This is a genomic window from Pseudomonas sp. JV449 (assembly GCF_032424295.1).
Classification (GTDB): domain Bacteria; phylum Pseudomonadota; class Gammaproteobacteria; order Pseudomonadales; family Pseudomonadaceae; genus Aquipseudomonas; species Aquipseudomonas marginalis.
The window spans coordinates 57,672-173,014 of record NZ_VYKD01000015.1 but is presented as its reverse complement, the minus strand read 5'-3'; the positions used below and the strand labels follow the sequence as shown (position 1 = coordinate 173,014).

At 60.6% G+C, this 115,343-nt stretch carries 88 protein-coding genes and 2 pseudogenes (2 of these 90 cut by a window edge); 51 read left to right on the top strand and 39 right to left on the bottom strand.

All coding sequences use genetic code 11. The annotated features are described in order from the left end of the window. Nucleotides 1-252, bottom strand: partial view of an alpha-1,4-glucan--maltose-1-phosphate maltosyltransferase gene (locus F6S08_RS14650; RefSeq protein ID WP_315871794.1) — the start only. Its footprint begins 1,737 nt before the window's first position; only the first 252 of its 1,989 coding nucleotides appear in the window; it begins with the start codon at nucleotides 250-252; the stop codon falls past the left edge of the window. Between the two features lie 204 nt (nucleotides 253-456). Here F6S08_RS14650 and F6S08_RS14645 point away from each other — a divergent pair, with 204 nt between their 5' ends. Beyond that, a complete protein-coding gene (locus tag F6S08_RS14645; protein ID WP_162844262.1) occupies nucleotides 457-624 on the top strand; it encodes a hypothetical protein in 168 nt (55 codons plus the stop codon). Nucleotides 625-806: 182 nt separating this feature from the next. Beyond that, nucleotides 807-1,415: a hypothetical protein gene (locus F6S08_RS14640; protein ID WP_065927840.1), complete on the top strand. Its 609-nt coding sequence runs from the start codon at nucleotides 807-809 to the stop codon at nucleotides 1,413-1,415. A gap of 1 nt (nucleotide 1,416) precedes the next feature. Here the strand turns inward: F6S08_RS14640 and F6S08_RS14635 are convergent, their stop codons facing one another. After that, complete coding sequence (locus tag F6S08_RS14635) at nucleotides 1,417-1,914, bottom strand: MgtC/SapB family protein (RefSeq protein ID WP_065927841.1); 498 nt, start codon at nucleotides 1,912-1,914, stop codon at nucleotides 1,417-1,419. A 118-nt stretch (nucleotides 1,915-2,032) separates the two neighbouring features. On the opposite strand from F6S08_RS14635, the gene F6S08_RS14630 reads away from it, so the two are divergent. The 3 genes from F6S08_RS14630 (at nucleotide 2,033) to mapR (ending at nucleotide 5,353) form a co-directional block, all read left to right on the top strand. Then, nucleotides 2,033-2,272: a DUF3203 family protein gene (locus F6S08_RS14630; protein ID WP_027606388.1), complete on the top strand. Its 240-nt coding sequence runs from the start codon at nucleotides 2,033-2,035 to the stop codon at nucleotides 2,270-2,272. A 184-nt stretch (nucleotides 2,273-2,456) separates the two neighbouring features. Beyond that, on the top strand, nucleotides 2,457-3,866 hold the full coding sequence (gene ccoG, locus F6S08_RS14625) for a cytochrome c oxidase accessory protein CcoG (RefSeq protein ID WP_315871793.1): 1,410 nt from the start codon (nucleotides 2,457-2,459) through the stop codon (nucleotides 3,864-3,866). A gap of 77 nt (nucleotides 3,867-3,943) precedes the next feature. Next, complete coding sequence (gene mapR / locus F6S08_RS14620) at nucleotides 3,944-5,353, top strand: GntR family transcriptional regulator MpaR (RefSeq protein WP_315871792.1); 1,410 nt, start codon at nucleotides 3,944-3,946, stop codon at nucleotides 5,351-5,353. Nucleotides 5,354-5,574: 221 nt separating this feature from the next. Here mapR and F6S08_RS14615 read toward each other — a convergent pair whose 3' ends face one another. The 7 genes and pseudogenes from F6S08_RS14615 to tpx form a co-directional block, all read right to left on the bottom strand. Continuing rightward, nucleotides 5,575-6,321, bottom strand: a complete 747-nt coding sequence (locus tag F6S08_RS14615) for an SDR family oxidoreductase (protein WP_065927843.1) — start codon at nucleotides 6,319-6,321, stop codon at nucleotides 5,575-5,577. A 54-nt stretch (nucleotides 6,322-6,375) separates the two neighbouring features. Beyond that, a pseudogene (locus tag F6S08_RS14610) lies at nucleotides 6,376-8,473 on the bottom strand (putative bifunctional diguanylate cyclase/phosphodiesterase). Nucleotides 8,474-8,654: 181 nt separating this feature from the next. Beyond that, a complete protein-coding gene (locus F6S08_RS14605; RefSeq protein WP_083244951.1) occupies nucleotides 8,655-10,220 on the bottom strand; it encodes an efflux transporter outer membrane subunit in 1,566 nt (521 codons plus the stop codon). After that, the gene (locus F6S08_RS14600) at nucleotides 10,217-13,324 is read right to left on the bottom strand and encodes an efflux RND transporter permease subunit (RefSeq protein ID WP_065927845.1); all 3,108 of its coding nucleotides are present in this window, start codon (nucleotides 13,322-13,324) and stop codon (nucleotides 10,217-10,219) included. Before F6S08_RS14600 ends, F6S08_RS14605 begins: the two co-directional genes overlap by 4 nt. Next, nucleotides 13,321-16,422 (bottom strand): MdtB/MuxB family multidrug efflux RND transporter permease subunit, encoded by a 3,102-nt coding sequence (locus F6S08_RS14595; protein WP_065927846.1) that lies wholly within the window; start codon nucleotides 16,420-16,422, stop codon nucleotides 13,321-13,323. The genes F6S08_RS14600 and F6S08_RS14595 overlap by 4 nt, the downstream gene beginning before the upstream one ends. Then, on the bottom strand, nucleotides 16,419-17,717 hold the full coding sequence (locus F6S08_RS14590) for an MdtA/MuxA family multidrug efflux RND transporter periplasmic adaptor subunit (protein ID WP_065927847.1): 1,299 nt from the start codon (nucleotides 17,715-17,717) through the stop codon (nucleotides 16,419-16,421). Before F6S08_RS14590 ends, F6S08_RS14595 begins: the two co-directional genes overlap by 4 nt. A 232-nt stretch (nucleotides 17,718-17,949) precedes the next feature. Further along, a complete protein-coding gene (gene tpx, locus F6S08_RS14585) occupies nucleotides 17,950-18,450 on the bottom strand; it encodes a thiol peroxidase (protein WP_065927848.1) in 501 nt (166 codons plus the stop codon). Between the two features lie 159 nt (nucleotides 18,451-18,609). Here tpx and F6S08_RS14580 point away from each other — a divergent pair, with 159 nt between their 5' ends. From F6S08_RS14580 to F6S08_RS14525, 12 genes are all read left to right on the top strand, one after another. Continuing rightward, nucleotides 18,610-19,899, top strand: coding sequence for a glycosyltransferase (locus F6S08_RS14580; RefSeq protein ID WP_315871791.1), 1,290 nt, complete (start codon nucleotides 18,610-18,612; stop codon nucleotides 19,897-19,899). A 72-nt stretch (nucleotides 19,900-19,971) separates the two neighbouring features. Next, nucleotides 19,972-20,877: an AraC family transcriptional regulator gene (locus F6S08_RS14575; protein WP_027606399.1), complete on the top strand. Its 906-nt coding sequence runs from the start codon at nucleotides 19,972-19,974 to the stop codon at nucleotides 20,875-20,877. Between the two features lie 149 nt (nucleotides 20,878-21,026). Then, nucleotides 21,027-27,584: a hypothetical protein gene (locus tag F6S08_RS14570; RefSeq protein WP_315871790.1), complete on the top strand. Its 6,558-nt coding sequence runs from the start codon at nucleotides 21,027-21,029 to the stop codon at nucleotides 27,582-27,584. Between the two features lie 207 nt (nucleotides 27,585-27,791). Next, entirely contained in the window at nucleotides 27,792-34,184 is a 6,393-nt protein-coding gene (locus F6S08_RS14565) for a hypothetical protein (RefSeq protein WP_315871789.1), read from the top strand. Between the two features lie 274 nt (nucleotides 34,185-34,458). Beyond that, the gene (locus tag F6S08_RS14560) at nucleotides 34,459-35,769 is read left to right on the top strand and encodes an ABC transporter substrate-binding protein (RefSeq protein ID WP_027606401.1); all 1,311 of its coding nucleotides are present in this window, start codon (nucleotides 34,459-34,461) and stop codon (nucleotides 35,767-35,769) included. Nucleotides 35,770-35,903: 134 nt separating this feature from the next. Next, a complete protein-coding gene (locus F6S08_RS14555) occupies nucleotides 35,904-36,794 on the top strand; it encodes a carbohydrate ABC transporter permease (RefSeq protein ID WP_051429369.1) in 891 nt (296 codons plus the stop codon). A gap of 10 nt (nucleotides 36,795-36,804) precedes the next feature. Continuing rightward, nucleotides 36,805-37,635: a carbohydrate ABC transporter permease gene (locus tag F6S08_RS14550; protein ID WP_027606403.1), complete on the top strand. Its 831-nt coding sequence runs from the start codon at nucleotides 36,805-36,807 to the stop codon at nucleotides 37,633-37,635. Between the two features lie 37 nt (nucleotides 37,636-37,672). Beyond that, nucleotides 37,673-38,776, top strand: a complete 1,104-nt coding sequence (locus F6S08_RS14545) for an ABC transporter ATP-binding protein (RefSeq protein ID WP_065948641.1) — start codon at nucleotides 37,673-37,675, stop codon at nucleotides 38,774-38,776. 15 nt (nucleotides 38,777-38,791) lie between these two features. Beyond that, nucleotides 38,792-40,273, top strand: coding sequence for a mannitol dehydrogenase family protein (locus tag F6S08_RS14540; protein ID WP_315871788.1), 1,482 nt, complete (start codon nucleotides 38,792-38,794; stop codon nucleotides 40,271-40,273). Nucleotides 40,274-40,446: 173 nt separating this feature from the next. After that, entirely contained in the window at nucleotides 40,447-41,928 is a 1,482-nt protein-coding gene (gene xylB / locus F6S08_RS14535; RefSeq protein ID WP_065927854.1) for a xylulokinase, read from the top strand. A 12-nt stretch (nucleotides 41,929-41,940) separates the two neighbouring features. Then, a complete protein-coding gene (locus tag F6S08_RS14530) occupies nucleotides 41,941-42,879 on the top strand; it encodes a carbohydrate kinase (RefSeq protein WP_315871787.1) in 939 nt (312 codons plus the stop codon). Nucleotides 42,880-42,963: 84 nt separating this feature from the next. Then, on the top strand, nucleotides 42,964-43,233 hold the full coding sequence (locus F6S08_RS14525; protein ID WP_315871786.1) for a DUF2790 domain-containing protein: 270 nt from the start codon (nucleotides 42,964-42,966) through the stop codon (nucleotides 43,231-43,233). Between the two features lie 61 nt (nucleotides 43,234-43,294). Here F6S08_RS14525 and F6S08_RS14520 read toward each other — a convergent pair whose 3' ends face one another. Then, nucleotides 43,295-43,564 carry a DUF1652 domain-containing protein gene (locus F6S08_RS14520; RefSeq protein ID WP_027606409.1) on the bottom strand — a complete coding sequence of 90 codons (270 nt, stop codon included), beginning with the start codon at nucleotides 43,562-43,564 and terminating at the stop codon, nucleotides 43,295-43,297. 232 nt (nucleotides 43,565-43,796) lie between these two features. After that, nucleotides 43,797-44,819 carry a threonine ammonia-lyase, biosynthetic gene (gene ilvA / locus F6S08_RS14515; RefSeq protein WP_083244953.1) on the bottom strand — a complete coding sequence of 341 codons (1,023 nt, stop codon included), beginning with the start codon at nucleotides 44,817-44,819 and terminating at the stop codon, nucleotides 43,797-43,799. 249 nt (nucleotides 44,820-45,068) lie between these two features. Here ilvA and F6S08_RS14510 point away from each other — a divergent pair, with 249 nt between their 5' ends. Then, a complete protein-coding gene (locus tag F6S08_RS14510) occupies nucleotides 45,069-45,269 on the top strand; it encodes a ParD-like family protein (protein WP_027606410.1) in 201 nt (66 codons plus the stop codon). Further along, nucleotides 45,269-46,024 carry a type I methionyl aminopeptidase gene (gene map / locus F6S08_RS14505; RefSeq protein ID WP_315871785.1) on the top strand — a complete coding sequence of 252 codons (756 nt, stop codon included), beginning with the start codon at nucleotides 45,269-45,271 and terminating at the stop codon, nucleotides 46,022-46,024. The genes F6S08_RS14510 and map overlap by 1 nt, the downstream gene beginning before the upstream one ends. A gap of 337 nt (nucleotides 46,025-46,361) precedes the next feature. Here map and F6S08_RS14500 read toward each other — a convergent pair whose 3' ends face one another. Next, complete coding sequence (locus tag F6S08_RS14500) at nucleotides 46,362-47,948, bottom strand: RimK family protein (RefSeq protein WP_315871784.1); 1,587 nt, start codon at nucleotides 47,946-47,948, stop codon at nucleotides 46,362-46,364. A gap of 94 nt (nucleotides 47,949-48,042) precedes the next feature. Here F6S08_RS14500 and F6S08_RS14495 point away from each other — a divergent pair. Continuing rightward, nucleotides 48,043-48,492, top strand: a pseudogene (locus F6S08_RS14495) (GNAT family N-acetyltransferase); the annotation flags it as partial. On the opposite strand, the gene sfnG reads toward F6S08_RS14495, so the two are convergent. Next, nucleotides 48,488-49,573: a dimethylsulfone monooxygenase SfnG gene (sfnG, locus tag F6S08_RS14490; RefSeq protein WP_065927859.1), complete on the bottom strand. Its 1,086-nt coding sequence runs from the start codon at nucleotides 49,571-49,573 to the stop codon at nucleotides 48,488-48,490. The pseudogene F6S08_RS14495 and the gene sfnG overlap by 5 nt on opposite strands. A gap of 267 nt (nucleotides 49,574-49,840) precedes the next feature. Here sfnG and F6S08_RS14485 point away from each other — a divergent pair, with 267 nt between their 5' ends. After that, nucleotides 49,841-51,079 carry an acyl-CoA dehydrogenase family protein gene (locus tag F6S08_RS14485; protein WP_074846456.1) on the top strand — a complete coding sequence of 413 codons (1,239 nt, stop codon included), beginning with the start codon at nucleotides 49,841-49,843 and terminating at the stop codon, nucleotides 51,077-51,079. A 151-nt stretch (nucleotides 51,080-51,230) separates the two neighbouring features. Here F6S08_RS14485 and F6S08_RS14480 read toward each other — a convergent pair whose 3' ends face one another. The 4 genes from F6S08_RS14480 to F6S08_RS14465 form a co-directional block, all read right to left on the bottom strand. After that, entirely contained in the window at nucleotides 51,231-52,016 is a 786-nt protein-coding gene (locus F6S08_RS14480) for a sulfite exporter TauE/SafE family protein (protein WP_027606416.1), read from the bottom strand. A 91-nt stretch (nucleotides 52,017-52,107) separates the two neighbouring features. Then, nucleotides 52,108-52,878: a class I SAM-dependent methyltransferase gene (locus tag F6S08_RS14475; protein WP_065927861.1), complete on the bottom strand. Its 771-nt coding sequence runs from the start codon at nucleotides 52,876-52,878 to the stop codon at nucleotides 52,108-52,110. 58 nt (nucleotides 52,879-52,936) lie between these two features. Continuing rightward, nucleotides 52,937-54,241, bottom strand: a complete 1,305-nt coding sequence (locus F6S08_RS14470; RefSeq protein WP_315871783.1) for an ATP-binding protein — start codon at nucleotides 54,239-54,241, stop codon at nucleotides 52,937-52,939. Nucleotides 54,242-54,244: 3 nt separating this feature from the next. Beyond that, on the bottom strand, nucleotides 54,245-54,946 hold the full coding sequence (locus F6S08_RS14465) for a response regulator transcription factor (protein ID WP_027606419.1): 702 nt from the start codon (nucleotides 54,944-54,946) through the stop codon (nucleotides 54,245-54,247). 171 nt (nucleotides 54,947-55,117) lie between these two features. On the opposite strand from F6S08_RS14465, the gene F6S08_RS14460 reads away from it, so the two are divergent. The 7 genes from F6S08_RS14460 to F6S08_RS14430 all read left to right on the top strand — a co-directional run bounded on the left by F6S08_RS14460 (nucleotide 55,118) and on the right by F6S08_RS14430 (nucleotide 63,120). Next, nucleotides 55,118-56,275 carry an efflux RND transporter periplasmic adaptor subunit gene (locus tag F6S08_RS14460; RefSeq protein ID WP_065927863.1) on the top strand — a complete coding sequence of 386 codons (1,158 nt, stop codon included), beginning with the start codon at nucleotides 55,118-55,120 and terminating at the stop codon, nucleotides 56,273-56,275. 12 nt (nucleotides 56,276-56,287) lie between these two features. Continuing rightward, complete coding sequence (locus F6S08_RS14455; RefSeq protein ID WP_315871782.1) at nucleotides 56,288-59,377, top strand: efflux RND transporter permease subunit; 3,090 nt, start codon at nucleotides 56,288-56,290, stop codon at nucleotides 59,375-59,377. A 91-nt stretch (nucleotides 59,378-59,468) separates the two neighbouring features. Next, the gene (locus F6S08_RS14450) at nucleotides 59,469-60,110 is read left to right on the top strand and encodes a DUF1345 domain-containing protein (protein ID WP_315871781.1); all 642 of its coding nucleotides are present in this window, start codon (nucleotides 59,469-59,471) and stop codon (nucleotides 60,108-60,110) included. Nucleotides 60,111-60,182: 72 nt separating this feature from the next. Further along, nucleotides 60,183-61,022 carry an AraC family transcriptional regulator gene (locus F6S08_RS14445; protein WP_065927865.1) on the top strand — a complete coding sequence of 280 codons (840 nt, stop codon included), beginning with the start codon at nucleotides 60,183-60,185 and terminating at the stop codon, nucleotides 61,020-61,022. A 54-nt stretch (nucleotides 61,023-61,076) separates the two neighbouring features. Then, nucleotides 61,077-61,682 carry a LysE family translocator gene (locus tag F6S08_RS14440; RefSeq protein ID WP_065948649.1) on the top strand — a complete coding sequence of 202 codons (606 nt, stop codon included), beginning with the start codon at nucleotides 61,077-61,079 and terminating at the stop codon, nucleotides 61,680-61,682. 118 nt (nucleotides 61,683-61,800) lie between these two features. Continuing rightward, a complete protein-coding gene (locus tag F6S08_RS14435; protein ID WP_315871780.1) occupies nucleotides 61,801-62,622 on the top strand; it encodes a hypothetical protein in 822 nt (273 codons plus the stop codon). A 48-nt stretch (nucleotides 62,623-62,670) separates the two neighbouring features. Continuing rightward, nucleotides 62,671-63,120, top strand: a complete 450-nt coding sequence (locus tag F6S08_RS14430; protein ID WP_315871779.1) for a hypothetical protein — start codon at nucleotides 62,671-62,673, stop codon at nucleotides 63,118-63,120. A gap of 62 nt (nucleotides 63,121-63,182) precedes the next feature. On the opposite strand, the gene F6S08_RS14425 is transcribed toward F6S08_RS14430, so the two are convergent. From F6S08_RS14425 to F6S08_RS14415, 3 genes are all read right to left on the bottom strand, one after another. Next, the gene (locus F6S08_RS14425) at nucleotides 63,183-65,393 is read right to left on the bottom strand and encodes an autotransporter outer membrane beta-barrel domain-containing protein (RefSeq protein ID WP_315871778.1); all 2,211 of its coding nucleotides are present in this window, start codon (nucleotides 65,391-65,393) and stop codon (nucleotides 63,183-63,185) included. 263 nt (nucleotides 65,394-65,656) lie between these two features. Beyond that, nucleotides 65,657-67,642 carry a hypothetical protein gene (locus tag F6S08_RS14420; RefSeq protein ID WP_315871777.1) on the bottom strand — a complete coding sequence of 662 codons (1,986 nt, stop codon included), beginning with the start codon at nucleotides 67,640-67,642 and terminating at the stop codon, nucleotides 65,657-65,659. Between the two features lie 144 nt (nucleotides 67,643-67,786). Continuing rightward, nucleotides 67,787-69,739: a hypothetical protein gene (locus F6S08_RS14415; protein ID WP_315871776.1), complete on the bottom strand. Its 1,953-nt coding sequence runs from the start codon at nucleotides 69,737-69,739 to the stop codon at nucleotides 67,787-67,789. A 244-nt stretch (nucleotides 69,740-69,983) separates the two neighbouring features. Here F6S08_RS14415 and F6S08_RS14410 point away from each other — a divergent pair, with 244 nt between their 5' ends. The 5 genes from F6S08_RS14410 to F6S08_RS14390 all read left to right on the top strand — a co-directional run bounded on the left by F6S08_RS14410 (nucleotide 69,984) and on the right by F6S08_RS14390 (nucleotide 75,182). Then, nucleotides 69,984-71,003, top strand: a complete 1,020-nt coding sequence (locus F6S08_RS14410) for a LacI family DNA-binding transcriptional regulator (RefSeq protein ID WP_065927871.1) — start codon at nucleotides 69,984-69,986, stop codon at nucleotides 71,001-71,003. 144 nt (nucleotides 71,004-71,147) lie between these two features. Further along, on the top strand, nucleotides 71,148-71,930 hold the full coding sequence (locus tag F6S08_RS14405; protein WP_027606430.1) for a sugar phosphate isomerase/epimerase family protein: 783 nt from the start codon (nucleotides 71,148-71,150) through the stop codon (nucleotides 71,928-71,930). Next, a complete protein-coding gene (locus F6S08_RS14400) occupies nucleotides 71,923-72,864 on the top strand; it encodes a sugar kinase (RefSeq protein ID WP_065927873.1) in 942 nt (313 codons plus the stop codon). Before F6S08_RS14405 ends, F6S08_RS14400 begins: the two co-directional genes overlap by 8 nt. 45 nt (nucleotides 72,865-72,909) lie before the next feature. After that, the gene (locus F6S08_RS14395) at nucleotides 72,910-74,208 is read left to right on the top strand and encodes an MFS transporter (protein WP_065927874.1); all 1,299 of its coding nucleotides are present in this window, start codon (nucleotides 72,910-72,912) and stop codon (nucleotides 74,206-74,208) included. After that, entirely contained in the window at nucleotides 74,205-75,182 is a 978-nt protein-coding gene (locus tag F6S08_RS14390; RefSeq protein ID WP_315871775.1) for an NAD(P)-dependent oxidoreductase, read from the top strand. Before F6S08_RS14395 ends, F6S08_RS14390 begins: the two co-directional genes overlap by 4 nt. 69 nt (nucleotides 75,183-75,251) lie before the next feature. On the opposite strand, the gene F6S08_RS14385 is transcribed toward F6S08_RS14390, so the two are convergent. Further along, the gene (locus tag F6S08_RS14385) at nucleotides 75,252-76,877 is read right to left on the bottom strand and encodes a methyl-accepting chemotaxis protein (protein ID WP_027606434.1); all 1,626 of its coding nucleotides are present in this window, start codon (nucleotides 76,875-76,877) and stop codon (nucleotides 75,252-75,254) included. A 235-nt stretch (nucleotides 76,878-77,112) separates the two neighbouring features. Between F6S08_RS14385 and F6S08_RS14380 the strand changes: the two genes are divergently transcribed. Then, nucleotides 77,113-78,540 carry a nucleobase:cation symporter-2 family protein gene (locus F6S08_RS14380; RefSeq protein ID WP_065927876.1) on the top strand — a complete coding sequence of 476 codons (1,428 nt, stop codon included), beginning with the start codon at nucleotides 77,113-77,115 and terminating at the stop codon, nucleotides 78,538-78,540. Nucleotides 78,541-78,553: 13 nt separating this feature from the next. Next, nucleotides 78,554-79,015: an LEA type 2 family protein gene (locus F6S08_RS14375; protein ID WP_065927877.1), complete on the top strand. Its 462-nt coding sequence runs from the start codon at nucleotides 78,554-78,556 to the stop codon at nucleotides 79,013-79,015. 296 nt (nucleotides 79,016-79,311) lie between these two features. Here F6S08_RS14375 and F6S08_RS14370 read toward each other — a convergent pair whose 3' ends face one another. Then, on the bottom strand, nucleotides 79,312-80,238 hold the full coding sequence (locus F6S08_RS14370; RefSeq protein ID WP_065927878.1) for a carbon-nitrogen hydrolase family protein: 927 nt from the start codon (nucleotides 80,236-80,238) through the stop codon (nucleotides 79,312-79,314). Nucleotides 80,239-80,328: 90 nt separating this feature from the next. On the opposite strand from F6S08_RS14370, the gene F6S08_RS14365 reads away from it, so the two are divergent. Next, the gene (locus tag F6S08_RS14365) at nucleotides 80,329-81,249 is read left to right on the top strand and encodes a LysR family transcriptional regulator (protein WP_065948656.1); all 921 of its coding nucleotides are present in this window, start codon (nucleotides 80,329-80,331) and stop codon (nucleotides 81,247-81,249) included. On the opposite strand, the gene F6S08_RS14360 is transcribed toward F6S08_RS14365, so the two are convergent. Beyond that, entirely contained in the window at nucleotides 81,221-81,475 is a 255-nt protein-coding gene (locus F6S08_RS14360; RefSeq protein ID WP_065927880.1) for a hypothetical protein, read from the bottom strand. The two genes, F6S08_RS14365 and F6S08_RS14360, sit on opposite strands and share 29 nt — an antisense overlap. Nucleotides 81,476-81,640: 165 nt before the next feature. On the opposite strand from F6S08_RS14360, the gene F6S08_RS14355 reads away from it, so the two are divergent. Beyond that, nucleotides 81,641-81,961: a YqjD family protein gene (locus F6S08_RS14355; protein ID WP_032887039.1), complete on the top strand. Its 321-nt coding sequence runs from the start codon at nucleotides 81,641-81,643 to the stop codon at nucleotides 81,959-81,961. A gap of 155 nt (nucleotides 81,962-82,116) precedes the next feature. Here F6S08_RS14355 and F6S08_RS14350 read toward each other — a convergent pair whose 3' ends face one another. Further along, nucleotides 82,117-83,151, bottom strand: a complete 1,035-nt coding sequence (locus F6S08_RS14350) for an Ldh family oxidoreductase (RefSeq protein WP_315871774.1) — start codon at nucleotides 83,149-83,151, stop codon at nucleotides 82,117-82,119. 191 nt (nucleotides 83,152-83,342) lie between these two features. Between F6S08_RS14350 and F6S08_RS14345 the strand changes: the two genes are divergently transcribed. Beyond that, nucleotides 83,343-88,505 (top strand): dermonecrotic toxin domain-containing protein, encoded by a 5,163-nt coding sequence (locus tag F6S08_RS14345; protein WP_315871773.1) that lies wholly within the window; start codon nucleotides 83,343-83,345, stop codon nucleotides 88,503-88,505. A gap of 20 nt (nucleotides 88,506-88,525) precedes the next feature. Here F6S08_RS14345 and F6S08_RS14340 read toward each other — a convergent pair whose 3' ends face one another. Beyond that, a complete protein-coding gene (locus F6S08_RS14340) occupies nucleotides 88,526-88,795 on the bottom strand; it encodes a PepSY domain-containing protein (RefSeq protein ID WP_065927883.1) in 270 nt (89 codons plus the stop codon). A 140-nt stretch (nucleotides 88,796-88,935) separates the two neighbouring features. Here F6S08_RS14340 and F6S08_RS14335 point away from each other — a divergent pair, with 140 nt between their 5' ends. The 7 genes from F6S08_RS14335 to F6S08_RS14305 all read left to right on the top strand — a co-directional run bounded on the left by F6S08_RS14335 (nucleotide 88,936) and on the right by F6S08_RS14305 (nucleotide 94,953). Then, entirely contained in the window at nucleotides 88,936-89,931 is a 996-nt protein-coding gene (locus F6S08_RS14335; protein WP_137212428.1) for a FecR family protein, read from the top strand. Between the two features lie 326 nt (nucleotides 89,932-90,257). After that, entirely contained in the window at nucleotides 90,258-90,707 is a 450-nt protein-coding gene (locus F6S08_RS14330; protein ID WP_065927885.1) for a hypothetical protein, read from the top strand. Then, entirely contained in the window at nucleotides 90,707-91,258 is a 552-nt protein-coding gene (locus tag F6S08_RS14325) for a hypothetical protein (RefSeq protein WP_027606446.1), read from the top strand. The genes F6S08_RS14330 and F6S08_RS14325 overlap by 1 nt, the downstream gene beginning before the upstream one ends. Before the next feature lie 67 nt (nucleotides 91,259-91,325). Next, on the top strand, nucleotides 91,326-92,072 hold the full coding sequence (locus F6S08_RS14320) for a hypothetical protein (protein WP_027606447.1): 747 nt from the start codon (nucleotides 91,326-91,328) through the stop codon (nucleotides 92,070-92,072). Nucleotides 92,073-92,133: 61 nt separating this feature from the next. After that, a complete protein-coding gene (locus tag F6S08_RS14315; protein WP_315871772.1) occupies nucleotides 92,134-92,814 on the top strand; it encodes a C39 family peptidase in 681 nt (226 codons plus the stop codon). Between the two features lie 38 nt (nucleotides 92,815-92,852). Continuing rightward, entirely contained in the window at nucleotides 92,853-93,596 is a 744-nt protein-coding gene (locus F6S08_RS14310) for a hypothetical protein (RefSeq protein WP_315871771.1), read from the top strand. A 49-nt stretch (nucleotides 93,597-93,645) separates the two neighbouring features. Continuing rightward, nucleotides 93,646-94,953, top strand: a complete 1,308-nt coding sequence (locus F6S08_RS14305; protein WP_065927886.1) for a hypothetical protein — start codon at nucleotides 93,646-93,648, stop codon at nucleotides 94,951-94,953. A gap of 81 nt (nucleotides 94,954-95,034) precedes the next feature. Here the strand turns inward: F6S08_RS14305 and F6S08_RS14300 are convergent, their stop codons facing one another. Then, the gene (locus F6S08_RS14300) at nucleotides 95,035-96,357 is read right to left on the bottom strand and encodes a sigma-54 dependent transcriptional regulator (protein ID WP_027606451.1); all 1,323 of its coding nucleotides are present in this window, start codon (nucleotides 96,355-96,357) and stop codon (nucleotides 95,035-95,037) included. Between the two features lie 344 nt (nucleotides 96,358-96,701). Between F6S08_RS14300 and F6S08_RS14295 the strand changes: the two genes are divergently transcribed. Further along, the gene (locus F6S08_RS14295) at nucleotides 96,702-96,962 is read left to right on the top strand and encodes a hypothetical protein (RefSeq protein WP_065927887.1); all 261 of its coding nucleotides are present in this window, start codon (nucleotides 96,702-96,704) and stop codon (nucleotides 96,960-96,962) included. Nucleotides 96,963-97,027: 65 nt separating this feature from the next. Here the strand turns inward: F6S08_RS14295 and F6S08_RS14290 are convergent, their stop codons facing one another. From F6S08_RS14290 to gnd, 3 genes are read right to left on the bottom strand one after another with little or no spacing between them, the layout of a single operon-like run. Further along, complete coding sequence (locus F6S08_RS14290) at nucleotides 97,028-97,852, bottom strand: Cof-type HAD-IIB family hydrolase (RefSeq protein WP_065927888.1); 825 nt, start codon at nucleotides 97,850-97,852, stop codon at nucleotides 97,028-97,030. Continuing rightward, entirely contained in the window at nucleotides 97,849-99,372 is a 1,524-nt protein-coding gene (gene zwf / locus F6S08_RS14285; RefSeq protein WP_065948661.1) for a glucose-6-phosphate dehydrogenase, read from the bottom strand. The genes F6S08_RS14290 and zwf overlap by 4 nt, the downstream gene beginning before the upstream one ends. After that, nucleotides 99,369-100,397, bottom strand: a complete 1,029-nt coding sequence (gene gnd / locus F6S08_RS14280) for a phosphogluconate dehydrogenase (NAD(+)-dependent, decarboxylating) (RefSeq protein WP_223841635.1) — start codon at nucleotides 100,395-100,397, stop codon at nucleotides 99,369-99,371. Before gnd ends, zwf begins: the two co-directional genes overlap by 4 nt. Before the next feature lie 226 nt (nucleotides 100,398-100,623). On the opposite strand from gnd, the gene F6S08_RS14275 reads away from it, so the two are divergent. The 4 genes from F6S08_RS14275 (at nucleotide 100,624) to F6S08_RS14260 (ending at nucleotide 105,415) form a co-directional block, all read left to right on the top strand. After that, nucleotides 100,624-100,803 carry a DUF6026 family protein gene (locus F6S08_RS14275; RefSeq protein ID WP_256097793.1) on the top strand — a complete coding sequence of 60 codons (180 nt, stop codon included), beginning with the start codon at nucleotides 100,624-100,626 and terminating at the stop codon, nucleotides 100,801-100,803. 160 nt (nucleotides 100,804-100,963) lie between these two features. After that, nucleotides 100,964-102,721, top strand: coding sequence for a phosphoethanolamine transferase CptA (locus tag F6S08_RS14270; protein ID WP_315871770.1), 1,758 nt, complete (start codon nucleotides 100,964-100,966; stop codon nucleotides 102,719-102,721). 114 nt (nucleotides 102,722-102,835) lie between these two features. Further along, complete coding sequence (locus F6S08_RS14265) at nucleotides 102,836-105,061, top strand: TonB-dependent siderophore receptor (protein WP_065927891.1); 2,226 nt, start codon at nucleotides 102,836-102,838, stop codon at nucleotides 105,059-105,061. Between the two features lie 144 nt (nucleotides 105,062-105,205). Next, on the top strand, nucleotides 105,206-105,415 hold the full coding sequence (locus F6S08_RS14260; protein ID WP_065927892.1) for a hypothetical protein: 210 nt from the start codon (nucleotides 105,206-105,208) through the stop codon (nucleotides 105,413-105,415). A gap of 102 nt (nucleotides 105,416-105,517) precedes the next feature. Here F6S08_RS14260 and F6S08_RS14255 read toward each other — a convergent pair whose 3' ends face one another. The 10 genes from F6S08_RS14255 to F6S08_RS14210 form a co-directional block, all read right to left on the bottom strand. Next, nucleotides 105,518-106,009 (bottom strand): GNAT family N-acetyltransferase, encoded by a 492-nt coding sequence (locus F6S08_RS14255; protein WP_027606459.1) that lies wholly within the window; start codon nucleotides 106,007-106,009, stop codon nucleotides 105,518-105,520. 173 nt (nucleotides 106,010-106,182) lie between these two features. Then, nucleotides 106,183-107,286, bottom strand: a complete 1,104-nt coding sequence (zapE, locus tag F6S08_RS14250) for a cell division protein ZapE (protein ID WP_315871769.1) — start codon at nucleotides 107,284-107,286, stop codon at nucleotides 106,183-106,185. A 15-nt stretch (nucleotides 107,287-107,301) separates the two neighbouring features. Further along, entirely contained in the window at nucleotides 107,302-107,637 is a 336-nt protein-coding gene (locus F6S08_RS14245; protein ID WP_315871768.1) for a nuclear transport factor 2 family protein, read from the bottom strand. Between the two features lie 51 nt (nucleotides 107,638-107,688). Further along, entirely contained in the window at nucleotides 107,689-108,405 is a 717-nt protein-coding gene (locus F6S08_RS14240; RefSeq protein WP_065927895.1) for a helix-turn-helix transcriptional regulator, read from the bottom strand. Nucleotides 108,406-108,551: 146 nt separating this feature from the next. Beyond that, a complete protein-coding gene (gene pepN / locus F6S08_RS14235) occupies nucleotides 108,552-111,209 on the bottom strand; it encodes an aminopeptidase N (protein WP_137212422.1) in 2,658 nt (885 codons plus the stop codon). A gap of 13 nt (nucleotides 111,210-111,222) precedes the next feature. After that, complete coding sequence (locus tag F6S08_RS14230; RefSeq protein ID WP_315871767.1) at nucleotides 111,223-112,053, bottom strand: DUF2797 domain-containing protein; 831 nt, start codon at nucleotides 112,051-112,053, stop codon at nucleotides 111,223-111,225. Further along, nucleotides 112,050-112,310, bottom strand: coding sequence for a YeaC family protein (locus F6S08_RS14225; RefSeq protein WP_065927897.1), 261 nt, complete (start codon nucleotides 112,308-112,310; stop codon nucleotides 112,050-112,052). The genes F6S08_RS14230 and F6S08_RS14225 overlap by 4 nt, the downstream gene beginning before the upstream one ends. A 14-nt stretch (nucleotides 112,311-112,324) precedes the next feature. Further along, nucleotides 112,325-113,194, bottom strand: coding sequence for a rhomboid family intramembrane serine protease (locus F6S08_RS14220; protein ID WP_065927898.1), 870 nt, complete (start codon nucleotides 113,192-113,194; stop codon nucleotides 112,325-112,327). Then, nucleotides 113,191-114,165 (bottom strand): metallophosphoesterase, encoded by a 975-nt coding sequence (locus F6S08_RS14215; protein ID WP_161985732.1) that lies wholly within the window; start codon nucleotides 114,163-114,165, stop codon nucleotides 113,191-113,193. The genes F6S08_RS14220 and F6S08_RS14215 overlap by 4 nt, the downstream gene beginning before the upstream one ends. Next, entirely contained in the window at nucleotides 114,162-115,052 is an 891-nt protein-coding gene (locus F6S08_RS14210; RefSeq protein ID WP_003190745.1) for an NAD(+) kinase, read from the bottom strand. Before F6S08_RS14210 ends, F6S08_RS14215 begins: the two co-directional genes overlap by 4 nt. A gap of 146 nt (nucleotides 115,053-115,198) precedes the next feature. On the opposite strand from F6S08_RS14210, the gene F6S08_RS14205 reads away from it, so the two are divergent. Next, nucleotides 115,199-115,343, top strand: partial view of a DUF1853 family protein gene (locus tag F6S08_RS14205; RefSeq protein ID WP_074846412.1) — the start only. The gene runs 803 nt beyond the window's last position; 145 of the gene's 948 nt are visible here — the first part of the coding sequence; its start codon is at nucleotides 115,199-115,201; its stop codon lies off the right edge, out of view.

Below are 115,343 nucleotides of genomic sequence, written 5' to 3'. Positions count from 1 at the left end.
CACGTCGTTCATGACCACGCTGTGCCAGCTTTCGTCATGCAGCGGGCGCCAACGGATCAATACGGCCAGCTTGTCGTGGCCATCGGCGAATACCTTGCTGGTGACGTTGACCCGCTGGCCCACCACGGCCTTGACGGCAAATTCGCCGCCGTCGATCACGGGTGAAGTGCTTTCGATCGCGATCCTGGGCAGCAACAGCGCCTGGGACAGCGGCAATATGGAGTCTTCTGGAGCCAGTGTTTCAGCAGTCATCGAGCATCTTCCCCTTACGCCCTGTGGACGCTCTTTGCTTGATCCGAATTCCGATACGGCAGCGCTCTCCCTGAGCAGGGCCGCTATAGGTCCGAGCCTGGGCCAAGGTTAAAAGTTCAGCTGGATGTTCCGCCATTGGGCGGGGAATCAATTGGCCCCGGTGGATGTCCACCACTGGAGCAAAGCACAAAGGAGGCCACACCGATGAATATCCCTATCCCGGCTGAAACCCCGGACCCGAATATCGACAACCCGACCTTGCCCCCCACGGAGCCGGAGCCGATTCCCGAGAAGGAACCGCCGGAAACCCAACCGCCAGCGGTGGAAGAACCACCAACGACAATGCCACCGGTGATTGTAAGAACCAGCTGACGGCGACGGGAGGCTCGCTCGAAAACAAGATATCGCCCTTCGAGCGGACCTCATGAAAAACCGAAATTTCCTTCGCTATTAAGAAAATATTGCTTAAGCCCAGCTTTATATACTGACCTCGCGAAATGCTCCCCCCACCCTTTGGGATAAGGCGTTTCAGTCCATTCTTCGTGAGGTTATATATGTCGACCATCCCTCCTCAGCTGACCCCGAACTACGTACCGTCCACCCCCGTCACTCCGGCGCACACCGATGCAACGCCTCTGGCTGAGCTGAACTCGCTGTTATCCCAGCACAACATCCACTGCATTCTGCACGCCCCGAACTCCTTTCATTCCCGCACACAGCTTGACAAAGTCCGCAGACTGTTAACTGAAGACAACATCCGGTTGATGTTGCACGGTGAGAATGCTGAAGCGAACGCCAAAACCCTCGAAGCGCTCGGTAAACAGTTAAATCCGGACATGATCAGCACCAACCTGGAATCCGCCAGGCGTGATGCGGAAGAAACCCTGATCAAGGAGCTCAGGTTGAAAGGGCTTGAAAACTTGATGAAAGCATATTCTGGCAGTGACACCGCAGATCTGCTGAACGCTTATCATAAGTCGAAAGACGATGTGGAGACCCTTGGCAAGAACCATTCAGCAATGGGACGTATGGCTGGGTTCTTGACTGGGTTTGGTAGTCTGTTGAACATGCACAGGCTCGACTCTTTACGCACAGAACGAGTGCCCGCCGAACGCCAACACGGTCCTGAAACCTACAGCGTCAACATGAAGGTCCCTTATTAAGTCAGGTCTCCTTGTCCAACAGCTTGACGATCCTTGGCATCACGCTGAACACCGCCAGGGCCAGCAAGGTACTCAACACCGCCGTCGACTCGCGGCCCATTCCCGCCGCCACCCCAATGGCGGCGGTCATCCATAACCCGGCAGCGGTGGTCAGGCCTTTGACGTGCTGGCCCTCTTCATCTTCCTTGCCCTTGAGGATCGTCCCTGCGCCGAGGAAACCAATCCCCGCGATCACCCCCTGGACCACACGACTCATGGCATCCGCCTGGTTGCCAGACATCTGCGGTACCAGCACAAACAATGCGGCGCCCATTGCCACCAGCATATGGGTGCGCACACCGGCAGCCTTGCCCTTGTGCTCGCGCTCAAACCCGAGGATGCCGCCCAACAGCGCTGCGATCAGCAGGCGAACAGTGATTTGAGTGAGCTGTTTCGCGTCGCCAAGGTCGGCGAATTCGGCCTGCAGGGTTTGCCACACTTCGTGCCACCAGGCGTCCATGGATGCTGTCCTTTATTTATGGATAAAGGATGGACAGCGGCGACCGCCAGTCAGTTGCCTTGAACCCACACACCTTGCTGCCCCCTAACCTTCATACCCCATGAAAAAGGAGACCGGCATGCCCCTGCGTATCGAAAACCAACTGTGCTACTTCATGCTCGATGACAATGGCCAGGAACAGAGCGTGCCGGCGACCCGCGTCCATATCGTTACCGACACCGACAAATCCATGTCGTACGTGGAACTGGCCGCCGAGCGGATCTATATCACCGAAGCCGAGGCCGACGCCCTGACGGTGGCAGGTGCCCATGATGGGCGCCAACATGTAAAGGCTGAAGAACCTGGTTCGCTGATTTAATTGATCTGTATCAGCACGCGCCAGATCTAGCTGCACCTCCAGCGCCATGGGGTGCAGCACATTGACGCAGGCCCATGGCCAAAGCCCATCTGATCCGCTTTTTATCGCCATACCTGAGCCTGTTATGCAAACAGACCGGCGCGCATAGTTCATCGGCCTGATGGAGGCTGATGAGCGAACGACCATGAGCGAACGAATCCCAACCGTGGAAACCTTTGAGCCGATCCACCCAAAGAAGGTGAAGGCCAAATCCAGCGACAACCTGATCCATACCCGCAGTTTCACCGGCCTGTTCCGCACCTTGCGCGTGGCTGGCGCGGGCTTTCTGTTCCTGGCGTTCTTCGGCACGGTGTGGCTGAACTGGGGTGGGCGGCAAGCCGTGCTGTGGGATTTGGCCGAGAGTAAATTCCATATTTTCGGCGCCACCTTCTGGCCCCAGGACTTCATCCTGTTATCGGCTTTGCTGATCATCTGTGCCTTCGGCCTGTTTGCGATTACGGTGTTCGCCGGCCGCGTGTGGTGTGGCTACACCTGCCCGCAAAGCTCGTTTACCTGGCTGTTCATGTGGTGCGAAAAGCTCACCGAGGGCGAGCGCAACCAGCGTATCAAGCTGCAAGCGGCGCCCTGGAGCCTGAACAAACTCGCGCGACGCTCGGCCAAACACACGTTGTGGCTGGGCATCAGCGTGCTCACCGGGCTGACCTTTGTCGGCTACTTCACGCCGATCCGCCCCCTGGCCGCCGAACTGCTGACCTGGCAAATGGGGGGCGTGAGTCTCTTCTGGGTGCTGTTTTTTACCGCCGCCACCTACATCAACGCCGGCTGGCTGCGTGAAGCGGTGTGCATGCATATGTGTCCGTATGCGCGGTTCCAGAGCGTGATGTTCGATAAAGACACCCTGACCATTTCCTACGATAGCGCCCGTGGCGAGCATCGCGGCCCGCGTAAACGCGAGGTCACGCCGGCCGCTGTCGGCCTGGGTGACTGTATTGACTGCCAGCTGTGCGTGCAGGTCTGCCCCACCGGCATCGACATCCGCGACGGCCTGCAAATGGAGTGCATCGGCTGCGCGGCGTGCATCGACGCCTGCGATTCGATCATGGACAAGATGGGCTATGCGCGGGGCTTGGTGAGCTACACCTCCGAGCATCAACTCCAAGGCGGCAAGACCCACCTGCTCAGGCCGCGCCTGATCGGCTACAGTGCGGTGCTGCTGGTGATGATTGCGGCGTTGGTGGTGGCATTGGTGGAGCGGCCAATGGTGTCGCTGGACGTGACCAAGGACCGTGGCATGTTCCGCGAGAACGCCCAGGGCCAGATCGAAAACATCTACAGCCTCAAGGTCATCAACAAGACACAGCAGCGCCAGGAATACCGGGTGGAGCTGCTGGATGCAGAGGGTTTCCAACTGCAAGGCAAGACCGAGATCAGCCTGGCACCGGGGGAAATCGTCGATGTGCCGGTTTCGGTGGCATTGCTGGCCGACAAGCCGGCGAGCAGTTCGCAGACAGTGCGCTTCAAGGTTTCGGATGTGGACGAGCCGTGGATCTACAGCGCCGCCGACAGTCGCTTTGTGGCACCGCTCAACCGCTGAGACCTCGCTATCGAAAATGATGCAGATCAAATGTGGGAGGGGGCTGGACTCATATTACCTATTTGTTTAAGGCCAACATGAAACGCTACGAAAAATTCGCCGATGACATCGCAGAACTGATCCGCTCCGGCGTGCTCGGCCCCGGCCAGCGTGTGCCGTCGGTACGCTATGCCAGCCAGACCTATGGCGTCAGCCCGTCCACGGTGTTCCAGGCCTACTACCTGTTGGAGCGTCGCGGGCTGATCCGGGCACGGCCGCGCTCCGGCTATTTCGTCAACACCCATGCACCCAGCCCGTTCTCCGAACCGGTGGTGAGCGAGCAGGTGCATGAGTCCACCGAAGTCGATGTCAGCGAACTGGTGTTCTCGGTACTCGATTCGATCAAAGACCCCAACACCGTGCCCTTCGGCTCGGCCTTCCCCAGCCCCATGCTGTTCCCGCTGCCGCGCCTGGCTCGCTCCCTGGCCAGCGCCAGCCGCGAGATGGACCCGCGTCTGGTGGTCACCGACATGTCGCCGGGCAACCCGCAACTGCGTCGGCAGATTGCCCTGCGCTATATGGTCGGCGGCCTGATGCTGCCCATGGAGGAGCTGCTGATCACCAACGGCGCCCTGGAAGCGTTGAACCTGTGCCTGCAAGCGGTCACCGAACCGGGCGACCTGGTGGCCATCGAGGCCCCGGCGTTCTACGCCTGCCTGCAAGTGCTGGAACGCCTGAAGCTCAAGGCGGTGGAAATCCCCGTGCACCCGCGCGACGGCATCGACCTCAACGCCCTGGCGCAAACCCTGGAGCGCTACCCGATCAAGGCCTGCTGGACCATGACCAGTTTCCAGAATCCCATGGGCGCCACATTGCCGGAAGCAAAGAAGCAGGCGCTGGTGGAACTGCTGCGTAGCCACCAAGTGCCGTTGATCGAGGACGACGTGTACGCCGAGCTGTACTACGGGCAGCAGGCACCCAAGCCGGCCAAGGCCTTCGACAACGAAGGCCTGGTGATGCACTGCGGCTCCTTCGCCAAGAGTCTGGCGCCGGGCTATCGCGTCGGCTGGGTGGCGGCCGGGCGCTATGCGCAGAAGGTCGAGCGCTTGAAGCTGATGACCTCGCTGTGCCCTTCGATGCCGGCGCAAGCGGCGATTGCCGACTACCTGCAACACGGCGGCTATGACCGCCACTTACGTAAACTGCGCTATGCCCTGGAAGAACAGCAAAGCGCCATGCTGGCGGCTATCGCCCGCTACTTCCCGGCGCAGACACGGGTGAGCCAGCCGGCCGGCGGGTATTTCCTGTGGCTGGAATTGCCGGAGCAGACCGATTCGTTGAAGTTGTTCCAGATGGCGCTGGCGCAAGGCATCAGCATTGCGCCGGGGCCGATCTTTTCTGCGACCCAGCGCTTTCGCAACTGTATTCGCCTGAACTACGGCAGCCCGTGGACCGAGGTCTCGGAGAAGGCGATGGATACGTTGGGGCGGATTGTGCGGTCGTTTTGAGGGATGGCGTTGCGCTTTCTGACGCCATCGGGGGCAAGCCCCCGATGGCCATGGGTATCTACACAACTTCCAGTGAATACGGAATCTATGGCAATTAGGCTTCTGTGGTGAGCGGGCTTGTCGAATCGTCGCACCGCCCGCTCACCACAGAGTTATGTGTCAGCCTTTAAGAGTTGTGTAGATACCTATGCCCCGATGGCGCCGGTACAGGCACTGCATCACTAGCGACCGCCACCCAAATCCAGAAAAGTCCCCGTGGCATACGAAGCCTTGTCCGACAGCAGCCAGATAATCGCTTCCGCCACTTCATCCGGCCGCCCGCCACGGGCCATGGGAATACCGGACTCGAGCTTGCTGACCCGGTCCGGGTCGCCGCTCAGGGCGTGGAAGTCGGTGAAGATGTAGCCGGGGCGCACCGCGTTGACGCGGATACCCTCGCCCGCCACTTCTTTCGACAGGCCGAGGGTGAAGGTGTCGAGTGCGCCCTTGGATGCGGCGTAGTCGACGTACTCACCCGGCGAACCCAGGCGTGCAGCCACCGACGACACATTGACGATACTGCCGCCCTGCCCGCCATGCTTGGGCGACATCCGCAGCACCGCGTGCTTGGCACACAGGATCGGACCGAGCACATTGGTCTTGAGAATGTTCAGGATGCGGAACTCGGACATCTCATCCACCCGCGACTTGTGCCCCACGGTGCCGGCATTGTTCACCAGCGCGGTGACCCGGCCCAGTTCGGCGTCCACGCGATGGAACAGCGCAATCACTTCATCTTCGATACTGACATCCGCGCGCACCGCAATCGCCTGGGCACCGAGGCCGCGAACCTGCTCGAGCACGCTGTGGGCGGCTTTTTCATCGGAGTGATAGTTGATGCAGATGCGATAGCCCTCGCGGGCAGCCAGCAATGCCGTCTCGGCGCCGATACCACGGCTCCCCCCGGTGATGATGAGGACTTTGTCCATGCGTGCGGTCTCCTGATCCAACCTGGTGTTTAGGGTTGGATCCGATACTAACCGTCACGCACGGCTTTTGTCAGGCGCCGCTGCATCTTCGCCGCGCTGGATATGGGCCATGAAACCGTCCGCCGGCAACGGGTGGCCGAGCAGGTAGCCTTGCAGGGAGTTACACCCCAACCGCGTGAGAAAACTCTGCTGCACATCGGTTTCCACGCCTTCGGCGACGATTCGCAGCCCCAGCGCCTGGCCCAAGGCAACAATGGCAGACACGATGGCGGCGTCGTCGCTGTCATGCTCCAGGTCACGCACAAAACCACGGTCGATCTTCAACTCGTTGGCCGGCAGGCGCTTGAGGTACATCAGGCTGGAGTAGCCCGTGCCGAAATCGTCGATGGACAGGTCCACGCCCATGTCCGACAGCTGCTGCAACACCGTCATGCTCGCATCGGCGTCGCTCATCGCGGTGGTCTCGGTGATTTCCAGGGTCAGGCTGTTGGCCGGCAACCGGTGCCGGGCGAGTGCGCCGGCCACGCTGTTGACCAGCCCGGCGTGGCAAAACTGCAACGCCGACAAGTTCACCGCGATGCGCCAGTGCTCATAACCCTGGGCGTACCACAGGCTCATTTGGCGACAGGCTTCATTGAGCACCCATTCGCCGATGGGGATGATCAGGCCGGTTTTTTCCGCCAGTTCGATAAAAGTCGCCGGCAACAACAAGCCTTGTTGCGGATGCTCCCAGCGCACCAGCGCTTCGGCGCCCACCGGGATCCCACTGATCGCATCAAACTTGGGCTGGTAATACAGCCGGAACTGCTCGTGCTCAAGAGCATTGCGCAGGTCTTGCAGCAGCTGCAATTGCTTGCGCGCATTGGTGTTCATCGACACATCAAAGAAGCTGTAGCCGTTCTTGCCCATGCCCTTGGCATGGTACATGGCGGCGTCGGCGTTCATCAGCAGTTCCTGGGGGGTGTTGCCATTGCCCGGGAACATGGCGATGCCGACGCTGGCGGAAATCTTCAGCTCATGCTCGGCCACCTGGAACGCGCGGTTGATCAGCACCACCTGGCGTTCGGCAAGGCCGAGGGCATCGTCGGGCTGGGTCAACTGCACCAGCAATACAAACTCATCGCCGCCGATGCGCGCCAGGGTGTCGTGACTGCGCAGGTCTTCGCGCAGGCGCAGGCCGACTTCGCGCAACAACTGGTCGCCCATGTGATGGCCAAAAGCATCGTTGACCGGCTTGAAGCCATCCAGGTCGATGAACATCAGGGCAAAGCAACCGCCCTGCTCCTTTACCGCCTCGATGGTCTGTTGAATACAGATCGGCCAGCAAGGTGCGATTGGGCAGGCCGGTGAGCATATCGTGCAGGGCCAGGTGGGTCAGTTCCTGGTTGGCTTGGGTCAACGAGTCGGCGAGCACCGCAGTACGGGCTTCCAGGCGCGCGTCGAGCAACGACGTCAGCAACGCGATGGCCAGTACCGCCAGGGTCGTCACCAACACCAGGTTATCCAGGCCCTTGCCGCTCAAGCCATCCAGCACGGCGGCGCAGTAACTTTCATCGGCAAAGCCTGCGGCCGCCATGCCGGTGTAATGCATGCCGACGATTGCAAAGCCCATCACCACCGCCGCACCACCACGGGCCAGGCGTACATAAGGCGTGTTGCGGCGCAGGTTGAACGCAATCAACAGTGCGGCTCCGGACGCCCCCACCGCGATCAGCAACGACAGGCCAAATAGCGTGGGGTCATAGTCGATGCCCGGCGTCATGCGCATCGCGGCCATGCCGGTGTAGTGCATGCTGGCAATACCGCTGCCCATGACCAGCGCGCCAAACGCCAGTTGCCAGGCAGGCAAACGCGCTTGGCTGACCAGCCATAATGCAAAGCCGCAGGACAATACCGCGATCAACAACGACAGCGCGGTGATACCGATGTCGAAGCCCAAGGCAAACGGCAGGCGCAACGCCAGCATGCCGATAAAGTGCATGGACCAGACGCCTACCCCCATCGCCATGGCCCCGCCGGCTATCCATAAATACACAGCGCGCCCCTTGGCGGTCGCGATGCGGCCGGTGAGGTCCAGGGCGGTGTAGGAAGCGAGGATCGCGACAAACAGCGAGATCGCGACCAGCGAGGGGGAATAGCTACCGATAAGCATGGGACTTCTCGTGGGCAACGGACCCGAAACGCCCGTACCAAGTGGCAAAGCGGGCGATTGTAGCGAGAATAATTCTTGAACAGTTGATTAATTATCAGAGGGCCATTAGTGGCAGTTTGACGCCAATCTACTGATTGAAATTACCCACACACTGCGTTCCCACACACGTGAGAACGATCAATCAATCCTTCTCGGCAATCGGCGTCTGCCCATCCCAACCACCGCCCAGCGCGGCGATCAGTTGCACGCTGGCCACCAGGCGGCTCTGCAACAGGGTCAACACGGTGCGCTCGTTACTCAGCGCCGTGGCCTGGACCGTCACCACATCCAGATAGGCAATCAGCCCGGCCTTGTACTGGTTCTGGGTCAAGCGCAGCGATTCTCGGGCGGCCTCGAGGGCTTCGTTGCTGACCACCGCCTCGTCTTCCAGCACCTTAAGCTGGACCATGTAGTTTTCCACTTCACGGAAGCCGTCGAGCACGGTCTGGCGGTACTTGGCCACGGTTTCGTCGTAGGACGCCACGGTGCGGTCGACTTCCGCCGAGCGTTGGCCGCCGTCGAACAGGGTCATGGCCAGTTTCGGCCCTACCGACCAGAAGCGGTTCGGCAGGCTGATCCAGTCGGCATAGGTGCTGCTGGAATAGCCGCCGGCCAGGCTCAGCGTCAGGTCCGGGTAATAGGCGGCCTTGGCCACGCCAATATTGGCGTTGGCGGCGATCACCGAGCGTTCGGCCGAGGCGATGTCCGGGCGCCGTTCAAGCAATTGCGACGGCAGGCTGACCGGAATCTGCGGCAGGGCCGGGATGTCCTTGCTCACCGCCAGGCTGAAGTTGGCCGGTGCCTCGCCGATCAACACGGCGATGGCGTTTTCCAGTTGGGCACGTTGCCAGATCAGGTCGATCAGGCTGGCCTGGGTGGTCTTGAGCTGGGTTTGCGCCTGGGCCACCGCGTCCTTGCCGGAAACCCCGGCGCGGTATTGGTTTTCGGTCATTTGCAGGGAGCGCTGGTAGGTGTCCAGCGTGGCTTGCAGCAGGCGGGTCTGCTCGTCCATGACCCGCAGTTGCAGGTAGCTTTGCACCAGTTCCGACTGTTGGCTCAGGCGCATCGCGGCCAGATCCGCCGAGCTGGCTTCGGCACTGGCCTCGTTGGCCTCCAGGCCACGGCGCAACTTGCCCCAGATATCGGCTTCCCAGCTCACGCCGAGCTGCGCGTTGAGGGTGTCACGGATCCCGCTGCTGGAACTGCTGAGGCTGGCGCTGCTGCTGCCGGTGCCCTGGCTGGCGCGGGTTTTGCCCGCGCTCAGGTCGACGCTGGGGTAAAACGCCCCGCGTGAACTGCGCACCAGGGCCTGGGCCTGGCGAAAACGCGCTTCGGCCTGGGCCACGGTCTGGTTGGAATTATTCAGGCGCAGCACCAGGTCGTTGAGTTGGCGGTCGCCATACAGCTCCCACCAGGCGCCACGGGCCAGGGAATCACTCGGCGCGGCCTGGCGCCAGCCCTGGGCTTCCTTGAACTGCGCGGGTTCAGTGACTTCCGGGCGTTTGTAATCCGGGCCGACGGCACAGGCGCTGAGCAACAACGCCAACCCTACTGTAGGAGCGAGCTTGCTCGCGAAGGTCGTTAACGATAACGCGCCGAGCCTGAATGAACGCGGTGCCTGCCGTTTTTTCGCGAGCAAGCTCGCTCCTACAGGGATGAGTGCCGTGTCGGAAGCCCGCAGTGCATTGGCGTTGGTTGAATCGGTCATAGCGCAGTGTCCAGGGCAGCATCGGTACGCACGCCGCGCCAGGCATTGAAACGGTGGCGCGCGCGGTCGAGATAGAGGTAAACCACCGGGGTGGTGTAGAGGGTCAGGACCTGGCTGAAAATCAGGCCGCCAATGATGGTCAGGCCCAGGGGATGGCGCATTTCCGCGCCATCGCCGGTGCCCAGCAGCAATGGCAAGGCGCCGAGGATGGCCGCCAGGGTGGTCATCAGGATCGGCCGCAGACGCAACAGGCAGGCGCTGCGAATCGATTCCAGCGGGCCTAGCCCATCGTTGCGTTCCAGCTGCAACGCCAGGTCGATCATCAGGATCGCGTTCTTCTTCACCACCCCGATCAACAGGAACAGGCCGAGCAGGGAAATCAGGCTGAACTCCCCTCCCGTCAGGTAGATGGCAAGCATCGCGCCGACGCCGGCCGACGGCAGGGTCGAGAGGATCGTCAGCGGATGAATGTAGCTCTCATACAGAATGCCAAGCACCAGGTACACCGCCACCAGCGCGCCGAGGATCATGAACGGCTGGCCCTTCTGCGTGGCCGCAAAGGCATCGGCAGTGCCGGCCATCTTGGCGATCACATCTTCCGGCAGGCCGACCTTGGCAATCGCCCGCTCGATGGCCGCCGTGCCCTGCTCTACCGTGACCCCGGGGGCCATGTCGAAGGCGATGTTTTCCGAGGCGAACTGGCCTTCGTGGCTGACGCGGTCGTCCGCCAGGCTGTTCTCGTAATGGGCAATGGTCGACAACGGCACCCGCGCGCCGCTGGAGGTGATCACCTGCATCTGGTTGAGGGTGATCGGGTCCTGGGCGTATTTGGGGTTGACCTCCATCACCACCTGGTACTGGTTGAGGCTGTCGTAGATGGTGGAAATCTGCCGCTGGCTGTAGGCGTTGTTGAGCACCGCGGTGACCATGTCCATGTCGATGCCCAGGCGCTTGGCCTGGTCACGGTCGACAATCAGCGTGACCTGGGCCGCGCCGCGTCCTTCACGGGCGTCAATGGCGGTCAGTTCCGGCAGCTCACGCAGCGCCGCAACCACTTTCGGGTACCACAGGCGCAGCGCGGCCAGGTCGCCGCTTTGCAGGATGTAGGAATACTGCGCGCTGGTCTGGTCACGGCTGCCGCCGAATTGCAGGTCCTGGTCGGCCATCAGGAACAGGCGCCCGCCCGGCACCAGCGGTACATCCTTGCGCAGGCGCTCGATCACCGCCTGGGCGGACACCTTGCGTTCGCTGATGGGCTTGAGGCGGACCAGCATCACCGCGTTGTTGGTACCGTTGTTGCCGCCGATAAAGCCGGCCACGCTGAGCACCGCTGGGTCGTTGAGCACCGCCTTGCGGAAGATTTCCATCTTCGGCTGCATGACGCTGAACGACAGGCCGTCGTCCCCGCGCACAAAGCCGATCAATTGGCCGGTGTCCTGTTGCGGCATAAAGGTCTTCGGGACCACCACGTACAGCGCCACGTTCACGCCAATGGTCAGCAGCAGGCTGAGCAAGGTCAGGCGGCGATGGCGCAGCACCCAGTCCAGGCTGGTGGCGTAGCCGGCCACCATGCGGTCGTTGATCTTCTGGCTCCAGCGCTGCAGGCCGGTCATCTGCCCTTTCACGTGGGGCTTGAGCCAACGGGCGCAGAGCATCGGCGTCAACGTCAGCGACACGATCAGCGAAACGATGATCGCCGCCGACAAGGTGATGGAAAACTCGCGGAACAAGTTGGTGACGATCCCGCCCATGAACAGGATCGAGAGGAACACCGCCACCAGCGATACGTTCATCGACAGCAAGGTAAACCCGACTTCCTCGGCACCCAGGTAGGCGGCCTTCATCGGTGGCACGCCCGCGTCGATATGCCGGGAAATGTTCTCCAGCACCACAATGGCATCGTCCACCACCAGGCCGGTGGCCAGGATCAGCGCCATCAGCGAGAAGTTGTTCAGTGAGAACCCGTACAGGTACATGATCGCGAACGTGCCCACCAGCGACACCGGCACCGCCAGGGTTGGAATCAGCGAGGCGCGGAAGTTGCCGAGGAACAGGTACACCACCAGGATCACCAGCCCCACCGCAATCAGCAGGGTCATCTCGGCTTCATGCAGGGTCGCGGTGATCACCGGCGAGCGGTCCATGGCAAGGCTGAGCTTGACGCTGGACGGCAGCACCGCCTGCAACGCCGGCAGTTGCGCCTTGATCTGCCTGACGGTCTCGATGATGTTGGCGCCGGACTGGCGGTTGATCACCAGCAGCACCGCCGAATCATTGTTGAAGAAGCCACTGTTGTAGCGGTCCTCCACGCCGTCGCTGATCTTCGCCACATCCTTGAGGCGCAGGGCGGCGCCGTCCTGGTAGCGAATCAGCAGCGGCTCGTAATCCTTGGCCTTTTCCAGCTGGTCGTTGGCCTGGATCTGCCAGTTGCGCTCGCCGTCTTCCAGGGAGCCCTTGGGCCGACGCTGGTTGGCATTGGCGATGGTGTTGCGCACGTCGTCCAGGGCCACGCCGTACTGGTCGAGGGCCTTGGGTTCCAGCTCGATACGCACCGCCGGCAGGGAGCTGCCGCCGATCTGCACTTCGCCCACCCCCGGCACCTGGGACAGGCTTTGGGAGAGGATGGTCGAGGCCAGGTCGTACAGCTGGCCCTTCTGCAACACGTCCGAGGTCAGCGACAGCACCATGATCGGCGCCTGGGACGGGTTGATCTTCTTGTAGGTGGGCATGCTGCGCATGCCGCTGGGCAGCAGGTTGCGCGAAGCGTTGATCGCCGCCTGCACTTCCCGCGCGGCGCCGTTGATATCACGGTCGGAGTCGAACGCCAGGATCACCCGGGTGGAGCCCTGGCTCGACGAACTGCTCATGGTGGTGATGCCGGCAATCGCGCCGAAGGAACGCTCCAGCGGCGTGGCCACCGTGGAGGCCATCACCTCGGGGCTGGCGCCGGGCAGGCTGGCCGAGACCACGATCACCGGGAAATCGATCTGTGGCAGCGGCGACACCGGCAGCAGGTTGAAGCTGACCCCGCCCAGCAACATGATCGCCAGGCTCAGCAGCAGGGTCGCTACCGGCCGGCGAATGAAAGGTCCGGACAGGTTCATGACTCAACCGGCTCCAGGCTTTGCGGCTCTTTGCGCCAGCGGCGGCCGAGGCGATCGAAATACAGGTAGATCACCGGCGTGGTGAACAGCGTCAACACCTGGCTCACCAGCAGGCCGCCGACCATCACCAGGCCCAGGGGCTGGCGCAGTTCGGCACCGGAGCCGGTAGCGAGCATCAACGGCACTGCACCGAACAGGGCGGCCAGGGTAGTCATCAGGATCGGCCGGAAGCGCAGCAGCGCCGCCTGGTAGATCGCGGTCTGCGGGTCCAGGCCCTGGTTGCGTTCGGCGTCGAGGGCGAAGTCGATCATCATGATCGCGTTCTTCTTGACGATACCGATCAGCAAAATGATGCCGATGATCGCGATCATGCCCAGGTCATTGCCGCTGAGCAGCAAGGCCAGCAAGGCCCCCACTGCCGCCGACGGCAAGGTCGAGAGAATGGTGATCGGGTGGATATAGCTCTCGTAGAGCACGCCCAGCACGATGTACATGGTGACCACCGCTGCCAGGATCAGCAGCAAGGTGCTCGACAGCGACGCTTCGAATGCCTGGGCAGCGCCCTGGAACTGGGTCTGCACGCCCACCGGCATGCCGATGTCCTTCTGCGCCTGGTTGATCAGCTCCACGCCTTTGCCCAGGGCAACGCCGGGGGCCAGGTTGAACGACATCATCACCGCCGGGAACTGGCCGATATGCGCAATCGCCAACTGCGCCTGGCGCTGTTCCACATGGGCGAGGCTGGACAGGCGCACCTGGCCGCCGTCGGTGGTCTTCACATGGATCTGGTTCAGCGCCGCCGGGCCCAGGGTTTCCCCCGACTGGGCCTGCAAGACCACGCGGTACTGGCTGGCCTGGGTGTAGATGGTGGAAATCTGCCGCTGGCCGAACGCGTCATACAGAGCATCGGTGATGGTCGACACACTGACGCCCAGGCGCGAGGCCGCATCGCGGTCGATCACCAGGTACACCTGCAGCCCCTTGTCCTGCAGGTCGCTGGCGACGTCTGTGAGCTCCGGCATCTGGCTCAGTGCGTGCACCAGCTTGCCGCTCCACAGGGCCAGCAGGTCGGCGTCCGGCGAGGACATGCTGAACTGGTACTGGGTGCGGCTGACACGGTCTTCGATGGTCAGGTCCTGCACCGGCTGCATGAACAGGCGGATTCCCACCAGCTTGTCGATTTGCGGTTGCAGGCGCGTGATCACCTGGGCCGCGCTCAAGTCGCGCTGGCCGTGGGGCTTGAGGTTGATCAGCAAGCGGCCGCTGTTGAGGGTGGCGTTATCGCCATCCACGCCGATATAGGACGACAGGCTTTCCACCGCCGGGTCGGTGAGAATGATCTGCGCCAGTTCCTGCTGGCGCTGGCTCATGGCGGCGAATGAAATCGACTGCGGCGCTTCGGAAATACCCTGGATCACCCCGGTGTCCTGCACCGGGAAAAAGCCCTTGGGCACCACCAGGTACAGCACCACGGTCAGGCCCAGGGTCGCAATGGCCACCAGCAGGGTCAGCGGCTGGTGCCTGAGCACCCATTGCAACTTGCGCCCGTAGGCTTCGATCAGCCAGTCGATCCAGGCGCCGCTGGCCTTGTAGAAACGGCTCTGCTCTTCTTCCTTGGGCTCGCGCTTGAGCAAACGCGCGCACATCATCGGCGTGAGCGTGAGGGACACCACCAGGGAAATAAGGATCGCCACCGCCAGGGTGATGGCAAATTCGCGGAACAGCCGTCCCACCACATCAGCCATGAACAGCAGCGGGATCAATACGGCGATCAGTGACAGGGTCAGGGAGATCAGGGTGAAGCCGATCTGCCTGGCGCCCTTGAGCGCGGCGGCCAGCGGCGTCTCGCCTTCCTCGATATAGCGGGAAATGTTCTCCAGCATCACGATGGCATCGTCCACCACGAAACCGGTGGCAATGGTCAGGGCCATCAGCGTCAGGTTATTGATGGAGAACCCGGCCAGGTACATCACCCCGAAGGTGCCCACCAGCGACAGCGGCACGGCAATCGACGGGATGATCGTGGCGCTGACCCGCCGCAGGAACAGGAACGTCACCATCACCACCAGGGCAATGGCGATCAGCAATTCGTGCTGCACATCGGTGACCGAGGCGCGGATGGTCTGGGTGCGATCGGTCAGCACCGTCACGTCGAGGCCGGCCGGCAGGTTGTCGGTGATGCTCGGCAGCAGCGCCTTGATGCGGTCGACCACCTCGATCACGTTGGCGCCCGGTTGGCGCTGGATATTGAGGAGTACGGCCTGGTTTTCATTGGCCCAGGCGGCAAGGCGTTCGTTTTCGGCGCCGTCGACGATCTGCGCCACATCCTTGAGGCGCAGAGGCGCGCCATTGTTGTAGGCCAGGATCAGCTCGGCGTATTGCTGGGGCGACACCAACTGGTCGTTGGCATCGAGCATCGACACCCGCGTGGGGCCGTCGAAGTTGCCTTTGGGCTGGTTGACGTTGGACGCGGCGATCAGGGTGCGCACATCGGAGAGGTTCAAGCCGTTGGCCGCCAAGGCTTCGGGGTTGACCTTGATGCGCACGGCCTGGCGCTGGCCACCGGCGATGCTGACCATGCCGACGCCGCTGATCTGCGCGATCTTCTGCGCCATGCGTGTGTCGACCAGGTCATTGAGCTTGGGCAGCAGCATGGTCTTGGAGGTAATGGCCAGGGTCAGCACCGGGGTATCCGCCGGGTTGACCTTGTTGTACACCGGCGGTGCCGGCAAATCCTTGGGCAGCAGGTTGGTGGCGGCGTTGATCGCAGCCTGCACCTGTTGCTCGGCGACATCCATATTGATGTCGAGGTTGAAACGCAGGGTCAGCACCGAGGCGCCGCCGGAACTGGTGGACGCCATCTGGGTCAGGCCGGGCATCTGCCCGAACTGGCGCTCAAGGGGCGCGGTGACCGCGCTGGTCATCACATCGGGGCTGGCACCGGGGTACAGGGTCATCACCCGGATGGTCGGGTAATCCACCTGAGGCAGCGCCGAGACCGGCAACAAGCGGTAGGAAATAATGCCGGCCAAAACAATCGCCAGCATGCTCAGCGTGGTGGCGACCGGACGAAGGATAAACAGCCGCGACAGGTTCATGAACCGACCTTTTGCGCCTTGCCGGCGGTGGTGCCGGTCTCCCCTTTAGCCGCCGGCTTGCCTTGCAGGTGTTCGGTGGGCGTCGTCGGCACTTCGCTGCTGTCGTTGACCACTTCGATCTCGCTGCCGTCCTTGAGGCGGTCGGTGCCTTCCAGCACCACACGGTCGCCGGCGACCAGGCCTTCCTTGATCACAGTGTTGTCGCCATCGGTGTCACCCACCACCAGCGGCTGGACCTTGACCTTCTTGTCGCCATCGAGCTTGTAGACAAAGGTGCCGGTGTTGCCGAACTGAATCGCGGCGGACGGCGCCAGCACCACGTTGTGCAAGGTATCGGCGAGCAAATGCACGTTGACGAACTGGTTGGGGAACAGCGCCTGGTCCTTGTTATCGAAACGCGCCTTGAATTTCAGGGTGCCGGTGGTGACGTCGATCTGGTTGTCCAGGCTTTGCAGCACACCAGTGGCCTGCCGCTTGACGTCGCCACGGTCCCAGGCTTCCACGGGCAGCTTGTTGCCGGCGTGATAACGGGCGAGCACGGTTTCCAGGGTGTTTTCCGGCAGGGTGAAGGCCACGCTGATCGGTTGGGTCTGGGTGATCACCGCGAGGAAGGTGGTGTCGTTGGCCGCCACCAGGTTGCCCACATCGACCTGGCGCAAGCCGACGCGACCACTGATAGGCGCGCGGATCTTGGTGAACTCGAGGTTGAGCTTGGCGTCGTCCACCGCGCCCTGGTTGGTCTTGACCGTGCCCTGGTATTGCAGGACCAGCGCTTCGGCGGTGTCCAGGGTCTGCTTGGCGATACTGTCCTGGGTGTACAGGTCGCGATAACGCTGCACGTCGACCTGGGCGTTTTTCAACTGGGCCTGGTTCTGCATCAGCGTGCCCTGGGCCTGGAGCAAGGCATTCTGGTAGCTGCGCGGGTCGATCTCGGCCAGCAGGTCGCCGGCCTTGACCATCTGCCCTTCTTCAAAGGCGATCTTGACCAGCTCGCCACCCACCCTGCTGCGCACATTGATGGTATTGAGCGCGGTGACCGTGCCCAAGGCCTTGTAGTACACCGGGAACTCCCCCAGCACCGCTGGCGCTACACGCACCGGCACCGGGCCGGTGGACCCGCCGAACCCCGGGCGCGCCATGCCGGTTTTACCGGTATGCCCGGCCGGTGCGTCTTTGTGGGCGGCGCCGCCTGGCCAGAATTTCCAGCACAGGCCGGCGATAACCAGCAGCACGAGCAGGCCGAACAGCCAGCGGCGGGAGTTGCGGGGGGAGGATTGCATGGAGTGATCAACCATTGGGCGCGAGAGCTTCTTCTTCGGGAGGCTGAAAGATAAGCACTGGAGCGCGTTAAGAAAAGCGCCTTTACCGGCTATTTACCTTGGGCTTACAACTTTTAACTTCTGCGGCTTAGTCTGCGGGCTATTTCGCTAAACGTCTGAGCCACAAATAAAAACGGCCTGGACTAGGCCAGGCCGCAATCATGTCTTACGGGTGTTACTGCAAAACGACAGTAACGCGCCGCAACAGTTACTTCAAAACAGCCAGGGCCGCTTCGTAGTTCGGCTCCTGGCCGATTTCCGAAACCAGTTCGCTGTGCAGCACGGTGTTATTTTCGTCCAGCACCACGACCGCACGGGCGGTCAGGCCCTTGAGCGGGCCATCGGTAATCGCTACGCCGTAATCGACGGCAAAACCAGGGTCACGGAAGTCCGACAGGTTCTTCACGTTTTCCAGGCCTTCGGCGCCGCAGAAACGCGCCTGGGCGAATGGCAGGTCGGTGGAGATGCACAGTACGACGGCGTTGTTCAGCTCGTTGGCCTGGGCGTTGAACTTGCGTACCGACGTGGCGCAGGTCGGGGTGTCGACGCTTGGGAAGATATTCAGCACTTTGCGCTTGCCGGCAAAGGTAGCCAGGGTTGCATCCGACAGATCGCCGGCGGTCAGGGTGAAGTCTGCTGCTTCAGAGCCGACTTTCGGCAATTCGCCTTCAACCTGGACAGGGTTACCGCGAAGAGTGACTTGAGCCATGAACAGAATCCTTATGCTGGGTTTTGGTTAAACGAATTCGAGAGGCGGAAGTTAACCACAAAGTACCGTGGCTACCTACCGCCAGACACAAATTGTCATGCCACGCGGTTGTGGTTTAATTGCGCGCTTTGCGCCTGCCCTCCAAGGAAACCGTTTCTAATGAATCAGCCCGCCACCAAAGTCCTGGTCATTGGTTATGTCTGGCCGGAGCCCCGTTCCTCGGCCGCGGGCGGGCATATGATGCAGATCCTTGAAACTTTTCTTACACAAGGTTGGGATATTACCTTCAGCAGCCCGGCAGCACTGGGCGAGCACAAGGCCGACCTGCTGGCGCTGGGCATCGCCGAATGCGCGATCGAGCTCAATAGCAGCAGCTTTGACGACTTTGTCCGCGAGTTGGCTCCGGATATCGTGCTGTTCGACCGGTTCATGATGGAAGAACAGTTTGGCTGGCGCGTGGAGAAGTGTTGCCCCGACGCCCTGCGCGTGCTGGAAACCTCCGACCTGCAAAGCCTGCGCGACGCCCGTCAGCAGCGCCTCAAGGCGCACCTCAAGGCCCACCCGGGCAGCGACGACTTCAGCGCGCTGTTCGCCCCGGCCCTGGAGCAGGCGTTCCAACTGATGGCCGACACCGACCTGGCCAAGCGCGAAATCGCCGCGATTTATCGCTGCGACATCAGCCTGATGATCTCCGACGTGGAAATCCGCCTGCTCACCGAACAATTCAAGCTACCCGCCGCCCTGCTCCACTGGTGCCCGCTGATGATGACGCCGCCAACCGAGGCCTTCGTACCGTTCGAAGAGCGTGCGCACTTCCTCAGCATCGGTAACTTCCGCCATGCGCCGAACTGGGACGCCGTACTGTGGATGAAGAACAGCGTCTGGCCAATAATTCGCCAGCAATTGCCGGGCGCCCAGCTGCATATCTACGGCGCCTACACCCCGCCCAAGGCCACCGCCCTGCACAACCCGGCGCAGGGCTTTCATGTGATGAACTGGGCCGAAGATGCCCTGCAAGTGATGAGCGCCGCGCGCATCTGCCTCGCGCCCCTGCGCTTTGGCGCGGGTATCAAGGGCAAGCTGGCCGATGCGATGCTGTGCGGCACGCCCAACATCACTACCCCCATCGGCGCGGAGGCCATGGGCGATGAGCGGCCATGGCCCGGCGCCATCGAGCAATGCGCCGAAGCCCTGGCGGCGGCGGCCGTGGCGCTTTATCAGGATCGCGAACGCTGGACCCAGGCCCAGCAGGATGGGCGCCAACTGATTGCCGGCCGTTATGACCGCACTGTCCACGGGCCTGCACTGGTGGAGTGCCTGCAACACTGCCGCAGCCACCTCGCCGCCCATCGCCGCAGCAACTTCACCGGCAGCATGCTGCGCCACCATGCGCATAAAAGTACGCAGTACATGTCCCAGTGGATCGAGGCGAAAAACCGTAGCCTGTAAACCGCGGCGCTGGCGAGGTCGTGCGCGAGGGGGCATTATCCCAAGCAGCAACCACAATAAAGCGACGGCAGCATGACCCGAGCAACGCGAATCACCGACCCTTCCTACGAGCTGATGGACGATCACAACGGCCTGTCCATCATCTATCGCCAGCATGGTTTCCCCTGCCCGCTGGTGCGCTGGCATTTCCACAAGGAATACGAGCTTCACCTGATCGTCGCCAGTTCCGGCAAGGTGTTTATTGGCGACTATATCGGCAACTTCTATCCGGAGAGCCTGTTCCTCACGGGGCCCAACCTGCCCCACAACTGGATCAGCCAGGTGGAGGAAGACGAAGTGGTGCCCAAGCGCGACATGCTGGTGAACTTCACCGATGAGCTGTTCGAGCAGGGCAGCCATATTTTTGCCGAGCTCAAGACCTTGACGCCCATGCTGGAACGCGCGCAGTCCGGCATTGAGTTTCGCTGCAAGAAAACCATCGCCCAGGCCATGACCCTGATGCAGCGTATCGAAGACGCCCGGGGCATGGCGCGCCTGGGGCACTTCTTTATCCTGCTGGAAGTGTTGAGTAGCTGTGAGGACTACCAGTTGCTGTCCGGCGTGACCACGCCGCAACTGGCGGATGAACATAGTATCGACCGCACCAACCGCGCGGTGGACTACATTTTCGCCCACTACGCGCGCGAGTTGCCCCTGGAGGAAGTGGCGGAACACCTGGGGATGAAGCCGACGTACTTTTCCCGGGTGTTCAAGCAGGCGACCGGGCGCACGTTTATCGAGTTTGTAAATCGGCTGCGCATCAGCAAGTCCTGCGAGCTTCTGGCCGATGGCGACAAGGCCGTGACGGATGTGTGTTTCGAGTCGGGTTTCAACAATATTTCCAACTTCAACCGGCGCTTTCAGCAGCTCAAGGGGATGACCCCCTCTCACTACCGCCGTTTGGCAGTTCAGCGTCTGACGGAACAAAACCTGGCCTGACCCAGCACCTAAACAGGTGCTTACAAAGCGTGTCGGCAATTCCCACCCCAAACAGGAACGTGGAACAAGCCCCAGGCCACTTAGCGAAGTGCCTCTCTCGTTTAACCAGCAAGAGGGGAACTCAATCTACGCAGGCATAGGGTAGTTCCATGATCAATGTTCGGCCGTCGCACACGCCAGGTTTCTTCATTCCAAAGGAACTGAATCTGCCCACAAAACCTGCCGGGTCAGTGACACCCCAAGTCATCGAGCTGTTTCTTAAACGCTTGAACGATGCTCAACCCATGCGGGCGAGCGCCCAAGCGAGTGATATACCCTTGCCAGACCGCACGCGCATCGAGCAGTTGCTCAGGTTTGCGGTCACCAAAGAACAGCCCAGCCTGGACGAACAAATCAGCCAGTTGATCAAGAACACACGTGAACCGCTGGCGGACGTAGCGCTGCACAATGAGGTGGGACAGCGACTCAACCAGCCCAGCGCAATCAATCCGCAAAAAACCTATGCCCAGCTTATTCAGGAGATACTGGATGGCGCCTCGCCCAGTGCACCAAACACTTACCCTGCCCCGCCGCGCCTGAGCCGAAAGCGCCGTGATACTTCATCAACCTCCGCCCCACGCATTGCACCCGTTCGCCAGTTCGCCGAAGCCTTGGTTGAAAACGGTGACCGACAATTGGCCATAGGCGTCGCCAATAGCTTGATGCGCCAACGGCTTGCCGTCGAGAAAGGTCACTCCGGCGATGCCGAGGACAAGGTGACCATCCCGGCCGACTCCACCTTCGGCCACGCCTGGGCGGAACTGGCTGAAGCGCTGCACTCGGAACCGTTCAAATCGTTTGCCGAGGCCAGGAAGCTCGATCTCTCCCAACTGACCATGACTCCCGAAGGCCGCCTGATCGAAACAGGCAAGGAGCCGCCTGCCGACTTCTCCCTGGGTAACGACGCCCGCTGGGCAGCCGCGTCAGGGGCGGTATTGGCCGCAGTCAAAAGGATCGCCGGGAACACCTCGCTGGCCGTTGATTTCCATGGGCGCAATCAAGCTTCGGCCTTCAACGTCGCCGCTTTCTACGGCTTGCAACTGGGTCAAATCGAAAGCGACCACACTTTGCTTGCCATCGAACAACTGCTGAGCGAGGGCAACTTCCACGCGTTCAACACTACCGATCCGAACTACGCCACGGTTTACGCGCCGGTCAAACAGCGACAGCGAGAAGCCAGCCAACGAATCATGGATTTACCGCCGGATCAATTGAAACTGCGCCTCGAGCAGTTCACACCCTCAAGCGTGGAGCAAAAGGTCCAGGAAGCCGATCGGGCCCTGGCACAACAGTGCAGCCAGGCCATGCTGAAACTCACACCTCAATTGCGAATCGAAGGCGACGATTTCCCGCCGGTGCTCAAAGAGGTTCCGGAGTATTCGACCTTCTACCAGGTGCGCAAAAACCTCCTGGATGCGCTGACCGGCAGTGCCTTTACCACCTTTGCACAAGAAAAAAATGTTGAGGCCGGCAGCGTGCGTATCCACCCCGTCACCGGTGAGCTGACAGGCAAGGTGAATGGCAAGGACACCCTCTTTGTCCCGAACGATCTTTCGGGCTGGGGTGGCGTCTGGGCAGAAATAGCCGATGCAATCCGGCAGATGGCGGCCGGAGCGGAACGCCCCGTTCGATACCCCTCCCCACCCTCTGCATCACTGTATGAGGTCATGTGGTTTTACAAGGAAGAGATACCTCGTCAACAAAACGGCCTACTCGCCCTGGTCTCGCTTCTCGATCGAAGTATCGAGATGACCGGTAACAACGGTTTCAAGGCATTCACAGACCCCCACGCGGACAGCACCTGGTATACGGCTGTACGTGAGCGCCAATACGCCATCACCCAACAGCTTGCCGACACGCCCACTACCGGCTCTGAACTTGAAACCCTGGCGGCCGCTGTGGAGTCGGGTCTCAGCGCGACGGTGGAGAGCGCACCGTCCCCGCAAGACGCCCTGGCCAGCGCCGAAAGCGCACTGGCCACCGCCACGTATCGCGCAATGCACGGGCTGAAAAACAATCCCGCCCAAGCCTCGACGAGGATGATCGGACCGATCCCGGCTGACAGCCTGCTCGGCCAATGGCGCAGCTACCTGGACAAAGCCATCAAGGCGCGTGGTTTCACCGAGTGGGCCGAGAAACACAAGGTTGATTTGACCTCTCTGCGCTTTGACCCCGATGGCGAGGCGCTGATCGGAAAAATCGACGGCGTTGACCGGCGCTTTGGCGCCGCCGACTTTGCGAAAAACCACCCCGAGCATTTCGACGTGCTGGCGCCGGTGCTCAGCGCCGCCAGGGTATTTGCGACGCCTGGAAGGCCGATCACACTGTCTCAAGCCAGCAGCAACACCGTGCCGCTGGACTGGGTAGGCCGCTTTTATGGCATCACTACGCAGCCCGGCAGCCAGGCATTCGACACCAGCATGACGCAGCTGGACAGTATGAAGATGTTCCCAAGGAGTCCCGACCACCCGGAACAAATGGTGAATTGGCTGAACCAGCAAAAAACCGCATTGGGTGACAGCAACGATCGGTATGCACTGATCAATCAGCTCAAGCAGGGCAACCTTTCTAACGACGACACCACGCGCTTCATTGTCGACCCGGCTTCGTCCCATCGGCCTAAAGGCGAGACGACCGTGCAGAAATTCCTCGCGGATCAGGGCTGGTTTGGAGCCACGTCGGCAGCGCAGGTCGATAACCTGTTACTGGCACTGCAGACACCTACGCCGCAAGCTCCGACATTGGGCAACAACTGGGGTTTTCTGGCCACGGACCTCCCGCTGAGCACGGCCCAACGCGAAGCCGTGAGTAGGTTCGTGAAACAATCCATCGTCCCCCATCCCAACCTCTTCAGCTACCTGAGTGCGCAAACCCCTCAGCTCAGCAGCAGCCCTGCACGCGCGCTGGAACAACTGCTGTCCAGCGACAGCGCCCTGGAACTGGCCACGAATCTGCAAACCGAGATGAAGGGTGCAGTCACTTCAACCAGTCTCAAGCAGTGGCTACTGACCGCGTGGGTACTGGAGCTTGATCCCGCGGCCGGCACGCAGCGCAATCGTGTGGCGGGTTATGACTTCATGCAGGCGCAAAACTGGGGCAGGCCTGCGCATGAAATACGCCAAGGCTTTGCACTCCACCTTGATCAGCCCGGCACCGGCGACGTGCCGTCTCAGAAGGCAATGATTGCGGCGCATTTGCTGATGTCAGGTGCCGCACCGCAGTTTCTGGTTAACGATCTGCCCCCGTCTCTTGTTCAGGGCACACCCCAATGGGCGATGTTTCATACGGCTGTAAACCGGATCGAACAAATAGCGCCCGGCGCCACGCGGCACATGAACTTCAAGCAAGTGATGGATTACCACAAGGTCAAGCCTCTCTCCTCCCATGAACAGCTGCAATTGCTCAGAGCGCAAATGAACCCTCTGATTGATTGGGGGATCATCAATGACATCATCGGCAGGAATTCAAATGACGAGTACACGCCAGAGCTGTTGCAAGCGTGTATCAAGGCACTGGGTGAACAAACCACTGCTGTGGCGCAGGCCAAACGCTATATCAAGGATAACCCTGAGCCCACACGACGAGCCCTGGCACTTGAGAACCTCGAGCAAAAATTTGGTAAGGGAATCCCCTATGAACAACGCAGCCTCTGGAGAGAGAGCGATCAGTTATACGGCACCCTGGCGAGCGTGGTCGAAGCCTATGAAGCCGGACAATTGGGGGATACGTACAAGCCAACAAACCTGATCGATAGTTTGACAAGTGGCTCGACCACTCCTGCCTGGGAAGCCAGGGATGCGCGTATCCCTATCCAGGCAATGCATGATCAGGCGAACCAATTGCCCGACGTCAATACACAGTACGACGCAGCGATCGAAAGCGATTTCGTCCCTCGGCGCGCGCACTCGATCGTGATTATCAAGGACCTGCTGTCCAGGCTCCCGGCCGAAGTCCGCAACCATCTGGCCAACGGCAGGATTGAGTACTACAGCGTTCGCGAATCAGACACCAGCATATGGCAAAACCTCAGCGCCAAAACCGGTAAAAAAGGCAGCCATGGCCTACTGATTCGTGCGACCGGACACAACGGGAACATCACCGATGTAGCCGTCTTCCCCGATGCGGGCACGGTAAAAACAATGTCGAAACTGCCGAACCCCATGCCCATAGGCGGTACGAACAAGCATTTCGGCAAGATTTATGACGGCGCCGATGAAGGCCCCCATGAATTGCCATTGGACTTCGCCGCCTTCGATTCGGCGGCGGCGCCACGAGACGGAATGATCTCCAAGGTCATCGTCGACCGCGTCACACCGAGCACGCTGGTGAATGGGGAGCTGGTAAATGACGGTCGGGCCACATTCGGCGACACCCGCTCAAACGCGGCGCCCGCGTTCTTCAATGAGCAACTCGAGAAAATCGCCACCATCTGCGTCGATTCACACTTCCTGCGCAAAGACGAGTACAAGGCGATCAATCATGGTCATAACCCTCTGGAAACAGAAGGCCCCACGTTTCTTGAACGGCTCAATTCCCTGGCGCGCATGATCCCTGGCGTCAGCAGCGTCGAAGACCTTTACGAAGGCAACTACGCCGAGGCCGGCCGGGACCTCTTATTTGATGCGCTGAGCATTGTCGTCCCTGGTGCATTAGGAAAGGTTTGGTCAGTCGCCGCGGGGGCCTTCGAACGTGCAGCCGTCAAGTTTGGAGAAACTGCCGTTGAATCTGCAGCCGAAAGAGCCGTCGCCTCAATGGCGGTTACAGACGTGACTGCCGCCAATACTGCGAAGTCGTCCGGCGCAGTCAGCCGTATGCAGGGCAGCCCTCTGGTGGAACAGACGGACGGTGAATGGAACATGGCGACCGACAGGGCCGACGGTGCGCTTATTCAATCCGGCAGTGCGCAGCAGATCAGGCTCACCGCGGTGCGGCAAGATGGAGAATGGTACGCCTACGACGCCAAGACCATGACAGCTTACGGGCCAGCCCTGGAAGGGTTCGTCTCTGATACGTCTTCAGTCGTGAGACAAGAGACCTTTTCGGACGGTACTCAAGCACTGGTCACGGAAAAACCACTGGCGGCCGACGCCTATACCCTGCCCCGTAGCCATGGCTTTGATCTGGTCAATGAGGGCAAGGTTTACCGTTACGACACCCGCACCCCTGGCGTGCTGAGCGATCTGGAGTCAGCCGATCACTTTAAGCCCCTGGAGGGTTTTGAAGCGACCTGTCCAGCCCCTCCGGTTGCACTGGGCCGGGTCAGGCGCGGGGCCAGTGATACGTGCTTTTCCAAGGAAATAGAGATCGTCGCCGAAACATCGCGCCGGGATCTTCAAGCCCTTGAACACCAGCGCCTGTTCCCCTCGACGCCAGGTTTTTTGAGAAGGGACCAAGTTGTCATTTTCGAGCGACGTCGATACAAGGTGGTCGATGGCGATATGGGCCCCCAACTGGTCCCGATGCCTCAGAACAAACCCATCGTCTACAAATCGCAGATCAGCGGCAGCCTGAAACACGATCCCAATTTTGGTTTTTCCGGCGCACACGCCAGTGATTCGTTTGCGAAGGAAACCCGGGTGGTCAAGCTCAACAAAATCAGCGATGACTGCAATGACAAGCGTGAACTTCGAGGCGTGATTGTGGAGAGGGGCGCAAGTAAAACCAAATACCTGGTGATAGAGGCTGATACCGCAGAGTTTTATTACACCAAGCTGAATGACACCTCCACCGGCGAACTGACGTTCAATAAATGCACGCCCCAGGACTTTCCGCTGGTAGAAGGTTACCGAAGCGCGTTCGGTATTCGTCAAACTGTCAATGAGGCGCCCTTTGATGCCAACTTCATTGCGTTGCCCAAACTGGATTCAGCCTTTAAAGAGCTGGAGCGTTCCGGTTTCCTGAAAGAAGACATCGATCAACTAAAAGCATCGTGTAAAGGCCTTACTCACGAACAACAGCGCGAAGTGATCTATCAGTTGCAGCGGACCAGGGCGATAGGCAAACCGGATATAGCGTTGCGGCCGAACCAAGTTGCCAGGGTCGACCCACCCCGCGATTTCGCCGGTTGGACACAAGGACGAAAAAGCGAGTTCTATGCAGTCCAGGCAAAAAACAGCGTGGATCGCGCCATGAAGGCAACCGGGCTGGGGCCCAGCAATATCATCCGCTCAACAGCGGACAAGGCACGCGCAGAGGCGGCAAACATGACCAATGAATGGTTACGCAGAACCGTGCCGGAACATGCCTTGAATCGCCCGAGCCTGATCTTGAAAGCCGGCGCTGGCAACTGTGGAGAAATGGCCTTGCTGTCCAAGGACATCATTGAAAAAAGCGGTGGCAGCGCTTACGAATGGAAAGCTTCAGATGCGCATGCGTTCACCGTCGTCGGAGGTCCCTCCACGCTCCCCCAAGGCACAGTAGACTTCTCGGAACCTGCTTGGGCGGATGCCTGGATTGTCGATGCATGGGCAGATATCGTCTGCCCAGCCAGCCAGTACACACAGAAATTGAGCGAAGTCATGAAGCGCTGGAGTCGTGAAAACCTGAAGATTTTGGAGGGAGGCAAATCCATTGACCCGCTGGACCCAACATGGTTGGAGAAGCTTATCGTAAAACCGAAGACCCCCTATTCTCATGGGTATATCGGCGGGTTGGCCGCGCAGGGATAGGACCCCCTCGTACGCCTGGCGTTTGGCAGCGCAGCGTTTCACGCAACAAAACCTGCGCTGACCAATCCAGGCAAAGACTTACAATCACTCAACGTTCTCACAGCCCTGCACAGGAACGCCCATCAGTCCCTTGGCCACGTATTGAAGTACCTCTCTGTATCTGTCGAGAGGCCATTCTTATAAATACGCCGGTAAAGGGGCAGTCCCATGATCAGCTTTAATCCGCCACACACTGTCAGCACCACGATTTCAAGCGAGATGAATCGGTCCACGCCCCCCATAGGCTCAGTAAGCTCTAAAGTCATCGAGTTTTTTCATAAACGCCTCCAGGATATTCAAACGTTCCCCGCGTCCGCGCAATCGAGTGATGGACTGGCGCCAGCCCACAAACGTATCGAGCAATTGCTCAGATTCGCCGTGACAAAGGAATACCCCAGCGTAGCCGAGCGCATCAGCCAGTTGATTAAAAGCAGTCATGAGCCACTGACGGACACAGCGCTGCGCAATCAGGTGGAGCAACACCTGAACCAGCCAAGCGCCCTCGACGCGCAAAAAACCTACGCTCAACTTCTTCAGGAAATACTCGACAGTTCGGCCTCCCACACTTCGAACACTCGCCCTGCCCCGTTGCGCTTACGCCGAGATCTGCAAGCCCCTGAACCGGCCTCCGCTACGCGCAATGCGGCGGTTCGCCAATTCACCGATGCCTTGATCGACAGCGGTGACCGGCAGTTGGCCATAGGTGTGGCCAATAGCTTGATGCGCCAACGGCTTGCCGTCGAGAAAGGTCACTCCAGCGATGCCGAGGACAAGGTGATCATCCCGGCCGACTCAACCTTCGGCCAAGCCTGGGCCGAACTTGCCGAGGCGCTGCACTCGGAACCCTTTAAATCGTTTGCCGAGGCCAGGAAGATCGATGTTCGCGGATTGATGATCGACTCCAGTGGACAACTGACCGAAATGCGCGACAACGTGCCGGTCAACCTCTACCTGCATCGGGACGCGGACTGGGCAGCGGCGTCGACCCAAGTGATGAGCGCAGCCAGAAAAGTCTTTGCGGGGAAACAAGGCGTTGTCATGTTTCGCGATAGGGAACACGCATCGGCTTACAACATAGCCTCGTTTTACGGCCTGCAACTGGGCGGCATACGCAGCGACGACACGCTGTTCAGCATCGGACAATTGCTGCGCGAGGGTACCTTCCCCGCCTTCAGCAGCACCGATCCGCACTACGCGACCGTTTACGCCCCGGTCAAACAGCGACAAAACGAAGCCAGTCAGCGGCTTATGAATTTACCGCCGGATCAGTTGACGCAACGCCTTGATAGGTTCACATCTTCAACTGCGGCACGAAAGGTCCAGGACGCCGATCGAACCCTGGCGCAGCAGTGCAGCCAGGCCGTGATGAGGCTCGCCCCTCAAGCCCGAGTCGAAGGCGAAGCATTCCCGCCGGTGCTCAAAGAGATTCCGGAGTATTCGACCTTCAACCAGGTGCGCAAAAACCTTCTGGATGGGCTGACCGGCAGTGCCTTTACAACCTTTGCACAAGAGCACAACGTTGAGCCCGGCAGCGTTCGTATCCACCCCGTCACCGGTGAGCTGACAGGCAAGGTAAATGGAAAGGATACCCCCTTTGTCCCGAACGATCTTTCGGGCTGGGGTGTTGTCTGGGCAGAAATTGCAGATGCAGTCCGGCAGATGGCGGCTGGAGTGGAGCTACCTGTTCGATACCCCTCCCCACCCTCTGCATCGCTGTATGAGGTCATGAGGTTTTACAACGAAGAGATCCCTCGCCAACAAAACGGCCAACAAGCCGACTGGCGTCAACGCGCGCTGATATCGCTGCTTGATCGAAGTACCGAGATGACCCGTAACAATGGCTTCAAGGCACTCATTGACCCCAGCACGGGCGACAACTTCTCTAAAGGTGTACGTGAGCGCCAATACACCATCAGGCAACAGCGTGCCGACGCGCCCGCGCCCCTCTCTAAACTTGAAACCCTGGCGGCGGCTGTCGAGCCCAGCTCCAGCGCGACAGTGGGCGGCGCACGGTCCCCGCAAGACGCCCTGGCCAGCGCCGAAAGCGCACTGGCCGTCGCTACGCATCGCGCAATGCGCGAGGTGAAAAACAACCCGACCCAAGCCTCGATGAAGATGATCGGACCGATCCCGGCCGCCAGCCTGTTCGGCCAATGGCGCAGCTACCTGGACAAAGCCATCAAGGCGCGCGGTTTCATCGAGTGGGCGGAGAAACACAAGGTTGATTTGACCTCCTTGCGCTTTGACCCCAATCGCGAGGCGCTGATCGGCAAAGTCAACGGCGTTGACCAGCGCTTCAGCGCCGCCGACTTTGCGAAAAACTACCCCGAGCATTTCGACGTGCTGGCGCCGGTGCTCAACGCCGCCAGGGTATTTGCGACGCCTGGAAGGCCGATCACGCTGTCTGACGCCAGCACCACTAACGCACCGCTGGAATGGGTAGGCCGTTTTTATGGCATCACTACGCACCCCCGCAGCCAGGCATTCGAACGCAGCATGACGCAGCTGGAAAGCATGAAGAAGTTCCCAAGGAACCCGGACCACCCGGAACAAATGGTGAATTGGCTGAACCAGCAAAAAACCGCATTGGGGGATAGCAATGATCGCTATGCACTGATCAGTCAGCTCAAGCACGGCAATATCGACAACGACGACACCACCCGTTTCATTGTCGATCCGGGCTCATCCCACCGCCCTAAAGGCGTGACGACCGTGCAGAAATTCCTCACGGATCAGGGCTGGTACGAGGCGAAGTCGGCAGCGCGGGTCGACAACCTGTTACAGGCTCTGCAGACTCCCCTGCCGCAAGCGCCGACACTGGGTAATAACTGTGGGTTTCTGGCCTCGGCCCTCCCGCTGAGCAAGGCCCAACGCGAGGCCGTGAGTACCTTCGTAAAACAATCCATCAGCCCCCATCCCAACCTCCTGAGCCACCTGAGTGCCCAAGTGCCCAAGCTCAGCAGCAGCCCTGCACAAGCACTGGACCAACTGCTGTCCAGTGACAGCGCCCTGGAACTGGCCACGAATCTGCAAACCGAGATGAAAGGTGCAGTCACTTCGACCAGTCTCAAGCAGTGGCTGCTGACCGCTTTGGTACTGGAGCTTGATCCCGAGGCCGGCACCTCACGCAATAGCCTCGCAGGCTTTGATCTGATGCATAAGGATAATTGGGGGTTGGGCACGGACAAGATTCGTGAGCTGTTCAACAACCACTTGACCACAAATCGAAAAATCCCGGCAAACCTTGCGCCAGTAGCCGCGCACCTGTTGATGACGGGCGCTGCGCCCCATCTGCTGGTTAACGATGTGCCATCGACCGTGACGCTGGGCTCGACCGATTGGGTCAGCTTTATGACCGCCGTCAATCGGATCGAACTGAATGCTTCCGGTGCCGCCTCGGGTATGACCTTCGGGCAAGTCATGAACCTTCACCGGATCAGCCCCATTTCCGAACGTGAATCCCAACTGCACTCTGTCGCCCGGATGAACCCGGTGTTGGATTGGGCCATCGTGAATGGCCATATCGTGAGAAATGACAAGGACGAATACACCCTTGAACAGCTCGCCAGCAGCCAGGAGAAGCTCAAAAAACAAAATGATGACATCTCCAGTGCCAGGCACTACTTGAGTAATTTCAACCCACCAAGCAGAAGGGAAATGGCCCTGTCAGAGCTGAGGGAAAAATGGGGTACCGATACCCACTATGAGCGTCCGTACCTCACTGAAATGGTTGGCCCGTTTGGAATGTTTTCCAATACTCGGGCAAGTATTGTCGACGTCTATGAAGCTGGCCGCCTGGGTGAAAGTTGGCGCTGGGAGTCAACGAGGGGGCCCGACTTCGATGCACTTCGCGCGCGCGCCTCCGAGTTGCCTGACATCAACGCGAAATTCAATCAGGCATTTGAAGAAGACTTCGCCCTACGCAGGACCCACACCATTTCCCTGTTCAAAAACATGTTCAGCCAGCTACCGCTGGCGGACCGAGACATCGTCAACAATGGCTCTGCGACAATCCTGCAAGTGAAAGGCACCGGTAGTGGCATCCTGATGCAGTTCACCCATAAGGACCAGTCCAGAACGTTCGCGATCTATCCAGCCTATGGAAAAATAGTGCCGGTCCCCAATATCGAACAGAGAGCACCTTACGGCCAAACCACCGAAGAAACCGTCGACACAGCCGCGTTTAAAACCAACGCCCAGCCAAAACCGGATATCAAATCCAAGGTCCTCATAACACGCCTTGATCAAAACAGCCTCGTCGACCCGGATCACTTTGCACACGGCAGGCGGCCCTTATATGCGGAGAACGACAAAACTGACCTTTCCAGCTATGACGGAACAAGAATACAGCACCTCGCCGAGGTGCTGGTTGACAGTGTGTACTTGAACAAGGCGGCTGCACTCGCTACGCAACGTGGGCTGAACAACGCTGTTGAAAACGGTTTGGAGCTCAGTGACTACTTCCAAAAAGGTTTGCGCTTCTTACCGGGAGGCTCGAGCCTCGTGGACGTCTACCACGGTGAATATGCGGAGGCGGTAAAAGACCTGGGCGTTGATATCGCGATCTACGTATTTACCGAGGGCGTCGGCAAACTCTGCAATGTGGCCAAATCCGGCGCGGCCTGGGCGGCGGCCAAGGCCTCGGCGAAATTCGTCGAAAGGTTTGGGATCGAGGAAACAGAAAGCATTGTGCTCCAAGACCTGACTACCACCGGCGCCGAGAAGGCGTTCAGCTCAGTGAGCCGAATGCAGGGCGGCCAATATACAAAGCCAATTGGAGAGGCGTTTGTCCCGACTGCGGACATGGTTGATGGCACGGTGAGAAACGGCGATACCTCTGCACTTGTCAAATTCACGGCCATTTTCCAGGACGGCGAGTGGTATGCCTATAACCCCAAGACAATGGCGGCTGATGGGCCTGCGCTAAAAGGGTTCGTGCCCGAAAGTAACCAACGCAACGTCAATGGCCTGTTTGACTTTTTTTCCGATGCCAAACCCGATCCGGATATACCCGCTAGGTTCGAGATCAACCTCATGAACGCGCAGCTAAGAGATGAGCAAGCCTTTAAAGCCGGCTACAACAGCTTGAAACCGGAAACTATACCGGGCTACCGCAGCGACATGGGCAAAGACCGAATCAGACAACTGATTGCAGACACCCCGCTAAGCGCCGAACAAGTGGGAAGCCTGGTTCGGCAACGGGAAAGACTCATCATTGCCGATTCCCGCATCAACATTGAGACGTTCAATCGAGAAGTAGAGGGTGCGGGCGGAACCAGTCGTGGAATGTCCCAAGGCTATTATCTTGCCCTGACACAACCAGGCTCAGACGGTGAATGTGCTGCCCTGTCCAATACGATGGCGCTCGCGCTCTCGGAGGGCACCGAAAACACGTTGATCGATAACGTGCATATGGCCATGGCCAACCCGAAGTCCGCTGGCGGTTCAAAATTCATCTCAGAGCTGTCAGCGTTGCAAGCTAACGTAGACAGACAAAGCACCTTTCAAACCGGGACCTCAGGCGTCCTCACGCCCTACAAGGATATTGGCACAACACTGGGTAACGCCGAGACTTCGAAGACCTTGCTGATCGGCGCGAAAGATCATGGCATGCTCGCGGGGGTTAGGGTCGACCCCGCCGACGCCAGCAAAAAAAGCTGGTTTTATTACGATCCCAACTATGGTTTGGCGACATTCAATTCAGAAACATCAATGAAAGCCGGGCTGGAAAAAACACTGAACAGTGGCAAAGTCGGCAAAGGACTCAACCATTTTGGCAACGCATTCACGGGACCAAAATATAACGTCGGTGTCTTTGATATCAATGCGATGGCACAGCGCAGATTTGATATTGCCCGGGTTAGAGACCTGACCCGGCCAATCAGCCTTGACACAACGCAAGCCGTCACCGACGCCCTGTATGGCCGAATCAGGCTGGGAGGCCCGATGGAAACGGTCAGGCCACTTGATGGCGAAATCCAGACATTTGTCGATACTTATGATGGAAAGCCCCGGCTCAATATTATCGGACACGCCCCTGAGCCAGAAAACCCAGGCGATCCGATAAAAATCGTCGGTGACAATGACGCACGCTATTCGGCCGCAGAGGTTAATCAAAAGCTGCTGGATCGAGGCGTAGACATTCGTGACTACGCCAATGTCCGGACATTGACCTGCTTCTCCGCAAGTGGCGGCACTCGTTCGTTCGCTAACGAGTTGAATAAGCTAACGGGCGTCCCCGTAAAGGGATTTGAAGGTCCGGTAACGACCGAATGGATGGCGGGTACAGATCTGAATGAGCAATATCAACTGCTATTAAAGCGCGCCAGGACAAAGTACCCGAAATTCAAGCAAGAAGACATCGAGTGGATCGCGGAAAATGACCTGAATAAAATCTATCATAATAAATTCAGAGTCTTTACCGTTAGAAAGGACGTGGGCACTCTTGTCGAGGCCAATATGGGAACAACGAAAAAACCGGTATATGTCACGCTTCCAGTCGATTATCGACCTGTACGTTTCGGCCCCGCCAAAGCACCCAAGGAATCCGTCACGCTTTGACCGCTGAACCATTAGCATGATGAAAGAAGCGAGGGAAGCCAATGCAACGGTGCCCCCTCGCTGCTGCCGCGTGAATACGCGACACACCACGCTTGATGGTTTCAGCTGTTTACCTAACGAGTGCAAAAAAGTATCAGTCCAAGTGCTCCCAAGGATTTGTCACAACCCCGTTTGAAGGCTGTAATCAACGCACACTCTTCCTGACTCCCCGTAGGAAGACACAACAACAATAACTGTCCTTCCGTAGCCCCTGGGCGCGGAAATGGAGTGCGCGATGAAGTTCACAGCAAAAGCTCTGCTTGCCTGTACCTGTATGACCCTCAGCGCCGTCAGCCTTGGCGCGCAAACCCTGACCATTGCCACCGTCAACAACAGCGACATGATCCGCATGCAGAAGCTCTCGAAAACCTTCGAGGCCGAGCATCCGGAGATCAAGCTGAACTGGGTGGTGCTGGAAGAAAACGTGCTGCGCCAACGCCTGACCACTGACATCGCCACCCAGGGCGGGCAGTTCGATGTGTTGACCATCGGCATGTACGAAGCCGCACTCTGGGGCGCCAAGGGTTGGCTCGAACCGATGAAGGACCTGCCGGCGTCCTACGACCTCGACGACGTATTCCCTTCCGTGCGTGACGGTTTGTCGGTCAAGGGTTCGCTGTACGCCCTGCCGTTCTATGCGGAAAGCTCAATCACCTACTACCGCACCGACCTGTTCAAGGACGCCGGGCTGAGCATGCCCGAGCACCCGACCTGGAGCCAGATCGGCGAATTCGCGGCCAAACTCACCGACAAGAGCAAAGAGCAATACGGCCTGTGCCTGCGCGGCAAAGCCGGTTGGGGCGAGAACATGGCGCTGATCACCACCCTGGCCAACGGCTACGGTGCGCGCTGGTTCGATGAGAAGTGGCAGCCTGAATTCAACGGCCCCGAATGGAAGGACGCGCTGAACTTCTACGTCGACAACATGAAGAAATCCGGCCCGCCGGGTGCTTCCAGCAACGGTTTCAACGAAAACCTGGCGCTGTTCAACAGCGGCAAGTGCGCGATCTGGGTCGATGCCAGCGTCGCCGGCTCGTTCGTCACCGACAAGACCCAAAGCAAAGTGGCCGACCATGTGGGCTTCACCTTTGCCCCCCACGAAAAAACCGACAAGGGCACGTCGTGGCTGTACTCCTGGAGCCTGGCGATCCCGACCAGCTCCAAGGCCAAGGATGCCGCCAAGGTGTTCACCAGTTGGGCCACCTCCAAGGAATACGGTGCCTTGGTCGCCAAGACCGACGGCGTTGCCAACGTGCCGCCAGGTACCCGCAAGTCGACCTACAGCGACGAGTACATGAAGGCCGCGCCGTTCGCCAAGGTGACCCTGGAATCGCTGAAAGTCGCCGACCCGACCAAACCGACCCTCAAGCCGGTGCCGTATATCGGTATCCAGCTGGTGACCATTCCTGAGTTCCAGGCGATTGGGACCCAGGTCGGCAAGTTCTTCTCCGGCGCGCTGACCGGCCAGCAAACGGTCGATGCTGCACTGACCGCCGCGCAGACCACCACCGAGCGTGAAATGAAGCGGGCGGGTTACCCCAAGTAACCCCCGATCCTGTAGGAGCGAGCTTGCTCGCGAAAAAGGTACATCCGACGCCGCAAGGCGCCTGAAATACCTTCGCGAGCAAGCTCGCTCCTACAGGGGTTTTACGCACCTGTACCTGACTGGCCTTGACTATCATGAATACATCCGCCAAAAACCGCCTGGCCAACCCCGGCTGGTTCCTCGTCACGCCCTCGGTCGCCCTGCTGCTGCTGTGGATGATCGTGCCGCTGGGCATGACCCTGTACTTTTCGCTGATTCGCTACAACCTGCTCTACCCCGGCGAGAACCAATTCGTGGGGCTGGAGAACTTCACCTACTTCATCACTGACTCGGGTTTCCTGCCCGGCGCCACCAATACGTTGTTGCTGGTGGGCAGCGTGCTGCTGATCAGCGTGGTGTTCGGCGTGTTGATCAGTGCGCTGCTGGAGGCCAGTGAGTTCCTCGGGCGTGGCATCGTCCGGGTGCTGTTGATTTCGCCGTTCTTCATCATGCCCACCGTCGGTGCGCTGATCTGGAAGAACCTGATTTTCCACCCGGTGTCGGGGATTCTCGCCGCCGTGTGGAAGTTTTTCGGCGCCGAGCCGGTGGACTGGCTGGCGCACTACCCGTTGCTGTCGATCATCATCATTGTCTCGTGGCAATGGCTGCCGTTCGCCATCCTGCTGCTGATGACCGCCATGCAGTCCCTCGACCAGGAACAAAAGGAAGCCGCACGCCTGGACGGTGCCGGCGCCATCGCGATTTTCTGGCACCTGACCCTGCCCCACCTGGCCCGCCCGATTGCCGTGGTGGTGATGATCGAAACGATCTTCCTGCTCTCGGTATTCGCCGAAATCTTCACCACCACCAACGGTGGCCCCGGCTACGCCTCGACCAACCTCGCCTACCTGATCTACAACCAGGCATTGGTGCAGTTCGACGTGGGCATGGCCTCGGCCGGCGGCTTGATCGCCGTGGTCATCGCCAATATCGCGGCGATCATCCTGGTGCGGATGATCGGCAAAAACCTGACTGACAAGCCTTGAGGGCCGCGCCATGACGCTTCAACAATCCCGCCGCCTGCAAAGCCTGTTGCTCGGCACCCTGGCCTGGGCCATCGCGATCCTGATTTTCTTCCCGATCTTCTGGATGGTGCTGACCAGCTTCAAGACCGAAATCGACGCGTTCGCCACGCCGCCGCAGTTCATCTTCACGCCGACCCTGGAGAACTACCTGCACATCAACGAGCGCAGCAACTACTTCAGCTATGCCTGGAATTCGGTGCTGATTTCATTCAGCGCCACCGCCCTGTGCCTGCTGATTTCGGTGCCGGCCGCCTACTCCATGGCGTTCTACGAAACCAAACGCACCAAGAGCACGCTGCTGTGGATGCTCTCCACCAAGATGCTGCCACCGGTGGGCGTGCTGATGCCGATCTACCTGCTGGCCAAGAGCTTTGGCCTGCTGGATACGCGCATCGCGCTGATCATCATCTACACCCTGATCAACCTGCCGATCGTGGTCTGGATGGTTTACACCTACTTCAAGGACATCCCCAAGGACATCCTCGAAGCCGCGCGCCTGGACGGCGCCACGCTGTGGCAGGAAATGGTCCGGGTGCTGCTGCCGATCGCCAAGGGCGGCCTGGCCTCCACGGTGCTGCTGTCGCTGATCCTGTGCTGGAACGAAGCCTTCTGGTCGTTGAACCTGACCTCGTCCAACGCAGCGCCGTTGACCGCACTGATCGCTTCCTACTCCAGCCCCGAAGGCTTGTTCTGGGCCAAATTGTCTGCCGTCTCGACCCTGGCCTGCGCGCCGATCCTGATCTTTGGCTGGATCAGCCAGAAACAGCTGGTGCGCGGTTTGTCCTTCGGCGCCGTGAAATAACGGTTTCCTATAAAAATTCAAAAAGGAGGCCCATCCCATGGCCAACCTGAAAATCAAGAATCTGCAAAAAGGCTTCGAAGGTTTCTCGATCATCAAGGGCATCGACCTGGAAGTGAACGACAAGGAATTCGTGGTCTTCGTCGGCCCCTCGGGCTGCGGTAAATCCACCCTGCTGCGCCTGATCGCCGGCCTCGAAGAAGTGAGCGAAGGCACCATCGAACTGGATGGCCGCGACATCACCGAAGTCACCCCGGCCAAGCGCGATCTGGCGATGGTGTTCCAGACCTACGCCCTGTACCCGCACATGAGCGTGCGCAAGAACATGTCATTTGCCCTGGACCTGGCCGGCGTCGACAAGCAGCTGGTGGAGAGCAAGGTCAACGAAGCGGCGCGCATTCTTGAACTGGGCCCGCTGCTGGAGCGCAAGCCCAAGCAACTCTCCGGTGGTCAGCGCCAGCGTGTGGCGATCGGCCGGGCGATTGTGCGCAACCCGAAGATCTTCCTGTTCGACGAGCCGTTGTCCAACCTCGACGCCGCCCTGCGCGTGCAGATGCGCCTGGAACTGGCGCGCCTGCACAAAGAGCTGCAAGCGACCATGATCTACGTGACCCATGACCAGGTTGAAGCCATGACCCTGGCCGACAAGGTGGTCGTGTTGAACAGCGGGCGTATCGAGCAGGTCGGCTCGCCGCTGGAGCTGTACCACCAGCCGGCCAACCTGTTTGTGGCGGGTTTTCTCGGCACGCCGAAAATGGGCTTCCTCAAGGGCAAGGTCACCCGCGTCGACGGCCAAGGCTGTGAGGTGCAGCTGGACGCCGGCACCCTGATCAGCCTGCCGCTGAGCGGCGCCAGCCTGAGCGTGGGCAGCGCGGTGACCCTGGGCATTCGTCCGGAGCACCTGGAAATTGCCGCGCCTGGGCAAACCGCCCTGACCGTCACCGCCGACGTCGGCGAGCGCCTGGGCAGCGACACCTTCTGCCACGTCATCACCTCGAACGGCGAGCCGCTGACCATGCGGATTCGCGGCGACATGGCCAGCCAATACGGCGAAACGCTGCACCTGCACCTGGACCCGGCACACTGCCATCTGTTCGACACCGACGGTGTCGCCGTGGCCCGCCCACTGCGCGCCGCCGCCTGATTTGCGAGATTTGTGATGAAACTGAATAAACAGAACCTCACCCAGCTGGCGCCGGAAGTCAAACTGCCGGCCTACGCCATTGCGAGTACCTCCCAGGGTATCGCCCATATCGGCGTCGGCGGCTTCCATCGCGCGCACCAGGCGTATTACACCGATGCGCTGATGAATACCGGCGAGGGCCTGGACTGGAGCATCTGCGGCGTTGGCCTGCGCAGCGAGGACCGCAAGGCCCGCGATGACCTGGCCGGCCAGGACTACCTGTTCACCCTGTACGAACTGGGCGACACCGACGACACCGAAGTGCGCGTGATCGGCTCGATCAGCGACATGCTGCTGGCCGAAGACAGCGCCCAGGCATTGATCGATAAACTGGCCAGCCCCGAGATTCGCATCGTCTCGCTGACCATCACCGAAGGCGGCTACTGCATCGACGACAGCAACGGCGAGTTTATGGCCCACTTGCCGCAGATCCAGCACGACCTGGCTCATCCGTCGTCGCCAAAAACCGTGTTCGGCTTTATCTGCGCGGCATTGACCCAGCGCCGCGCGGCCGGCATCCCGGCGTTTACCGTGATGTCCTGCGATAACCTGCCCCACAATGGCGCTGTCACGCGCAAGGCACTGCTGGCGTTCGCCGCCCTGCACAATGCCGAGCTGCATGACTGGATCAAGGCCCATGTGAGCTTCCCGAACGCCATGGTCGACCGCATCACGCCGATGACCAGCACCGCCCACCGCCTGCAACTGCACGATGAACACGGCATCGACGATGCCTGGCCAGTTGTTTGCGAACCCTTTGTGCAGTGGGTACTGGAAGACAAATTCGTCAACGGCCGCCCGGCGTGGGAAAAGGTTGGCGTGCAGTTCACCGACGATGTGACACCCTATGAAGAGATGAAGATCGGCTTGCTCAACGGCAGCCACCTGGCCCTGACCTACCTGGGTTTTCTCAAGGGCTATCGGTTTGTGCACGAGACCATGAACGACCCGCTGTTCGTGGCCTACATGCGCGCCTACATGGACCTCGACGTCACGCCAAACCTCGCGCCGGTACCGGGCATCGACCTGACCGACTACAAGCAGACCCTGGTGGACCGCTTCTCCAACCAGGCGATTGCCGACCAGTTGGAACGGGTGTGTTCGGATGGCTCGTCGAAGTTTCCCAAGTTCACCGTGCCGACCATCAACCGCCTGATTGCCGACGGCCGTGAGACCGAGCGTGCAGCACTGGTCGTCGCGGCCTGGGCCTTGTATTTGAAGGGTGTGGATGAGAATGGCGTGAGCTACACAATCCCCGATCCGCGCGCCGAGTTCTGCCAGGGGCTGGTGAGTGACGATGCACTGATCAGCCAGCGGTTGCTGGCAGTGGAAGAGATTTTCGGTACGGCTATTCCCAACTCGCCTGAGTTTGTGGCAGCGTTCGAGCGGTGCTATGGGAGCCTGCGTGATAACGGCGTCACCACTACCCTGAAGCACCTCCTGAAGAAACCGGTTTAAATGTGGGAGGGGGCTTGCTGTGGTGAGTGGGCTTGCCCCGCGCCAGGCTGCGAAGCAGCCCACAAATCTGTGGTGAACCCGTCGGGGGACAAGCCCCACTCACCACAGCAAGCCCCCTCCCACACTGGACCGGGTTGCCAATCCAAAAAAATAACACCGCTGAGCACACCCTCATGACCCAGCAAAACCTGTTCCTCGGCATCGACTGCGGCACCCAAGGCACCAAGGCCATCGTCCTCGACGCGTCCAGCGGCAAGGTACTGGGCCTGGGCGCCGCCGCGCACACCCTGATCAGCGGCGCCAATGGCCGTCGCGAGCAGCACACCCAGGAATGGCTGGACGCCTTTACCGAAGCCACCCACCGCGCCTTGCAACAGGCCGGCGTGGACGGCCAGGACATCCTCGGCATCGGCGTGTCCGGCCAGCAGCACGGCCTGGTGTTGCTGGATGACAGCGGCCAGGTGCTGCGCCCGGCCAAGCTGTGGTGCGACACCGAAACCGCGCTGGAGAACGAGCGCCTGCTGGCCTACCTGGGCGGCGAAGGCGGCTCGCTGGAACGCCTGGGCGTGGCGATTGCGCCGGGCTACACCGTGTCGAAACTGCTGTGGACCCGCGAGCAGCACCCGGATGTGTTCGCGCGCATCGCCCATGTGCTGCTGCCCCACGACTACCTCAACTACTGGCTCACCGGCCGCGCGGTCGCGGAATACGGCGATGCCTCGGGCACCGGTTACTTCAACGTGCGCACCCGCGCCTGGGATATGGCGCTGCTCAAGCACATCGACCCCAGCGGCCGTCTCGAAGCTGCGCTGCCGACATTGATCGAAGCCGATCAAAGCGTAGGCACGATCCTGCCGGCCATCGCCGAACGCCTGGGCATCAACCCCAATGCCAGGGTGTCCAGCGGCGGCGGCGACAACATGATGGGTGCCATCGGCACGGGCAATATCGCCCCCGGCGTGATCACCATGAGCCTGGGCTCGTCCGGCACCGTGTATGCCTTCGCCGACCAGCCCAATGTCAGCCCGCAGGCGTCGGTAGCAACCTTCTGCTCGTCCAGCGGCGGCTGGCTGCCGTTGATCTGCACCATGAACCTGACCAACGCTACCGGGGTGATTCGCGAGTTGTTCGAGCTGGACCTCAACGCCTTCAACGCACTGGTCGAGCAAGCCCCGATTGGCGCCGATGGCGTCAGCATGCTGCCGTTCCTCAATGGCGAACGCGTACCCGCCCTGCCCCACGCCACCGGCAGCCTGCATGGGCTGACCATGACCAACCTGACCCGTGCCAACCTGTGCCGCGCGGTGGTCGAAGGCACCACCTTCGGCCTGCGCTACGGCCTCGATCTGCTACGCCACACCGGCCTGCAAAGCCAGAGCATCCGCCTGATCGGCGGCGGCTCGAAAAGCCCGGTGTGGCGGCAGATGGTCGCCGATATCATGAACACCGAAGTGATCTGCACCGAACAAAGCGAAGCCGCCGCCCTGGGCGCGGCGATCCAGGCGGCGTGGAGCCAGTCCGGAGAGTCCCTGGCCAGCCTGTGCGACAAATGCGTGAGCGTCGACCCGGCCAGCCGTACCCTGCCGGTGGCGGCCAATGTCGGCGCCTATCAACTGGCTTACGAACGCTATCAACAGCACGTGGCAACCCTTTAAGAGCGAACGACTATGTATCTGGTGTGTGGTGAAGCGCTGTTTGATTTTTTCAGCGAGGAAGATGCCAGCGGGCAGGCCTCCAAGGTCACTTACAAGGCGATTGCCGGTGGTTCACCGTTCAACGTCGCCGTGGGTTTGCGCCGCCTGGGCATTGAGGCCGGGTTGTTCGGCGGCCTGTCCAGCGACTTCCTCGGACGGCGCCTGTTGCAGGTGCTCAAGGATGAAGGCGTCAGCGAGCGGTTCCTGGTGGAGTTCGCCGCGCCGACCACCTTGTCGATGGTCGCCGTGGGCGCCGATGGCTCACCGCAGTACAACTTCCGGGGTGAAGGCTGCGCCGACCGACTGCTGGAAGTCGCGCATTTGCCGGTCCTCGGCGATGAGGTGCGCGGGCTGCATATCGGTTCGTTCTCCCTGGTGGTGCAACCGATCGGCGACACCCTGCTGAGCCTGGTCAAGCGCGAAAGCGGCAAGCGCCTGATCAGCCTCGACCCCAACGTGCGCCTTAATCCGCAGCCGGATATCCAACTGTGGCGCGACCGCGTCGCCGAGTTGGCCAAGCATGCTGACCTGATCAAGGTCAGCGACGAAGACCTGCACCTGCTCTACCCCGGCCAGTCGCCGGAAAGCGTGCTGCAGGGCTGGCTGCAACACCGTTGCCAGCTGGTGTTCCTCACCCGTGGCGGCGATGGCGCCAGTGTGTTCAGCCGTCAGCATGGCACCTGGTCGCAACCGGCACAGCGCGTGGTGATGGCGGATACCGTGGGTGCCGGGGATACCTTCCAGGCCGCGTTGATTGCCTGGCTGACCGAGCACCAGCTGGACTCGGTGCAAGGCCTGCAACAACTGACCCGCGTGCAGATCGACGCCATGCTCGGTTTTGCCATCCGCGCTGCGGCACTGACGTGCAGCAAGACCGGGCCGGACCTGCCGTATCGCCAGCAGCTTGGATGAAGGTTTTGTCAGCCAGGGCAAAATTAATCGATGGTTAATCCCGCAAGTCGAGAGTGAAATTCCACTCACTTGCGGAGCACCACCATGAAACTGCACACCTTAATGCTCGGCGGCGCCCTGGCGCTGGCGGCAGTGTCGGGCCTGGCCCAGGCTGACGATCAAACCCAGGCGGTCAACCCCGTGCCTTATCATTACGGCATGCCGATGAACATTGCCAAGGTCCTGGCCATGAACGAAACCCCAACCGGCGACTGTAAAGTCATTGATGCGGATATCAAGTTCCTGGACAAGGCGGGCAAAGTGGAAGAAGTGAGCTACCGGAAGATGTCCGAAGCCTGCGATTTCCAGAATTGATGGGCAAACATACACAGCATTGGGCCTGGCATTTACCAGGCCCACCGTTCATAACCAACGATCAGTAGTAACCGCGCCCTCCAGCCCGCTGCTGGACAGGTGCATGGCTGTGCTTGAGGTCTTCACGCAACCCGGTAATGAGGTTGCAAATAGCTCGACTGCTGTCGAGTTTGTCAGCATTGATACCTTTGACCTCCAAATCCACCCGGTCACGGTCGCGGTCGTCATAGACCTTGATCGTCAGCGAAGCATCTTCGGCTTTGGTGCATTCGCACCGTTTAGGCAGGAAACTTCCTTCAATAATGCTGCGAAGTTCTAATTCCGAAAGCATGGCCAACCTCTCCTTTTTTGAGACTGCCAATCGATTGTTATAGGTCTGCAGGCCCGTGCCTGCCACGTCTCGCCAGCCCTGGAAGACGCTTACCTTTACCAGCCTACTCGGCAAATTCCGTTTTTGTTGTAACTTTTCTTCATAAGCAATGTAGGAATTTATATAGCTTAGGTCACCCCAGTTAAATCATCGTCGAACCGCTTCGATTAATCGTTTAACCCCACGCTTCGAATTAAACTGCAGCTTGTGCCGCCACTCTTTCAGCAACATATCGCAAACTATCAAAGTTGATATTTGCGCCTGAATTAACTGCGACCAAGGTCTGCCCACTCACCCCACGACTGGCCACGTACTTGCGAACCCCCGCCACCGCCAACGCACCGGAAGGCTCGGTGATGGAACGCGTATCGTCATAGATCAACTTCATTGCGCTGCACAGTTCGTCATTGCTGACGGTGATCACCTCGTCGACCCAATCGCGGCAGATCTCAAAGCCATAGGCGCCGATCTGCGCGACTGCGGTGCCATCGGCGAACCCGTCGACACTTGGCAACACCACCCGTTCCCCGGCCTGCAGTGCGGCGAGCAGGCAACTGGAGCCTTCGGGCTCGACCCCGATGATGCGCACTTCGGGCCGCAGGTATTTGACGTAGGCCGCAATGCCGGCGATCAGGCCGCCGCCGCCCACGGGCACGAAGATCGCATCCAACGGGCCTTGTTGCTGGCGCAGGATTTCCATGGCCACCGTGCCCTGGCCGGCGATCACCTCCGGGTCATCGAAGGGCGAGACGAAGGTGCAGCCGGACATCTCGGCCAGTTGCAGCGCATGGGCCAGGGCAAACGGGAAGCTCTCGCCGTGCAGCACCGCTTCGGCGCCCCGGGAGCGCACGCCCAGCACCTTCAATTCCGGCGTACTGCACGGCATCACGATCCGCGCCTGGAGCCCCAGCGTCTTCGCCGCCAGTGCCACGCCTTGCGCATGGTTACCCGCCGACGCCGTCACCACACCGCGCGCTTTCTGCTCGCCGGTAAGCTGCACCAGCTTGTTGTAGGCGCCGCGAATCTTGAAGGAAAAGGTCGGTTGCAGGTCTTCACGCTTGAGCAGCACCTGGTTGCCGAGCATTGCCGAGAGTGCCGGTGCGGCTTGCAGGGGCGTCCGCACCGCGAGGTCATAGACCGGCGCGGCGAGGATCTTTTTCACATAGTGTTCAAGCAATGCCGTATCAGCGGTAGACGGGGCGGGGCACGTGCTCATGGGGTGTCTCCTGGTTTTTAAAGGCCCTGGAGACGGAACAAACAAAACCCGCCTCTAAGGCGGGTTGGGGTGCAGCCGTGTGCTATCCCGCCAAATGAGGAATGGCGGTAATAATGCTTGGCTGGCTGCGGAAGGCTGGGTAGGTCATGCCTGGAAATTAACCGGCCATCCGGATCAAGTCAACATCATGTTTACTGACGACATACGAAACATATACGATTCGTATATACAACCACTACAGTGAACCTCATGGGCATCGTCAAGATCAGCGACCAACTGCACGAACAACTGCGTCTGGCCAGTGCGGCCATGGACCGTTCCATCAACGCCCAGGCCGAGTTCTGGATCAAGGTCGGCCTGCTCGCCGAACTCAATCCCAGCCTGCCCTACCACGAGCTGATCAACAAACTGTTGCTGGACAAGCCCGACCTGATCCGGGGGCGCAGCTGATGATCAAGACCGCCGCCCAACTGGCTGTGATGCGCGAGTCCGGACGCCTGCTGGCCCAAGTGTTCGACATGCTCGACGGGTTTGTCGCCGCCGGCCGTTCCACCCTGGAACTGGACAGCGCCGTCGAAGCCTTTATCCGCAACGAATTGAAAGCCCGCCCTGCCAGCCTCGGGCAATACGACTACCCCTTCTCCATCAACACCTCGATCAACGAGGTGGTGTGCCATGGCATGCCCAGCGCCAAGGAAATCCTCAAGGACGGCGACATCGTCAACATCGACATCACCCTGGAAAAAGGCGGCTTTATCGCCGACTCCAGCAAGATGTACATGATCGGCACCGTCGCGCCCAAGGCGCGGCGCCTGGTGGATATGACATTCGAGGCCATGTGGGCCGGGATCCGCCAGGTCAAGCCCGGCGCACGCCTGGGGGATATCGGCCATGCGATCCAGAGCCATGCACAGGCCAATGGCTACAGCGTGGTGCGTGAATATTGCGGCCATGGCATCGGCAAGCAGATGCATGAAGAGCCGCAGATCCTGCACTTCGGCCGCCCTGGCACCGGGCTGGAACTGCGTGAAGGCATGGTGTTCACCATCGAACCGATGCTCAACCAGGGCGGCGCCAAGGTGCGCAGCCTGAAAGACGGCTGGACGGTGGTGACCAAGGACAACAGCCTGTCGGCGCAGTGGGAACATACGGTGGCAGTGACGGCGGATGGCTTTGAAGTCCTTACCCTGCAAACCCGCCCTTGATTCACCCACCGCCGTAGATACCGCCTTATGCAACACCGCGCAAATCCGTAGCAGCTGTCGAGCCCCGGCGAGGCTGCGTTGGCCGCGACTCGATCCTGAATCGGCAGCGCGCCCGACGCAGCCTCGCTTGCGCTCGGCAGCTGCTACGGGGGGGTGGCCTTGACGTGATTGGCGTTCGTAGCAGCTGTCGAGCCCCGGCGAGGCTGCGTTGGCCGCGACTCGGTCCTGAATCGGCAGCGCGCCTGACGCAGCCTCGCTTGCGCTCGGCAGCTGCTACGGATGTGCGCGGTTGGCTACGCGGCGCGACTTTAAACACCTGTGGCATGCACTCAGCCACTCACCAGACCTGGCCCTGGCGTTTCAACTCCAGGCGCCGCACAAACTCTTCCAGCACCAGGCTGTACAGGTCGTCCTGCAAGTAGGCGTCTTCGATGCCGGCATCCAGGTTGGGGTTGTCGTTGACCTCAATCACCACCACCTTGTCGCCGGACTGCTTGAGGTCCACACCGTAGAGGCCGTCGCCGATCAGGTTGGCGGTCTTCACCGCCAGTTCCACCACCGCCCTGGGCGCTTCATGCACGGCCAGGGTGCGGCATTCGCCGTTGATGGCCTGGCCAATGGCCCTGTGGTTATAGATCTGCCAATGGCCCTTGGACATGAAGTATTGGCAGGCGAAGATCGGCTTGCGGTTGAGTACGCCGATGCGCCAGTCGTACTCGGTGTAAAAGAATTCCTGGGCCAGCAGCAGCACCGAATGCTCGAACAACTCGGCAGTGGCCTTGAGCAAGGCTTCCTGGCTTTCGACCTTGATCACGCCACGGGAGAAACACCCGTCGGGAATCTTCAACACCAGCGGAAACCCGAGGCGCTCGCCGACCCGCTCGAAGTCCTGCGGTCGTTCCTTGTAGAGAATCTCGGTGGCAGGCATACCTAACTGATGGCTGTTGAGCAGGTCGGTAAGGTAGACCTTGTTGGTACAACGCAGGATCGATGCCGGGTCGTCCATCACCACCAGGCCTTCGCTTTCGGCTTTTTTGGCAAAGCGGTAGGTATGGTTGTCGACACTGGTGGTCTCGCGGATCAGCAAGGCGTCGTATTCGGCCAGGCGCGCGTAGTCCTTGCGCTCGATCAGCTCCACATCGATGCCCAGTCCCTTGCCCACGCGGATGAAATTCTCCAAGGCACGGGCGTTGGACGGTGGCAACTGCTCCTGTGGATCGTGCAGGATCGCCAGGTCGTAACGGGCCAGGCGCCGCGAACGAGGTTGGCGCCAGATCTTGCGGCTGAAGTTATCGAGGGCGTGGGCGAATTGATCTTCCTGGTCGTCTCGTAACTTGTGCAATACGCCGGACTTGACCCCTACGATATGCCAACCGTTATGTTTTCTGAACTCAACTAACAAGATCGGACATGGGAATGTTTCAAACAACTGACGGGCCAATTCCTGCAACGGTTCTATATTGGTCCTGCCGAAGTAAAGTGTCAGGGTAAACCCTTCGGTATTACTGTAGAGGTGATGACTCAAGGCTTTATCAAGGGTTTTATCCAAGTCATCCAGCGCCAGGCCGTACAGCGACTTTTTAGTCAGCTCACTGATGGTGCGCACCGAAGGAATCACCTTGTGTCCGCGCGCTTCGGCCAGCAACGAGCAGTAGTAGCCGTGCCCCAGGTACTTGTAGCTGCGGCACAGGTTGATCACTTGCACCCGCTTGCCTGACTCGTTCTGCCGGGTTTGCTCCAGGTACTCCTGGGCGGTGACGATGTCTTCGCTGGGAAAGTAGGAGGCCCAATCTTCCTTGCGTTCAACAATGATCACCACTTGACTGTTACTTCGAGGCGGCGCAGAAAAAAAGCCCTTCGATGTTATTGTCGCCGCGACGATTTGCTCGGATACTTCACGCCAATGACCTTGTACCGCCGACATAATATTTGATCCGCTTTAGAGAACTCGACCTTTTCTATTAAGCACGATCTTTTAGGGAAGTCCCGTTTCGTTACGCAACTTTTACGGCGGTTATATGGCTCTTTTCTCTCGCATTGCATTACCCGGCGATATACCGGCATTAGTCGCATTGGAGCACCCGTGTTTCACCACCGACCGGCTCTCATCGCGCAGTTTTCACTGGATGATCAGCCGCGCCCACGGCCAGTTGCTGGTTGCGGAACAGGACGGGCAGTTGCTCGGTTATGCGCTGGTGCTGTTTCGTCGTGGCAGCGTGTTCGCGCGCCTGTATTCCATCGCCATTGCCGAGCACGCACGCAGCCTCGGGCTGGGCAAGCAGTTGCTCAGCCATGTCGAGGCCTGCGCGGTGACGCACGGTTGCACCCACCTGCGCCTGGAGGTACGCACCGACAACCCCCGCGCCCTGGCGCTGTATGAACGCAACGGCTACCGGCGTTTCGCCCAGGTCAACGACTACTACGCAGACCACACCCCGGCCCTGCGCCTGGAGAAAACCTTGGTCAGGCCACCTGCTTGATCCCGGCCTTGGCTTCCAGCTCGCGCACCAGCGGCAACACGCGCTTGCCGAAGTACTCCACTTCTTCCTGGAAGTGCAGGAAGCCCGCCAGCACCAGGTCCACGCCCACCGCCTTGAGCGCGACGATGCGCTCGGCAATCTGCTGCGGGGTGCCGATCAGGTTGGTCTTGAAGCCATCGTTGTACTGCACCAGGTCTTCAAAGCTGGACTTGGCCCAGTTGCCCTCGCCTTCGGGGGATGCCTTGCCGGCCTGCCTGGCCGCGTCGCCAAAGGCGTTCACGGCCTCCGGGTCGGCCTTGTCGATGATCTCTGCGAGCACGGCGCGGGCTTCTTCCTCGGTGTCGCGGGCGATGATGAACGCATTCACGCCGACCTTGACCGAATGGTTGTTCGCGGCAGCCTTGGCGCGAATGTCATCGACCTGGGCCTTGATGCCTTCCGGGGTGTTGCCGTTGGTGAAGTACCAGTCCGACACGCGCGCCGCCATGTCTCGCGCGGCTCGCGAACTGCCGCCCTGGAACACTTCCGGCTGGCCCAGGGGCTTGGGCTTGAGGGTGTAGTTGTTGAAACGGTAGAAGTCGCCCTTGAAAGTAAAGTCGTCCTGGGTCCAGATGCCTTTGAGGGCGCGGATGAATTCTTCGGAACGGCGATAGCGCTCGTCGTGCTCCAGCCAGTGTTCGCCGATGGCCTGGAACTCGCCCTTGAACCAGCCACTGACGATGTTCACCGCAATGCGGCCATTGGTGAGCTGGTCGATGGTCGCCAGTTGCTTGGCCGCCAGCGCCGGTTGCCACGGGCCGGGCAGGATCGCGGCGATAACCTTGAGCTTGGTGGTCGCGGCCAGCAAGGCATGGCTGAACGCCACGGACTCATGCTGGTTTTCCGCGCCGTAGCCGGCGGTGAAGCGGATCTGGGTCAGGCCGTATTCGAAGCCGGCTTCCTCGGCCAATTGCGCCAGTTTGCGGTTGTAGTCGATGCCCCAGTGGGTGCGTTGTTCGATCTTGCTGACCACCAGCCCACCGCTGACGTTGGGCACCCAATAGGCAAATTTCACGGCTTGCTGACTCATCGAACGGTACCTCGCATAAAGGAATGTACCGAGGTGTGGAGCAGCAAGCGTGCCAGGCGGAGGCAAACGCCCGCGCCACAAGGGGTGCGACATGTATTCAGGGCTGGGAGGCGTTGAATGCCGATGTCAGGGATTGCGACGGTTTGTCGATTTGCTGTTGCCAGGGCAACAGTAGACAGCATGCATCCCCCGTAAACATTGGCCCTGGCACCCGGCACGGACTGTGCAATCACTCCCTGCACCGATCACTGCCCCGGAGCCCTGCTCATGACCGAACACCACGTTATCAACCCGTTGTCTGTCGGCGTCGACTACCCCACGCTGGCGGCGCGCTTTCGCCCGATTTTCCAGCGCATCGCCGCTGGCGCAGTGGAGCGCGAACAAACCCGCGCCCTGCCCCACGAGCCGATCCAGTGGCTCAAGGAAGCCGGCTTCGGCGCGGTGCGGGTGCCGGTGGAATATGGCGGTGGCGGTGCTTCGCTGCCGCAGTTGTTCGAACTGCTGATCGAACTGGCCGAGGCCGACTCCAACGTGCCCCAGGCCCTGCGCGGGCATTTCGCCTTTGCCGAAGACCGCCTGAATGCGCCGCCCAGTGCCGGCCGCGACCTGTGGTTCAAACGCTTTGTCGACGGCGACATCGTCGGCTGCGCCTGGACCGAAATCGGCACCGTGGCCATTGGCGACGTTGTCACCAAGGTCAGCCCGGACGGCGAGCAGTGGAAACTCAACGGTGAAAAGTTCTACAGCACCGGCAGTATTTTCTCCGACTGGATCGACGTGTACGCCCAGCGCAGCGACACCGGCGGCGATGTGATCGCCGCCACCCGCGCGCGCCAGCCCGGCGTGGAACACAGCGATGACTGGGACGGCTTTGGCCAGCGCACCACCGGCAGCGGCACCTCGCGCTTTACCGATGCGGTGGTGGAGGCGGAAAACGTCATCGACTTCGCGACCCGCTTCAAATACCAGACCGCGTTCTACCAACTTGTCCTGCTGGCCAGCCTCGCCGGTATCGGCCGTGCCGCATTGCGCGATGTGGCCCACCAGGTGCGCAGCCGCAAGCGCATCTACAGCCATGGCAATGCCCAGCACGTCAGCCAGGATGCCCAGATCCAGCAGGTGGTGGGCGAAGTCGCCGCCCTGGTCTACGCCGCCGAAGCCAGCGCGCTGAGGGCTGCGGTACCGGCACAGCGGGCGTACCTGGCGCGTTTCGGTGGGGATGAGGGGGTCGAGCGCGAAGCCAACGTGGCCGCCGAAATCGAGTCAGCCACGGCGCAGGTGGTGGTGTCGGAACTGATCCAGCGCGCCACCAGTGAGTTGTTCAACGCCCTGGGGGCCTCGGATGTGCGCCAGGGCAAGTCCCTCGACCGCCATTGGCGCAATGCGCGGACCGTGTCGTCGCACAACCCGGTGATCTACAAGGCGCGGATCGTGGGGGACTGGGTGATCAATGGCACCGAGCCGCCGTTTGTGTGGCAGATCGGTAATGGCCCGGCGAAAGCCTGAGTCAAGGTTGGTCACAGTCAAAATGTGGGAGGGGGCTTGCTCCCGATGGCGGTTTGTCAGTCGCCTCATCAGTTGACTGATCCACCGCTATCGGGAGCAAGCCCCCTCCCACATTTGGCCCCTGCCTGTGTAGTTGAATCCCGTGTGCGCCTCAAAAGGCCAATTTGTAGCCGATGGTCATCAACATGATCGCCAGGCACGGGCGCAATACGCCGTCCGGGACCTTGCCGGTCATGTGGCTGCCGAAGTAAATGCCCGGCAGCGACCCCATCAGCAGGAAGCCCAGCAGGTGCCAGTCCATATTGCCCATGCCGGCATGGCCCAGGCCCGCCACCAGGGTCAGGGGCACGGCGTGGGCGATCTCGGTGCCGACCAGGCGGCGCGTGGCCAGGAACGGATAGAGGATAAACAGCGCGACCGTACCGAGGGCGCCGGCGCCGATGGAGGTGAGCGCAACCATGGTCCCCAGCACCGCACCGGTCACCACGGTCAGGGCATTCAGGTTGCGCGGGTTCATATGGTAGTGATCGCCGGCGTGGCGCTGGGCGAACGCCAGCAGGCGTTGCTTGAACAGGATCGCCAGGGCGGTCAGCAGCAGCACCACGCCGAGGGCCTGCTTGATCACCGCGTTCATGGCGCTGGGGTCGGTGTGCAGGCTGGCGAGGAACCACAGGGTCAGCAACACCGCAGGCACGCTGCCCAGGGTCAGCCAGCCGGTGATGGTCCAGTCGATGTTCTTGTTCTTGCTGTGGACCAGCACGCCACCGGATTTGGTGATGGCCGCGTACAGCAGATCAGTGCCCACGGCCGTGGCCGGGTTGATGCCGAACCACAACAGGATCGGGGTCATCAAGGAGCCCCCGCCGACACCGGTCATGCCGACGATAAAACCAACGATCAGGCCCGCAATTACAAAACCAAAGTTACCCACTTCCATCAACGCTACCCGCGGCCTTATAAATTTCTGGCCGCAGGATAGCGATTTTTCTTATAACGACTTATATCAATATGATCTGACTTTATGCCTTTTATGGCAGTCGACGACAGACATACGCCTGGGTCTGATAAGGAAACGCCACCGTGTCGCGGCCCTTCAGGGCTGGATGGCTGGCGATCAAGCCACGCAACTGCTCGGTCACGAGGGCTTTTTCAGCCTCGGGCAACGCAGCAATAAAGCTCACGGAGAGGAAGCGATCCATGATCACTTCCTGTGGGCTGCCGACGTGGCTATAGGGGAAACAGGTCATTTCGGGGACTGAAAAGTACTTGCCGTCGAAGGCTTCACGCCAGCGTCCGGAGTGAAAGCGCGGGGTGTCACCCTCGTAGGGCGTGATGATCGCAGTGATCGCCGCCACCCAGTCCACCGACTCATCGCGCACATTCCACACCAGCCCGAGGCGCCCTTCGGGCTTGAGCACGCGGTGGATTTCCGCCAGCGCGGCCTGGGTGGAGAACCAGTGAAAGGCTTGCGCGCAGACCACCGCGTCGGCGCTGGCGGTTTCCAGGGGGATGGCTTCGGCGGTGCCGTTGACCAGGCGCACATCCGGCAACAGCCGGGTCAACTGCGCACCCATGGCCTGCACCGGTTCGACGGCGATCAACGTCGGCGCCAGGGTGCTGAGCAGGCGCGTGAACTTGCCGGTGCCGGCGCCCAGGTCGATCACCCGTGAGTGCCCATCGACGCCGAGCACATCCGTGAGCCAACCGGTGAGCTGCCTGGGATAATTCGGCCGGCCTTGGGCGTAAGTGACGGCCTGGGTAGAGAAACCTTGTTGAGCAGACGTGTGGACACCAGTCATTGCCAATCTCTCCTCGGGTAAAGCGGGGGCACAGTGTGCGCCTTCCCCGGGAGATTTTCTAATCGGCAGCCGTGGGCAACCACACCCGGAACCGTGCGCCGCCCAACGGCGAGGCCAGTGCGGTCAGGGTGCCACCTTGGGCCTCGAGGGCTCGCCGGCTGATGGCCAGGCCCAGGCCAAAGCCACCGGTGGAGCGGTCGCGGCTGCGGTCGAGGCGGTAAAAGGGCTCGAAGATACGCTCGCGCTGGTCCAGCGGAATGCCGATGCCATCGTCATCCACCCAGATTTCACAGCCTTTGGCGCAGACCTTGACGCCCACCTGAATGCGCTTGTCGCAGTAACGCGTGGCATTGCGCAACAGGTTCTGCAAGGCACGGGCGGTGAGGCGCGGGTCGAGGCTGAAGCGTTCCACAGCGCAGTCGAGTGCCACATCGATGACGATCTCGGGGTTTTCCAGCTCGTCATCGACGCTGCCCAACACGCTGTCGATAAATTCATCGAGCATCACCTCCACACGCTCGGGCAATTGCGTCGGGTTTTGCAGGCGACTGTAGGACAGCAACTCCAGCACCAATTCATCCAGCTCGCGAATATGCGCAACCAGGCCATGCAGGCGTTCGCGACTGGCCTCCGGCAAGTCCTCCGACAGCGCCAGGGCCAGGCCGAAATCCAGGCGTGTAAGGGGTGTGCGCAGTTCGTGGGAGACCGCGTTGAGCAGGTCGCGTTGCTGGTTGAGCAGGTGTTCGATGTCGTCGGCCATGGTGTCGAACACCGACGCCAGGCTGCCGATATTGGAGCTGGGCGGAATGTGCGTGCGCTCGGCCAGGTTGCCCTTGCCCAGTTGCGTGGCGGTGCTTTTCAGGCGTTCGAGATCGCGCCAGTGCGGACGCAGCCAGAACAGCAGGCAGGCCAGCAACGCCGCACCGATCAGCACGTTCATCGACCAGTACAACAGGTTCATGTCCAGCGGGTCTGGCGGAATGGTCAGCTTGACCACGAACTGCTCGTTGAGCGGCGAGCTGATGTCCTCCATCCAGCCAAACTCCCCCAGGTGAATCACGGGGTTGCCCTGCTCCAGCAGTTTGGCTTCCTGCGTGGTGTAGCTCGCGTCCTGGCGCAACAGCAATTGCACTTTGAGGGGCGCGAAGTCACTGCCCAGTTGCTCGGTCACCTGGGACCAGCGCTCCACCGGCGCGCGCAGGTACTGCTTGACGATCAGCTTCTGCATGCCCCGTGACTGCTCGACGTTGTAGTCCAGGTAGCGGTGTTCGAACAGTTGGATCACCAGCTTGGGAATCAGGAAGATCGCCGCGCTGTAGGTGACGATGGTGATCAGGTAAAGACGTAGCAGCACACGAAACATCGATCAGCATTCCCACTCGGAACGGCTGAACAGGTAGCCCTTGCCCCACACGGTCTTGATCTTGCGCGCTTCACCGGCGTGGTCGTCGAACTTGCGGCGCAGCTTGGAAATGGCCACGTCCACCGAACGGTCGGTGCCGTTGAACTCGATACCGCGCAGCCGTTGCAGGATCTGGTCGCGGCTGAGCACTTCGCCGGCATGCCGGGCCAGCACCACCAGCAGGTTGTATTCGCCGCTGGACAACTCCACCGCCTGTTCGCGCCAGGTCACCGTGCGTTCCGACAGGTCGATGCACAGGTTGCCCATCAGGATCTGGTCATTGGCCACCTGGGGCTCGGACAAACTGCTGCGCCGCAGCAAGGTGCGCACCCGCGCCAGCAGCACACGCGGCTCGCAGGGTTTGGTCACGTAGTCGTCGGCGCCCATTTCCAGGCCCAGCACCTGGTCGTGGCTGTCGTCGCGGGCGGTGAGCATCAGGATCGGCAGGCCCGCCGAGTCGGCGCGCAGCAGGCGGCACACTTGCAGGCCGTCGAGGCCGGGCAGCATCAGGTCGAGGATCACCAGGTCCGGCGGGTCGAGGCGCGCGCGCTCACGGACGTGGTCGCCACGGCTGAGCACACTGACGTGGTAGCCGTTGCGTTCCAGGTAGCTGGCAATCAGCTCGGAGAGTGCGGCGTCGTCTTCCACCAGGAGGATGTTGGGCATGGTGTTTCCAAATAATGCGGTTTGTTGGTGTGTTGCAGGATTGTGCAAGGATATACGCCCTCGGCGCCCCGCGCGCCGCACCTTACATTTCTTCACAGACGACCTACATAGCTTCACAGCACCACAGCGCCGGTGCCCTTAGGATGCGCCAGTCAATATTGGGATAAGAGCATGTCGAAGAATCTGTTTGCGCCATTTTGCCTGTTGGCCCTGATGCTGGCCCTGAGTGCCTGTGACCAATCGGCCGACGAAGCGCCGCAAATGCCCCTGGCCAAGGTGCGCATCGAAACCCTTGAGGCCAAGCCCCTCTCCATCACCAGCGAATTGAGCGGACGCATCGCCGCGCCACGCATTGCCGAAGTGCGCGCACGGGTGGCCGGGGTGGTGATGCAACGGGTCTTCAAGGAAGGCCATGACGTCAAACAGGGCGACGTGTTGTTTCGCATCGATCCGGCACCGTTCAAGGCTGACCTGGACAGCGCCCGGGCCAACCTGAGCAAGGCCGAGGCCAATGCGTTCCAGGCGCGCCTGCAGGAGCAGCGCTACAGCCAACTGGTGGAAGGCAATGCCATCAGCGGCCAGGACTACGACAACGCCCGCGCCAACCTGCGCCAGACCAACGCCGAAGTCGCCGCCAACAAGGCCGCCGTCGAGCGCGCCAGGTTGAACCTGGGCTATGCCACCGTGACCGCGCCGATTTCCGGACGCATCGGCCGCGCCCTGGTGACCGAAGGGGCACTGGTAGGCCAGAACGAAGCCACGCCCCTGGCGATCATCCAGCAACTGGACCCGATCCACGCCGACCTCACCCAGTCCACCCGCGAGCTCAACGACCTGCGCCGCGCCTTCCGCGCCGGCAGCTTGAAGCAGGTCGGCCAGGACCAGGCCAAGGCCACGTTGATCCAGGACGACGGCAGCCTCTACCCGCTGCCGGGCAAGTTGCTGTTCGCCGAGATCAGCGTCGACCCGGGCACCGGGCAGATCATCCTGCGCAGCGAGTTCCCCAACCCGGACCTCGACCTGTTGCCCGGCAGCTTCGTGCGGGTACGCCTGGAGCAAGCCGTCGACAAACAAGGCATCAGCGTGCCGCAACGCGCCATCACCCGCGACAGCGCCGGCATCCCCATGGTGCTGCTGCTCGACGCCGAGCAGACCGTCAGCCAGCAGCCGGTGGAACTGGGTGCGGTGATCGACGACCGCTGGGTGGTCAGCCATGGCCTCAAGCCCGGCGACCGTATCGTCGTCGAAGGCCTGCAGCACGCGCGCCCCGGTGAAAAAGTCGAGGTCGATGACAGCCCCACACCCGTTGCCCAGGCTTCCGGCCAATAAGGATCTTTGACAATGCCGCAGTTCTTTATTGACCGCCCGATCTTCGCCTGGGTGGTCGCCCTGTTTATCCTGCTGGCCGGCTTGCTGGCCATCCCGCAGTTGCCGGTGGCCCAGTACCCCAACGTCGCGCCGCCGAAGGTGGAAATCTACGCGGTGTACCCGGGCGCCTCGGCCCAGACCCTGGATGAAAGCGTGGTCAGCCTGATCGAGCAGGAGCTCAACGGTGCCGATCACCTGCTGTATTTCGAATCCCAGAGCAGCCTCGGCTCGGCAACGATTACCGCCACGTTCAAGCCCGGCACCCACCCGGAAATGGCCCAGGTCGATGTGCAAAACCGTCTCAAGGCGGTGGAGCCGCGCCTGCCCCAGGCCGTGACCCAGCAAGGTTTGCAGGTGGAGAAAGTCTCCGCCGGCTTCCTGCTGCTGGTGACCCTCACCTCCAGCGACGGCAAGCTCGACGACGTGGCGCTCAGCGATTACCTGGCGCGCAACGTGATGAACGAGCTCAAGCGCCTGGACGGGGTGGGCAAGGCCCAGTTGTACGGTGCCGAACGCGCCATGCGCATCTGGATCGACCCGCAGAAACTGATCGGCTTCAACCTCACGCCGGCCGACGTGAATGCGGCGATCAGCACACAGAACGCCCAGGTTTCGGCCGGCAGTATCGGTGACTTGCCGGGTACCAGGACCCAGGAAATCACCGCCGCGATCCTGGTCAAGGGCCAGCTGTCCACGCCGGCGGAATTCGCCGATATCGTGCTCAAGGCCAACCCGGACGGCTCCACCGTGCGCATCGGCGATGTGGCGCGGGTAGAAGTGGGCAGCCAGGAATACCAGTTCTCCACGCGCCTGAACGGCAAGCCGTCCACCGCCGTCAGCGTGCAACTGGCGCCGGGGGCCAATGCGCTGAACACCGCGACCCTGGTACGGGCGAAGATGGACGAGCTGTCGCTCTACTTCCCGGCCAATGTGGAGTACAAGATCCCGTACGACACCTCGCCGTTCGTCAAGGTCTCGATCACCAAGGTGGTCTACACCCTTCTCGAAGCCATGGCCCTGGTGTTCGCGGTGATGTTCCTGTTCCTGCAGAACGTGCGCTACACCCTGATCCCGACGCTGGTGGTGCCGATCGCGCTGATGGGCACCTTCGCCACCATGCTGTTGCTGGGCTTCTCGATCAACGTGCTGACCATGTTCGGCATGGTGTTGGCCATCGGCATCCTGGTGGATGACGCCATCGTGGTGGTGGAGAACGTCGAACGGATCATGGTCACCGAGGGGCTGTCGCCCAAGGACGCGACGAAGAAAGCCATGGGCCAGATCACCGGCGCCATCGTCGGCATTACCCTGGTGCTGGTCGCGGTATTCCTGCCGATGGCGTTCATGGCCGGCTCGGTGGGGGTGATCTACCAGCAGTTCTCGCTGTCGATGGCCACCTCGATCCTGTTCTCGGCCTTCCTCGCCTTGACCTTGACCCCAGCCCTGTGCGCCACGCTGCTCAAGCCGATTGCCAAGGGCGAGCACCATGCCAAGGGCGGGTTCTTTGGCTGGTTCAACAAGCGCTTCGAGCAGCTCACCGACCGTTACGAAGGCTGGGTCGCCTATGCCCTCAAGCGCAGCGGCCGTTACCTGCTGATCTACCTGGCGCTGTTGGTGGGCCTGGGGCTGATGTTCAGCCGCCTGCCCTCCTCGTTCCTGCCGGTGGAAGACCAGGGCTACACCATCACCGACATCCAGCTGCCGCCCGGCGCGAGCAAGAACCGCACGGTGCAGGTGGCCGAACAGATCGAAGCGCATAACGCCGGCGAGCCTGGGGTGGGCGACACCACCATGATCATGGGCTTCAGCTTCTCCGGTTCCGGGCAAAACGCGGCGTTGGCGTTTACCACGCTCAAGGATTGGTCGCAACGCGGCAGCGATGACTCCGCCGCCTCGATTGCCGACCGCGCCAACATGGCCTTCAGCGAGCTCAAGGACGCGATCGCCTATGCGGTCCTGCCGCCTCCCGTGGATGGCCTGGGCACCTCCAGCGGTTTCGAGTTCCGCCTGCAGGACCGCGGAGGTGTAGGCCATGCAGCCTTGATGGCGGCACGTACCGAACTGCTCGACGCCGCCGGAAAAAGCCCGATCCTGGCCAACGTGCGCGAAAGCGCCCTGGCCGAGGCGCCGCAAGTGCAGCTGGAAGTCGACCGCAAACAGGCCAACGCACTGGGCGTCTCGTTTGCGGATGTGGGCAATGTGCTGTCTTCGGCCATCGGTTCGGCCTATATCAACGACTTCCCCAACCAGGGCCGCATGCAGCGCGTGGTGGTGCAGGCTGAAGGTGACCAGCGCAGCCAGGTGGCGGATTTGATGAAGATCCACGTTCGCAACAAGGATGGAAAGATGGTACCGCTGTCGGCGTTTGTCGAAGCCAAATGGACCCAGGGCCCGGCGCAACTGACGCGGTATAACGGCTACCCTGCCATCGCCATTTCCGGCGAGGCCGCACCCGGCCACAGCACCGGCGAGGCGATGGAGGAAATCCAGCGCCTGGTCAGCCAATTGCCGGCAGGCCTGGGCCAGGAGTGGACTGGGTTGTCGCTGCAGGAACGTTTGTCCGGCTCACAGGCGCCGATACTGTTGGGGCTGTCGCTGCTGATCGTGTTCCTGTGCCTGGCGGCGCTGTATGAAAGCTGGTCGATCCCGACGTCGGTGTTGCTGGTGGTGCCGTTGGGCGTGCTCGGCGCGGTGCTGGCGGTGACCTTGCGGGGCATGCCCAACGATGTGTTTTTCAAGGTCGGCCTGATCACCATCATCGGCTTGTCGGCGAAGAACGCGATCCTGATCATCGAGTTCGCCAAGGACCTGTATGACCAGGGCGAAGACCTCATCGACGCCACCCTGAAAGCCGCACGACTCCGGTTGCGCCCGATCATCATGACGTCGCTGGCGTTTATCCTCGGCGTGGTGCCCTTGGCGATTGCCACCGGTGCCAGTTCGGCGAGCCAGCAGGCGATTGGTACCGGGGTAATCGGCGGGATGATCACCGCGACCCTGGCGGTGGTATTTGTGCCGGTGTTCTTTGTGGTGGTCATGAAGCTGGTGCGCAAAAAGCGCTAAGGCTTTTTGGGGGACACTGTAACGGTGGCGGGCCCGCTTGCCACAACAAAAATGCGCTAAGGTGCTCACAGGTAACCATCTGTGAGCTGCCATGCCTTTTCTAGCCCGTACCCACCCTCGCCTCTCCGCCGCCGCTGTGCTCGGCCTTGCCGTCGGCATCCTGGCGCCGGCCGACACCCTCGCCAGCAAAATCCTCATCGGCTGGAACACCGGGGTCTGGACCTACCTGGTACTGATGCTGTGGTTGACCAGCCGTGCCAGGGCCGACGATGTGAAGCGCATCGCCGAAATCGAGGACGAAAACGCCGGGCTGGTGCTGTTCACGGTGTGCATCGCCGCCATCGCGAGCCTCGCCACCATCACCTTCGAACTGGTGGGCAGCAAAGACCTGGCCACTTCCGAGCGCCTGCTGCACTACGGGTTTACCGGGCTGACGGTGATCGGTTCATGGCTGTTGATCGGGGTGATTTTCAGCGTGCATTACGCCCGCCTGTATTACACCTGGAACGGCAAGGAACCGGCGTTGCGTTTTGCCGAAGGACTGTTGACGCCGAACTACTGGGACTTCCTGTATTTCTCCTTCACCATCGGCGTGGCGGTGCAAACCTCTGACGTCGGCGTCGCCACCCGCGGCATGCGCAAGGTAGTGCTGGGGCAATCGCTGATCGGTTTTCTGTTCAATACGGCGATCCTGGGGTTCTCGATCAACATCGCCGCCGGGCTGTTCGGCTAGGCTGCACAAACCTTCTAGACGCCCTGGTGCCGTTGGGCGCTAATACCCTTACACATTCCGTCCCGGTGTTTTATGGCTGCGCATAATTGGATCGATCTGTCCCAGGACGCCGACACCGGCATCGAGACCCTGCGCGCGCATTTCGAGGGTCACGCCTATGACCCCCACTGGCATGACAGCTATCTGGTCGGCGTCACCGAACAAGGCGTGCAGCAGTTCAACTGTCGCCGCGCCCGCCACAACAGCGTGCCCGGCCAGGTGTTCCTGGTGGAGCCCGGTGAATTGCATGACGGCGACGCGCCCACGCCGGACGGCTTTACCTACCACATGCTGTACCTCGACCCGCAGTGGCTGGCGCGAGAAGTGAGTGCGGTGTTCGAAGAGGCGCCGCCCCATAGTCAATTGAGCTTCGCCACCACCTTGACCAGCGACCCGCGCCTGGCTCTGGTCACCAGCCAGGCCTTCCAGACGCTGCACAGCGGCGAACTGCGCATCGTGCGCCAGCGCGCCATGGACCAATTGCTCGAACACCTCACCGGCCAACTGTATTGGCGCAGCCGTTACCGTGAAGACCCACGCCTGCCGCAGGTGGCTCACAAGGCCCGGGAGTACCTGCACGCCCACCTGCATCACGATGTCGGCATGGACGAACTGGCCCTGGCCTGTGGCGTCGACCGCTTCCGCCTGAGCCGCGCGTTCAAGAGCGCCTTTGGGTTGCCGCCCCACGCTTACCTGGTGCAATTGCGCCTGGCCCGCGCCCGGCACGCGTTGGCCAGGGGCGAGCAACCGGCCGACGTAGCGATGGCCCTGGGTTTTGCCGATCAAAGTCACCTGGGCCGCTGGTTCGTGCGCGCCTATGGACTGACACCGGCGGCCTACCGCAAGCGCTGCTCAAACCTTCCAGACAGGTAAGCCACAGGCTTGTGAAGATGGACAGCCCTGATCTGTTCATTGGAGTCCGTCTGTATGCCATCCACCTTCCTGCCCTTCCTGTTATTCGCCTTCGTTGCCTCCATCACCCCCGGGCCCACCAATATCCTCGTACTCAGCAACAGCGCGCGTCATGGGCTGCGGGCAGCCGTACCGATCATCCTCGGGGCGTGCGCCGGTGCGGCGGGGATCGTGCTGGCGGTCGGTTCAGGCATCGGCGAATCACTGGTCCATCTGCCGCAAGTGCAAACCGCCATGCAATGGATCGGTATCGCCTGGCTGAGTTACCTCGCCTGGCAGATATTCAGCGCGCCGGCCCAGGCCATTGACACCGATGCCCCACAGAAACGCCTGGGCCTGCTCGGTGCGGCCAGCCTGCAACTGGTCAATCCGAAGACGTGGATGATGGCGTTGGCGGTGGTCAGTGTGTTTGCCGGGCAGGGAGAGGGGCGTGAGGCGCGGGTGTTGGCCTTGTCCCTGGTGTTTTTTGCGGTTTCCCTGCCATGTCTTGGGATGTGGGCGTTGCTGGGCGCAGGCTCCGCCCGCTTAGTGGGGTCGGCCAAGGCCATGCAACGCTTCAATCGATGCATGGCGATCCTATTGCTGGCGTCTGCCTGGCTGGGGATGTGGCACCCGGCGTAGACAACCGACGAATGGCACGGGGAACCTGTTAGTTCTGACAGTTGTGCGTTCGGCGCAGATGGCGCTGAATTGAGTCGCACACCACAGCAACCCATTTAAAGGGCGCGGGGGTTGATTCATGTCAGAACAACCGATGATCAATAATCTGGTTCTAAATGGCACCTTCGCCAGGCACGGGACCTCCTGGACCGCCACGGCCACCGCTCCAGGCCGGGTGGATTTTTCACGTCAACACTGCATCATCACTGCCACGGGACGCGCGGAACAGGAGGTGCCTGCTTCCGGCGGCACCTCCTACACCTTCAGTGCCTATACGTTGATTACCTATGAGGGTGCCGGTTCTGCCCGGCTGACATTTCGACCGTCGGATACAAGTGAATCCATCGGGCTGACGGGGAACCACGGCTGGACCCACCGATCGATCACGTTCAACACCCCCGCAGGCACGACCGGTATCACCGTACAACTGATCGGTGACGCCGGGGATGTGTGGTTCGATAACGTCAGGCTGGTGGAAGATGAAGGCACCGTCATCCCCATCGAACTGATCCGCAATGGTGATTTCGCCGAAAACGGCACGGGCTGGACGGTCACGCTGCCTGTCGGCTCAAGCGTCACCTTTCATGACAACAGGTGCCAGGCAAATCTGGGTGGATTCATTGAGCAGGTGATTACCGTCACACCAGGACAAACCTACGATTTTTCCATTGAGGCAATGACCCCCTCAGGCGGTCATGGATTCGCAATATTCGAGCTCACACCGGACAACGTGCAGCAAATAGAACTTCGCGGCGGCGGCGGCTGGGACACTTACACTCACTCGTTGACCATTCCGGAAGGAATACCGGAGTTCACGCTACGGATTCTGGGCGAGACCTTCCTCGTGGTCGACAACCTGTCCCTGAAATTATCCACCGCCTCAGCAAACACACCCAATTAGCGCGCTCATCACACACACAGGTACAACCCATCGCAGGAGAACTCAATCATGACCACTGCAACCGCACGAAAAGCTAAATCCGAAGAAACGACTAAGCAATATTTTCAAGGCAAAATTGGACGTGAGGATTTCAAGGCAGACTTTATTGAGCATGAATGGAAAAACAACTTTTGGCTGACTGAAGGCGCCATGAAAATTCCACCGGGTGAAACATCGAGACAAAGGGTGATTTTCAAATACCACAGCGAAGACTTGCCGTCCGGTCGTTATTCAATTCCAGACACCCAATCCCCCTCTCGATACTCGGTGATTCTCATGACCGTCAACGACACGCCTGTCCCGGCTTATCAGGCACACCGGGGTACCATCGAGTTTTTTCACGACCCTAACGGCAATACGGTCGAGGGCGCACTCGACGTTTACCTCAAGGATATCGACGACAACGAAATAAATATGCAAATCCTGTTCAACACAAAAAATACGTCAGATGAGTCCTGACAAAACGCCCCGGATCCGGGGCGTTTTGTTAAACCTGCTTAAAGCGTACCGCCACTGTCGGATTACCAGTTATAGCGCACGCCGACATTCGCCCCCCACGGTTGATCAACATGTTTGCCCTGGCCGTAGTCGAAGTCGGCATGCACCTGCAGGTTCTGGGACAACGAGACCGAGAACCCCGCTCCCACTTCGATGCGGGAACCTGAGAGGTTATTGTCGAATGTCTGGTTGTTGACCATGACTTTGTTGTTCTTGACAAATTCATGGGCCACGCCGGCGCGCAAGTACGGCTGAAGTACGCTGCCATCGTCCAGTACGAAGTCACGCCCCACCGTTACGCCCAACTTGCCCAGTACCGAGTCGGTGTGATCGTTCTTGGCTTTCAGGCCGTTGTCCAGGCGATAACTCTTGCCTTGTACCGTCACCACGGAGGCCTGGGCGAACGGTTCGACAAAGAAGTCATCGTCGAGTTTGATATGACGACCGACCTCCACGGACGCACCCAGCGCATTGGTGCTGTAGTTACCTTTGGTTTGCTTGCCGTCACTCAAACCGACCTTGGCATTGTTGTTCAGGCGGTTGGCCTTGACCACCCCATCCAAGTAATACCCGCTCTCTTCATCCAGCCAGGTGGCATACAGGCCCGCGTAGTAACTCTGCACCGTACCCGAGGTACCCCGGCTGAGATCCAGGTCGGAAGTACTGTGACCGGCCATCACCCCCAGCAACCATTGCCCGTCGCCTACCGGTGTATCGGCACCCAGAGAGAAACCGCGCTGGTTTTGATCGTAGGCTCCGCCGTCCCCACCGCTGATTTCGTACTTATTGCCGTAGGCACGCAGCCAACCGCCGGCTTCGACACCGCTATAGCGAAGGTCTCCCATGCGGCTGCGCAGGGAAGTCATTTCGCCATACCACACGGTCGGCGCAGTATTGAACAACGCCAGTACCGAGCGGGTACCTGGGCTGACGGTACGATTGTTCGGGTCGAGGAACCAATCGTTGCCTTCCTGCTTGAGTCCATAAGACCAGGCCCCAACGTCCACCGCCCCGCCCAGCAACTCGAACTGCGCGTCACCGCCACCGGTATGGACGATATGCACCGCGCCAGGATTGCCGGGCTCTGCACCGCTACTGGCGAGCAACAGGCCATGATGACCGGTGGCCTCACCGCTGATATTCAAAAAGTCAGTCAGGCCCCGGGCAAAATCAGTGCCCATCGCAAAGGTGCCCTGGCCCGACAGGCGCTCCAGGTCCAACCGATAAAAAGCGTCATCGTCGCCGAACTTGACCACGCCGTCGGCCAGTCTCAGATCGCCGACCTGACTATGGCCGGTCATGATCCACAGGGACTCATCACCTACTTCCAAGGATGAAACATTCTCCATGCGGCCGATCAATGAGGCCCGATCATTAAGCTTGAGATGAGCCTGGCTGCCGGACTCGACAATGACATCACCTTGAAGCCGGCTGTTCTCGACCCTCATGTTCGCCGTGGAGTTGCCTTTTACTTCCAGCAAATGGCCATTGCCGCCGGTAAGGGTCGAGCCATTGCGTACCACAATATCCGCCACGGCGCCCTGGCCCCTGGCCCCCTGTACCAGCAGCGCAGCACCGGTGACGCCGGTCACGTGGGTTTGGTCCAGAAGCAGCGTATTGGCCCCCGGCGCATATCGGTCATAAGACATTTCCACGCCGTTGCGCCCGCCAGTGATGTTGCTTTGATAGGCACGCGCCGTGGCGCTCTGCAGGCTCAACCCGAAACTGTCCGCGCCGGTACCGACTACCTGGCTATTCACGATTTCCAGCAGGCTACCGCCGGTAACGGCGGCACCACCGGTTGCGCCCACGATGACACTGCCGTTTGCGGTTGCCGTGGACGCCTGGGTTGAGGTGGTAAATTTACCGACCACCATCCCATGGTAGTCAGCACTGGAAATCACACTGTCGTTGATCTGTGCTGTGCTGCTGAGCAAAGTGATGCCGGTCTGGAACGCGCCGGAAGCGGTGACGCGACTGGCGCCTACATTCACATTCGAGCCGCCCTGGGCGACGACAGTGCCCATGATCAAGCTGTTCTGGCTGACATTCAGGCTCGAAGCATTGGCATAAACGTCCAGTGTCCGTCCGTCTATTACGTTGAGCGTGGCATTTTGCAGCTCAAACGTATCGATATAGGCATCATGGTCAACGGTTTCAGTGCCATTCTCGATGAGCCTGGCATGGGCCCCAGGTGCCAGAAACAATAACGTTACAACAGAGGGCACCTGCATCATTGCAACTAACGGTTTTAACTTGAAAAACGAATTGATATTCACAACACACCACTCATTCAACAGACATTCCGCGACGGAACGGTTCGGCCTATTTCCAGAGGGTTGGAGCCAGGCCACTCAAGGCCGCAAAACTACAGATTGGAATTACCTGCATATGTAGGACTAATCCCAATCTATCTGTATGAATGAATGCTTGCCCCATGAGCGTGTGCACTGGGATATTGGAACCGAGGGGTGCGCAAACACCCCCCGTAGACTTTTTAGGCCACGCCATCCTCTTGGGTGGTAGGGGGTTGATTTTCGCAGAACACGCCATTCAAGTCCGTGAACCGAGTGCGGGTCCACGCTCTCACGGAGGGTTGCTCTCCCTCTCCGGGGATGGGAACGAAGTAGTGAAAGTCCGCCGAGTTCCGGACCGCTGGCCGTATGACAGCATAGGGGACAGTTATAGTGAATCCGTTGGCCACCATGTCTGGCGTCAATGGCGGCGAGTGGATCGTCGTGGTCTCGCCCAGCTGGCTATCGCCGGTGATATCGCTGAACACCCGCACCTCACAGCGGATCACCATAAACTCCCTGAAGTAAGTCATATTTCCGGGAACCCTGACAGTGCCCGCAAACGTCGTGCGATTGAGATCGGTACACGACCAGAATGTGGTCGCCTTGGAAAAGGTTGCCGGCTCCAGTACGACCTTATTGGCATTGACAACCACCGGCTGTGGCGCAGAGCGCTGGATGTTGTCGTTGGTCGCCCACTCGAGCGTGTAGAAGACGTTGACTATACCGTTACCGACAGCACGAATTATCGACCAGGGTACGCTCATTGAAACCGTATCCCCCGGTCCTTCGGTCGTGATCGGCACAACGTCGAACGCATATTCAAAACTGCCCCAATACCCCCTCAGCACCGTGCCTGGCGCCGGAATAGGCGTGTCCCACAGTACGATTTCAACCGTAGCTTCCTTCTCGAAGTCATCTTCAGTCAGCTGGTTTTCCAGGTCTGGATCAGAGCCGTAGACCAGCACGGGATTGAGCAGCGGATTCTCCGGGTCGGTTCCCGGCGTGGGACCTGGCGCGGAAAAATCAATTTTGATGTCATGGGTAGGCGCATCGAATGGACTGCCGTTACGGTCGATAAAATAATCAATCGAGGTATCCAGTTCACCTGTGCTCGTACCGTAATGGGCCAGAAGTGTCGCCCTGCTGACGGGAAGCATTAACGGAAAGGGCAAATAAAAATTAACCGCGAAACGCTGTGGCGGCTGGCTACCGAGCGTCAGTTCGATTACATCGATCGTCGGCAGATTGTTGGCATATTCGCGAATAGCGACGTAAACCCCGGTCGGCTCATAAAGGTCCTCCAAGTCAAGCAGGCCATCATCAGGCAGAAGCGCCAAAGGTACATACGCTTCCAAGGGCTCTGGTTCAGCGGTCAGATTCAACTTAACGCGCGCAGGGGCTGAGTCTTTGCTGATGTTGCCGGCGAGATCGATCAATTGGTAAAACAGGTAGTTGAGTCCCGCGCGGTTGCCGGTAATCAACGCCCACGGCACGGTAAAACTCAACGCAGCGGTTATGGGATAGGTGTCAATCGGCTCAGACAATTGTGAAGAGAAGTCGGGAGAAAAATACACGGCGATGCTAACGCCCAACTCGGCACCACCCGGAGCATCCGGAAAGGTGCACACCAGACCGTCCGGGTTGTCTTCAATATGTTGCTCAGTGATTTCATCTGTCAAATAGCCCGGAAAACTGGGCGCAGGCGGATAGTTGGGGCGTAGAGGCTCGGTTCGGTCGACCTCCAAGGGCGCCCCCACCATCAGCGGCGTGGGGGATGCGCCTTCATAAAGGATGTAGCCGATCTCATGCTGCCCTTCCGTCAACCGGGAGACAGGGATGTCCCGGATAAAGGGTTCGTCAATAGGCTGGCGATCAGGGAATGTGGGGGTTTGGAATTGCACGCTATACATCGCCGCCCCCCAATTCGTGGAGCCTTTGCCGCGCATATGTATATCGAGTCGGGTGGTTGCCGGATCAAGATCTTCTTCCTCCGCCAACTCTGAAATATCAAACGTTACAGGAAGCGGTTTTCTCGCATCGATCTCCAAAATCAACCCGTTTTCATTCAGAGAGTCAAAGGTAGGCAGAGGCAGCGCCAAGCCCCCTGCTCTACGCCGGGACAAGAGTTCTTTATTAACCTCGCGCGATTGAATGGCAGCCTTCTGCTTTTTACTTAACGTTGTCATCTGTATTCTCCTTTTGCACTTGAAGTCACTCTTACAGCCGGATAAACCATTGCCTCACATGACACTCATCAAGTCGCACAGCTGCTTCATCGCCACCACCAAACGCCGCAATTCATATCAGCCATCACTTTAAAGTGCCCTACACTACTTGCCCGCCGAATCCTCTCCGTCCGGACCGCAGTAACTCCCTCCCGAGTACTTCTGGTCAATCTTCGCGTAGCGTTCCCTTGAGGAGCCTATGATTCTTTTCTTGCGCCACAAGGTATACGTGACGCCCACCGAACTCCCCGGACTGTTGGGGTGCGGTGACCTGATCGGTTTGATTTTTTCTTCATAGTTGGATTGCTTGAACGTATATCCCTCTTGGGCCTGCTGCTCCGTCAAGCGGTGCGTCAGGGTGTCCGCAGTCAATGTTATGGCCTTGCCACCGCCTCCGAACTCTTCATAGCCCTGCCATGTCACCACAAGATCATCGTCTTTCCTGAAGGCGCCCTCAGGAAGAATCCGAATGGGAATGTGATCCCACATCGCCGGGCTGGAGCCACAGTTAATAAACATGTTGTCATTGGCGCTGGGGTACTCGACACGCTGAAAGACCAGGGGAGGCACTACATCGACATTGACTTCAGTAAAGTTGGAAAGCTGTTCATTAACGCCATTAAATGTCGTGTAGTACACCTGCATCTTTTCCTCATTGCCGGCACCGACAATAACTTCCCACGGAATATCACTGAACTCCACGCGCACGCCCTCGGCATCACCCTTATCGGTATCGACGACATAGTGCGCAATCGGGTTATCCATGCTGGGAAAGTCCCCCCAATACAATTCCAATACTTCGCCGTTGCGCGGCTGGTGATACAACGGGACACTGGCATACACGCGCTTGCCCTCGTCACGCCTATCAATGTGGTTTTCAGTCATGGAGCCTTCACCCCATACCGTTACCCTGGGCAGGTTAAGGTTGAGCAGTGCGGGGGCATCGAGATGGTCCTGCCCGGCGACTCTGAAGTCCCAGCGGATCAATGCCGGCGGGCTGGGCGGGGTGGGCGTGTCGCTACCGGACCGGGTAATGGTGTAAGTGGCCACGCCTTCTGCGAGTCCCAGGCCATCCTCTATCAACCTGGGCCACGGGATGACGACATCGAAAGGCAACTCGGGGACGGACTGGCGGGTAAGCACGGTTTTCCCCCATCGGACTGTGACCCGGTCACCGGCTTGCCAATTGTCGTATTGCACCTTGGCGACTACGCCGATCCGAGCGTCATGCCGATTGATCAGGCCGCTCGCCATCGCAGGAATGACAAGGGGCTGCAGATCAGACGGAACCGCCGACAACTGGACTTCCACAGGCGACTGCTCAGACCTGGGGCCGCGGTTGCTGGAGCGGTCCTGAAGCCGGATATGAACGTACTGAGTACCGTTGGGGTACAGGCGAAACAAATCCCCAGGCACAGGGAGGACAAGGGGCGTGTCTTCGAAGGGAAACTCTACATAGTCACTCGGCGCAGCGTCCGGTGGCGGGTTTTGGTCCGTAATCCAGTAATAGATCCTGTCCCAGGATCGACGACCGTTGTAGGGCGGCACTACCAGGTCAACGGTTGGATGCGTGGCCAGATAGCCTTCATCAATCAACCCCACCGGAAAAGCCGGGGACGGCGGGGTAACGTTATTGTTGGGTGGGCTCCGATCAAGCACCAGGGTCCGGAACTCCGACGTAGTCGGCAGACCGGTTTCATCAGTGATCCGATAAGCCAAGCGGACTGTGCCGTCGTTCTCCAGATAGTCTCGCGGCACACTGATCGAAAAAGGGAATGCCTTGGTAATCGGGCCATCCCACCGCTCCCGGAACGGCGGGACACCCTCACCGCCACTGCGCGACCAAACGATTTCGACAATATTGAACTCACCGGCTTGCGCAGCATCCTCCCACAGTTCCGGGATCACCACTTCCAGGTCGCTGTCGAGATATTGGTGAGGGATATACCCCTCCACGATCGGTGGGACAACATCGTCCAGAATGGGCACCCGAATATCGGCCAAGCGCAAAATGCCGCTATACAGCCGCCTACTTTCGGGGGTTTTATCAGCACTCATCGGAGCCTCCCGTCATACCCATGTCGCACACCGCCACGGCGCGTCTGGTATTCATTAAACGCTCAATGCCTGGCGTCGAATACTGTCAGAACTAACAGGTGGGTATCGCCACTTGTCGGATATCAAGCGATGCCGAGGGCATGAGACGCTTGACGAAATGAGCGAGTTGATGTCTTCTGAAACCGGTTTCAGCCTGCCAAGCCACGGCTGAAACCGACTCATCCAATAAGAAAGGCCTGCGACCGTGACTCCTTTTTCCGCCGCCCAGCGCACCCGCGTCACCATGCTCGACGTCGCCCAACACGCCGGCGTCTCCAAGGCCAGTGTGTCGCGCTTTATCGGCGACGACCGCGCCCTGCTCTCCGATGCCATCGCCCTGCGCATCGAACACGCCATCGAACAGCTCGGCTACCGCCCCAACCAGATGGCCCGCGGGCTGAAACGTGGCCGCACGCGCCTGATCGGCATGCTGGTGGCCGATATCCGCAACCCCTACTCCATTGCCGTGATGCACGGCGTCGAAACCGCCTGCCGCCGGCATGGCTACAGCCTGGTGGTGTGCAACACCGACCGCGATGACGAGCAGGAGCGCCAGCATTTGGCGGCGCTGCGCTCGTACAACATCGAAGGGCTGATCGTGAACACCCTCGGCCATCACCTCGACCAATTGCTGGAACTGCAGCGGGAAATGCCCCTGGTGCTGGTAGACCGCAAGGTCGAGCCGCTGCACAGCGACTTGGTGGGGCTGGATAACCCGGCGGCGGTGCGCATGGCGGTGGAGCATCTGGAACAACAGGGTTATCGCGATGTATTGCTGGTGAGCGAGGCCTGCGATGGCACCAGTTCACGGCAGGAGCGCCTGGACAGCTTCAAGAGCGAAATCGCCCGGCGCCCGGCGCTGACCGGCGCGGTGCTGGCGCTCGATGACGGGCTGGAACAACGCCTGCAAGCCTTTCTCGCCAAACCCGGGCCCAAGGCGGTGTTCTGTGCCAACGGCGTCGCCACACTGGCCTGCACCCGTGCGCTCAAGGCGCTGGACTGCAAGCTGTTCGACGACGTAGGGCTGATCGCCCTGGATGACCTGGACTGGTACCCGCTGGTGGGCAACGGCATCACCGCCCTCGCCCAACCCACCGAAGCGATTGGCGCCAGTGCGTTCGACTGCCTGCTCAAGCGCTTGCGCGGTGACACCGAACCGACCCGAACCCTGGACTTTTTGCCCCAGTTGATCATCCGAGGCTCAACCCAGCGCCCCTGCACGTAGCAGCTGCCGAGCCTTGGCGAGGCTGCGTCGGCGGCGTACCTGACACACCGCAAACGCAGCCTCGCCAAGGCTCGGCAGCTGCTACGGCAGAGTCGATTAGATATTTAACGCAAAAAATGAAACCGGTTTCAGAGGTAAACAACAATGCACAAATACCCCGTCTCCATCAGCCTTTCCAGCTACGGCGCCGACCTGGTCCGCCAGCAAGGCCAATTGAGTTTTGTCGAATTGCTGGCCGCCGCCGGTGCCCGGCGCATCGAGTGGCGCGAAGAACTGCTGACCAGCGAGCAACCTGCACAACTGGCCCAGGCTGCCGCCGAGCAAGGCCTGGAGTGTGTGTTCTCATCGCCTCTGGAATTGTGGATCGCCGGCCGCGCCCAGCCGAATGCCGACCTCAACGCAACCCTGGACCGCGCCCAGGCCTTTGGTGCGCGCTGGCTGAAAGTCTCCCTCGGCTACTTCACCGACACCAACGACCTGGAAAGCCTGCACGCCCTGCTCGCCCGCCATCCGGTCAAGCTCTTGGTGGAAAACGACCAGACCCTGCACGGCGGGCGCATTGAGCCGATGCAGCGCTTCTTCACCGAGGTCGAACGCCTGGGCCTGCCGGTGAAGATGACCTTCGATATCGGCAACTGGCAGTGGCAGGACCAGTCCGCCCTGACCGCCGCGCGCCTGCTCGGCCGGCACGTCGACTATCTGCACTGCAAGGCCGTGGCCCGTCGCGCGGACGGCAAGCTGGTGGCGCTGCCGCCCGGCGCCACCGACCTGCATCTGTGGGAACAACTGCTCACGCACATGACTCAAGGCATTACACGGGCGGTGGAATTCCCGTTGCAGGGCGATGACCTGGTCGACGTCACCGCGCAACAGGTCGCAGCCCTCGCCCTCCTTGGCCAACCCCGTGGGGAGAATGCCCATGTCTGAGATCGATATCCTCTCGTTTGGCGAAACCATGGCGATGTTTGTCGCCGAGCAGACCGGCGACCTGGCCCAGGTGGCACAGTTTCACAAACGCATTGCCGGCGCCGACAGCAATGTCGCCATCGGCCTGTCGCGCCTGGGCTTCAACGTCGCCTGGCTGAGCCGGGTGGGCAATGATTCCCTCGGGCGTTTTGTGGTCGACACGCTGAAAAAAGAAGGCCTGGATTGCCGGCACGTGGCGGTCGACCCGGCGCACCCCACCGGCTTTCAACTCAAGTCCCGCGAAGAAGCCGGCGATGACCCGCAAGTGGAGTATTTCCGCAAGGGCTCGGCCGCCAGCCATTTGTCCACTGCGGCCATCAGCCCGGCGCTGTTGCAGGCCCGCCATCTGCATGCCACCGGCATTCCGCCGGCCTTGTCCGAGGCCACCCGCGAGCTGTCCCGCGAGTTGATGACACAGATGCGCAAAGCCGGTGGCAGCGTGTCGTTCGACCCAAACCTGCGTCCGTCGCTGTGGACCAGCCAGGAACAGATGATCCGCGAAATCAACGCCCTCGCCGGTCTCGCCGACTGGGTCCTGCCGGGCCTGGGCGAAGGCCGTCTGCTCACCGGTTTCGACGACCCGGCGGATATCGCCGCCTTCTACCTCGACCAAGGCGCCGAAGCCGTGGCGATCAAGCTCGGCCCGGACGGCGCCTACTTCCGCACCCAGCTGGACCAGGGCTTTGTCGCCGCCGTGCGCGTGGACAAGGTGGTGGACACCGTCGGCGCCGGCGATGGGTTTGCGGTGGGCATGATCAGCGCCCTGCTGGAAAACCTCAGCTTCCCCGAGGCGGTACAACGGGGTAACTGGATCGGCAGCCGCGCCGTGCAAAGCCGCGGCGATATGGAAGGCTTGCCCACCCGCTCCGAATTACCCACCCGATCCGTCGCTTGACCCACACCCTGTTGCCACAACTACAACAAGCTCAGGAGCAACCTTATGGACACCGTGAAACTCGCCACCCGCCGTTGGTGGTACATCATGCCCATCGTCTTTATCACCTATAGCCTGGCGTATCTGGACCGCGCCAACTACGGCTTTGCCGCCGCCTCCGGGATGGCCGAGGACCTGATGATCACCCCCGGTATGTCGTCATTGCTGGGTGCACTGTTTTTCCTTGGCTACTTCTTCTTCCAGGTGCCGGGTGCGATCTACGCGCAGAAGCGCAGCGTCAAGAAGCTGATTTTCGTCAGCCTGATCCTCTGGGGCGGGTTGGCCACCCTGACCGGCGTGGTGTCCAACGCCTACATGCTGATCGTCATTCGCTTCATGCTCGGCGTGGTCGAGGCCGCCGTGATGCCGGCCATGCTGGTGTACCTGTGTCACTGGTTCACCCGTGCCGAGCGCTCGCGGGCCAACACCTTCCTGATCCTCGGCAATCCGGTGACCATGCTGTGGATGTCGGTGGTGTCCGGCTACCTGGTGCAGCATTTCAGCTGGCGCTGGATGTTTATCATCGAAGGCCTGCCGGCGGTGCTGTGGGCGTTTATCTGGTGGAAACTGGCGGATGAAAAACCCGCAGATGCCAAGTGGCTGAGCGAACAGCACAAAAAAGACCTGGAAAGCGCGCTGGCCGCCGAACAGGTCGGTATCAAGGCGGTGAAGAATTACGCCGAAGCGTTCCGTTCGCCCAAGGTGATCATCCTGGCGCTGCAGTTTTTCTGCTGGAGCATCGGCGTGTACGGCTTCGTCTTGTGGCTGCCGTCGATCCTCAAGAAAGGCCTGCAGATGGACATGGTCGAAGCCGGCTGGCTCTCGGCCCTGCCCTATCTCGCTGCCGTGATCGCCATGCTGGCGGTGTCGTGGGGCTCGGACAAACTGCAAAAGCGCAAACGCTTCGTATGGCCGCCACTGCTGGTTGCCTCCATCGCGTTCTATGCCTCCTACGCCCTGGGCGCCGAACATTTCTGGTGGTCCTACACCCTGCTGGTCATTGCCGGAGCCTGCATGTATGCGCCGTACGGACCGTTTTTTGCCATCGTCCCGGAAATCCTCCCCGCCAACGTCGCCGGTGGCGCCATGGCGCTGATCAACAGCATGGGCGCCCTCGGCTCGTTCGGCGGCTCCTACCTGGTGGGCTACCTCAATAGCAGCACCGGCTCGCCCGGCGCCTCGTACCTGCTGATGAGCGGCGCGCTGATGCTGTCGGTGGTGCTGACGATTTTCCTCAAGCCCGGCGCCAGTGACCGTGAACGCGCGCCCATCTCGACCCTCGAATTGAAGGTGAAAACCCCATGAAAAAGTCTGTGGTTCTGTACAAGAAGCTCTCCGCACCGTTAATGGCGCGCCTGCATGAACAGTGCGACGTCACCCTGATAGACGCACTGGACGAGACTGGCCTGGCCAAGCTGCGCGATGCACTGCCCAACGCCCACGGCCTGCTCGGTGCCAGCCTGCGCCTGGATGCCGGGTTGCTGGATCTCGCAACACAACTGGAGGCCGTGGCCAGCGTGTCCGTGGGGGTCGACAACTACGATATCGACTACCTGACCCGGCGCGGCATCCTGCTCAGCAACACCCCGGACGTGCTCACCGAAACCACCGCCGACACCGGCTTCGCGCTGATCCTGGCCACCGCCCGGCGTGTAGTGGAGCTGGCCGACATGGTGCGCGCCGGCCAGTGGAACAAGAATATCGGCCCCTCACACTTCGGCAGCGACGTGCATGGCAAGACCCTGGGCATCATCGGCATGGGCCGCATCGGCGAAGCCTTGGCCCAGCGCGGGCATTTCGGTTTTGGCATGCCAGTGATCTACCACAGCCATTCGCCCAAGCCGGCGGTGGAACAGCGCTTTGGCGCGCAGTACCGCAGCCTTAACGATTTGCTGCAACAGGCCGATTTTGTCTGCCTGACCCTGCCGCTCACGGCTGAAACCGAAAAGCTGATCGGCGCCGAACAATTTGCGCGGATGGGCCCGGAGACGATCTTTATCAATATCTCGCGGGGCAAGGTGGTGGACGAGGCCGCGCTGGTGGAGGCCTTGCAGCAACGTACGATTCGGGCGGCGGGGTTGGATGTGTTCGAAAAGGAACCGCTTGATCACGGCTCACCGTTGCTGCGTCTGAATAACGTGGTGGCGACGCCGCATATCGGCTCGGCGACCCATGAGACGCGGGAGGCGATGGCCACGTGTGCGGTGGACAATCTGTTGCAGGCGTTGGCGGGTGAAAAACCGAAGAACCTGGTCAACCCAGGGGCTTGGAAACAATAAACACATGTGGGAGGGGCGGTGCGACGATTCGACTTGCCCCTCCCACATTTTTGCCAGTATTCCAAATACTTAGATAACGAACCTCGCCACCATCCCATTCAAATCCACCGCCAGGCGCGACAGCTCGTGGCTGGCGGCACTGGTCTGGTTGGCCCCCGCCGCCGACTGGGTGGCCAGGTCGCGGATGTTGACCAGGTTGCGGTCCACTTCGCGGGAGACCTGGGCCTGTTCTTCCGACGCGCTGGCGATCACCAGGTTGCGTTCGTTGATCAGGCTGATGGACTGGGTGATCTGCTCCAGGGCCACGCCGGCGGCGCGGGCCATTTCCAGGGTGTCCTGGGTGCGCTGGTTGCTCTGTTGCATCGACTGCACCGCTTCACCGGTACCGTTCTGGATGCCGGCGACCATCTTCTCGATTTCCTGGGTCGACTGCGCCGTGCGATGGGCCAGCGCCCGCACCTCATCCGCTACCACCGCAAAGCCGCGGCCGGCTTCACCGGCGCGGGCCGCTTCGATGGCGGCGTTGAGCGCCAGCAGGTTGGTCTGTTCGGCAATCGCGCGGATCACGTCCAGCACCTTGCCGATGTCACGGCCCTGGGTGGCCAGGCCTTCGATCATCGCGGCAGTGTTTTGGACGTCCTGGGTCATGGTCTGGATCGCGCCGACGGTTTCCATCACCCGGTCGCGACCTGACCGCGCGGCCTGGTTGGACTGGTTGGAGGCCTCGGAGGTGGACACCGCATTGCGCGCCACTTCTTCCACCGCCGCGGTCATCTCGTTGACCGCCGTGGCGGCCTGGTCGATTTCATTGTTCTGTTGCTGCAGGCCCCGGGACGCTTCCTCGGTCACGGCGCTCAACTCTGTCGCCGCCGAGGCCAGTTGCGTGGCCGAACCGGCAATGTGCTGGATGGTCTGGCGCAGGTTGGTTTGCATGGTCGACAGGGCGTTGATCAGGCGCGCGGGTTCATCGTTGCCATTATCTTCAACGACGCTGGTCAGGTTGCCACCGGCGATGGTTTCAGCCACCTGAACGGCTTTGCGCAACGGCGTGACAATGCTGCGGGTCAGCAGCCAGGCCAGCAGCACCGTGAGCAGTGCAGCGCTGACCGAGACCACGATAATCCCGGTGATGGCACTGGTGTAACTGTGCCCTGCCGCGTCGCTGGCTTGCTTGGCGTTGGCGGCATTGATCGCAATCAGCTTGTTCAACTGCTCGCCCATCTGATCGGTGCCTTCCTTGATCCGGGTATTGATCAGGGTGCGCATCTGCTCGACGTCGCCTTGCTTGGACAGCGCCAGCATGTCCGCCTGGGCCTTGAAGTAGTTATCCAGGGTGCTGACAAACGTCTTGTACAACGCCGCTTCCTCCGTACCGGCGGGTAATGCCGCGTAGCCGGCCTGGGCCGTCTTGACCTTGTCGACCAGCACGCCGATGCGGGTTTCGGCTTCCTGCAGGCCGGCCGGCTCGCGGTTGACCAGCACCCGAAATGACAGGATACGCATGCGCAGGACGTTCTCCGTCATCTGGGCCAGGTACGTCACGCTGGGCAGCTGGTTGCTGCTCATGTCCACCGAGGCCTGGCGGATCAACGTCATGCGGTTGGCCGCAAACCCGCCCAACACCACCACTAACAGGGCGATGAAGGCGAAACCGAGGGAAGCGCGAGGGGCGATATTCAGGTGACGGAGCGACATAAGGGCGATCTCGAAATATAGAGTGGCGGCGCGCGTCCATGCCACGAAACGATCAGTCAGCGTCAACGCACTGCCTGACACCGGCCATCACTGTTGTTTTTGATAGATGGGCCTATAAGCAGTATCGGCAGGAATCGGGGTTTTATGCAGGGTCTTTATAAATATTTTTTTACACTTCTGACGCTGGGCCGTTTCTGGCATCCTGCGCCTCCATTTTCTGACCCGAGCCCTCATTTTGTCTGACGCTCAAGCCCCCCGCCCCCGCTATAAATCCGACCTGATCTACGGCCTGGAGGATCGCCCGCATTTCAGTGCGGCGATATTTGCCGCGTTGCAGCATGTGCTGGCCAGTTTTGTCGGCATCATCACCCCGACGCTGATCGTCGGTGGTGTGCTCGGTCTGGAAAGCGAAGTGCCCTATCTGGTGAGCATGGCGCTGTTTGTGTCGGGGCTCGGCACCTTCGTCCAGGCGCGCACGTTCGGCCCCATTGGGTCGGGGCTACTGTGCCTGCAAGGCACCAGTTTCTCGTTTATCAGCGTGATTCTCAGCGCGGGGTTCATGGTCAAGGCCCGGGGCGGCGGCACCGATGAGATCCTCTCGACGATCTTTGGCATCTGCTTTTTCGCGGCGTTTATCGAAGTGGTGCTCAGCCAGTTCATCGGCAAGCTGCGCAAGCTGATCACCCCGGTGGTGACCGGCACCATCATCACCTTGATGGGGCTGTCGCTGATCAAGGTGGCCGTCACCGACATGGCTGGCGGTTTTGGCGCCAGCGACCTGGGCGCCGCGAGCAATATGGGCCTGGCAGCACTGGTGCTAGTGACCATCGTGGTGCTCAACCGCTTCAACAACCCGTTCCTGCGCCTGGGCTCCATCGTGATCGGCCTGACCTTGGGCTTTGTGGTGGCGTGGTGGATGGGCCGTGTCGACCTGGCCGCCCTGCCCCACGTGCCACTGATCAGCGTGCCGGTGCCCTTCAAGTACGGTTTCTCGTTCGACTGGGTGGCGTTTATCCCGGTGGCGGTGATCTTCCTGATTTCGCCGTTGGAAGCAGCCGGTGACCTGACGGCCAACTCGATGATTTCCCAACAGCCGGTCAAGGGCCCGCTGTACATCAAGCGCATCAAGTCGGGCCTGTTGGCCGACGGCCTCAACTCGGCGATGGCGGCGACCTTCAACAGCCTGCCAATGGTGACGTTCGCCCAGAACAACGGCGTGATCCAGTTGACCGGCGTGGCCAGCCGCTACGTGGCGTACTTCATCGCGGGTTTGCTGGTGCTGCTGGGGCTGTTCCCGATGATCGGCGCGGTGCTGCAACTGATGCCCAAGCCGGTGCTGGGCGGCGCGACCCTGATCATGTTCGGCACCGTGGCGGTGGCCGGCATCAAGATCCTCGCCGAAGCCGGGCTGCACCGCCGCAATGTGCTGATCGTGGCGATCTCCCTGGGCATGGGCCTGGGCGTGGCCGCCGTGCCGGAAGTGTTGCGCGACCTGCCCAAGGCGCTGCACAACATCTTCGAGTCGCCGATCACTGTGGGCGCGTTCTGTGCAATCCTGCTGAACATTTTCCTGCCGGAAGCGTTCATAGAGCTGCAGGAAGATGAATTTGATCCGGAGTCCTCTACCCTCAAAGTGATGCAGGACCCGGACGTCACGAAATAGGAGCACCCTTTGCATGCGCAAGCTCATGGTTCTATCGCTGCTACTGCTGAGCTTGAGCGCCTGTGCGCTGTTCCCCAACCGCGACCCGGTGAATATCAATGTGGTGGGCATCGAGCCGCTGCAAAGCCAGGACCTGGAAGTGCGCTTCGCCGTGAAACTGCGGGTGCAGAACCCCAATGAAACGGCGATCGACTACAACGGCGTGGCCCTCGACCTGGAGGTCAATGGTCGGCCGCTGGCGTCGGGGGTGAGTGACCAGCGCGGCAGCATCCCGCGTTTTTCCGAAACCGTGCTGATGGTGCCGGTCAGCGTTTCGGCGTTTTCCGTGCTGCGCCAGACCTTAGGCCTGAGCCAGACCCAGAGCTTGAACAACCTGCCCTACGTGCTGCGGGGCAAACTGGCGGGCGGGCTGTTCGGCACGATGCGCTTTGTAGACCGTGGCACGCTGGACTTGCCGAATACCGCGACCTGGTAATGACACCATGCAACCGACACTCTTTACCGAACGCCTGATCCTGTCTGGGAAATGACCCGCGAGGAATGGCTGGAAACCCAATCGCCCAAAGGCTGAGAGAGCCAAAGGTGGAAGGGGCTTGCCAGAATGCCGTTCAGTTGGCTTTTTGTAGGAGCGAGCTTGCTCGCGAAGCACTCAGGGCCACCGCGTTTATCGAGAATGAACGCGTTGCCTGAGCGTTTTTCGCGAGCGAGCGCTCCTACAGGGATTAACTGAACGGCGTTAGGGCTTGCCCCCTCCCACATTTCGACCGTGTTTCAGTCCGTGATATAACGCACGCCTGGCTTGGCCCGCTCATCCACCACCAGCTCGAACACATCCGGGCGGGCGTAATGCCCCACCACGTCATAGTCGTACCGCGCTCGCACCAGGTCATCGGTGTCGATCTGCGCCGTCAGCAGCCCGACCTCCCCCACCAGTGGCCCGGCCAGGATGTCGCCCATCGGGCCGACAATCACGCTGCCGCCGGCGATCAACGGGCGCTCTGCAGGCCAGTTGGCGACCTCGATGCCCAGTGCCTGGGGCGAGGCCTGCACCTGGCACGCACTGACCACAAAGCAGCGCCCTTCATGCGCCACATGGCGCATGCTCACCTGCCACATCTCGCGCTCATCCACCGTCGGCGCGCACCACACCTCGACGCCCTTGGCGTACATCGCGGTGCGCAGCAGCGGCATCATGTTTTCCCAGCACACCGCACCGCCGATACGCCCTGCCGCCGCGTCGATCACCGGCAAGGTCGAGCCGTCGCCCTTGCCCCAGATCAGCCGTTCGGTGCCGGTGGGCATCAGTTTGCGGTGCTTGGCCACCAGGCCGCCCGTGGGTTCGACATACAGCACGGTGCAATACAAACTGCTGCCACTGCGCTCGATCACACCCAGCACCAGGCTGGCGCCGGTACGTGCCGACAGGCCGGCCAGAGCCTCGGTCTCGGCGCCTGGCACATCGATAGCGTTGGCAAAGTAGCGGGCAAAGGCTTCGCGGCCTTCGGGCAGGCGATAGCCCAATTGGGTGCCAAACCCTTCACCCTTGGGATAGCCGCCGAGCAGCGCTTCGGGCATCACCACCAATTGCGCGCCGCTGCGCAGGATCTCGTCTTCATAGGCGAGGATTTGCGCCAGGGTCTCGGCCTTGCCGCCAGGCAGGGAACCGATTTGCAGGGCCGCCACAGTAGAAACGGGCATCACGATCACTCCAGATAAGGGGGTTGCCCATTCTCTCGCCAGGCTCGATCATGAATAAAGCCCACCTCAGTGCTGAATGATATGAGCCAGATGAATATCGCCCAGGTCGACCTGAACCTGCTGAAAACCTTCGAAGCCCTGCACGATGAGTCCAGCGCCAGCCGCGCGGCATTGCGCCTGGGTGTCACGCAGTCGGCCATCAGTGCAGGCCTGCGACGTCTGCGCGACGTCTATGGCGACCAATTGTTTGTGCGCACCGGCCGTGGCCTGGCGCCGACGCTGCGGGCCAACCAATTGAAACCGGTGATCAGTGAGGCGCTGGAGCGCTGTCGGCAAAGCCTGGCGATGGTCAATCCGGACAACCCGAACTATCAAGGCCGCTCGGTGGTGGTGGGCCTGTCCGACGACTTCGAAATTGCCTATGGCCGCCGGTTGATGGACACCATCGCACAGCGCTTGCCGAAGCTGCGGGTGATCTTTCGCCAGACCCACAGTCAGATCGTCGCCGGCGCCCTGCTCGACCGCACCCTGGACCTGGCAATTACCGCGGGCGGCTTTGCGCAAAGCCGATTGAGTCGGCAGGTACTGGGAGAGGGGGATTATCGCTGCGTCGTGGACCCACGCAGCCTGGCGCCAGGCCAGGAAAGCCTCAGCCTGGATGAATTTGTCACCCGCGAGCATGTGTTGGTGTCGTCAGGCGGGTTCATCGGCATCACCGACGAAGGGCTGGCAGCGCAGGGCCTGAGCCGCCAGGTGTGCGCCTCGACCAGTCATTTTGCCGCACTGCCGTTTCTGCTCAAGGGCAGCCAGGCGGTAGCGACCATTCCCGGGCATGCGGCGCAGGCCATCGCCGAGATGACCGGCCTGCGGGTCCTGCCCTGCCCGTTGGCACTGCCGCGATACCCGGTGGAACTGGGTTGGCGCACCCAGGCCCAGCTTGATCCGATGTTGCTTAAAGTACGCGAAGCGATTGCCGCCGGCTTTACTTCGCCGCCGCCATCAGTTTGTTGACTTCACTGCGTACCATGTTGGAAAACTCCGGTGGCGACATGCCGTCCAGTTCGGCGCGGACCCATTCAGACCACCTGCCCTTGCGCTTGGCGCGCTCACCGAACAACCGCGCGGCTTCGCCCTTGGCCTTGCCCAGGTTGGTCTGCCACAGGTCATAGAGGCGGGACTTTTCATCTTCCAGCTCGGCGCGTTCGGCGAGGGTCTTGTTGGCGAGATTGAAGCTCATGTTGAAATTCCTGCTGCACAAATAGACGACATCTTACACTGTAGGTCGATTTTTCCGGATTCGGATTTCGTTCGCCAGTGCCGACCCGGCAAAAAAACTGCAACTTTTGCCACCGCCCGGCACTCCATTGTTCACTGTCACATTCACTTGCAAGGAGTCACACCCATGGCCCGCAAAACTGCCGCCCAAGCTGTTGAAGATCAAATCAAGGATCAAGCATTCAGTGAACTGACGGCCCTGATCGAAGAATCGGACAAGCTGCTCAAAAGCAGCGCTGCCCTGGTGGGCGAAGAAGGCGAAACCCTGCGCGAACAGGTCGCCATCAAACTCAAGCAGGCACTGGATTCGGTATCCAACGTGCGCGAGCGTAGCAAGCCAGTAGTCGATGCCACCGAGACCTACATCGGTGGCCATCCATGGCAGACCGTCGCCATCTCCGCAGGCTTCGGCCTGGTGGTTGGCCTGTTGTTGGGTCGCCGTAACTGACATCGTCCGTATAGCGCTATGCGTGCGGAGCAGCTGCCGAGCGCAAGCGAGGCTGCGTCAGGCGCACTGCCGATTCAAGCTCGGGGCGCGGCCGACGCAGCCTCGCTTGCGCTCGGCAGCTGCTACGGAATTGCGCGGAGCGGGATAGACAGCCTCTACGTAGCCCAGTCCCGCAGCTGGTTCAGCGCTTCCAGATCCACCATCACGCCCTCCTCCAACGACTTCGCCCGCGTGCGATGACGTCGATCCCCCGGCAACCGCCGCAGCCCCGCCGCATGCATCTGCCGCACCAATTCCTGGCTGCGCTCGGCAAAGTTCTGCCCGGCGGTTTTGCTTGGGTCGATCAGGATCAGCAATTGCCCGGTCCAGGGTGTGCGCGCTCCCGGATGGTCGGCCCAGTTGAACTCAAAGGAGAAGTTACCGCCGGTCAAGGCCGCTGCCAGCAACTCGACCATCATCGACAACGCCGAGCCCTTGTGCCCGCCAAACGGCAGCAGCGCCCCGCCTTCCAGCACGGCTTTGGGGTCGGTGGTCGGTTGGCCAAGGCTGTCGACGCCCATACCCGCAGGCAAGCGTTCGCCTTTGCGCGCGGCGATCTGCACATCGCCATGGGCAATGGCGCTGGTGGCCAGGTCGAAGACGATAGGCGCGCCGTCGGCACGCGGTGCGGCGAACGCGATGGGGTTGGTACCGAACAACGGCCGGTCGGCCCCATGGGGCACCACGCAAGTCATGCTGTTGACCACGCTCAGCGCCACCAGGCCTTCTTCGGCGAACGGTTCGACATCGGGCCACAGGGCGGCGAAGTGATGGGAGTTGTGGATCGCCAGCAGCGCAATGCCGGCACTGCGCGCCTTGGCCACCAGCAGCGAACGGGCGGCCTGCAACGCTGGCTGGGCAAACCCGTTGCCGGCGTCGACCCGCACAAAGCCGGACGCCACGTCCGTGACGACCGGCACGGCCTTGCCGTCGACCCAGCCGCTGGCCAGGGTGCTGAGGTAACCGGGAATACGGAAGATCCCGTGGCTATGGGCACCGTCGCGTTCGGCGCCGGCGCAGTTATGCGCCAGGATCGCGGCGACGTTCGGCGAAGTGCCGTGCTTCACGAATACCGCGTGCAACAAACCCACGAGGTCGTTGAAACCGATGAGCGCTGTAGCGTTGTCAACTATCGGGGACTGGGCAGACATCTGTAGCTCCGATTTTATAATTGGAAGAGACAACAAGAATCCAGACCCCCGATTAAACAACGCCTCAGGTGCCTGCTGTCAACGGGCGCTTGACGTCTGCGGCGGTTTGATCGCGAGTTATCTACCCCCTGCACTCCCGCGCAATCCTTAACGTGGGCGCTCGTAAACGTCTATCTGATGGAGAGTGCCCTATGTCGACGGTCATCCCGCCCTACTTCTTCGACGAGTTCCTGCTTCCCGTAAAACGCAATGAGCCGACACCACGGGAGCGTGCCCTGGGGTTCACGGTCAAGGACCTTGAATGGTTGCACACGCTGTACTACGCCACCGACGCAGCCCGCCAGGACCCCGCGGTGCAAGGCAACCCCATGCACGTAGAACGGTTGTTGATCAACCCCGGCGGTCAACCCGCCATTCCACTGGCGGGCGCGTTCATGATGAGCCCGACGCCGGACGACAACAAAGCCGTGCTCTATACCCCCTACGGTGGCCTGGAACTGTTCGACAGCCGTGCCGGCCTGCTTGGCGAGGTGCAGGAACGCTTGACGCAACCGAGCAGGCGCAGCGAGTTGCTCCAGTTTCTGTCCATTGCCGAACGGGACGCGTTGCCCATAAACGTGCGCCTGACGCTGACCACCGCCACGATTGCGGACGCCGTGATGGCCGACCAACAGAGGATCATCCTGGCTAACCAGCAAAAAAATGTACGGGCGATGCTCGATGAACTGCGCAAGCTCCCCGGTCTGAACGACATGCTCGACACCTTGCTCGGCATCATGGCCCGCTCCTATTTCCCTGGGTTGAACCCGGCCGACACTCGCGTGAACTTCTTCAGCCGCCCGGCCACGGGCGAAGAGGCCCGCTGGGTCGACTCGCTTCCCTTGCGTGATGCGTTGCTGCGGTTTTATGTCAGGCATGCCTGGCCAACCGACCAGACTCATTCGTTCTTCAACATCGGCCGAAACACCACAGCCTTCAGCCAGCAGCAACTGGCCGAGGACCAGCAGCGATGGAACAGCGTGGTCGAGCAAACCAGCGGCATTCTTTCCAAGCTATTGAACAGCCTGCTCCAGTCGTACTGGAACCAAGAGGTCAACGCGGACCAGTCGCGCCAACGGTTTTGCGCCCGCGTCATGAGTGACAAATGTCGCGCAGACCTGCTGTTCAAGCATCAGAACATGATCCTGAGCAGCGAAGAAAGCGAGCAACTGCGCGCGCTGTTCCTGGCAGACAAGACCGCGCGCGCGGCCTATACCCACCACCTGAACGTCGAGAGGGTGCGCATCCATGCGCCCTTTCAGCACTATGTCCATCTTGGGGGCACCTTGATGATCAGCAATGCCCACGCGTACCTCTACACGCAATCACGCGGCTTGCAGGTGCTCAAGGACATCGATGATCTGAAGGACATCCTGTTGACCCTGCTCAAAACCGCAGGGCATGAAGATGAGTTGCTCAATTTCCTCTCCTTGGACGAGCGTAGCGTGTTCATTGGCAGTGATCAGATAGAAGTGACCGGCAAGCCGGTTGCGGGCGATGCGTTCCAGGAGATGGTCGAAGACATTCTCGCCAAACAGTTCGACAACCTGGAATATGCGCTGGGGCTCTATCGGCGTAGCGCAGGTGAGATCGACCTGGCCGCGCTGCTCGACAATGCCCTGGACGTGCGCACCATGCTCGACAGCCGTTTGCAGGCGCTGGACGCCGGCGGGCGCTGGTCCGTCCATCCCATCACCAGCGGCAACGGCCGCCCCTCTACCGTCCATGCCGAAAAGGCCAAGGCACAGCTGAAGACGCTGGAAACGGTCGAGGCGGCGATGGCGATGGAGCGCAGCAAACACCCGACCCTGCGCGAGTTGGTGGGCCGAGCATTGAACGTCGAGCTGGGCAAAAGACAGTTGAGCCTCAAAGCCGACAACGTCTACATCAACCGCTACGCCACGCCAGCCAGCGAGCGCGAAGAGCGATTGCCCCTGGCGTCGACAAGCATGGTGGAGCACTTTATTGCGCGCCTGGCCAAGCAAGCCGAGGCCTTGACCGACTCGCCCCTGACCTGGTTTTACGGCAAGCGCCGCTCAGGCGTCGCCAACCAACTGCACAACCTGACCACGAACAGCTTCAATGCGGTGATCGAGCAGGTCCTGACCACCTTTGCAGAACATGACCTGCGGACGCTGCCGCATCTACTCCTGGAACATAACCGCGCGCACCTGAGCCATGGCATGTTGCTGGGGCTCAGCGGTGAAGCACAACTGAGGCGATTACAAAAGAGCCTGCCGGTCGCCTGCCTCGACCTGCTGGACAGCGCCCTTCACGCCGAAAACATGACCCGACTCACCCGGCGTGGCCTCAACGGGTTTATCCCTGACGCGTTTGGCTTGACCCTCAACCTCGGGGCTGACGCCGTACCCGAGGCGCTGACCAACTGTTTTGTACTGACCGAGCGTGGTGGCACCGACCCCGACCATTCAGGGCTGGCAATGCTGTGGACGCCGCGTGCCGGCTATGAGGCCTTTGCGTCGTTCAACGTCTTGCGCGAAGTGCTGGAACAACGCTTGCTGAGCCCCACCGCACGGTTACCGCTGATCGAGAACCTGAGGCCCTCCAAGCGCATACCCCACCAGTCCTATCGGCTCGGCCCCCTGCAACGTATCGACGAGCATCTGCTGCACAATCGCCAACAGACTTACAGCGACTTCATGCGCGACAAGATCGACCATGTACTGTCGATGAAATTGAACGCTCAACGCTTTCAGGACTTCATGGACAGTTTTATCCGCCAGGCCACACCGACCAACCTGCCCAGGGCGATGGCCATTGCACGTGCCATGATCCATCAACAGGCACTGCCGGTCTGGCTGGGGATGGCGCGGCCACATGAACAAATCCTGCATGCCGAACTGCTTGAGCAATACCGCGCCAGCGTAACGGATGAGCAGGATTACCTGCACGGCCTCACACCCATGCGCGAACAGGTGCTGAGTAGCTTATCTACCTTGCTCAATGCGCGGTTTCCCGGGCAAGTGGTCAACCCCGACGCCATATTGATACCTGGCCGTATCGACCTGCAAAACCACACCCAGACCCTGACCGACTTCGCCCTGCGGCACTTGCCTGAACTGAACGCTGACGATATCCGGCCGCGATCGCGTACAGACACGCCCTTGCCAGCAGCACTCGATGGCAGCACCGTGGTGCAACTGGTGCGCCAACTGGACTTGAAAAGTCTCTACCAGACACAACTGACCACCCTGCTCAAGGGCCAGACCGAAGACACCCGTCGCCGTCGTCGATTGTTTTGTCGGCAACTGCCGTGGCAATTGCTGCAATACGCCCATGAACAAACACTTCAGGAGCGCCTGTCGGCATCAGCCTGGAGCTTTATCCAGCAAGTCTTTGATATGCCCGATGCCCTGGCGCGCAACAGCGTAAGCGGCGTCACGGCGATGGTTCGCCCGCTCGAACTGATCGCCACGCCGGGGGCGGCGCTGGTCAAGGCTCTGGGCTGCTACCTGATCGGCCCGAAGGGCGGCGCGACGGGCCCGTTGATCCTGTATGCGCCCTATAGCCCCAGCCACCTGTTGAAGGAATACGCAAATGAAGCGGCGTTCATCAGCGAATTCACCACCCCCGGGGCGCTGCAAGAGTGGGTGGTCAGCCAGTTGGAAGAATCGCAACAAGCCACTTACCGCAATTTGCTCAGCCAGAACTGGCGTCATGGGCTTTCGGAAATCCGCGTGGGTGCCAACCCGATTGTCGGCAACCTGCTCAAGCGCCTGTTCAAGGACAATATTGAGTTGCTGCTGCAGATGCTCGCCTGCCAGTTCTCTGAGTCGGGCAAGGTCAAATGGGACGGGATCACCAGCCTGTTGACCCGGGAGATTCCCAAGGGTTTGCAGTTCATGGCCGGTAAACTTGCTTACCCGCTAGTGGTGTGGCGCAGCTACAAACTGTTCCTGGCCTCCGCAGAAGACCTGCAACAGCACCGCTGGCAACGCGCGCTCAAGGCCTTTGCCGGCGGAGTGGCCGAATTGGCCGCGCTGCGCAAGGCGCTGGACAAGCTCTTGCCCCAGGACGCGCCAGTCACGGAGCCGCCCCCCGTTGAGCAGTGGTTGCAAGCCCCCGCGCCTGCTGCGGATACCCTGGCAGACCTGGACCTGACCGCACCCGCACGGACACACCTGCAAGTATTCGAAGACCACGATATTGCGCTGGCGGACCTCACCCCAGGCAAGCCTACCGGCCTTTACAGGGATCAGGCCGGCACGCGGCAGTTCATCCCCTTGTCGGGCAAGGTTTATCCGATAAAACAAGCCGGCAAACACTGGCGGTTGATCAAGGACGAGCTACCGGGCCCCTATGTGCAGTGCAACACCCAGGGGGTGTGGACACTGGACCTCGACCGGCATTACCCGCGCTACGGCAAAACGTTAAGCCGCTACGCCGGCAAACTCACCACCCGTGCAGCCGAGCGCGATGCCATCAATATCGAAGCGGTGGGCATACGAGAGATTGCCACGCTATCCAACTGGAAGGCCCAGTGCATTGATGAAGCGCTCAATGTCGCGACGTACTATTCGGTCAACTGCAAACGCAACCTGCTGCACTTCGCGACACATTTGGCCCCCAATAGCCGGCTCGGGCGGTTCTTCAGCGAACTGTTCGGCATCGTCACGCTGACGCCCGAGCAGGTGCAGCGAGTCGAGCGACGGGTCGACGAGATACTCGATGAGTTGACGAACCATACCCTCATCAGCCCCGATTCGATGCGGTTTGTCAGCGGCACCCATCGCTACAGCCCGCGCAACACCTTTGCCTTTGTGCTGCCCGATGACCAGGAGCAGAAAATCTATTTGCTCGACCGCTTTTTCGACCCCCCACTGGATAACTATCAAAACCGCCTGACCACGCCGTTCAACATCTCGGCCCACGCACGGGCAACGGTGCTGATTCACGAGATATCGCACATCAAATCCTTGACTGAGGACCTGGCCTACCTGGACAGCATGCGCCCGTTTCACGACCTGATTAATGTGAAGATCCAAGGTGCCAGGCTGATGCAGACCGACCTGGCCGACTTGCGTGATACCGCGCTGTCCACGCTGACGCCCGCCACGCTGTTGTTCAAAACCTGGGATGAGTTCAGCGAAGAATGGGAGGATTTCGGCAGCAGTCGGGCGACCACGCCGCAAAAAGATAAAGTCCTCGGCATCACCGGCTGCCGAACCCTGAATGAGGCACGGGACATGTTCATGAGCAATCCAGACAAACGAATCGACACGATTCTGGCCAATGCCGATTCGGTCACTTACCTGATCAGCCAACTCGGGCGAGAGCTGGATGCGGGAGCCTGAGCAGGCTCCCGGCAGGTACGTCAGTCTTTCTGGTCGCGCAGGATGTTGCCGGAGGCCCCATCGATACGGGCTTCGTACACGGTACCGTCGGACTTGCGTCCCTTGACTTCCCAGTAGCCATTGTCATCGGCTTCCGCCGCATAGACCTCGACATAACCCGCCTTGGTCTTGGCAACGTCGATGGCTTTTTCGATGGTGATCCAGCCTGCGCCTGGCTTATCGGCCAGGGCAGCGCCCGCACTAAGCAGAGCAGTGGTTGCACACAGCGCGACTAAGGTTTTCTTCAGCATTTTCGTACTCCATTGTGGGAATGTCCTGATTTTTAGGTACTCCCAAACGAGAATAAGTTCCAATTGATGTGCAATCGCCATGACGCCTGTTCTCGCGGTCCACCTCGGGAGGTTAGAATGTGCGAAATCAGGATGAGTTAATGAGCGAAAAGTCCATTTCAGAAGCCGAATATGACGCCATCACCGACGCCGCCGCGCATTGGTGCATGCGCCTGCACGCCAGTGATTGCACAGCGGATGAACGTCAGGCTTTTGCGCAATGGCATGACTCCCATCCGCTGCACGCCTTTGAATACGCGGCCATGCTGGAAATCTGGGACGTCGCCGACCACCTGCCGCGCCACGAGATCCCGTCGGTGGTGGTGCCGTTCAAGCCGCGCAGCCGGCTGCGCACCTATGCAGTAGCGGCCGCGATCTGCCTGGTCGCCTTGCCCCTGGCCGCTTTCACTGGCTGGGAAGCCGGCTGGCTGCCGAGTTCCTATGAGCGTTTCCAGGCCGCCAACGGCTTGCGCCAAGTCATTCTGGGCGACGGCAGCCAGGTGGAACTCAACCTGGGCACCGAGCTGGTCTACAGCAACTACAAGGATCAGCGCCGCGTCACGTTGAACAAGGGTGAGGCGTTCTTCAAGGTCAGCCATGACAGCGCGCATCCGTTTATCGTGCACGCAGGCGAAGGCCAGGTGCGCGTCACGGGCACCCAGTTCAACGTCTGGAAGTATGAAGACCAGGTGCGGGTGATGTTGCTCGAAGGCTCGGTGCAGATTGCCAGCGACTCGTTACACGGCAGCGTGCCCCTGACGCCGGGCATGCAGGCCAGCTACCAACAGGGCGATGCAACGCCGCGTATACAGGCAATCACCGCCAATGACAGCGCCCTGGCCTGGCGCCAGGGCAAGCTGGTGCTCGACAACCTGGCGCTGGTGGATGCGTTGCCGTTGATCAACCGCTACCTGAACAGACCGGTGATGCTGGCAGACGCCAACACCGGGACGATTCGCATCGGTGGCATCTACAACATCACCGAGGTCAATAACCTCATCCCCTCCTTGCCCAAGGTCTTGCCGGTCTATCTGACCCAGAACCAGGATGGCAACCCCGTACTCAATTCCATCCCGCGTAAATCCCCCAAAGGCTGAGCCTGCACCCCGGCCGGGGCATCGTTGCGCCTGAAGTGTCCATTTTTGAAACACTCGACTCCCCTGGACCGCCCGTGTGGTGCGGATTCATCGTTTTGTCATAGGCAGTGTTACAGCGCTGATACAGCTTGGTGAATCGTTTGTGGTATGCCGCTGTGTGTATGCCTTGGAGGCAGGTGTCTCAGTGCTGAAACAGCACTGACATCACTTCGCCCACAAACAAATCCAAGCCATTGAATAACAACGGCAAATAAAAAGCGGCACGGCTTCTGCTCTATCCCTTGCAGCGCTGTTTAGGGTCAGCGCGACGAATAAGGAATGCCGCCGTGGCCACACTCACTCAAGGTTCGATGAACGTGCTGCTGATCAGCTGTGTACTCAGCGTCGGCATCAGTGTTCCCAGCTTTGCAGAGGATGGCGTGATCGTGACAGGGCGCAACGTACAGGCTCATATGTACGGCCGCGCCGCCTTCGGTAAAGACCCCTACCCCACCACCGCCAACGCCAACCCCAGCCGGGACATCATCGGTGCCACTGGCGAGCTCAGTGATATGGATATCGGCGGCATCAGCAGCGGCTCAAGCATTGTCCGCGCAGTTCAGACCAACGGCACCTTGACCGGCCTGCACGCCACGCAAAACAGCATGTCCACCTTGGGGGCCGGCTCTGCCGCCGGCCACGGTGCGGGCAGCAGCATGGGCGGGCAGATCAGCGACTCGGTCCAGCGCGGCATGGCGCCGTTGAATAACATCGGCAGCATGCTGGGGGGCAAGTGATGAATCGTTCCCTGCTCGTTCTCGCCCTGTTGGCCAGCGCCCCGGCATTCGCCGACGACACGGCGGTGATCCACAACAGCGGCCAACAATACCAGGGTGTCGTGTCGATCAACCAGGCGGCCGGCAACCAGCAGCAAATGTCCAACAGCCGCGCCATCGCGCTCGGTGGCCAGGCCACCAACGTCAACATCCAGCGCCTCGACGGCAGTGTCGACCCGTCCCTGAACGCCAGGGCGGCGATCCAGGGCAGCTCATTTACCAACGGCAACGGTGTACTGGGCATCAACCAGTCCGCCGGGGCCAATAACCAATCCATCAATGCCGTGCGGATCAGCATCAACCCTGGCCCGCAAAGCATCGATGACAGCGTCCTGTTGCAACAGAACACCACGACGCTGGCAACCGACTCAGGGCTCACCCCCACCACTGGCAGCCGCCTTGTCGTTACGAGCGACCAGGCCTTCACAGGCAGCCGAGGAGTGATTCAGGTGAACCAGAGTGCCGGGGTGGGGAACCGAGTGGCTAACACCCTGGGCATCACTATCAAGTAAACGCTTGGTAGCACTCGTTAGACCGTACCAACACTTAACCAACTAATTAGAAGCAAGGAGAAACACCATGAAACCTCAAATGGCTCTGAAACCACTGGTTTTCGCACTGGCCGCACTCATGGCTGCTGCTGCTCAAGCAGGTGGCGGCTGGCACCCTGCACCTCAACCCACCGGTGTGGTTGCCTCTGTCGTGACCGATGTGCAAAACAGCGTGGGCAACAAGTTCGATGACACCAAAACCGAAAACAACGCCTCTGCCGACGGCTCGGTAACCAGCAACAGCGGTAACACCGGGGTCAACGTACAGGCGGGCAGTGGTAACCAGGCCGACAACTCCGGCGCCATCTCCAGTGCCAAAGGTGACTTTGCAACGGTATTCGCTGTCGTCGATGTCAATCAAAACAGCGGGCTCAACAACTTCGTCAACAAAGGCACCCAGAACAACGCCTCGTTGGATAACTCGGCTAACGGGAACTCCGGCAACCTGGGTTACAACGGCCAGGCCGGTCAAGGCAACCAGGGTAAAAACAACCTGGCAATCACCACCGCTGATGGCAAAAACATCGCAGCGGCCGCCAACACCGAACAAAACTCGCTCGCCAACAGCTACCTGAACACTGCCGCTACCAGCTACGGGTATGGCCATGGCAGCAAAGCCCAATACGTGTCCAACAACTCCAGCCTCGACAACTCGGTTAACCGCAACTCCGGCAACGTGGGTGTGAACCTGCAATCCGGCTCGGGCAACCAAGGCAGCAACAGCCTGTCGATCGGTCAAGGTTGCAGCGTCTGCGCCAGCGGCGTGCGCTTCTGATCCAACGGGGCCTTGGCAACAAGGCCCTTTTTTATTCCAGTGTCCAGCAGGTCACATGATCATGCGCCTCGCGACCCTCACCCTCCTGATGCTGCTCACCGGCGCGACCTGGGCAGGCACCATGGCGATCTCCGCCCTGCCTGGCGGTGCAGTGATCTACAAGAAGGTCGAGAGTATTCGTGAACGCCGGTTCGCCAACCTGGTGGAACAGAAAACCGATTTCAGCTGCGGTGCTGCGGCACTCGCTACCATTCTGCGCCAGGGTTATTGGCTGGATGTAGACGAAGATCACGTCATCAAAGGCATGCTGGTCAATTCCGACCAGGACCTGGTGCGTACCCAGGGCTTTTCCATGCTGGACATGAAGCGCTACCTCGAAAGCATCGGCATGCGTGCCCGGGGCTACAAAATCGCGCCAGAAACACTGGTCACCGTAAAGATCCCCGTGGTGGTCCTGCTGGAAATTCGTGGCTACAAGCACTTCGTGGTGATGCAGCGGGCCGACAAGGACTGGGTCTATATCGGCGACCCGGTACTGGGCCATAAGCGCTATTCCCATGATGACTTCGTCAAGGGCTGGAACGGCATCGTGTTCGCCGTGCTGGGTGAAGGTTACGACAAGGCCAACGCCCTGCTCGACCCGCCCACGCCACTGACCGCCAAGAACCAGTTGAATGAGTTCAGGCCCGTAGGCGATGCCGAGCTGATGGATTTCGGTTTTATCCAGAGCGACTTCTTCTAAGAAGCGCAATAAGGGGCAGGACGCTCCAGGAGCAAAAGATGAACACTTCCCGTTGGCTGACGGTCTTGTGTCTGGCAGCCTCAATGCCCGCTTATGCTTCGTCGGGGTTCAAACCCATCGAGCTCAAGGACTCGGAAATGGCCGACCTGCGCGGTCGTTACGTGATGCCGGGGCGGATCATCAGCTTCGGCATTGTCATGAGCAGCACCTGGACCAACGCCGTGGGTGACACCATCACCGGCAAGGCCAGCATGCAGATCGATTCGTCGACCATCACCCCGCAATTCTACGTACAAACCACCGGCTCGACCGGCAACGGCACGAACCCGAACACCGGCACCGGCACGGTCACCGGCGGCGCCGGCCTGGGCAGCGGCCAGGGTGTGACACAAAGCGTACGCACCGCCGGCGATGGCAACACCGCTTACAACAATGTAGGCATCACCGTCGAGAACGGTTTTGCACCCTCCAACATCGTGCAATCGGGGCAAGCTCTGGTCGCCGGCGGTACGGTGACCGGTGACAGCGCAGCAGGCCGCGTGAGCGTGTCGGCCAACAACGGTGGCTTGCAGATGGCGATCCAGGCCAACCACAACCAGGGCAACAGCCTGCAGCAGATCGGTGGTGGGAATGTGCTGCAAGGCACGGTTCTGACCGGCAACACTAACTTCGTCAACAACATGACCCAACTCAACGTAGTGATGAACAACAACGGTTTGAACAACGGCGCATTGAACTGCAATCTGGATCAACTCAAAGCCCTACGCACGCTCGGTTATTGAACTACGCTGACCGTCGACACTTACGCATTAGAAAAGGACGGCTTATTTCATGCATCGATCGTTATCGCTCCGTGCTGTGATCTGTTTAAGTACGCTCTTGCCCGCATCCGTTCTGTATGCAGCGCCAGATAGCGACATCGAAACCCTCAAACAGGAACTCCTGGAACTCAAGCAGCGGTACGAAGTGCAGCAAAAAGCGCTGGCCGTGCTGGAGCAGCGCGTGCGTCAGGTCGAAGACCAACCGGCCACACCGGCCCCCAAACGTCTGGCCAAGTCCCCGGCAGACTTTCAAAAAGCCAACGGCACCACCGTCGCGGGCACGGGTGCCGCAGCTGCATCCGGTGGCGCTGGAGGGGGTGGTGGCAGTTCCTACGGCCAGTCCCTCAAGGACGACTCCGCCCCGGCGCAAAGTGTCAGCAACCTTTATAACGAAGCCAGCGGCTTTTTCGGCAATGGCAAGTTCAGCTTCGAAACCGGCGTCACCTATGCCCGTTACGACGCCCGTCAGTTGACCCTCAACGGGTTCCTGGCGCTGGACTCGATTTTCCTCGGCAATATCAACCTGGACCGCATCAAGTCCGATAACTGGACCCTGGACCTGACCGGGCGCTACAACGTCGATAACCGTTGGCAGTTCGATGTGAACGTGCCGGTGGTGTACCGCGAGTCGACCTACCAGTCTGCCGGTGCCGGCAACAACGGCACCGCGACGTCGGAACAATCGGTGACGCGCGACCCGACCATCGGCGACGTCAACTTCGGCGTGGCCTACAAGTTCCTCGACGAAACCCCCACCCTGCCGGATGCGGTGGTATCGGTGCGGGTCAAGGCGCCCACCGGCAAAGAACCGTTTGGTATCAAGCTGATCAATACGCCCGGCAACGACAACCTGTTCGTGCCGGAAAGCCTGCCAACGGGCAATGGCGTGTGGTCGATCACACCGGGCATTTCCCTGGTCAAGACCTTCGATCCTGCCGTGTTATTCGGCTCGCTGTCCTATACCCATAACTTCGAAGAATCCTTCGATGACATCAGCAGTGACGTCAACCAGAAGGTCGGCGGCAAGGTCAGCCTGGGCGACAGCTTCCAGTTCGGGGTCGGCGTGGCCTTTGCCCTCAACGAGAAGATGAGTATGTCGTTCTCGGTGTCCGACCTGGTGCAGCGCAAGAGCAGGCTCAAGCCCAACGGCGGCGACTGGCAATCGGTGGTTTCCAGCGATGCCAACGCCGGTTATTTCAACGTGGGGATGACCATTGCCGCGTCGGATAACCTGACCATCGTGCCGAACCTGGCAATCGGCATGACGGACGATGCGCCGGACTTTACGTTCAGCCTGAAATTCCCGTATTACTTCTAACCCGACCGCTACAGAATCCGGTGCACAAGGAAAAGCCCCGCAACGATAAGGGTCGTTGCGGGGCTTTTCGGTTTACCCGCCCTAGCGGATCTGGTGTTTGTGCAGCAACCGGTAGAACGTCGGCCGGGAAATCCCCAGCACACGGGCCGCGACACTCAGGTTGTCGCTGTGCCGGTTGAGCACATCGCACAGCGCCTGGCGTTCAGCACGGTGCTTATAGTCTTCCAGTGTAGCCATGGGTGGCGAAATTGCCTGTTCGCCCAGCAATCCCAGATCGGCGGCTTCGATCTGGCGCCCTTCGGCGAGTACCAGGCCGCGGCGCACGCGGTTGGCCAGTTCGCGCACATTGCCCGGCCACGGGTGTTGCCCCATGGCCACCAGGGCGTCATCGCTGAAGCTGCGGGGGCGGCGGCCGGTTTCCTGGCTGTAGAAGCGTGAAAAGTGGTTGGCCAGCATCGCCACATCACCATGGCGCTCGCGCAAGGGCGCGGTGACCACCTGCAGCACATTGAGCCGGTAGTACAAGTCTTCGCGGAAAGCACCCTTGGCGACGGCCGCTTCAAGGTCGACGTGGGTGGCCGCCAACACCCGCACGTCCACCGGAATCGGCTGGCTGCCGCCGACCCGCTCGACCTGCTTTTCCTGGAGAAAGCGCAGCAGGTTGGCTTGCAGTTCCATGGGCAAATCGCCGATTTCATCGAGGAACAGGGTGCCGCCATGGGCCGCTTCGATGCGCCCGACCTTGCGTTGATGGGCACCGGTAAACGCGCCCTTCTCATGGCCGAACAGTTCGGATTGGATCAGGTGTTCGGGAATGGCGCCGCAGTTGATCGCGACAAAGGGCCTGGCATGGCGCTGGGATTGGCGGTGCAGGGTCTTGGCCACCAGCTCCTTGCCGGTGCCGCTGTCGCCACGGATCAGTACCGGGGACTCCGTGGGCGCCAGCTTGGACAATAATTTGCGTAACTCACGAATGGGGCGGCTTTCCCCCAGCAACTCGTGCCCTTCATCTACCGGGGTGTGACCCTTGCCACGCAGGCGCGCCATGCCAAACGCGCGGCCCAGGGTCACCTGCACCCGCGCCACGTCGAATGGCAGGGTATGGAAGTCGAAAAACCACTCGCAGACGAAGTCCCCCACATTTTGCAGGCGCAGCACATCCTGGCTGAGTACGGCGATCCACTCGGTGCCACTGCGGCTGATCAGTTCCTTGACCGCTTCGGGCCGCTCCAGATGATAGGGCTGCAGGCGCAATAGGCCGACATCGCATGAGCGCTCTCCTACCGATTCCAATGTGCAGCTGTCGACATCCCACCCGGCCGTACGCAAACCGGGCAGCAACCCGTGGCAGTCGTCACAGGGGTCAACCACGAGCAAACGACGTTGGACGAGGGGCACACCCATGACTGATCCTTGGCGTCAAAAATCACTAAAGTTATTTAGAAACAACAGTTTGTAATGGTTGCCGATAACCCTAGCAAGATCTTGACAGCGTGCTTGTATCGTTTCGCTATAAGTGCGGACAAAAAGCCACTACTCGTGTTTGCAGGTCAAAAAGTTGCGTCTTCGCAAAACTTTCAATCAGCTTTCAAAACAGCCGCTTACATGACGTCCATCAGGAAAAGTTGAAATTTGTTGCTCTAACATGTGACCCGTACCCCGTCATCGCGCATCAGTACAAGTAACCCGCCGCACGGTCAGCCCAACCGCCGGTACTCACTTGAATGGGCATTTAGAGAGAGACCCACATGAACGCCCCGCTCCGCATCAACGAAGCTCTTTTGATCGCAGACCGTGCTTTCCAGCCCTTTCAATGCGTGGCCTGGCACGATGGCAATGGCGCCCTGAGCCTGAGTGTCATCGACCGCACCAATAACCGTATCGGCAGCAAACAGCTGTCGTCGAACACCTATAGCGACCCGGCGCAATTGGAAGACTTGCTGTTGCGGGCCCGCGCCGAACTCGACAAAGATGGCTACCAGTTGCAGTCCTGGGCCATGCCGAAGTAAATCGCGGCTAACTTGCGATCACTGCAAAACAGTGATCGCAAGTTGCACAATCGAACTTAAGACGCTTATCGCGCCGCGAGAATAAACCGTTCGATTGCTTCCGCAGCGCCCTCCTCGACATTACTGCCGGTGACCACGCTGGCCTGGCGCTTGACGGCTTCTTCCGCCTGCCCCATGGCAATCGACAACCCCGCCACCTGAAACATCGCCGGGTCATTGCCCCCATCCCCGATGGCCGCCGTCTGCTCCAGCGGCACCCCAAGGTGCGCCGCCAGGGTCTTCAACGCCTCGCCCTTGTTGGCCAGCATGGCCGTCACATCCAAATAAATCGGCTGCGAACGCGATACCTGGGCCAAGCCCTGGACCTTGGGCTGCAATTGCGCTTCCAACGTCACCAGTAATTGGGTGTCGTTGCTCGCGGCGACGATCTTGTCGATACGCTCCAGGTAGGGTTCGAAACTTTCCACCACCACCGGCCCATACCCCAGGCCATGGGCTTCGCGCGGTTCCACCGGCCCTGGCGGACCACGGCGCAGCCAGTCGCCGTCGGCAAACACCCAGACTTCCACATCCGGCTCGGCCGAGAACAGCGCCAAGGTCACCAGCGCCGCCTCCGCTGGCAAATGGTGGGCAACCAGGATGCTGCCATCCGGGTTGATCAAGGTGCCACCGTTGAAGCCCGCCACCGGCACATCGATCCCGAATGTCTCGATCAGGTGCAGCATGGCCTTGGGCGGTCGCCCGCTGGCCAGGCTGAAAAACACCCCGGCCTCGCGCAGGGCGCTCACCGCGTCGACGGTGCGCTGGCTCAGGCGATGATCCGGATGCAGCAAGGTGCCGTCCACGTCGCTGAGGATAAAACGGATGGGATGAATCGCTGCGTCACTCATCCGAGCGAGTGCCAGGTGCGGCCATCGCGCGCCAGCAACCCATCAGCCGCTGCGGGCCCGTCTTCACCGGCCTTATAGGTCTGGATCCCGTCGTCCTCCTTCCATGCATCGAGGAACGGTTGCACTGCTCGCCAGCCGTTTTCGATGTTGTCGGCGCGCTGGAACAAGGTCTGGTCGCCGGTCATGCAGTCGTAGATCAGGGTTTCATACCCGGTCGACGGTTGCATCTCGAAGAAGTCCTTGTAGGCAAAACCCAGCTGGATGTTGGCCATATCGAGGGTGGGCCCGGGCTTTTTCGCCAGCAGGTCGAACCACATGCCTTCATTGGGCTGGATCTGGATCTTCAAGTAGGTGGGCTTGACCTCGTCCACCTCGGTGTCACGGAATTGCGCATAGGGCGCCGGCTTGAAGCAGATCACGATCTCGGTGTCGCGCACGCTCATGCGCTTGCCGGTACGCAGGTAGAACGGCACGCCGACCCAGCGCCAGTTATCGATCATCACCTTGAGGGCGACGAAGGTCTCGGTGCTGCTGTCGGGAGCGACGTTGGCTTCTTCGCGGTAGCCGGGCAGTTGCTTGCCGGCGATTTCGCCCGCGGTGTATTGCCCGCGCACCGAGTTGGCCCGCGCGTCTTCCAGGGACCACGGGCGTACCGCGCCGATGACCTTGGCCTTTTCACCGCGCACCGCATCGGCACCAAAGGCGGCCGGGGGCTCCATGGCCACCATCGCCAGCAGCTGGAACAGGTGGTTGGGCACCATGTCGCGCAGGGTGCCGGTTTTTTCGAAGAAATTGCCTCGCGTCTCCACGCCGACGGTTTCGGCGGCGGTGATTTGCACGTGGTCGATATAGTGGTTGTTCCAGAACGCTTCGAACAGCACGTTGGAGAAACGGCTGATGAGGATGTTCTGCACCGTCTCTTTGCCCAGGTAATGGTCGATGCGATAGATCTGCTTCTCGCTCATCACCTTGAGCAGGCTGGCGTTCAACGCTTCGGCGGTGGCCAGGTCGGAGCCGAAGGGCTTCTCGATCACCACGCGCCGGAAACTGTCATCGGTTTCCGTCAGCAGGCCCGCACTGCCCAGGCGCTGCACCACCTCACTGAAGAAGCGTGGTGCGGTGGCCAAATAGAACACCGCGTTGCCGGTGCCGCTGGCAGCGATCTTCTTGCCGATGTCGGCGTAGGTGCTGTCATCGAGGAAATCGCCCTCGACGTAGCTGATGCCTTTGGCCAGTTGCGCCCACAATGCCGGATCGAGGGCGTTATCCCCATTGCCCTTGACCTTACTCGCGGCCTCGGTGCGGATAAAGTCCTCGAGTTTCTTGGCGAAGTCGGCATCACTGATCGCGTTGTGATCAACGCCAACGATGCGCAAGCCATCGCCCAGCAAGCCATCACGACTGAGGTTGTACAGCGCCGGCATCAGCAGGCGCTTGACCAGGTCGCCATGGGCGCCAAACAGAAACAGGGTCGTGGGTGGAGCAGGTTCGGCCTTGAGTTTCTTGCCGTTGGCGGTCATTTTTTGGAAGTCTCCACGTGGCCGCCAAAGCCAAAGCGCATGGCAGACAGCATCTTGTCACCGTAGGTGCTCTGCTGGCGCGAGCGGAACCGCGCGAACAACGACGTGGACAGTACCGGCACCGGCACGGCTTGTTCCATGGCGGCTTCGATGGTCCAGCGGCCTTCGCCGCTGTCGGCCACGGAACCGGAGTAACCGTCCAGCTTGGGGTCGGTGGCCAGCGCGTCGGCAGTCAGGTCCAGCAACCAGGACGAGACCACGCTGCCACGGCGCCAGACTTCGGCGATATCGGCAACGTTGAGGTCGAAGCGCTGGTCTTCGGGCAGGTTTTCCGAGTTCTTGGTCTTGAGGATGTCAAAACCTTCGGCAAACGCCTGCATCATCCCGTACTCGATGCCGTTGTGGATCATCTTGACGAAATGCCCGGAACCCGCCGGGCCGGCGTGGATGTAGCCCTGCTCGGCACGCTTGTCAGCCGACGCGGAACGGTCCTTGGTGCGCGGGATGTTGCCCAGGCCCGGTGCCAGGCTGGCGAAGATCGGGTCGAGGCGCTGCACAGTCTCGGTGTCGCCGCCGATCATCATGCAGTAGCCACGCTCCAGGCCCCAGACCCCGCCGGAGGTACCGACATCGACATAGTGCAGGCCCTTTTGCGCCAGGGCCTTGCCGCGACGCACGTCATCCTTATAGTTGGTGTTGCCGCCGTCGATGATCACGTCACCGTCTTCCAGCAGCTCACTGAGTTCATTGATGGTGTTTTCGGTGGGGTCGCCTGCCGGCAACATCACCCAGACGGCACGGGGTTTCTGCAGCCCGGCCACCAGGGCCTTCAGGTCGGCAACGCCGGTGGCGCCCTCTTCGCTCAAACCTTTGACAAATGCTTCGTTACGGTCGTAAACAACGGTGGTATGCCCATTGAGCATCAGGCGCCGTGCAATATTCCCGCCCATGCGGCCTAGTCCGATAATCCCCAGTTGCATGTGCTGATGCTCCCAACTACTGAATAAATGTGTGACATAGTTTATAGCGCAATGAGGCTAATGAGGGTTAGTCCAGGGCAGATCCGTGTAGTTTCATGGGAAAAAATTGCCATCGTTTCACCATCACGCCTCCGAAAGTCACACGACCACCAAAAATAAAAAAGTTCCATTGATGGGAAAAAGAATTCAGAATTGCTTCCGACTGTTGCCGAGAACCTCGACTCAAGCGTTCTGGCACACCGCGACACACCGGCTATTTGCGAGGCAAGCAATGAGCACAGCACAGATGACCCGTCCTCCACAGACCCTCTACGTCACACTCCGTCGCGATGAATTGCGCCAGTTGAAAGACGAACGCGATCAGTTGCAGCTTGAGGTCATGCGCCTGCGTGCCCATATCATTCAAGCCCAGCTGGACCAGCCTTCCGGTGCGCAGCCCGCGCTCTGCTGAGCCCGTCATCACTTTGTAAGATAACGGCTACATAAATCTCACAAAGTTTTCACATGCCCTTCCCGATACTCCCGCCCCCAAGGGCCATCCCATGCAAGGGTGGCCTCTGTTGCGTGCAGCCCTGCGCGTCAACTGAAAAATTACCGGGTTGGAGCGCTGGATGGCGATGTTCGAACGCAGCAGCAAGTCTGCGAAAGGCTTTGATTGGGCCGGTCTTGGCTGGCTATTCGTGTTTTTCTGGTACTTCTCCGGCATTACCCAACTGCTGATCCAACTCAGCGGCACTTCCGGCTTCAGTGGTTTTCGCCAAGCCTTCTTCATGAGTGCGATATGGCTCGCGCCACTGCTGGTATTCCCTCGCCGTACGCGCCTGCTGGCCGCCGTGATCGGCGTGGTGCTGTGGGCCTGTTCCATGGCCAGCCTGGGTTATTTCTTCATCTACCAGCAGGAATTTTCCCAAAGCGTCATCTTCATCATGTTCGAGTCGAACATCTCCGAAGCCGGCGAGTACGCCACCCAATACTTCGCCTGGTGGATCGTGCTGGCGTTCATTGCCCACACCGCCGTGGCTATTTTCCTGTGGACCCGGGTACGCCCGGTATACTTGCCGCGCGGCCAGGCCTTGGTGGCGGCAACGGCGATCCTGGTGGCGATCATCGGTTACCCGCTGGTCAAGCAGATAGCCCGCAGCGACACCCTGGACGACGCCATCGACCGCTTCGAGTCGCGCATCGAACCGGCCGTGCCCTGGCAGATGATCGTTGCCTACCGCCGCTACACCGAACAACTGGACAACATGCAAGGCATGCTCGACAGCGCCAGCCAGATCCCCCCCTTGACCAACCTCAAGGACACCATGGCCGGCCAGCCGTCGACCCTGGTGCTGGTGATCGGCGAGTCCACCAACCGTCAACGCATGAGTCTCTACGGCTATCCGCGCAACACCACGCCGGAACTGGACAAGCTGCGCGACCAACTGGCGGTGTTCGATAACGTCATCACCCCGCGCCCCTATACCATCGAAGCCCTGCAACAGGTACTGACGTTCGCCGACGAGGAGAACCCCGATCTCTACCTCAAGACACCGTCGATCGTCAGCGTGATGAAACAGGCCGGGTACAAGACCTACTGGATCACCAACCAGCAGACCATGACCAAGCGCAATACCATGCTCACGACCTTTTCCGAACAGGCCGACGAGCAGGTGTACCTGAACAACAACCGCAACCAGAACGCCCGCCAATACGACGGCGATGTCCTGGAGCCATTCTCCAAGGCCCTGGCCGACCCGGCCGAGCGCAAGTTCATCGTGGTGCACCTGCTCGGCACCCACATGAGCTACCAGTACCGCTACCCACCGACCTTCGATAAATTCACCGATCGCCAGGGCGTGCCTGCCGGAATCAGCGACGATCAACTGCCCGTCTACAACAGCTACGACAACGCGGTGCTGTACAACGATTTCGTGGTGTCGAGCCTGATCAAGGACTACGCCAAGACCGATCCCAACGGCTTCCTGTTGTACCTGTCGGACCACGGCGAAGACGTATTCGATTCCGCCGGCCACGCCACCCTGGGGCGTAACGAAGGCAAGCCGACGGCGCCGATGTACACCATTCCGTTCATGGCCTATGCCTCGCCGAAATGGCGCGAAACCCACGACTGGAAGTTTGCCGGCGACTTGCAACGCCCTTACAGCAGCTCGCAATTGATCCACACCTGGGCCGACCTCGCCGGGCTGAGTTTCAACGAACTGGACCGCAGCAAGAGCGTCGTGAGCGACAGCTTCACGCCGCGCCCGCTGATGATCGGCAACCCCTACATGCGCCCGCAAAAGGCCTTGATTGACTTCAGCCTGATCAAGCCCAAGAAGGTTCATCCGACCGATGTGGTCCTGCAGGAACCGCCGGCCTTGTAACAGAAAGATAACAATCATTCTCGTTTAGCCCTAAAGTTCCACCGCTCCTTTCGTCTTTGAGCCAAGGCCTTCCCTTTCCGGGGTGGCCGCAAAGACGACAAGGAGTCTTCCGCGATGTTCGCGCCTTTTACCCGCTCCATGACCCTCACGCTCGGCCTGTGCGGCGCCGCCCTAAGCCCGGCCCTGCTGGCTGAAACCGACCCTGAACACACCCCGCTCGAACTCGGCGCGACCAACATCTCCGCCGAAGGCCTGGGCGCCACCACCGAACACACAGGCGCCTACACCACCGGCTCGATGAGCACCGCCACCCGCCTGAACCTGTCGGTCAAGGAAACCCCACAATCGATCTCGGTGATCACTCGCCAGCAGATGGATGATTTCAATCTCAACACGTTGACCGACGTGCTGCGCCAGACTACCGGGATCAACGTCCAGCATAACGACTCCGACCGCGTGTCCTATTCCTCCCGCGGCTACGGCATCACCAACTTCCAGATTGACGGGATGCTCAATACCTTCGGCTACATGAAGTCCGACGCCGATACCATTATCTACGACCACATCGAGGTGGTACGCGGTGCCACGGGCTTGACCACCGGCGCCGGCGACCCCTCGGCCACCATCAATATGGTGCGCAAGCGCCCGACGGCCCAATGGCAGGCGAAAACCGGCGTCAGCGCCGGCAGCCATGACAACTATTACAGCTACGTGGACGTGGGCGGCCCGCTGGCGTTCGACGGCAAGCTGCGCGGGCGTACGGTGCTGGCCTACCGTGACAGCCAATCGTTCCGCGACAACTATGGCCTGCAGCGGGCGGTCGGCTACGGCATCCTGGAAGGCGATCTTTCCGACGATACCGTGCTGGCCGTAGGTTTCGATTACCAGAACAAGCAGGTCCAGGGCACCTCATGGGGCACCGTGCCGTACTGGAACAGCGAGGGCGGCAAGGCCGGGCTGTCGCGCTCCACCAATATGGCGGCGCACTGGAGTTCCTGGCCGCTGACGGACAAGACCACCTTCGCGACGCTCGACCATCGGCTGGGCGGCGACTGGCACGTGAAGGCCGCCTACACCCATCGCCAGAGCGACACGGATGGCAAGGTGTACTACGGCGGTGCGGGGTTCCCCAACGATGACCGCAGCGGCATGACCGCCTGGGCCAGCCACATGCGCGGCACATCGAGAATGGAGGCCGTCGACCTCAACCTCGCCGGCAGCTATGCACTGCTGGGCCGCGAACATGCACTGATGATGGGCTATGGCGAGGCCACGCAGCGGGACGTCTCCCCCGTGATGCGCAGCAACCTACCCGCCGGCTATTACACCATCGAAGACTGGAAATACATGGGCGGGATCGCCAAGTTCGGCGACACCGTCACCGACCTCAAGGGCGAGCACAGCAGCAAGCAACAGAAGGCTGGCTATCTGGCCACGCGACTGAGCCTCACCGACCGCTTGCATGCAGTGCTGGGCAGCCGCTATGGCAGTTGGGAACTGAAAAGCGCGGCCCCCGAATACAACGCCAACGACCAACTGACGGCCACCAACAAGACCTCCCAGACCCACAATGATATGTGGACGCCCTACGCCGGCCTGCTCTACGACCTGACGCCGGAGTACACCGTCTACGCGAGCTATACCGACATTTTCAAACCCCAGAGCCTGCGCGATGCCAACAAGAAGTACCTGGAGCCCGTGGTCGGCAGCAACTACGAGGTGGGCCTCAAGGGCAGCGTGCTGGAGGAGCGCCTGAACCTGGCGGCGGCGTATTTCTGGAGCACCCAGGACAACGTCGCCGAGCGGGACGATTCGGTGCCACCAAACCCCATCACCGGCGAGGAGTACTACAAGTCCGGCGGCAAAGGTAACAAGGTCAACGGCTTCGAATTGGAAGCTGCCGGGGAAATCATGCCCGATTGGAACCTGACGGCCGGCTACACCTACACCCATTCGGTCAACGGCTCGGGTAAACGCAACAACACCGGGCAGCCGCTGAACCTGCTGAAAGTCTCCAGCGCCTACCGGTTGCCGGGGGCGTGGCGCAACCTCACGGTCGGCGGTGCGGTGAACTGGCAGAGCGACATTTACGATTGGAGCAATCGACCTACAGGGGTACGCGTCGGCAACACACCGGTGACCGAACGGGCGAAGATCACACAACAGGCATACACGGTGGTCAACCTGATGTCCCGCTATCAATTCGACGAGCACGTCTCAGCGTCGCTTAACGTCAACAACCTATTCGATAAAAAGTATTACGAGCGCGTTGGCTTTTATAACGGCGTGTATTGGGGCGACCCACGCGCCATTACGCTGGCCGTTGACTGGAAGCTTTAAAGCCGACCATCCGAAGTTAACGATATTGTTAACTTCGGATGTTTCTCGCGTTAATTCCCACTTAATAAGACCGCACCAGAATCGCCCCACGATTCTGATCAAGGACAGAGCAGATAACCGATCACACTTAATGAGTAAACACAGATGAAACTCTCGACCTTGATGCTTGCCAGCCTCATGACCCTGGGCTCCGCCGCCGCGTTTGCCGAAGGCGGCTCGGAGCGCTCGAAGGAGTTCTACAACAACTTCACCTTCACGCAGCAGACGCTTCACGGTACGGTTGAACAAACGGCGTCCGCCGACGGCAAGACACCGAACACCAACACGACCGAACAGGAACAACCCAAGAGTTAAGTTAATCGTTAGTTAATCCGTAACACCCTGGGCCATACCGCTCCGTTGGCAAAGGTTTATTGGGCGCCCTCCGCTGGCGCCCTTTTTTTCGCCGGTTATTTATTAAAGCGGCTTGTTCCAGAACAACATGCGCCCATGGGCGGGATCAAACTTCGCATCATCAAAACCAAACTTGCGATACGCCGACTGGGCGACGGCATTACCTTCCAGCACCTCCAGGGTGATCTTGCAGCAACCACGCTGGCGGGCGATGTCCTCGACCTTCAGCAGCATTTTCTGGCTCAGCCCCAAGCCGCGAAACTCATTCATCACCACCACGTCGTGCACGTTGACCAAGGGGCGGCAGGCAAAGGTGGAAAACCCTTCAAAGCAATTCACCAGCCCCGCCGGCTCACCGCCAACAAACGCCAGGACACTGAACGCATGGGGGCGCTTGGCCAACTCGGCCGGCAGCTGCTCCAGTAGATCAGCGGGCAGGCTATGGCCGCCGCCCATGGGGTCTTCTGCGTAATGGTTAAGCACCTTGGCAATGGCTTCGGCATGTACAGGATTGGTGTAGCTGGCTTGCAGCACCAGGATATCTGGGGTGTCCATTTCCGTCCTCGATCACGACTACAAGGGAACCGGTTCCCTTTGAGGGGCACGATTGTAAGCGTGGAGTCAGCACCAGATGAAGGAGATTAACTACAAATGTGCGCCCGAAAGCGCGAAGGCTTTGGCATTAAAAAAACCCAAAGTGCCCATTCAGGGCTTTTTTCGTACAGGCCTCAGCCGAAGCGCTGCAGCTGCATTTCTTGCAAGCGGCTCAAGGTGCGACGGAAAGGAAACGCCAGGTAACCGTCGGTATACAGGTGCTCCAGCGGCACCTGGGCGTCGATGAACAACGGCACCTTGCGGTCGTAGCACTCGTCCACCAGGGCGATGAAGCGACGCACACTGTCGTCGTGCACCGACAACTGCGGCAACTCGCGATCACCGGCCACCACGCGCTCGACCCCATCCTCGGTGCCGCGGGCAATCCGGCCTGGGCGCTGTTGCGCACTCAGGTTGGACACCTCCCCCAGCAGGATCGCCTTGAAGCGGTCGCACAGCAGGATGAAATCCATTGCCGCCAGGGGTTGTTCGCAGAGGTCGGCATAGCGGCACCACAGCACGCTGTCACTGGCCTGCACGCACACGATAGAACGATGGCCGACGGTGACCGGACCACGACTCACCGCCTGGCCTTCGGCCAATTGTGCGAACACGTTCGCCAGCGCATCGGGCTGGTTCACCCAATAGCGCTGCCGGCCCACACCTGGATGCAAGCGATGATCCTCGCCACCGTCGACCGCCACCACGTGCATATGCCGCTCAATCGCCGCAATGCCCGGCAGGAAGCGCTCCCGATTGAAGCCATCGGCATACAGCTGGGCCGGTGGTTGATTGGAGGTGCAGACCATCACCACACCTTCCTCGAACATGACCTGGAACAGCCGGCCGAGGATGATCGCGTCACCGATGTCACTGACGAACAGCTCGTCGAAACACAACACCCGCACCTCCCGGCTCAGCTCCCGCGCCAGGGCCTGCAACGGGTCATGGGTGCCGGTGAGCTGGAACAGACGCTGATGCACCCAGCCCATGAAGTGATGAAAATGCTGACGCCGTGCGGGCACCCGCAGGCTTTGGTAGAACTGATCCATCAACCAGGTCTTGCCGCGGCCCACCGGCCCCCACAGGTAAACGCCAGTCACGGGCGAACGGCCCTGATGCAGGGCTGCATGGCAGGCTTGCAGGGCATCCACCGCCCGGCGCTGGGCGTCGTCGGCAACGAAACCCTGTTGGGTAATGGCGTGTTGGTAAGCAGCGAGGGGCGAGTCGAAAGTCATGCCCGCGATTATGACCTACAGGGAGATGTCCAGCCGTGAAATCTTGCCCTGCGCGTCCAGGCGAAAGGTGTAGCGCAACTCCAGCGGACTGCCGGGAAAATTGCCGGAGACCACATTGCTGACCAGCACCTTGCCGGTACGGTGCTGCACCTTGAGCACCTCGACACGCGGCTGGTAGCGGCGCCCGGTGTCTTCCATCCAGCGTGCAATGGCGGCGGTGCCCACCTGATGCTGGCCTTCATCGAACACATTGGCATCGTCGGCAAAACACTGGGCAATGACCGAGGTGTCGCGGGTATTGGTCGCCGCGATATAGGCGGCGATGGAGGGGGCCAATTCAGGCTGGGACATGGCAAAGCTCCTTTTCAGGTGGTTGTAGCAGCATGCTAAGCCAGGGGTGTGTCAGTTTTTGTCAGGAGTGAAGGGCCCGGATTCATTCTGTTCCATCAGCTTGCGCCAGGCCCGCAGCCAGTCGCTGCGCCGCCCCGGATAACGTTCGCCGACGACCTCGGCACTCGCCACGCGGTCGGTGCGAAAAGTGCGATACGCGCCGCGCAGCTCACACCAGGCCACGATCACCCGCACCTCATTGAGAAACCCCAGGGCCAGGGGCCAGATCAGGCGTTGACTCTGGGTCTGGCTGGCATCCGCGTAGTCGATATGCAACTTGTCCTGATGCCGAATCGCTTCGCGAAATACATCCAGCGGCACGCGGTTTTCCGGGTAGCCAAACCCTGGCGGGCCGGGCAGCAACGTCGGGTTGCGCAAGGCTTCCTGCGCCGCCGGGTCGAGCACATCAGCGATTTTCGCCAAGGCGTTGGCGGCGGCACGGCTGAGCACGTCATCGCCGCGCTGGTCCACATAACGCAAGCCCAGCACGATCGCTTCGGTTTCTTCGGCGTTGAGCATCAAGGGCGGCAAAAACAGGCCGCTGCGCAGCACATACCCTACCCCGGCCTCGCCGAAAATCGGCGCGCCCAGGGCGGTCAACTCGGCAATGTCGCGGTACAGCGTACGCTCGGACACTTCCAATTGCGCCGCCAGCACGGCGGCGGTCACCGGGCGTTTCTTGCCTCGCAGGGCCTGCAACAACGTCAGTAAACGAGTGGTACGCGACACGTTGATCCCACCGAACAAGGAAAAGTGCCGCAGCTTAGCAGAGCCTTCTGCCAGGAAACGTCAGCAGCAAAAAAGCGCTCCTTGAACGAAGCTGCGAGGCAAAAAAACGGCCTGAACAGGCCGTTTTTTTTACCGAAGCGACTTATTTAAGCAAGACTCTTGCTCACCACCTCGAACACATCGCTGGACAACTCACCCGACCCACGAATGCGCTCCAGCTCCGCCTTCATCAACGCCTGGCGCGCGCTGTCGTATTTACGCCAGCGGGTCAGCGGCGCCAACTGGCGCGAAGCGATCTGCGGGTTGAACGCATTCAACTGGATCACCAGGTCCGCCAGGAAGCGGTAGCCCGAACCGTCGGCGGCGTGGAAGTTGATCAAGTTCTGCCCGGCAAACGCGCCGATCAGTGCACGCACCTTGTTCGGGTTCTTGAGCGTGAACGCCGGGTGCTCCATCAACGCCTTGACCCGCTCCAGCCCGCCCGGCAACGGGCTGCCGGCCTGCACGCTGAACCACTGGTCCATGACCAAAGGGTTGTCCTTGAAGTTCTCGGCAAATACCGCCAGCGCCTGGGCCTTCTCCGCTTCGAACGGCGAGTTCACCAGCACCGCCAGCGCGGTCAGGCGCTCGGTCATGTTGTCGCTGGTGTCGAACTGCTCAAGGGTCGCCGCCAGCACTTCGGGCTTGCCGCTGAGCATCAGGTACGACAGCGCGATGTTCTGCAAGGCACGCCGGGCGAAGTGCTCGGCCGCCGCCACATAAGGCGTCTGCTTGGACAGTTCGCGGTTGGCCTGGTAACGCAACCACAGCGGCTCATGCAGGTTGTCAGCCAGTTGCCTGCGCGCAAACTCACGCGCGGCGTGGATGGCATCCACGTCCGCGACGTCGCTGATTTCCGTCAGGTAGGCTTCGCCCGGCAACGACAGCATTTCCGCAACCATGGCCTGGTCCAGGCTTTCGTCGCTCAACACACTGCGCAAGGCCGTGATCAGGCGCTGGTCCATCTGCAACGCCTGGCCCTGCTGATGCTGGCCGATCAGTTCCTGCAACACCTGCACCGACAGCTGCTGGCCCGCATCCCAGCGGTTGAAGCCGTCGCTGTCATGCTGCATCAGGAACATCAGTTGGTCGCGGTTATACGGGAAGCTCAGTTTCACCGGTGCCGAGAAACCACGCAGCAGCGACGGCAACGGCTGTTCGGCGATGTCGACGAAGGTGAAGGTTTGCTCGGCTTCGGTCACCGAGATCACACGGGACGTGGCGCCGGCTGTGGCTTCACCGGCCAGGCGCAAGGCCATGCCCGCGCCCTGCCCGTCCAGCAGGCCCAGCTCGACCGGGATCACGAACGGCAGTTTCTCGACCTTGTCCGGGGTTTCCGGGCAGCTCTGGCGGAAGGTCAGGCTGTAGGTCTTGGCCGCAGCGTCGTAGGACTCGCTCACCGCCAGGCGTGGCGTACCGGCCTGGCTGTACCAGCGCTTGAACTGGCTGAGGTCGGCACCGTTGGCGTCTTCCATGGCCTTGATAAAGTCGTCGCAGGTCACGGCCTGGCCGTCATGGCGTTCGAAGTACAGGTCGCTGCCTTTACGGAAGCCTTCGGCGCCGAGCAAGGTATGGATCATGCCGACCACTTCCGAGCCTTTTTCGTACACGGTCAAGGTGTAGAAGTTGGAGATCTCGATAAAGCTGTCCGGGCGCACCGCATGGGCCATAGGGCCGGCATCTTCCGCGAACTGGTGGGTACGCAGGTAGGCCACGTCCTGGATGCGTTTGACCGTGGCGGAGTTCATGTCGGCGGAGAAGCCCGAATCACGGAACACGGTAAAGCCTTCCTTCAGCGACAGCTGGAACCAGTCGCGGCAGGTCACGCGGTTGCCCGACCAGTTGTGGAAGTATTCGTGGGCAACGATGGCCTCGACCCGCTGGTGCGCGGCGTCGGTGGCGGTTTCGGCGCGGGCCAGCACGGCGCTGGAGTTGAAGATATTGAGGCCCTTGTTCTCCATGGCGCCCATGTTGAAATCGTTGACCGCCACGATCATGAAGATGTCGAGGTCATACTCGCGACCGTAGGTTTCTTCGTCCCAGCGCATGGATTTTTTCAGGCTGGTCATGGCGTGCTGGCACTTGTCGATATTTTCCGGCTCGACGTAGATGCGCAGTGCCACTTCACGCTGGGTCATGGTGGTAAAGCTGTCTTCGACACACCACAGGTCACCGGCCACCAGCGCGAACAGGTAGGCGGGTTTCTTGAACGGGTCTTCCCAGGTCGCCCAGTGGCGGCCGTCTTCGCCGGGACCGCTGGCAATCGGGTTGCCGTTGGAGAGCAGCACCGGGTAGCGGTGTTGCTCGGCGATCACCGTGGTGGTGAAGGTGCTCATCACGTCGGGGCGGTCGAGGTAATAGGTTATCTTGCGGAAGCCCTCGGCCTCGCACTGGGTGCAGAACATGCTGCCGGATTTGTACAGGCCTTCCAGGGCGGTGTTGGTTTCCGGGTGGATGCGCACGCTGGTGTCGACCGTGAAGGTTTCGCGGGTCGGATGCAGGGTCAGGTGGCTGTCCGTCAGCTGGTAGTCAGCCTCGCTCAGTTCCTGGTCGCCGAGGTTGACGGTCAGCAACTCCAGCTGCTGGCCGTCGAGTACCAGCGGCGGCAGGCCGGCGCCACGCTCAGGGTTACGGCGCATCACCAGCTGCGCGTGGACCAGGCTGTGGTCCTCGAACAACTCGAAGGTCAGGTGCGTCTCTTCGATCAGGTAGTCCGGCGCCTGATAGTCCTTCAGGTAAATCATCTTCGGTTGTTCGGTGCGCATGGGTGGCATCCTTCTACTGATGCACGGCGAGCTGGTAGGCCGTGTACTTACGAATATTGATCACGCCGGTGTCGAAGATCAGGTATTGGCCCTTGATCCCCAGCAGCGTGCCTTCGGCAATCGGGTTCTTGTCCAGGTTGAAGCTGACGATCTTGGCTGGATACTGCTCCACCGGGTAGCGGATTTCCAACGGTTCGAGGTCGGTTACCGGTTGGATAGCCTGCAGGCCGAAGCGTTCCTGCAATTGCAGCAGGCCATCGGCGCAGGAGGCGAACAACTCGTCGCGCACCTGCTTGAGGTCCACCGCCACCGCGTCGCCCTTGAGCAACGCACGCCAGTTGGTCTTGTCCGCCACCTGGCTGCGCAATACATCCTCGACAAACCCGGATTGCTGGCGCGTCGCCACGCGCATGATCGGCAGCGCCTGGTTGGCGCCCTGGTCCAGCCAACGCGTCGGCAATTGGGTGGCACGGGTGATGCCGACCTTGATGCCCGACGAATTGGCCAGATACACCACGTGGTCGGTCATGCAGAAAGTCTCGCCCCAGCCTGGATCACGGCAGGTGCCGGCGTCGTAATGGCAACGCTCGGGGCTCATGATGCACAGGTCACACTGGGCCAGCTTGGTCATGCACGGGTAGCAATAGCCCTGGCTGAAGCTGGTCTTGGTCTTGCGACCGCAATGGCTGCAATGAATGGCGCCGAGGTATTCCAGGCGCACATGGGTGCCGATCAGGGGGTTGACCGGCACCTCGGTATCGCCCAGGCGAAACGCGTATTGAACGGTCGGCTCACCGAGTTGCGCCGACATTTTGCTGACTGCACCGCGACCAATTTCAATCAATGGATCGCATCCGACTTGAACAGGATGTTCGGCACGGTGGTCGACTTCGACTGGCATTCCTGCGGGCCCATGTAGCCGGTGCGCTGCTCTTCCGGCAGGTTCTGGATCTCCCAGGCGATCATGGCCTGCAGGGACAGTTCGCGCTGCTCGGCACTGAGCTTGCGGCCATCGGACCACTTGCCGATTTCCACGGCGAGCTTGAGGCTCGCGTAGATGTCCGGGGTGATGTTTTCGATCATTTCAGCAAAAGAGGACATAAGGCTCTTCCTTATCAAAGAGAGGATTTGCGACGGTTATACACACCGCCGAGCAAACCGGTAAGGCAACCGATAACCAGGCCGCCGACATGGGCAGCGTTGGCGATTTCGCCGAAGCCGATCATCGACACCAGCCCCGACAGGCACAACACCAGCCACACCAGCATCATCACCAGCACCCCACGGGGCAAGCGATAGGCCGGGTTGGGCGAGAGCAGTTGAAAGATCCAGCAATGCCCGAGCAGGCCATACAACACGCCGGACAAGCCACCGAACAGGCCGGGACCACCGTAGGCATATTGCGCGTAGTTGGAGACCAGGCTGAACAACAGGGTCAGGCCCAGCAGGTTGATGCTGCCCTGGCGCACTTCGATACGCCGGCCCAGCTCCCAGTACCACATGCCGTTCATGGCCAGGTGCAGGATGCCGAAGTGGATCAGCATCGGCGTAAACAGCCGCCACCATTGGCCGGAAGCCAACATGTCGGCGAACGGCGTGAACTGGATGTACTCGCCCATCACCCGGAACGGCAGGAAGGTCAGCCAGCTCATGGCCTGCAGGTTTTCCCCGAGCAAGGTCACGGCGCCGACGATGATGCTCGCCAGCAGCACCAGCGCCGTGACCGGGCTATGGCGCACTTGCTGGACAAAGCCCGGACGTGTGACCGGCGCCTGTTCGGGAATATCCAGTTGCTGGTCCGGGTCACCGGCGGGAAAGCGCTGGTACAGCACGCGCACGTCATCGCTGAGGGTCTCGGGCACCCACAGCACCTGCTCGCCGGCTTCTTCGCTGACGCGATGGGGCACTTGCATGCGTTGCAGCAGTTTCACGAAACCGCCCAGGTCGACGCTCAACGGCAAGCGCAATACGGGCACGGCACTCATACAGTCACCTCGGGTCGCTCAACGTCAACCCATACGAATTTACGCGGATCCAGGCGGGTTTCCTGGTCCAGGCGGTACGCCACCAGCTTGCCGTACAGCACTGCGCTGTAGTCCAGGCACGCCAGGTTCGGGCGGATCGGCGCCGGTTTGCCGCTGCGCCAGTAATGGCCGACGAACAGCAAGGGTTCGTCGGCGCCGTAGCGCAGCAGGGAATTCTTTTCATGGGGCGACAATGGCGTGCGCGCCACCGGCTCCGGCAGTGCGTCGGGCTGGAACACAATGTCGCCGTAGGTCTTCGGGTCGTCCTCCCAGAACTTGGTGCGGAAGAACGAGCGCGTCAGGCCATCGCCACCGGTCAGCGTCAGGCCGTCCGGCAAGCGCATATCGGTGCCGCGCAACAGGCGGTCGAAGGCGTTGCAGGCAAAACTGCCGGGCACGGCGGCGGCCTGCAGGAAGTGCCGGTCGATGCAGCCATCCGGGAACGTCGCGCGCAGCGGCTGGATAAAGCCGTCGTCCCAGCACGCATGCACCACGCGGAAACGCCCGGCATCGACAAACAGCGGCATGTCGTAGAACCAGGCGAGGAAGTCGTGCCAGTCGGCCGGGTGCTGCTCGAACTGGGTCAGGGTCTCGTGGATCAGCCGCTCATGCCGTGGGGTGTGCTCGCGCACGAACTGCCTGCCACTGCCCGGCGGCGCCGGTGTGGCCCAACCCAGGGCATTGAACTCGTGGTTGCCCATGATGCACAGCGCCTGGCCGGCCTCGGCCATGTCGTGGACGATATGCAGCGCCTCGCGAATGCGTGGGCCACGGTCGATGATATCGCCGAGGAACACCGCCATGCGCGAAGGATGGCGCCAGGTGCCGCCCTGCTTGTGGTAACCCATCTGGTCGAGCAAGTGCTCAAGGGTATGAGCGCAACCGTGCACGTCACCAATCAGGTCGTAGCTACGCGCGGGATCGAGCATCAGTCGCCTCCACCCCCCAAGCGGCTGCCCCAGCCCAACTTGGTGCGGCACACTTCGTAGTAGTTGTGATCCAGCGGGTGGATCAAGCGCAACTTCTGTGCCTTCTTGCTCACGGTGATGGTGTCACCGGGGGCGCAGGTGAAATGGTTCTGCCCGTCGCAGGAGACTTGCGGGTAGATCTGCATGTCTTTGGACACCACGATTTTCAGCTCACTGTTGCCATCGACCACAATCGGCCGGCTGGACAACATATGGGGGTACATCGGCACGATCACAATGGCATCGAGCTTGGGATGCATGATCGGGCCACCGGCCGACAGCGCGTAGGCGGTGGAGCCGGTGGGCGTGGCGACGATCAGGCCGTCGGCCTTCTGGCTGCACACGAACTGGCCGTCGATATACAGCTCGAATTCGATCATCCGCGTGGATTTGCCCGGGTGCAGCACCACGTCATTGAGCGCATCGCCCTGGCCGATGGCTTCGCCGTGGCGGCGCACTTCGGCCTGCAGCAGGAAGCGGTTTTCCACCAGGTAATGGCCGTCGAGCACCTTGGCCACTTCGACTTCCAGCTCATCGGGGCGGATATCGGTGAGAAACCCCAGGCTGCCACGGTTGATCCCCAGCACCGGCACGTTATGCCGCGCCAGGGCCCGGGCCGCGCCGAGCAGGCTGCCGTCGCCGCCGACCACGATGACCATGTCGCAGACTTCGCCGAGCATCTTGCGCGAGGAGGTTTGCAGGCCGTGGCCGGGGAGGATTTCGGCGATGGTGTCTTCGAGGATCACATGCAGGTGGCGTTCCAGCAGGAATTTTTTCAGCCGGCGGACGGTGTCCAACACCTGGGTACTGCCCAGGCGACCGATAATGCCGATATTGCGAAAGTGCTCCATGGGGCTCCTGCGGGATTGGGGGTGGGGCAAAAAAGAAACGATTATGGGCGAAAGGCCGGCTCAGGCAAAATCCTTTGTCGCCGTGAAGCCTTGATGACAACGGTTCTCAGCCCCCTGCGCAACGGTTAAAAGGCTATGCTCGGACCATGACTGTGTTCCCGGATTTGCACAACCTGCCCCGCCAGCTGCGCCACCCCGAGGTGCGCGACCTGGCGTGGGTGATGCTTGCCCCGCCGATGCTCGCGCAGACACCGTGGCCGCAGCGCCACCCGCTGGCGGGCAGCGACTGGG

Bases quoted from the DNA above. Each gene is read 5' to 3' on its own strand.
- pepN (WP_137212422.1), bottom strand. From the start codon at position 111,209: ATGCGCACCGAACAACCGAAGATGATTTACCTGAAGGACTATCAGGCG.
- F6S08_RS14555 (WP_051429369.1), top strand. From the start codon at position 35,904: ATGAATACATCCGCCAAAAACCGCCTGGCCAACCCCGGCTGGTTCCTC.
- ilvA (WP_083244953.1), bottom strand. From the start codon at position 44,819: ATGAGCACGTGCCCCGCCCCGTCTACCGCTGATACGGCATTGCTTGAA.
- F6S08_RS14255 (WP_027606459.1), bottom strand. From the start codon at position 106,009: ATGGACACCCCAGATATCCTGGTGCTGCAAGCCAGCTACACCAATCCT.
- F6S08_RS14435 (WP_315871780.1), top strand. From the start codon at position 61,801: ATGTCAGAACAACCGATGATCAATAATCTGGTTCTAAATGGCACCTTC.
- F6S08_RS14395 (WP_065927874.1), top strand. From the start codon at position 72,910: ATGGACACCGTGAAACTCGCCACCCGCCGTTGGTGGTACATCATGCCC.
- F6S08_RS14440 (WP_065948649.1), top strand. From the start codon at position 61,077: ATGCCATCCACCTTCCTGCCCTTCCTGTTATTCGCCTTCGTTGCCTCC.
- F6S08_RS14355 (WP_032887039.1), top strand. From the start codon at position 81,641: ATGGCCCGCAAAACTGCCGCCCAAGCTGTTGAAGATCAAATCAAGGAT.
- F6S08_RS14595 (WP_065927846.1), bottom strand. From the start codon at position 16,422: ATGAACCTGTCGCGGCTGTTTATCCTTCGTCCGGTCGCCACCACGCTG.
- F6S08_RS14450 (WP_315871781.1), top strand. From the start codon at position 59,469: ATGCCTTTTCTAGCCCGTACCCACCCTCGCCTCTCCGCCGCCGCTGTG.
- F6S08_RS14305 (WP_065927886.1), top strand. From the start codon at position 93,646: ATGCATCGATCGTTATCGCTCCGTGCTGTGATCTGTTTAAGTACGCTC.
- F6S08_RS14550 (WP_027606403.1), top strand. From the start codon at position 36,805: ATGACGCTTCAACAATCCCGCCGCCTGCAAAGCCTGTTGCTCGGCACC.
- F6S08_RS14485 (WP_074846456.1), top strand. From the start codon at position 49,841: ATGACCGAACACCACGTTATCAACCCGTTGTCTGTCGGCGTCGACTAC.
- F6S08_RS14265 (WP_065927891.1), top strand. From the start codon at position 102,836: ATGTTCGCGCCTTTTACCCGCTCCATGACCCTCACGCTCGGCCTGTGC.
- F6S08_RS14335 (WP_137212428.1), top strand. From the start codon at position 88,936: ATGAGCGAAAAGTCCATTTCAGAAGCCGAATATGACGCCATCACCGAC.
- F6S08_RS14345 (WP_315871773.1), top strand. From the start codon at position 83,343: ATGTCGACGGTCATCCCGCCCTACTTCTTCGACGAGTTCCTGCTTCCC.
- F6S08_RS14270 (WP_315871770.1), top strand. From the start codon at position 100,964: ATGGCGATGTTCGAACGCAGCAGCAAGTCTGCGAAAGGCTTTGATTGG.
- F6S08_RS14565 (WP_315871789.1), top strand. From the start codon at position 27,792: ATGATCAGCTTTAATCCGCCACACACTGTCAGCACCACGATTTCAAGC.
- F6S08_RS14225 (WP_065927897.1), bottom strand. From the start codon at position 112,310: ATGTCCTCTTTTGCTGAAATGATCGAAAACATCACCCCGGACATCTAC.
- tpx (WP_065927848.1), bottom strand. From the start codon at position 18,450: ATGGCTCAAGTCACTCTTCGCGGTAACCCTGTCCAGGTTGAAGGCGAA.
- F6S08_RS14575 (WP_027606399.1), top strand. From the start codon at position 19,972: ATGACCCGAGCAACGCGAATCACCGACCCTTCCTACGAGCTGATGGAC.
- F6S08_RS14540 (WP_315871788.1), top strand. From the start codon at position 38,792: ATGAAACTGAATAAACAGAACCTCACCCAGCTGGCGCCGGAAGTCAAA.
- F6S08_RS14390 (WP_315871775.1), top strand. From the start codon at position 74,205: ATGAAAAAGTCTGTGGTTCTGTACAAGAAGCTCTCCGCACCGTTAATG.
- F6S08_RS14375 (WP_065927877.1), top strand. From the start codon at position 78,554: ATGCGCAAGCTCATGGTTCTATCGCTGCTACTGCTGAGCTTGAGCGCC.
- F6S08_RS14385 (WP_027606434.1), bottom strand. From the start codon at position 76,877: ATGTCGCTCCGTCACCTGAATATCGCCCCTCGCGCTTCCCTCGGTTTC.
- F6S08_RS14475 (WP_065927861.1), bottom strand. From the start codon at position 52,878: ATGACTGGTGTCCACACGTCTGCTCAACAAGGTTTCTCTACCCAGGCC.
- sfnG (WP_065927859.1), bottom strand. From the start codon at position 49,573: ATGAGTCAGCAAGCCGTGAAATTTGCCTATTGGGTGCCCAACGTCAGC.
- F6S08_RS14325 (WP_027606446.1), top strand. From the start codon at position 90,707: ATGAATCGTTCCCTGCTCGTTCTCGCCCTGTTGGCCAGCGCCCCGGCA.
- F6S08_RS14560 (WP_027606401.1), top strand. From the start codon at position 34,459: ATGAAGTTCACAGCAAAAGCTCTGCTTGCCTGTACCTGTATGACCCTC.
- F6S08_RS14525 (WP_315871786.1), top strand. From the start codon at position 42,964: ATGAAACTGCACACCTTAATGCTCGGCGGCGCCCTGGCGCTGGCGGCA.
- F6S08_RS14600 (WP_065927845.1), bottom strand. From the start codon at position 13,324: ATGAACCTGTCCGGACCTTTCATTCGCCGGCCGGTAGCGACCCTGCTG.
- F6S08_RS14460 (WP_065927863.1), top strand. From the start codon at position 55,118: ATGTCGAAGAATCTGTTTGCGCCATTTTGCCTGTTGGCCCTGATGCTG.
- map (WP_315871785.1), top strand. From the start codon at position 45,269: ATGATCAAGACCGCCGCCCAACTGGCTGTGATGCGCGAGTCCGGACGC.
- F6S08_RS14615 (WP_065927843.1), bottom strand. From the start codon at position 6,321: ATGGACAAAGTCCTCATCATCACCGGGGGGAGCCGTGGTATCGGCGCC.
- zwf (WP_065948661.1), bottom strand. From the start codon at position 99,372: ATGACCGCCAACGGCAAGAAACTCAAGGCCGAACCTGCTCCACCCACG.
- F6S08_RS14645 (WP_162844262.1), top strand. From the start codon at position 457: ATGAATATCCCTATCCCGGCTGAAACCCCGGACCCGAATATCGACAAC.
- F6S08_RS14260 (WP_065927892.1), top strand. From the start codon at position 105,206: ATGAAACTCTCGACCTTGATGCTTGCCAGCCTCATGACCCTGGGCTCC.
- F6S08_RS14360 (WP_065927880.1), bottom strand. From the start codon at position 81,475: ATGAGCTTCAATCTCGCCAACAAGACCCTCGCCGAACGCGCCGAGCTG.
- F6S08_RS14580 (WP_315871791.1), top strand. From the start codon at position 18,610: ATGAATCAGCCCGCCACCAAAGTCCTGGTCATTGGTTATGTCTGGCCG.
- F6S08_RS14470 (WP_315871783.1), bottom strand. From the start codon at position 54,241: ATGTTTCGTGTGCTGCTACGTCTTTACCTGATCACCATCGTCACCTAC.
- F6S08_RS14640 (WP_065927840.1), top strand. From the start codon at position 807: ATGTCGACCATCCCTCCTCAGCTGACCCCGAACTACGTACCGTCCACC.
- F6S08_RS14480 (WP_027606416.1), bottom strand. From the start codon at position 52,016: ATGGAAGTGGGTAACTTTGGTTTTGTAATTGCGGGCCTGATCGTTGGT.
- F6S08_RS14415 (WP_315871776.1), bottom strand. From the start codon at position 69,739: ATGAGTGCTGATAAAACCCCCGAAAGTAGGCGGCTGTATAGCGGCATT.
- xylB (WP_065927854.1), top strand. From the start codon at position 40,447: ATGACCCAGCAAAACCTGTTCCTCGGCATCGACTGCGGCACCCAAGGC.
- F6S08_RS14420 (WP_315871777.1), bottom strand. From the start codon at position 67,642: ATGACAACGTTAAGTAAAAAGCAGAAGGCTGCCATTCAATCGCGCGAG.
- F6S08_RS14295 (WP_065927887.1), top strand. From the start codon at position 96,702: ATGAACGCCCCGCTCCGCATCAACGAAGCTCTTTTGATCGCAGACCGT.
- F6S08_RS14320 (WP_027606447.1), top strand. From the start codon at position 91,326: ATGAAACCTCAAATGGCTCTGAAACCACTGGTTTTCGCACTGGCCGCA.
- F6S08_RS14220 (WP_065927898.1), bottom strand. From the start codon at position 113,194: ATGAGTGCCGTGCCCGTATTGCGCTTGCCGTTGAGCGTCGACCTGGGC.
- F6S08_RS14290 (WP_065927888.1), bottom strand. From the start codon at position 97,852: ATGAGTGACGCAGCGATTCATCCCATCCGTTTTATCCTCAGCGACGTG.
- F6S08_RS14445 (WP_065927865.1), top strand. From the start codon at position 60,183: ATGGCTGCGCATAATTGGATCGATCTGTCCCAGGACGCCGACACCGGC.
- F6S08_RS14530 (WP_315871787.1), top strand. From the start codon at position 41,941: ATGTATCTGGTGTGTGGTGAAGCGCTGTTTGATTTTTTCAGCGAGGAA.
- F6S08_RS14405 (WP_027606430.1), top strand. From the start codon at position 71,148: ATGCACAAATACCCCGTCTCCATCAGCCTTTCCAGCTACGGCGCCGAC.
- F6S08_RS14365 (WP_065948656.1), top strand. From the start codon at position 80,329: ATGAATATCGCCCAGGTCGACCTGAACCTGCTGAAAACCTTCGAAGCC.
- F6S08_RS14545 (WP_065948641.1), top strand. From the start codon at position 37,673: ATGGCCAACCTGAAAATCAAGAATCTGCAAAAAGGCTTCGAAGGTTTC.
- F6S08_RS14400 (WP_065927873.1), top strand. From the start codon at position 71,923: ATGTCTGAGATCGATATCCTCTCGTTTGGCGAAACCATGGCGATGTTT.
- F6S08_RS14635 (WP_065927841.1), bottom strand. From the start codon at position 1,914: ATGGACGCCTGGTGGCACGAAGTGTGGCAAACCCTGCAGGCCGAATTC.
- F6S08_RS14310 (WP_315871771.1), top strand. From the start codon at position 92,853: ATGAACACTTCCCGTTGGCTGACGGTCTTGTGTCTGGCAGCCTCAATG.
- F6S08_RS14605 (WP_083244951.1), bottom strand. From the start codon at position 10,220: ATGACCGATTCAACCAACGCCAATGCACTGCGGGCTTCCGACACGGCA.
- F6S08_RS14465 (WP_027606419.1), bottom strand. From the start codon at position 54,946: ATGCCCAACATCCTCCTGGTGGAAGACGACGCCGCACTCTCCGAGCTG.
- ccoG (WP_315871793.1), top strand. From the start codon at position 2,457: ATGAGCGAACGAATCCCAACCGTGGAAACCTTTGAGCCGATCCACCCA.
- F6S08_RS14210 (WP_003190745.1), bottom strand. From the start codon at position 115,052: ATGGAGCACTTTCGCAATATCGGCATTATCGGTCGCCTGGGCAGTACC.
- F6S08_RS14430 (WP_315871779.1), top strand. From the start codon at position 62,671: ATGACCACTGCAACCGCACGAAAAGCTAAATCCGAAGAAACGACTAAG.
- F6S08_RS14350 (WP_315871774.1), bottom strand. From the start codon at position 83,151: ATGTCTGCCCAGTCCCCGATAGTTGACAACGCTACAGCGCTCATCGGT.
- F6S08_RS14520 (WP_027606409.1), bottom strand. From the start codon at position 43,564: ATGCTTTCGGAATTAGAACTTCGCAGCATTATTGAAGGAAGTTTCCTG.
- zapE (WP_315871769.1), bottom strand. From the start codon at position 107,286: ATGACTTTCGACTCGCCCCTCGCTGCTTACCAACACGCCATTACCCAA.
- F6S08_RS14500 (WP_315871784.1), bottom strand. From the start codon at position 47,948: ATGTCGGCGGTACAAGGTCATTGGCGTGAAGTATCCGAGCAAATCGTC.
- F6S08_RS14570 (WP_315871790.1), top strand. From the start codon at position 21,027: ATGATCAATGTTCGGCCGTCGCACACGCCAGGTTTCTTCATTCCAAAG.
- F6S08_RS14510 (WP_027606410.1), top strand. From the start codon at position 45,069: ATGGGCATCGTCAAGATCAGCGACCAACTGCACGAACAACTGCGTCTG.
- mapR (WP_315871792.1), top strand. From the start codon at position 3,944: ATGAAACGCTACGAAAAATTCGCCGATGACATCGCAGAACTGATCCGC.
- F6S08_RS14300 (WP_027606451.1), bottom strand. From the start codon at position 96,357: ATGGGTGTGCCCCTCGTCCAACGTCGTTTGCTCGTGGTTGACCCCTGT.
- F6S08_RS14455 (WP_315871782.1), top strand. From the start codon at position 56,288: ATGCCGCAGTTCTTTATTGACCGCCCGATCTTCGCCTGGGTGGTCGCC.
- F6S08_RS14315 (WP_315871772.1), top strand. From the start codon at position 92,134: ATGCGCCTCGCGACCCTCACCCTCCTGATGCTGCTCACCGGCGCGACC.
- F6S08_RS14630 (WP_027606388.1), top strand. From the start codon at position 2,033: ATGCCCCTGCGTATCGAAAACCAACTGTGCTACTTCATGCTCGATGAC.
- F6S08_RS14370 (WP_065927878.1), bottom strand. From the start codon at position 80,238: ATGCCCGTTTCTACTGTGGCGGCCCTGCAAATCGGTTCCCTGCCTGGC.
- F6S08_RS14590 (WP_065927847.1), bottom strand. From the start codon at position 17,717: ATGGTTGATCACTCCATGCAATCCTCCCCCCGCAACTCCCGCCGCTGG.
- F6S08_RS14340 (WP_065927883.1), bottom strand. From the start codon at position 88,795: ATGCTGAAGAAAACCTTAGTCGCGCTGTGTGCAACCACTGCTCTGCTT.
- F6S08_RS14275 (WP_256097793.1), top strand. From the start codon at position 100,624: ATGAGCACAGCACAGATGACCCGTCCTCCACAGACCCTCTACGTCACA.
- F6S08_RS14425 (WP_315871778.1), bottom strand. From the start codon at position 65,393: ATGCAGGTGCCCTCTGTTGTAACGTTATTGTTTCTGGCACCTGGGGCC.
- F6S08_RS14245 (WP_315871768.1), bottom strand. From the start codon at position 107,637: ATGTCCCAGCCTGAATTGGCCCCCTCCATCGCCGCCTATATCGCGGCG.